115 protein-coding genes, 2 tRNA genes and 1 other RNA gene (1 of these 118 only partly in view) are annotated in these 104,950 nt (G+C 38.9%); 79 read left to right on the plus strand and 39 right to left on the minus strand.

The features are described from left to right. The 34 genes from QOL23_RS05995 to QOL23_RS06160 all read left to right on the plus strand — a co-directional run. Positions 1-461, plus strand: the 3' portion of a protein-coding gene (locus QOL23_RS05995) for a hypothetical protein (RefSeq protein ID WP_283400677.1). 28 nt of this gene lie to the left of the window's left edge; only the last 461 of its 489 coding nucleotides appear in the window; its start codon lies off the left edge, out of view; it ends in the stop codon at positions 459-461. Further along, positions 461-2,002 (plus strand): DegT/DnrJ/EryC1/StrS family aminotransferase, encoded by a 1,542-nt coding sequence (locus QOL23_RS06000; protein ID WP_283400678.1) that lies wholly within the window; start codon positions 461-463, stop codon positions 2,000-2,002. The genes QOL23_RS05995 and QOL23_RS06000 overlap by 1 nt, the downstream gene beginning before the upstream one ends. Before the next feature lie 208 nt (positions 2,003-2,210). Further along, a complete protein-coding gene (locus QOL23_RS06005; protein ID WP_283400679.1) occupies positions 2,211-3,344 on the plus strand; it encodes a lipopolysaccharide biosynthesis protein in 1,134 nt (377 codons plus the stop codon). A gap of 2 nt (positions 3,345-3,346) precedes the next feature. Then, positions 3,347-4,459, plus strand: a complete 1,113-nt coding sequence (locus tag QOL23_RS06010) for a hypothetical protein (protein WP_283400680.1) — start codon at positions 3,347-3,349, stop codon at positions 4,457-4,459. Continuing rightward, positions 4,459-5,637 carry a glycosyltransferase gene (locus QOL23_RS06015; RefSeq protein WP_283400681.1) on the plus strand — a complete coding sequence of 393 codons (1,179 nt, stop codon included), beginning with the start codon at positions 4,459-4,461 and terminating at the stop codon, positions 5,635-5,637. Before QOL23_RS06010 ends, QOL23_RS06015 begins: the two co-directional genes overlap by 1 nt. Positions 5,638-5,848: 211 nt before the next feature. Next, positions 5,849-6,223, plus strand: coding sequence for a hypothetical protein (locus QOL23_RS06020; RefSeq protein WP_283400682.1), 375 nt, complete (start codon positions 5,849-5,851; stop codon positions 6,221-6,223). Between the two features lie 211 nt (positions 6,224-6,434). Beyond that, positions 6,435-7,049, plus strand: a complete 615-nt coding sequence (locus QOL23_RS06025; RefSeq protein ID WP_283400683.1) for a hypothetical protein — start codon at positions 6,435-6,437, stop codon at positions 7,047-7,049. A 2-nt stretch (positions 7,050-7,051) separates the two neighbouring features. Further along, positions 7,052-8,161, plus strand: a complete 1,110-nt coding sequence (locus QOL23_RS06030) for a glycosyltransferase family 4 protein (RefSeq protein WP_283400684.1) — start codon at positions 7,052-7,054, stop codon at positions 8,159-8,161. After that, a complete protein-coding gene (locus QOL23_RS06035; RefSeq protein ID WP_283400685.1) occupies positions 8,154-8,342 on the plus strand; it encodes a hypothetical protein in 189 nt (62 codons plus the stop codon). The genes QOL23_RS06030 and QOL23_RS06035 overlap by 8 nt, the downstream gene beginning before the upstream one ends. Continuing rightward, positions 8,339-9,127 carry a GNAT family N-acetyltransferase gene (locus QOL23_RS06040; protein WP_283400686.1) on the plus strand — a complete coding sequence of 263 codons (789 nt, stop codon included), beginning with the start codon at positions 8,339-8,341 and terminating at the stop codon, positions 9,125-9,127. Before QOL23_RS06035 ends, QOL23_RS06040 begins: the two co-directional genes overlap by 4 nt. Before the next feature lie 605 nt (positions 9,128-9,732). Continuing rightward, the gene (locus QOL23_RS06045) at positions 9,733-9,951 is read left to right on the plus strand and encodes a hypothetical protein (RefSeq protein ID WP_283400687.1); all 219 of its coding nucleotides are present in this window, start codon (positions 9,733-9,735) and stop codon (positions 9,949-9,951) included. After that, a complete protein-coding gene (wecB, locus tag QOL23_RS06050; protein WP_283400688.1) occupies positions 9,948-11,036 on the plus strand; it encodes a non-hydrolyzing UDP-N-acetylglucosamine 2-epimerase in 1,089 nt (362 codons plus the stop codon). The genes QOL23_RS06045 and wecB overlap by 4 nt, the downstream gene beginning before the upstream one ends. Beyond that, positions 11,029-12,234 (plus strand): glycosyltransferase family 4 protein, encoded by a 1,206-nt coding sequence (locus QOL23_RS06055; protein ID WP_283400689.1) that lies wholly within the window; start codon positions 11,029-11,031, stop codon positions 12,232-12,234. The genes wecB and QOL23_RS06055 overlap by 8 nt, the downstream gene beginning before the upstream one ends. Positions 12,235-12,248: 14 nt before the next feature. Further along, entirely contained in the window at positions 12,249-13,397 is a 1,149-nt protein-coding gene (locus QOL23_RS06060; RefSeq protein WP_283400690.1) for a DegT/DnrJ/EryC1/StrS family aminotransferase, read from the plus strand. 2 nt (positions 13,398-13,399) lie between these two features. Continuing rightward, positions 13,400-14,005 carry a sugar transferase gene (locus QOL23_RS06065; RefSeq protein ID WP_283400691.1) on the plus strand — a complete coding sequence of 202 codons (606 nt, stop codon included), beginning with the start codon at positions 13,400-13,402 and terminating at the stop codon, positions 14,003-14,005. Next, the gene (locus QOL23_RS06070) at positions 14,002-15,876 is read left to right on the plus strand and encodes a nucleoside-diphosphate sugar epimerase/dehydratase (RefSeq protein WP_283400692.1); all 1,875 of its coding nucleotides are present in this window, start codon (positions 14,002-14,004) and stop codon (positions 15,874-15,876) included. The genes QOL23_RS06065 and QOL23_RS06070 overlap by 4 nt, the downstream gene beginning before the upstream one ends. Before the next feature lie 114 nt (positions 15,877-15,990). After that, positions 15,991-16,614 carry a Uma2 family endonuclease gene (locus QOL23_RS06075; protein WP_283400693.1) on the plus strand — a complete coding sequence of 208 codons (624 nt, stop codon included), beginning with the start codon at positions 15,991-15,993 and terminating at the stop codon, positions 16,612-16,614. Then, positions 16,614-17,399, plus strand: coding sequence for a nucleoside triphosphate pyrophosphohydrolase (gene mazG / locus QOL23_RS06080; protein WP_283400694.1), 786 nt, complete (start codon positions 16,614-16,616; stop codon positions 17,397-17,399). Before QOL23_RS06075 ends, mazG begins: the two co-directional genes overlap by 1 nt. A gap of 48 nt (positions 17,400-17,447) precedes the next feature. Next, positions 17,448-17,933 (plus strand): universal stress protein, encoded by a 486-nt coding sequence (locus QOL23_RS06085; protein ID WP_283400695.1) that lies wholly within the window; start codon positions 17,448-17,450, stop codon positions 17,931-17,933. Between the two features lies 1 nt (position 17,934). Further along, positions 17,935-18,993, plus strand: coding sequence for an S-methyl-5-thioribose-1-phosphate isomerase (gene mtnA / locus QOL23_RS06090; protein ID WP_283400696.1), 1,059 nt, complete (start codon positions 17,935-17,937; stop codon positions 18,991-18,993). After that, complete coding sequence (locus tag QOL23_RS06095; RefSeq protein ID WP_283400697.1) at positions 18,959-19,846, plus strand: type II secretion system minor pseudopilin; 888 nt, start codon at positions 18,959-18,961, stop codon at positions 19,844-19,846. Before mtnA ends, QOL23_RS06095 begins: the two co-directional genes overlap by 35 nt. After that, positions 19,828-21,087 (plus strand): hypothetical protein, encoded by a 1,260-nt coding sequence (locus QOL23_RS06100; protein ID WP_283400698.1) that lies wholly within the window; start codon positions 19,828-19,830, stop codon positions 21,085-21,087. The genes QOL23_RS06095 and QOL23_RS06100 overlap by 19 nt, the downstream gene beginning before the upstream one ends. Further along, positions 21,077-21,631 (plus strand): hypothetical protein, encoded by a 555-nt coding sequence (locus tag QOL23_RS06105; protein WP_283400699.1) that lies wholly within the window; start codon positions 21,077-21,079, stop codon positions 21,629-21,631. The genes QOL23_RS06100 and QOL23_RS06105 overlap by 11 nt, the downstream gene beginning before the upstream one ends. Beyond that, positions 21,628-22,383 (plus strand): hypothetical protein, encoded by a 756-nt coding sequence (locus tag QOL23_RS06110; RefSeq protein WP_283400700.1) that lies wholly within the window; start codon positions 21,628-21,630, stop codon positions 22,381-22,383. Before QOL23_RS06105 ends, QOL23_RS06110 begins: the two co-directional genes overlap by 4 nt. Continuing rightward, a complete protein-coding gene (gene ruvA, locus QOL23_RS06115) occupies positions 22,380-22,940 on the plus strand; it encodes a Holliday junction branch migration protein RuvA (protein WP_283400701.1) in 561 nt (186 codons plus the stop codon). The genes QOL23_RS06110 and ruvA overlap by 4 nt, the downstream gene beginning before the upstream one ends. A 63-nt stretch (positions 22,941-23,003) precedes the next feature. Then, the gene (locus tag QOL23_RS06120; RefSeq protein WP_283400702.1) at positions 23,004-23,786 is read left to right on the plus strand and encodes an inositol monophosphatase family protein; all 783 of its coding nucleotides are present in this window, start codon (positions 23,004-23,006) and stop codon (positions 23,784-23,786) included. A gap of 12 nt (positions 23,787-23,798) precedes the next feature. Next, positions 23,799-23,999 carry a DUF2281 domain-containing protein gene (locus tag QOL23_RS06125; RefSeq protein ID WP_283400703.1) on the plus strand — a complete coding sequence of 67 codons (201 nt, stop codon included), beginning with the start codon at positions 23,799-23,801 and terminating at the stop codon, positions 23,997-23,999. Beyond that, positions 23,999-24,394: a type II toxin-antitoxin system VapC family toxin gene (locus QOL23_RS06130; RefSeq protein ID WP_283400704.1), complete on the plus strand. Its 396-nt coding sequence runs from the start codon at positions 23,999-24,001 to the stop codon at positions 24,392-24,394. Before QOL23_RS06125 ends, QOL23_RS06130 begins: the two co-directional genes overlap by 1 nt. Further along, positions 24,395-25,264: an Mrp/NBP35 family ATP-binding protein gene (locus QOL23_RS06135; RefSeq protein WP_283400705.1), complete on the plus strand. Its 870-nt coding sequence runs from the start codon at positions 24,395-24,397 to the stop codon at positions 25,262-25,264. It abuts the gene before it with no gap. Beyond that, positions 25,264-25,488: a DUF433 domain-containing protein gene (locus QOL23_RS06140; protein ID WP_283400706.1), complete on the plus strand. Its 225-nt coding sequence runs from the start codon at positions 25,264-25,266 to the stop codon at positions 25,486-25,488. The genes QOL23_RS06135 and QOL23_RS06140 overlap by 1 nt, the downstream gene beginning before the upstream one ends. Further along, entirely contained in the window at positions 25,478-25,744 is a 267-nt protein-coding gene (locus tag QOL23_RS06145) for a DUF5615 family PIN-like protein (RefSeq protein WP_283400707.1), read from the plus strand. Before QOL23_RS06140 ends, QOL23_RS06145 begins: the two co-directional genes overlap by 11 nt. Positions 25,745-25,827: 83 nt before the next feature. Beyond that, a complete protein-coding gene (locus tag QOL23_RS06150; protein WP_283400708.1) occupies positions 25,828-25,980 on the plus strand; it encodes a CD1871A family CXXC motif-containing protein in 153 nt (50 codons plus the stop codon). Next, on the plus strand, positions 25,980-26,816 hold the full coding sequence (locus tag QOL23_RS06155) for a 4Fe-4S binding protein (protein WP_283400709.1): 837 nt from the start codon (positions 25,980-25,982) through the stop codon (positions 26,814-26,816). Before QOL23_RS06150 ends, QOL23_RS06155 begins: the two co-directional genes overlap by 1 nt. 66 nt (positions 26,817-26,882) lie before the next feature. Beyond that, positions 26,883-28,886: an STT3 domain-containing protein gene (locus QOL23_RS06160; protein WP_283400710.1), complete on the plus strand. Its 2,004-nt coding sequence runs from the start codon at positions 26,883-26,885 to the stop codon at positions 28,884-28,886. A 33-nt stretch (positions 28,887-28,919) separates the two neighbouring features. Here the strand turns inward: QOL23_RS06160 and ilvD are convergent, their stop codons facing one another. From ilvD to QOL23_RS06200, 8 genes are read right to left on the minus strand one after another with little or no spacing between them, the layout of a single operon-like run. Further along, positions 28,920-30,572: a dihydroxy-acid dehydratase gene (gene ilvD, locus QOL23_RS06165; protein WP_283400711.1), complete on the minus strand. Its 1,653-nt coding sequence runs from the start codon at positions 30,570-30,572 to the stop codon at positions 28,920-28,922. Further along, on the minus strand, positions 30,562-30,798 hold the full coding sequence (locus tag QOL23_RS06170; RefSeq protein WP_283400712.1) for a DUF465 domain-containing protein: 237 nt from the start codon (positions 30,796-30,798) through the stop codon (positions 30,562-30,564). Before QOL23_RS06170 ends, ilvD begins: the two co-directional genes overlap by 11 nt. 36 nt (positions 30,799-30,834) lie before the next feature. Further along, entirely contained in the window at positions 30,835-31,284 is a 450-nt protein-coding gene (gene rimI / locus QOL23_RS06175; RefSeq protein ID WP_283400713.1) for a ribosomal protein S18-alanine N-acetyltransferase, read from the minus strand. Further along, positions 31,244-31,867 carry a tRNA (adenosine(37)-N6)-threonylcarbamoyltransferase complex dimerization subunit type 1 TsaB gene (gene tsaB / locus QOL23_RS06180; RefSeq protein WP_283400714.1) on the minus strand — a complete coding sequence of 208 codons (624 nt, stop codon included), beginning with the start codon at positions 31,865-31,867 and terminating at the stop codon, positions 31,244-31,246. Before tsaB ends, rimI begins: the two co-directional genes overlap by 41 nt. Beyond that, positions 31,867-32,514, minus strand: a complete 648-nt coding sequence (locus QOL23_RS06185; protein ID WP_283400715.1) for a hypothetical protein — start codon at positions 32,512-32,514, stop codon at positions 31,867-31,869. Before QOL23_RS06185 ends, tsaB begins: the two co-directional genes overlap by 1 nt. Further along, positions 32,511-33,275: a prepilin peptidase gene (locus QOL23_RS06190; RefSeq protein WP_283400716.1), complete on the minus strand. Its 765-nt coding sequence runs from the start codon at positions 33,273-33,275 to the stop codon at positions 32,511-32,513. The genes QOL23_RS06185 and QOL23_RS06190 overlap by 4 nt, the downstream gene beginning before the upstream one ends. Beyond that, the gene (locus QOL23_RS06195; protein WP_283400717.1) at positions 33,272-33,895 is read right to left on the minus strand and encodes a hypothetical protein; all 624 of its coding nucleotides are present in this window, start codon (positions 33,893-33,895) and stop codon (positions 33,272-33,274) included. Before QOL23_RS06195 ends, QOL23_RS06190 begins: the two co-directional genes overlap by 4 nt. After that, complete coding sequence (locus QOL23_RS06200) at positions 33,858-36,134, minus strand: DEAD/DEAH box helicase (RefSeq protein ID WP_283400718.1); 2,277 nt, start codon at positions 36,132-36,134, stop codon at positions 33,858-33,860. The genes QOL23_RS06195 and QOL23_RS06200 overlap by 38 nt, the downstream gene beginning before the upstream one ends. Before the next feature lie 70 nt (positions 36,135-36,204). Between QOL23_RS06200 and QOL23_RS06205 the strand changes: the two genes are divergently transcribed. From QOL23_RS06205 to fbp, 9 genes are all read left to right on the plus strand, one after another. Next, a complete protein-coding gene (locus tag QOL23_RS06205) occupies positions 36,205-36,360 on the plus strand; it encodes a zinc ribbon domain-containing protein (RefSeq protein WP_283400719.1) in 156 nt (51 codons plus the stop codon). 69 nt (positions 36,361-36,429) lie between these two features. Next, positions 36,430-36,507 (plus strand) — tRNA-Pro (locus QOL23_RS06210). A gap of 16 nt (positions 36,508-36,523) precedes the next feature. Further along, entirely contained in the window at positions 36,524-36,916 is a 393-nt protein-coding gene (locus tag QOL23_RS06215) for a hypothetical protein (protein ID WP_283400720.1), read from the plus strand. Beyond that, positions 36,913-37,335, plus strand: coding sequence for a hypothetical protein (locus QOL23_RS06220; RefSeq protein ID WP_283400721.1), 423 nt, complete (start codon positions 36,913-36,915; stop codon positions 37,333-37,335). The genes QOL23_RS06215 and QOL23_RS06220 overlap by 4 nt, the downstream gene beginning before the upstream one ends. After that, complete coding sequence (locus tag QOL23_RS06225) at positions 37,322-38,047, plus strand: pseudouridine synthase (RefSeq protein ID WP_283400722.1); 726 nt, start codon at positions 37,322-37,324, stop codon at positions 38,045-38,047. Before QOL23_RS06220 ends, QOL23_RS06225 begins: the two co-directional genes overlap by 14 nt. A 29-nt stretch (positions 38,048-38,076) precedes the next feature. Continuing rightward, positions 38,077-38,913: a C40 family peptidase gene (locus QOL23_RS06230; protein WP_283400723.1), complete on the plus strand. Its 837-nt coding sequence runs from the start codon at positions 38,077-38,079 to the stop codon at positions 38,911-38,913. Positions 38,914-38,928: 15 nt separating this feature from the next. Then, positions 38,929-40,374, plus strand: a complete 1,446-nt coding sequence (locus QOL23_RS06235) for a DegQ family serine endoprotease (RefSeq protein WP_283400724.1) — start codon at positions 38,929-38,931, stop codon at positions 40,372-40,374. A 1-nt stretch (position 40,375) separates the two neighbouring features. Beyond that, on the plus strand, positions 40,376-41,344 hold the full coding sequence (locus QOL23_RS06240; protein WP_283400725.1) for a sigma-70 family RNA polymerase sigma factor: 969 nt from the start codon (positions 40,376-40,378) through the stop codon (positions 41,342-41,344). A gap of 13 nt (positions 41,345-41,357) precedes the next feature. Continuing rightward, positions 41,358-42,290: a class 1 fructose-bisphosphatase gene (gene fbp / locus QOL23_RS06245; RefSeq protein WP_283400726.1), complete on the plus strand. Its 933-nt coding sequence runs from the start codon at positions 41,358-41,360 to the stop codon at positions 42,288-42,290. Here the strand turns inward: fbp and QOL23_RS06250 are convergent, their stop codons facing one another. Continuing rightward, positions 42,291-43,517: an ABC transporter permease gene (locus tag QOL23_RS06250; RefSeq protein ID WP_283400727.1), complete on the minus strand. Its 1,227-nt coding sequence runs from the start codon at positions 43,515-43,517 to the stop codon at positions 42,291-42,293. Between the two features lie 41 nt (positions 43,518-43,558). Beyond that, positions 43,559-45,094 carry a lysine--tRNA ligase gene (lysS, locus tag QOL23_RS06255; protein ID WP_283400728.1) on the minus strand — a complete coding sequence of 512 codons (1,536 nt, stop codon included), beginning with the start codon at positions 45,092-45,094 and terminating at the stop codon, positions 43,559-43,561. A 139-nt stretch (positions 45,095-45,233) separates the two neighbouring features. Between lysS and QOL23_RS06260 the strand changes: the two genes are divergently transcribed. From QOL23_RS06260 to QOL23_RS08490, 11 genes are all read left to right on the plus strand, one after another. Beyond that, positions 45,234-46,016 carry an MlaE family ABC transporter permease gene (locus QOL23_RS06260; protein WP_425604255.1) on the plus strand — a complete coding sequence of 261 codons (783 nt, stop codon included), beginning with the start codon at positions 45,234-45,236 and terminating at the stop codon, positions 46,014-46,016. After that, positions 46,013-46,798, plus strand: a complete 786-nt coding sequence (locus QOL23_RS06265; protein ID WP_283400730.1) for an ABC transporter ATP-binding protein — start codon at positions 46,013-46,015, stop codon at positions 46,796-46,798. Before QOL23_RS06260 ends, QOL23_RS06265 begins: the two co-directional genes overlap by 4 nt. Next, positions 46,779-48,362 (plus strand): MlaD family protein, encoded by a 1,584-nt coding sequence (locus QOL23_RS06270; RefSeq protein WP_283400731.1) that lies wholly within the window; start codon positions 46,779-46,781, stop codon positions 48,360-48,362. Before QOL23_RS06265 ends, QOL23_RS06270 begins: the two co-directional genes overlap by 20 nt. Next, positions 48,359-48,976 carry an imidazole glycerol phosphate synthase subunit HisH gene (gene hisH, locus QOL23_RS06275; RefSeq protein WP_283400732.1) on the plus strand — a complete coding sequence of 206 codons (618 nt, stop codon included), beginning with the start codon at positions 48,359-48,361 and terminating at the stop codon, positions 48,974-48,976. Before QOL23_RS06270 ends, hisH begins: the two co-directional genes overlap by 4 nt. A gap of 17 nt (positions 48,977-48,993) precedes the next feature. Beyond that, entirely contained in the window at positions 48,994-49,419 is a 426-nt protein-coding gene (gene gspG, locus QOL23_RS06280) for a type II secretion system major pseudopilin GspG (RefSeq protein ID WP_283400733.1), read from the plus strand. Between the two features lies 1 nt (position 49,420). Beyond that, the gene (gene rlmB / locus QOL23_RS06285) at positions 49,421-50,140 is read left to right on the plus strand and encodes a 23S rRNA (guanosine(2251)-2'-O)-methyltransferase RlmB (protein WP_283400734.1); all 720 of its coding nucleotides are present in this window, start codon (positions 49,421-49,423) and stop codon (positions 50,138-50,140) included. Positions 50,141-50,149: 9 nt separating this feature from the next. After that, positions 50,150-50,551: a hypothetical protein gene (locus QOL23_RS06290; protein WP_283400735.1), complete on the plus strand. Its 402-nt coding sequence runs from the start codon at positions 50,150-50,152 to the stop codon at positions 50,549-50,551. Then, positions 50,548-51,528 (plus strand): two-component system sensor histidine kinase NtrB, encoded by a 981-nt coding sequence (locus tag QOL23_RS06295; protein WP_283400736.1) that lies wholly within the window; start codon positions 50,548-50,550, stop codon positions 51,526-51,528. The genes QOL23_RS06290 and QOL23_RS06295 overlap by 4 nt, the downstream gene beginning before the upstream one ends. After that, positions 51,528-52,892, plus strand: a complete 1,365-nt coding sequence (locus tag QOL23_RS06300) for a sigma-54-dependent transcriptional regulator (RefSeq protein ID WP_283400737.1) — start codon at positions 51,528-51,530, stop codon at positions 52,890-52,892. Before QOL23_RS06295 ends, QOL23_RS06300 begins: the two co-directional genes overlap by 1 nt. Before the next feature lie 114 nt (positions 52,893-53,006). Beyond that, positions 53,007-53,261 carry a ferredoxin family protein gene (locus QOL23_RS06305; RefSeq protein ID WP_283400738.1) on the plus strand — a complete coding sequence of 85 codons (255 nt, stop codon included), beginning with the start codon at positions 53,007-53,009 and terminating at the stop codon, positions 53,259-53,261. 126 nt (positions 53,262-53,387) lie between these two features. Continuing rightward, the gene (locus tag QOL23_RS08490) at positions 53,388-53,684 is read left to right on the plus strand and encodes an ATP-binding protein (RefSeq protein ID WP_425604256.1); all 297 of its coding nucleotides are present in this window, start codon (positions 53,388-53,390) and stop codon (positions 53,682-53,684) included. On the opposite strand, the gene QOL23_RS06310 is transcribed toward QOL23_RS08490, so the two are convergent. Genes QOL23_RS06310 through prfA form a run of 4 tightly spaced genes read right to left on the minus strand, consistent with a single transcriptional unit; the run spans position 53,597 to position 57,684 of the window. After that, positions 53,597-54,421 carry a hypothetical protein gene (locus QOL23_RS06310; protein WP_283400739.1) on the minus strand — a complete coding sequence of 275 codons (825 nt, stop codon included), beginning with the start codon at positions 54,419-54,421 and terminating at the stop codon, positions 53,597-53,599. The genes QOL23_RS08490 and QOL23_RS06310 overlap by 88 nt on opposite strands. After that, positions 54,418-55,467: a uroporphyrinogen decarboxylase gene (gene hemE, locus QOL23_RS06315; RefSeq protein ID WP_283400740.1), complete on the minus strand. Its 1,050-nt coding sequence runs from the start codon at positions 55,465-55,467 to the stop codon at positions 54,418-54,420. The genes QOL23_RS06310 and hemE overlap by 4 nt, the downstream gene beginning before the upstream one ends. Continuing rightward, positions 55,467-56,564 (minus strand): radical SAM/SPASM domain-containing protein, encoded by a 1,098-nt coding sequence (locus QOL23_RS06320; RefSeq protein ID WP_283400741.1) that lies wholly within the window; start codon positions 56,562-56,564, stop codon positions 55,467-55,469. Before QOL23_RS06320 ends, hemE begins: the two co-directional genes overlap by 1 nt. 31 nt (positions 56,565-56,595) lie before the next feature. Next, positions 56,596-57,684: a peptide chain release factor 1 gene (prfA, locus tag QOL23_RS06325; protein WP_283400742.1), complete on the minus strand. Its 1,089-nt coding sequence runs from the start codon at positions 57,682-57,684 to the stop codon at positions 56,596-56,598. Between the two features lie 109 nt (positions 57,685-57,793). Between prfA and QOL23_RS06330 the strand changes: the two genes are divergently transcribed. Genes QOL23_RS06330 through QOL23_RS06340 form a run of 3 tightly spaced genes read left to right on the plus strand, consistent with a single transcriptional unit; the run spans position 57,794 to position 59,724 of the window. Continuing rightward, entirely contained in the window at positions 57,794-58,384 is a 591-nt protein-coding gene (locus QOL23_RS06330) for a hypothetical protein (RefSeq protein WP_283400743.1), read from the plus strand. A gap of 9 nt (positions 58,385-58,393) precedes the next feature. Beyond that, on the plus strand, positions 58,394-58,780 hold the full coding sequence (locus QOL23_RS06335) for a PaaI family thioesterase (protein ID WP_283400744.1): 387 nt from the start codon (positions 58,394-58,396) through the stop codon (positions 58,778-58,780). Then, positions 58,777-59,724 carry a hypothetical protein gene (locus QOL23_RS06340; RefSeq protein WP_283400745.1) on the plus strand — a complete coding sequence of 316 codons (948 nt, stop codon included), beginning with the start codon at positions 58,777-58,779 and terminating at the stop codon, positions 59,722-59,724. The genes QOL23_RS06335 and QOL23_RS06340 overlap by 4 nt, the downstream gene beginning before the upstream one ends. Here the strand turns inward: QOL23_RS06340 and proB are convergent. The 3 genes from proB to QOL23_RS06355 form a co-directional block, all read right to left on the minus strand. Further along, positions 59,693-60,748, minus strand: coding sequence for a glutamate 5-kinase (proB, locus tag QOL23_RS06345; RefSeq protein WP_283400746.1), 1,056 nt, complete (start codon positions 60,746-60,748; stop codon positions 59,693-59,695). The genes QOL23_RS06340 and proB overlap by 32 nt on opposite strands. Continuing rightward, positions 60,732-61,754, minus strand: coding sequence for a GTPase ObgE (obgE, locus tag QOL23_RS06350; RefSeq protein WP_283400747.1), 1,023 nt, complete (start codon positions 61,752-61,754; stop codon positions 60,732-60,734). Before obgE ends, proB begins: the two co-directional genes overlap by 17 nt. A gap of 70 nt (positions 61,755-61,824) precedes the next feature. Further along, positions 61,825-63,504, minus strand: a complete 1,680-nt coding sequence (locus QOL23_RS06355; protein ID WP_283400748.1) for a hypothetical protein — start codon at positions 63,502-63,504, stop codon at positions 61,825-61,827. Between the two features lie 164 nt (positions 63,505-63,668). Between QOL23_RS06355 and QOL23_RS06360 the strand changes: the two genes are divergently transcribed. Genes QOL23_RS06360 through QOL23_RS06390 form a run of 7 tightly spaced genes read left to right on the plus strand, consistent with a single transcriptional unit; the run spans position 63,669 to position 67,687 of the window. Continuing rightward, a complete protein-coding gene (locus QOL23_RS06360) occupies positions 63,669-63,980 on the plus strand; it encodes a hypothetical protein (protein ID WP_283400749.1) in 312 nt (103 codons plus the stop codon). Beyond that, entirely contained in the window at positions 63,981-64,724 is a 744-nt protein-coding gene (locus QOL23_RS06365) for a tRNA1(Val) (adenine(37)-N6)-methyltransferase (protein WP_283400750.1), read from the plus strand. After that, positions 64,714-64,962: a DUF4911 domain-containing protein gene (locus QOL23_RS06370; protein ID WP_283400751.1), complete on the plus strand. Its 249-nt coding sequence runs from the start codon at positions 64,714-64,716 to the stop codon at positions 64,960-64,962. The genes QOL23_RS06365 and QOL23_RS06370 overlap by 11 nt, the downstream gene beginning before the upstream one ends. Positions 64,963-64,967: 5 nt before the next feature. Next, a complete protein-coding gene (locus tag QOL23_RS06375) occupies positions 64,968-65,411 on the plus strand; it encodes a prepilin-type N-terminal cleavage/methylation domain-containing protein (protein ID WP_283400752.1) in 444 nt (147 codons plus the stop codon). Beyond that, positions 65,411-65,794 (plus strand): type IV pilus modification PilV family protein, encoded by a 384-nt coding sequence (locus tag QOL23_RS06380; RefSeq protein ID WP_283400753.1) that lies wholly within the window; start codon positions 65,411-65,413, stop codon positions 65,792-65,794. The genes QOL23_RS06375 and QOL23_RS06380 overlap by 1 nt, the downstream gene beginning before the upstream one ends. Next, on the plus strand, positions 65,794-66,333 hold the full coding sequence (locus tag QOL23_RS06385) for a PilW family protein (protein ID WP_283400754.1): 540 nt from the start codon (positions 65,794-65,796) through the stop codon (positions 66,331-66,333). Before QOL23_RS06380 ends, QOL23_RS06385 begins: the two co-directional genes overlap by 1 nt. Positions 66,334-66,352: 19 nt before the next feature. Next, positions 66,353-67,687, plus strand: a complete 1,335-nt coding sequence (locus QOL23_RS06390) for a hypothetical protein (RefSeq protein ID WP_283400755.1) — start codon at positions 66,353-66,355, stop codon at positions 67,685-67,687. Here QOL23_RS06390 and serS read toward each other — a convergent pair. From serS to purC, 4 genes are read right to left on the minus strand one after another with little or no spacing between them, the layout of a single operon-like run. Then, the gene (gene serS, locus QOL23_RS06395) at positions 67,684-68,961 is read right to left on the minus strand and encodes a serine--tRNA ligase (protein WP_283400756.1); all 1,278 of its coding nucleotides are present in this window, start codon (positions 68,959-68,961) and stop codon (positions 67,684-67,686) included. The genes QOL23_RS06390 and serS overlap by 4 nt on opposite strands. Then, the gene (gyrA, locus tag QOL23_RS06400) at positions 68,958-71,381 is read right to left on the minus strand and encodes a DNA gyrase subunit A (RefSeq protein WP_283400757.1); all 2,424 of its coding nucleotides are present in this window, start codon (positions 71,379-71,381) and stop codon (positions 68,958-68,960) included. The genes serS and gyrA overlap by 4 nt, the downstream gene beginning before the upstream one ends. Positions 71,382-71,396: 15 nt before the next feature. Next, positions 71,397-72,422, minus strand: coding sequence for a tryptophan--tRNA ligase (gene trpS / locus QOL23_RS06405; protein WP_425604257.1), 1,026 nt, complete (start codon positions 72,420-72,422; stop codon positions 71,397-71,399). Positions 72,423-72,466: 44 nt separating this feature from the next. Next, on the minus strand, positions 72,467-73,192 hold the full coding sequence (gene purC / locus QOL23_RS06410; RefSeq protein WP_283400759.1) for a phosphoribosylaminoimidazolesuccinocarboxamide synthase: 726 nt from the start codon (positions 73,190-73,192) through the stop codon (positions 72,467-72,469). A 281-nt stretch (positions 73,193-73,473) separates the two neighbouring features. On the opposite strand from purC, the gene purF reads away from it, so the two are divergent. After that, positions 73,474-74,862: an amidophosphoribosyltransferase gene (gene purF, locus QOL23_RS06415; protein ID WP_283400760.1), complete on the plus strand. Its 1,389-nt coding sequence runs from the start codon at positions 73,474-73,476 to the stop codon at positions 74,860-74,862. On the opposite strand, the gene QOL23_RS06420 is transcribed toward purF, so the two are convergent. Continuing rightward, a tRNA-Arg gene (locus QOL23_RS06420) sits at positions 74,863-74,939 on the minus strand. 41 nt (positions 74,940-74,980) lie between these two features. On the opposite strand from QOL23_RS06420, the gene QOL23_RS06425 reads away from it, so the two are divergent. The 6 genes from QOL23_RS06425 to rplT all read left to right on the plus strand — a co-directional run bounded on the left by QOL23_RS06425 (position 74,981) and on the right by rplT (position 80,483). After that, positions 74,981-75,253 carry a hypothetical protein gene (locus QOL23_RS06425; RefSeq protein ID WP_283400761.1) on the plus strand — a complete coding sequence of 91 codons (273 nt, stop codon included), beginning with the start codon at positions 74,981-74,983 and terminating at the stop codon, positions 75,251-75,253. After that, positions 75,250-77,268, plus strand: coding sequence for a peptidoglycan D,D-transpeptidase FtsI family protein (locus tag QOL23_RS06430; protein ID WP_283400762.1), 2,019 nt, complete (start codon positions 75,250-75,252; stop codon positions 77,266-77,268). Before QOL23_RS06425 ends, QOL23_RS06430 begins: the two co-directional genes overlap by 4 nt. A gap of 40 nt (positions 77,269-77,308) precedes the next feature. Further along, positions 77,309-79,288, plus strand: a complete 1,980-nt coding sequence (gene thrS / locus QOL23_RS06435; protein ID WP_283400763.1) for a threonine--tRNA ligase — start codon at positions 77,309-77,311, stop codon at positions 79,286-79,288. Positions 79,289-79,300: 12 nt separating this feature from the next. Then, on the plus strand, positions 79,301-79,822 hold the full coding sequence (infC, locus tag QOL23_RS06440; RefSeq protein WP_283400790.1) for a translation initiation factor IF-3: 522 nt from the start codon (positions 79,301-79,303) through the stop codon (positions 79,820-79,822). A 44-nt stretch (positions 79,823-79,866) separates the two neighbouring features. After that, on the plus strand, positions 79,867-80,064 hold the full coding sequence (rpmI, locus tag QOL23_RS06445; RefSeq protein ID WP_283400764.1) for a 50S ribosomal protein L35: 198 nt from the start codon (positions 79,867-79,869) through the stop codon (positions 80,062-80,064). Positions 80,065-80,129: 65 nt separating this feature from the next. Then, complete coding sequence (rplT, locus tag QOL23_RS06450; RefSeq protein ID WP_283400765.1) at positions 80,130-80,483, plus strand: 50S ribosomal protein L20; 354 nt, start codon at positions 80,130-80,132, stop codon at positions 80,481-80,483. A gap of 26 nt (positions 80,484-80,509) precedes the next feature. On the opposite strand, the gene QOL23_RS06455 is transcribed toward rplT, so the two are convergent. Genes QOL23_RS06455 through purT form a run of 4 tightly spaced genes read right to left on the minus strand, consistent with a single transcriptional unit; the run spans position 80,510 to position 84,101 of the window. After that, on the minus strand, positions 80,510-81,619 hold the full coding sequence (locus QOL23_RS06455) for an aminopeptidase (protein ID WP_283400766.1): 1,110 nt from the start codon (positions 81,617-81,619) through the stop codon (positions 80,510-80,512). Further along, complete coding sequence (locus QOL23_RS06460; RefSeq protein ID WP_283400767.1) at positions 81,616-82,386, minus strand: nitrilase-related carbon-nitrogen hydrolase; 771 nt, start codon at positions 82,384-82,386, stop codon at positions 81,616-81,618. Before QOL23_RS06460 ends, QOL23_RS06455 begins: the two co-directional genes overlap by 4 nt. Continuing rightward, entirely contained in the window at positions 82,355-82,924 is a 570-nt protein-coding gene (msrA, locus tag QOL23_RS06465) for a peptide-methionine (S)-S-oxide reductase MsrA (protein WP_283400768.1), read from the minus strand. Before msrA ends, QOL23_RS06460 begins: the two co-directional genes overlap by 32 nt. Next, a complete protein-coding gene (purT, locus tag QOL23_RS06470) occupies positions 82,914-84,101 on the minus strand; it encodes a formate-dependent phosphoribosylglycinamide formyltransferase (RefSeq protein ID WP_283400769.1) in 1,188 nt (395 codons plus the stop codon). The genes msrA and purT overlap by 11 nt, the downstream gene beginning before the upstream one ends. A gap of 112 nt (positions 84,102-84,213) precedes the next feature. Between purT and QOL23_RS06475 the strand changes: the two genes are divergently transcribed. Then, positions 84,214-86,316 carry an acyltransferase family protein gene (locus QOL23_RS06475; protein WP_283400770.1) on the plus strand — a complete coding sequence of 701 codons (2,103 nt, stop codon included), beginning with the start codon at positions 84,214-84,216 and terminating at the stop codon, positions 86,314-86,316. On the opposite strand, the gene QOL23_RS06480 is transcribed toward QOL23_RS06475, so the two are convergent. The 11 genes from QOL23_RS06480 to QOL23_RS06530 form a co-directional block, all read right to left on the minus strand. Continuing rightward, the gene (locus tag QOL23_RS06480; RefSeq protein WP_283400771.1) at positions 86,276-86,563 is read right to left on the minus strand and encodes a nucleotidyltransferase family protein; all 288 of its coding nucleotides are present in this window, start codon (positions 86,561-86,563) and stop codon (positions 86,276-86,278) included. The two genes, QOL23_RS06475 and QOL23_RS06480, sit on opposite strands and share 41 nt — an antisense overlap. Beyond that, positions 86,563-87,249, minus strand: coding sequence for an SIMPL domain-containing protein (locus QOL23_RS06485; RefSeq protein WP_283400772.1), 687 nt, complete (start codon positions 87,247-87,249; stop codon positions 86,563-86,565). Before QOL23_RS06485 ends, QOL23_RS06480 begins: the two co-directional genes overlap by 1 nt. An 18-nt stretch (positions 87,250-87,267) precedes the next feature. Further along, positions 87,268-87,564 (minus strand): nucleotidyltransferase family protein, encoded by a 297-nt coding sequence (locus QOL23_RS06490; RefSeq protein WP_283400773.1) that lies wholly within the window; start codon positions 87,562-87,564, stop codon positions 87,268-87,270. A 35-nt stretch (positions 87,565-87,599) separates the two neighbouring features. After that, complete coding sequence (locus tag QOL23_RS06495) at positions 87,600-88,478, minus strand: AEC family transporter (protein ID WP_283400774.1); 879 nt, start codon at positions 88,476-88,478, stop codon at positions 87,600-87,602. After that, on the minus strand, positions 88,466-90,385 hold the full coding sequence (selB, locus tag QOL23_RS06500) for a selenocysteine-specific translation elongation factor (RefSeq protein ID WP_283400775.1): 1,920 nt from the start codon (positions 90,383-90,385) through the stop codon (positions 88,466-88,468). Before selB ends, QOL23_RS06495 begins: the two co-directional genes overlap by 13 nt. Next, positions 90,375-92,048 carry a ribonuclease Y gene (gene rny, locus QOL23_RS06505; RefSeq protein WP_283400776.1) on the minus strand — a complete coding sequence of 558 codons (1,674 nt, stop codon included), beginning with the start codon at positions 92,046-92,048 and terminating at the stop codon, positions 90,375-90,377. Before rny ends, selB begins: the two co-directional genes overlap by 11 nt. Then, a complete protein-coding gene (locus tag QOL23_RS06510) occupies positions 92,039-92,596 on the minus strand; it encodes a 5-formyltetrahydrofolate cyclo-ligase (RefSeq protein WP_283400777.1) in 558 nt (185 codons plus the stop codon). The genes rny and QOL23_RS06510 overlap by 10 nt, the downstream gene beginning before the upstream one ends. Positions 92,597-92,640: 44 nt before the next feature. After that, a complete protein-coding gene (locus QOL23_RS06515) occupies positions 92,641-92,934 on the minus strand; it encodes a cell division protein ZapA (protein ID WP_283400778.1) in 294 nt (97 codons plus the stop codon). 10 nt (positions 92,935-92,944) lie between these two features. Further along, a complete protein-coding gene (pheT, locus tag QOL23_RS06520) occupies positions 92,945-95,326 on the minus strand; it encodes a phenylalanine--tRNA ligase subunit beta (RefSeq protein WP_283400779.1) in 2,382 nt (793 codons plus the stop codon). Further along, the gene (gene pheS, locus QOL23_RS06525; RefSeq protein ID WP_283400780.1) at positions 95,323-96,348 is read right to left on the minus strand and encodes a phenylalanine--tRNA ligase subunit alpha; all 1,026 of its coding nucleotides are present in this window, start codon (positions 96,346-96,348) and stop codon (positions 95,323-95,325) included. The genes pheT and pheS overlap by 4 nt, the downstream gene beginning before the upstream one ends. A 205-nt stretch (positions 96,349-96,553) precedes the next feature. Further along, positions 96,554-96,793 carry a hypothetical protein gene (locus tag QOL23_RS06530; RefSeq protein WP_283400781.1) on the minus strand — a complete coding sequence of 80 codons (240 nt, stop codon included), beginning with the start codon at positions 96,791-96,793 and terminating at the stop codon, positions 96,554-96,556. A 97-nt stretch (positions 96,794-96,890) separates the two neighbouring features. Here QOL23_RS06530 and QOL23_RS06535 point away from each other — a divergent pair, with 97 nt between their 5' ends. The 7 genes from QOL23_RS06535 (at position 96,891) to QOL23_RS06565 (ending at position 104,051) form a co-directional block, all read left to right on the plus strand. Next, a complete protein-coding gene (locus QOL23_RS06535) occupies positions 96,891-98,237 on the plus strand; it encodes an HD domain-containing protein (protein ID WP_283400782.1) in 1,347 nt (448 codons plus the stop codon). Further along, a complete protein-coding gene (locus QOL23_RS06540; RefSeq protein WP_283400783.1) occupies positions 98,212-99,336 on the plus strand; it encodes an amidohydrolase family protein in 1,125 nt (374 codons plus the stop codon). Before QOL23_RS06535 ends, QOL23_RS06540 begins: the two co-directional genes overlap by 26 nt. Positions 99,337-99,408: 72 nt before the next feature. After that, positions 99,409-100,728 carry a cytochrome c biogenesis protein ResB gene (gene resB / locus QOL23_RS06545; protein WP_283400784.1) on the plus strand — a complete coding sequence of 440 codons (1,320 nt, stop codon included), beginning with the start codon at positions 99,409-99,411 and terminating at the stop codon, positions 100,726-100,728. Position 100,729: 1 nt separating this feature from the next. Then, complete coding sequence (ccsB, locus tag QOL23_RS06550; RefSeq protein ID WP_283400785.1) at positions 100,730-101,935, plus strand: c-type cytochrome biogenesis protein CcsB; 1,206 nt, start codon at positions 100,730-100,732, stop codon at positions 101,933-101,935. Positions 101,936-101,982: 47 nt separating this feature from the next. Further along, entirely contained in the window at positions 101,983-102,783 is an 801-nt protein-coding gene (locus tag QOL23_RS06555; protein WP_283400791.1) for a YihY/virulence factor BrkB family protein, read from the plus strand. A gap of 1 nt (position 102,784) precedes the next feature. Continuing rightward, positions 102,785-103,639 (plus strand): pantoate--beta-alanine ligase, encoded by an 855-nt coding sequence (panC, locus tag QOL23_RS06560; RefSeq protein ID WP_283400786.1) that lies wholly within the window; start codon positions 102,785-102,787, stop codon positions 103,637-103,639. 10 nt (positions 103,640-103,649) lie between these two features. Continuing rightward, positions 103,650-104,051 carry a secondary thiamine-phosphate synthase enzyme YjbQ gene (locus tag QOL23_RS06565; RefSeq protein ID WP_283400787.1) on the plus strand — a complete coding sequence of 134 codons (402 nt, stop codon included), beginning with the start codon at positions 103,650-103,652 and terminating at the stop codon, positions 104,049-104,051. Here the strand turns inward: QOL23_RS06565 and rnpB are convergent. Together rnpB and QOL23_RS06575 are read right to left on the minus strand one after the other, a co-directional pair. Beyond that, an RNA gene (rnpB, locus tag QOL23_RS06570) (RNase P RNA component class A) lies at positions 104,050-104,375 on the minus strand. The genes QOL23_RS06565 and rnpB overlap by 2 nt on opposite strands. A 25-nt stretch (positions 104,376-104,400) precedes the next feature. After that, positions 104,401-104,715: an MTH1187 family thiamine-binding protein gene (locus QOL23_RS06575; protein WP_283400788.1), complete on the minus strand. Its 315-nt coding sequence runs from the start codon at positions 104,713-104,715 to the stop codon at positions 104,401-104,403. Positions 104,716-104,950 lie beyond the last annotated feature (235 nt).

Raw genomic sequence — 104,950 nt, forward strand, 5'->3', positions numbered from 1 at the left:
AGCTGATTAAACAGGTAGAAATAAATAAGTTTGTTTCTTCTCTTGATAAAGCTCCTGCTTTTGAGCTTCTTGAGTGGGAAAAATTTTCCGATATTATTGATTTTACGCCTGATCTATTGGTGAAGTTTATTAATGATGTCTTCCTTATACAGTTCATAGACAAAACTGTTCCTGAAGATGTAATTTTTATGCTGTCTGTCTTGTCTTTGAGCTTTAAAAAGAAGTATGAGAGGAAGTATAAGGGATACGTTATTATTCTCTTTTTTACTAAAGGAGAACTAAGACGAGAACAGATGAACTTAATAAGACTTGCGGAACATTCCTTTGATATGAAAGGAGAAATTGATATTAGAGATTTGGAAGAAATAGAAGATGGAGACATAGCAAACTATATGGAACATAAAGTATGGTACGAATACATGGCATACTTTAAACGAGCTAAAGAAAAGGGGTGGTTGTAATGCAAAAATTGCTTCTTGATTTAAATGTTGTTCTTGATTATCTGGATGTATCAAGGCCACGACATAAAGCGGTTAGTGACTTTATGAATAGAAATAAGGGAAAGGTTAAATTTCTTTTTGCTTCTTATCATTACGATACTTTGTTTTATCTTGTTAAGAGATTGAAGTTGGAACAAGAAGTTATTGATAAATTTTTGAAAGATTTTGATGTTAACTTAGTTTCCACTTCAGGAAGAAATATTATTGATGCCAAAAGTTTTAAAGATATTGAAGACGGCATCTTGGTTTCAGTATGCAGGAGAATAGGAGATGATTGCTATATCATAACTTATGATGAGGAGATGATAAGAAACTTTGAAAGGGCAGTAAGACCTGAAGTTTTCAAAGTAGAAGAACCTAAGACGATTCCAATGCTTGACCTGAAGCTTGAATATCTTTCACTTTCAGAGGATTTAGAAGAATCTTTACTAAGAGCAGCTACAAGAGCCAGGTATATCCTTGGAGATGAAGTAAGACAGTTAGAAGAAAAAATTGCTAATTACGTGGGAACAAAATACGCTGTTGGAGTTTCTTCCGGAACGGATGCACTTGTTCTTTCATTAAGGGCATTAGCAATTCAAAGGAAAAAGAAGGAATTTTTCGACAAAGAAGATTTGGTAATTACCACACCATTTACTTTTACTGCAACAGGAGAAGCTATTTTAAGAGCTGGAGCGACTCCTCTTTTTGTTGACATAGACATTGACACCTACAATATTGACCCTAAGCAGATAGAAAAAGCTGTAAAGAAGTACGGAAAAAGAGTAAAGGGAATAATTCCGGTCCACCTCTACGGTCAGCCGTGCAATATGGATGAGATTATGAGAATAGCTAAGGAAAATGATCTATTCGTAGTTGAAGATTGTGCGCAGAGCTTAGGAGCTAAGTGGAATGGGAAGCAGACGGGCTCTTTTGGTGATATGGGATGTTTCAGTTTCTTCCCAACGAAACCCCTGGGCGGTTTTGGTGATGGAGGGATGATAACTACTAATGATGAAAAACTTTATGAACTTCTCTTAATGCTTAGGAAGCATGGTGGAAGGGATAAATATAACGTTGAATATATTGGCTACAATGCACGTCTTGATACTATTCAGGCTGCCGTATTGCTTGAGAAATTTAAGCACCTTGATGACTTCAATGAACGCCGCAGGGAAATTGCAATGAATTATAATGAACAGTTGAAAGATATAGAGTGGATAAAAACTCCTTATGAGCATCCGAAGGCTTATCATGTTTATCATCAGTATACTGTAGGAGTTATGAATGGAAAAAGAGATGAATTCCAGAAGAAATTAAAAGAAAAAGGAATTCAAACGATGATTTATTATCCTGTTCCTTTGTATAAAATGAAAGTTTTTGCTAAGAACGGTATGGAGGTAATTGGAGAGTTAGAAAATGTGCAAAAAGTAGAGAAAGAAGTTGTGAGTTTGCCAATAGAACCCTTGTTAGGGAAAGAAGAAATAAAATCTATTTTAAATAAGGTATTGAACGATTCATAGTACGGTGTACATCATGATGAGGATAGAGTACAAATTTTTAATTTTAAAAAATGGAGAAAACTCCAATACAAAGTAAAGGAGGTAACCAATAACTAAATGGCTTCTGAATTACTTACTATATTTTAAAACAAAAAGTACTTTCGCAAAAGGATCGCTTCTCTTATTTATTGCTAATGTAACTTCTCAAGTATTAAATACGCTAAGTTTTTTGGTATTAGCTCGTATTTATGGAGTTGGAGATTTTGGCAATTTTGCATTGTTCTCAAGTTATACAGCTGTTCTATCTATTCTGTTTTCTTTGAAGTACGATTCTGCTATAATAAGTATGAAGCTCGATGAAAGAGAAATAGTTGCTAAGTCTTATATCATCCTATATGGTTTATTAACCTTGATTTTGCTTCCAGGAATTTTTTTTGTGCGGAATATTCTTTATCATGCTGTTCTTGCTGCAATTCTAATTTCTGTTTTTAAGGTCGCATTTAATTTTTTTCTTTCAACCAAAAATTTTGCGATTTTAGTTGTTTCCAAAATATCGAATAGTTTATTATTTTTAGTACTTTCCATTTTTATATCAAGATTTGCAAGCGATAAAAACTTTGGCATGATTAACTCTTATACAATTTCCTACACAATTGTGCTATTATTCCTAATTTTAATGTTTAAGAATAAAGCAGTTGGATTTTCCACAGAAGAGATTATAAGAGTTTTTAAGATACTCAAAAGGTATAAAAACTTCCCCGTATATTATTTGCCCCAGCAAATACTGAATGAGCTGTCTAATCAAATGCCAACTTTCTTTATATCTTTCTTTTTTGGTAGTTATTATACTGGAATTTTTATGATGACAGTTAAGCTTTTATCAGCATTACCTTCAATGGTAGCATCGTCTATATCTCAGATTTTCTATCAGCAATTTGCAGAATTATATCATAAAAACAAACAACCGTGTATGTTTTTCTACAAAGTTTATAGAAAGTTGATGATAATTGCTCCATTACTAATCTTATTTATTCTGTTTATTATTTTTCTTATTGAGGATCATTTTCTACCAAAGTCATGGAACGGTATTCTTTACTACTCGATATTGATGGCTCCAATGGTAGCAATACGATTTATAGGCTCTATAATTTCGTCTGTTGTTTTGGTGTTAGGATATCAGAAGAAATCTTTTTACCTAGAAGTATTTCATATTGCAACTAGATTTATTTCTTTAGTGATAAGTGGAGTTATTTATAATTTTTCTTTACTCCTGATTATGTTAACTTTATCAAGTTTGCTAATTACTGGATATAGATTGCAATGGTATAAGGAAATAGTAAATGAATCTAAAAAAGGAGAATAGAGATGATAAATATAGAGATTTTTGAAAAGAAATTTGCTATTTATTTTGAAGGAATAGATACTAAAAAATTTATAGAGGAATTGTCTATTTATGGAAATTTGAATAAAAAATTCAGTGCTTACGATTATGAAGTGTTTTTGTTAAGAGGTAATAACTATGATTTTAGTGAGAAAATTATATCTGTTAATCCTTCTTCTTTTTTCTTTTTGAAAGATGGGAGTTTTGCTGTAGATTATGGTCACTCTATAATTCACTATCAACTGGTGAGAACACCCAAGAGAATTATTATTAAAGTGAAAAAACAAGGTTTTTTAAGAAAGTTTCTATCCATGGAATATAGAAGCAATTTAGAAAATTTAGGTCAAATTTTCCATGAACTTGTTGTAGTTCCGTTGATGTTTTTTGACAGAAAAAAGTTTCTCATTCATGCTTCTGCTGTCTATGACAATGATTCGCATCAAGTTATTATGTTTGGCGGAACTGGAGGTGTAGGAAAAACTTCTTTGGAATTGTTACTATCTCAGAGTAAAAGATATTCCTTTTTTGCAGATGATATTTGTGTGGTAGATGAAGAGGGATTTGCCTATCCCAATCTGTCATATCCTAAGATATATGGTTATAATGTTCTAAATAATAAGCTTTTAACAACTAGAGATTTACTGAAAAAAAACACTCTTTTGTCTAAAATACATTGGTTTTTACATTATTATCTAAGAGGCCCCAATAAGGTAAGAAGAAAACTTTGTCCTGATTGTTTGTTTAAAGGAGGAGTACGAAAACAGAAAGCCAAAATAGGAAAGTACTACATTCTTTTTAGGACCGCTACAGTTAAAGATATATGCTTGGTTGAAGTTCCGGTAACGAAGGTAGTAGAACCGACAATACAAATAATTAAGAACGAATACTACACATTCTTGAGAAATATTCGCTGGTTTGTTGTTAATTCTGAGTTAGCTAACAAAAAAATAGATCTACAGGGATTTAATATAGCTTTTTCTAAAGAAATTTTGGAAAATGCGTTAAAGGAAGCAGAGATTTATATCTTGAAAATCCCACTAACTTTAAGTCATAACGAATTTCTTAATAAAGTTAGAAGAATTATAGGAGTAGAGTAATGCAGAGACTTCTTTTGTTTACTTCTTCCTTTCCATACGGTAAGGGTGAACAATTTTTGGAAGATGAAATTGAAATTTTAAGTGAAGTTTTCAAGGTTAAAATAATTCCTTTTAGCTATGGAGGAAGCATTGTATCAAGAAAATTGCCTAAAAATGTAAAAGTAAATAAACCTTTATACATAGAAAAATTACAATTTTCAAAATTGATAAAGATTTTAATTGCTTCTTTACCTGAGATGAAGAAAATAAACTTTAGCTTTCGACGTTTGAGATTGTATTTATCTGCTTTAAGAGCTATTGGTTTTTTCTTTTCCAATAAATCTATTTTAGAAGAACTGAAAACTTTAACAGACTCAGATATAATCTACTTTTATTGGGGACATGTGTCAGCCTTTGCTATACCATTTCTTCCAAATCTAAAAGCTAAAGTTGTTATGAGGTTACACAGAGGTGACTTATATGAATACTTGCACGATGGTTATTTCCCGTTTAGAGAACAGCAGTTAAGAAAAGTAGATGCAGTAATTCCTATTTCATTTGATGGCAGAAAATTCCTTTTGAGAAAATATTCTTTTATCAAAAACAAGATATTTGTACATAGATTGGGAGTTAAAAATGATTCATTTATAACTCAACCAAGTAAAGACGGTATTTTTAGAATAGTTTCAGTCTCATCTATTAACCATGTGAAAAGGGTAGATTTAATATGTGAGATTCTGAAATATATAAGATCACATAAGGTTTTATGGACCCATTTTGGTGATGGTCCTTTAAGGAAAAAATTGGAAGAAAAAATAAAGGAACTACCTTCAAACGTAGTAGTTAATTTGAAGGGATTTGTCCGTAGAAATGATATTTTCCGATTTTATCGCGAGAACCCAGTAGATTTGTTCATTAACGTTAGTTCAAGTGAAGGGATTCCTGTTTCGATAATGGAAGCTATTTCATATGGAATTCCTGTGGTTGCAACAGCAGTTGGAGGAACACCGGAAATTGTTAGTGAAAAAGTCGGTATACTTATCGAAAAAGAATTCAACCCTAAGGAAGTAGCTTTTGTAATTCAAAATGTTTTAGATAGTTCTGCATTTGATAGGAATGTCATAAAAAATTACTGGAGTATTTACTATAATGCTGAGAAAAACTATAAGAAGTTCGCAGAATTTCTTAAGAACTTATAATTTGTTTTTAGAATTTGCTATTTTAATGGCCTTTGGTTTATTGGTACTTATGTATCTTTTGAGTTGTCAAGCTTATCTGACTTTTACTTTGTTTGTCCTTATGTTTCTTCTGGCTTTAACTCCAATGATTACATTTATAGTTTCTAAAGTACATTTATTAAATCCTTTGATTATTTTCTCTACCTATTATTATGTTTTAATAATTAGTGTTTTGCTATCACTAGACAAAATTGAACCTGAAGAATTAGCGAAAGCTTCTATTATTGTATTATCGTCCTATATCTTTTTTGTTTTAGGCTTTCTTACGTTTGTTAACAAGCGACTACTTTCAAAGCCGATGTTAAGAAAAATGAATTACACAGACATACCTATAGTTCTTTCAAAAGTGGTAATGTTTGTTTTCTTTTTGATAGGATTCTCTAACTATATTTTTGTTTTATATAAAACAGTGAATTTGAGATTTTGGGAATACTACCTAAACTTAGGATTCTATGGTAGGAATTTGAAAGAAATCTTTGGATTATCAACGTTAGGATACTTATTTCTACATCCAGCTATATATATAGCCATTTATAACTATGTTTAGGCAAAAGATAAACAGGTATATTTTCTACATGCTGATTTTTGTATATGTCATAATCATTTTATCTTTGGCAAAAATTACATATTTCGCTTTGCAAATTGCCATATTTATAACTTTGTTGTTTGCTCTTAAGAACGATGTTGTCATAACATTCAAGCGTATTTTCCTTTTGTTGCTTTTCACCACACTTGTTTTATCACTTTTTCTTTACAGGATGATTGCAGATATAGCAAGAGTTAAGGGACTTAGCATAATAGAAGTTTTTCTTTCTGTATTAGATACAAATAGTTTATATTCCCTTTTTTTTGAAAAATCCAACTTGCCAAATATAAATATCATAGTGCTTATAATGAAACACTGGGGTAAAGAAATAGATTATCTAAAAGGAACGAGTTTGGTAAATGTTATATCTGGATTTATGCCTTCAGATATTAGAACTTCTCTAGTGCACAATTTCTCGGTAAGCTGGATTATTAAGAATCAATGGTTTACTTATCAACCTGGTGGTGCCATTCCACCGACAATAATAGGAGAATTATTCGCAAATTTCGGATATTTTGGAATGTTTACTATGTTTTTCTTAGGGATGACAACAGCCAATATTTACAATTGGGTTTTTAAAAACCTTTCCTATCCTAAGTTGATCTTTTATACTTACTTCCTATGGAAATTTGTTTTTCTGATGGCAAAGGGAGAGTTTTCTAGAATTAGCGATATAAGTATGCTTATTTCTGTCGCAGCTGTAGCTATTCTAAAATCCTTAAACCAGCTAAGGTTCCGTCATGATAATAGGGAGAAAAACTTCCAAAGCAATTTAAAGGAGGCATAAAGTTGTACTGCAAAATTTGTCATTTAACATCTGTTCATTCAAGATATGATGGGCGTATATTCTTAAAAGAACTAAAAAGTTTGAAGGAAGCAGGTTTTGATACCTATCTTATAGTAGCAGACGGGAAGGAAGATGAGATTACTAAGGAAGGTATTAAAATATTAGATGTAGGGATACCAAGAAATAGAAAAGAAAGAGTTTTGAAGATAACAAATGAAATTTACAAAAAAGCTTTAAAAGTTAATGCAGATATTTATCATTTTCACGATCCAGAGCTTATTCCTATGGGACTGAAGCTAAAGAAATGGGGTAAGAGAGTTATTTACGATGTGCATGAGGATGTGCCAAGACAAATTTTGACTAAACCTTATTTAAACAAGGTTTCTAAAAAATTCCTATCTTTTTTCTTTGAAAAATATGAAGATTGGGCGGTTAAAAAATTTGATTTTGTGATTACTGCTACGCCTTATATAAGAGACAGATTATTAAAAATAACTCTCAATGTTGTTGATATAAATAATTACCCTCTTTTAGAGGAATTTCCTGAAATATCACCTTGGAAGGGAAGGAAAGCAGAAATATGTTATATAGGAGGCATCGCCAAGATAAGAGGTATAGTGGAGCTGATAAAGTCTTTAGAAAATGTAGATACTCTCTTACATTTGGCGGGTAGTTTTGAAAGTAAGTCTGTGGAAGAAGAAGTTAGAAAATTGTCTGCTTGGAGGAAAGTAAGATATTACGGTTTTGTTGATAGAACAAAAGTTCAGGAAATTTTAAAAAGTGTTATGGTAGGTATGGTAACATTTTTACCTTGTCCTAATCATGTAAACAGTCAGCCTAATAAACTTTTTGAATATATGGCTGCGGGCTTACCGGTAGTTGCCTCTAATTTTCCTTTATGGAAAGAGATAGTTGAAGAAAATAGATGTGGAATATGCGTAAATCCTTTGAATCCAAAGGAAATTGCGGAAGCCATAAAATATTTACTAACCCATCCTGAAGAAGCTAAAGTAATGGGAGAGAATGGAAGAAAAGCAGTCTTAGAAAAATACAACTGGAGTTTGGAAGAAAGAAAGTTGATAAAAGTTTACAAGGAGCTTTTGAATGATTAAGTTGATGGAAGAAAGAGATTTCGAAATCTATGAAACTTTAAATAAGAAGTATGGAACTATTTTTACATCTCTTGATTGGCTAAAATTGTTTTCTCCCAGAGTAAAACTGTATGGACTTTATAGTAAAAGCAAAGAACTAGTTGGAGGAATAATTGTTTATGTGGAAAAAAGTACAGTTTGAAAATCCTTAGGAATCCACCTATCACACCTTATAGCTTTTGGGTAGTACCTCCACTATCTTCAAAAGCTTTTTCCATTCAATCTTATTATAAAAGTATTTTAAAAGAGCTGGCATACTTTTTAAAAGAAAATTTTTCTCAAAAAATTTTATATTTGAGTTTTCCCTATTCCGTTACTGATTTTCAACCTTTTATTTGGGAGGGATTCAAAGTTTTTCCAAGATATACTTATCTATTAGACTTAAATATTTGTATAGACGATATAAAAAAGCAAATGTCTCCAGAAAGAAGAAATGATATTGGAAAAGTTCTAAGAGATGGGTTAGAGATTCGAGAAATCAAAACGATAGAAGATAAGGAAACTGCTTTAGATTTAATAGCACACACATTCAAACGACAGAATAAGCAAGTGAATTTAGATATTATCAAAAAAGTCCTTTTTGAGTTTTTAAAGACACAGAACGGTTTTGGCTACATAACATATAAAAAGAAAACCCCTCTTGCCACTTCTATACGTATTTATGACAAAAAGACAGCTTATTATATTTTAGGAGGATACAATTCAAAAGAAAAGCATCATGGAGCAGGTGCATTAAGTTTATGGAGTTGCATATTAAAAACGAAAGAGAAAAATTTGCAAACATTTGATTTTGAAGGCTCTATGATACCTAACATTGAGAGGTATTTTAGAGGATTTGGGGGTAAGATAACGCCTTATTTTGCTATTGCAAGGGCTTCCTTTGTGATTGAGTGTTTTTTGAAAATTTTTAAAAGGAGTATTTTTTGAGATGAAAATTATAATATCCCACGATGTTAACCATTTAACTACATGGGAATATAAAAGAGACCTGATTATTCCTAAATTTTAGGTTCGTAGTTTGATAGAAATAGGTTTGGGTGCTATTTCTTTAAAGGAATTCTTGTTAAGATTTAAAGATTTTATTTCTAATAAATGGAATAACGTAGAGGAGCTATTAGAGTTTAATAAAGCTAACAGTATACCTGCAACATTCTTTTTGGAATGAATCAAGGTTTGGGATTATCATATTTCCCTGAAAGTGCTCAAGAATATATCCAACTGGTTTTAAACAAAGGATTTGATGTAGGAGTTCATGGAATTGATATAAGGATTTTGAAGGAATTAAAAAGGAATTTGATACATTTAGAGAAATATCTAAATTGAGTAAATTTGGTATTAGAATGCATTACTTAAGGATGAATAGCGAAACTTTAGAAAAATTGGAAAGAGCAGGTTACATTTTTGATTCAACTCTCTATGAGGAAAAAAATCCATTTAAAATAAATAAGATGTGGGAATTTCCACTGCATATAATGGATGGGTATATACTTCAAGGCAAAGAGAGATGGCAAAGCTTGAAATTTCAGGAGGTCATGGATCTTACGAAGAGGAGAATAGAAACTTTGTTTGATAAAGGTATCAAGTATCTTACAATTTTATTTCACGACAGATATTTTTCGGAAAGTTTTAGAACATGGAAAGAGTGGTATATACATACGGTAGAATTTTTAAGGTCTAATAGTTTTAGTTTTGTTAGCTATGGGAAAGCCATAGATGAGTTAGAGAATGTAAAGCAGGGAGAGAAGATATGAAAGTCGTATCTGTAGTAGGAGCTCGTCCTCAATTTGTTAAAGCTGGGATTGTTTCAAGAAAACTTAGAGATAAGGGAGTAAAAGAAATTTTAGTTCATACTGGGCAACACTATGATTTCAATATGTCTAATGTATTCTTTAGAGAGTTAAGGATTCCTAATCCAGATTATTATTTAGGCATTGGTTCTGGAATGCATGGTGAACAGACAGGAAAAATGTTGATAGAGATGGAGAAAGTTTTAGTTGAAGAAAAACCGGACATAGCTTTGGTTTACGGCGATACAAATTCTACTTTAGCTGGTGCTTTGGCTGCATCTAAGCTCCACATTCCTGTCGCTCATGTTGAAGCTGGTTTGAGGAGCTATAATAGAAAAATGCCGGAGGAAATAAATAGAGTTTTAACAGACCACATTTCTGAAATTTTGTTCGCTCCTACGGATGTCGCGGTTGAGAATTTGAAGAAGGAAGGAATTACCAAAGGGGTTTACAAAGTTGGGGATGTTATGTTTGATGTTGCTTTAGAAGTTGCAGGCAAAGTTAATGAAAAAAAAGTATTGAATAAATATGGTCTTAAACCAGAAAAATTTATTTTGGTTACCATTCACAGAGCAGAGAATACTGTGGAAGAAACTTTTCTCCAAATATGGAAAGCTCTTAATAAACTTGCAAAGTTGGGGATTAAATTGTTCTTTCCTGTGCATCCTCGAACAAAGAAATTAATAGAAAAATTAGAATTGGTTCCAGAATCTAAAAATCTAACTCTAACGGAGCCAGTTTCCTACTTTGAAATGGTAGCCTTAGAAAAGAATGCAAAGGTCATTATCACTGACTCTGGAGGAGTCCAGAAAGAAGGATTTTTCTTTGGAACTCCGTGTGTTATTCCCAGAGAAGAGACGGAATGGATTGAACTTGTAGACTTTGGATTTAATCATCTTGCTGGAGTTAATACGGAGAAAATTTTTGAACTGTGTGAAGGACTTTTCTTCGGTGGGATAGAAATACAAAAAAATTTGCCAAAGTTCTATGGAGATGGTTCAGCCTCAGATAAAATTGTTTCCATTATAAGCGGGGATGACTTTGAATAAAAAGATTGTATGGTTTATAAATGAATATGCTGGAAGTCCGAAATATGGAATGGTTTTTAGGCATTATTATTTGGGAAAAGAATTAGTAAATCTTGATTACAATGTATGGATTATAAGTGCAAATTATTCTCACTTGTTTTATAACTACCCTCATGTTAAAAGAGAAAATATTGATGGTATTAACTACTACTGGATAGATGTTATAAAGTATCCACATGCTCATAGTAAAAAGAGAGTTCTAAAATGGTTTCAATTTTCTACTAAACTATTTAGACAGCTAAGATTTCTACCAAAGCCAGACTATATTTATGTTTCTTCACCTTTTCTTCTACCTATAGTTCCTGCTTATTTTTATAGCAAAAAGTATAAGGCTAAACTCATTTTTGAGGTAAGAGATATTTGGCCTTTAACTCTTGTAGAACTTGGGGGTTATTCTTGGAAACATCCTTTTATTAGTTTTATGCGGAAGATTGAGCTGTTTGCTCTAAAAAAATCGGATAGTATAGTGTCTGTTTTATTTAACTTTGGAAAGTATTTAAGTGATTTGGGGTTGAAAAGGGATTGGCATTACATTCCCAATGGCGTAGCGATGAAGGATGTTGTAGAAGAGGAGTTGCCGAAGACATTTATTAGTAAGATTCCGAAGAACAAATTTATTGTTGCTTATACTGGAACTATTGGGTGGGCTAATTCGTTGGATACATTACTTGGGGCTGCAGAAATTCTTAGAGACAGGAAAGATATTGCTTTTGTAATAGTCGGAAAAGGGAAAGAAAAGCAGAGGCTGATTTCAATTAAAGAAAAAAAGATGCTGAATAATGTTGTATTTCTTGAGCCTATTACAAAAGGTCAAATATTGGCTTTCCTAAAAAATTTTGTAGATATAACTTATGTAGGATTAAGGAGAAAAAAATTGTTTAAATATGGAGTGTCTCCTAATAAGATTTTTGACTATATGCTCGCCAAAAAACCTATTATTCATGCAATAGACGTTCCTAATGATTTAGTTTCACAAGCCGGCTGTGGAATAAGCGTTAAGGCTGAAAGTCCTAAAGCAGTTGCAGATGCTATTTTGAAGCTTTATGAAATGCCGAAAGAGAAGAGGGAACGCTTAGGAGAAAATGGTTACAGTTTCCTGTTGAAGAATCATACTTATGAAAAACTGGCAGAAAAGCTTGTTAAAGAAGTTTTGGCGTAACGGAGGAGATTAAAATGGAAATTCCCTTTCACAGACCATATATAGGTAAAGATGAAGAAAAAGAAGTTATTGATAGTCTTAGAAAAGGCTGGCTCACTATGGGGAAAAAGACAGTTGAATTTGAAAGGAAATTTGGAAACTATATCGGGGCTAAAAACGCCATTGCTGTTAGTTCGTGCACAGCTGCCCTGCACTTAGCTTTAAGGTGCATAGGTCTAAAAGAGGGAGATGAGGTCTTAGTTCCGGCTGTTACTTTTGTTGCTACAGCCGAGGTGGTTGGTTACTTTGGGGCAAGACCGGTGCTTGTAGATGTGGAAAGAAATACACACCTCATTGACATAAATGATTTGGAGAAAAAGATAACAGAGAGAACTAAAGCGATAATACCGGTTCACTACTCTGGTCAACCTGCCGATATGGATGAGATTATAGAGATAGCAAAAAGCTATAACCTCTATGTTATAGAGGATGCAGCTCACGCCTTACCTTCATGGTATAAAGGAAGAAAGGTTGGAACTATTGGAGATTTAACAGCATTCAGCTTCTATGCTACAAAAACTTTAGCCACTGGCGAAGGCGGAATGGTGACAACAGAAAATAATGAATGGGCGGAGAGAATAAGAGTCCTCAGACTCCACGGAATTAGCAAAGATGCGTGGAAAAGGTACACTAAAGAGGGAAGTTGGGAATATGATGTTCTTGAGAATGGCTATAAGTATAATATGACAGATATAAACGCAGCCCTTGGATTAGCTCAGCTAAGAAAGGTAGAGTGGATGTGGAAGGAAAGGGAGAGAGTAGCGAGTATGTACAACGAAGCTTTCAGAGAATATGAAGAGTTAATTCCTTATAGAGTTAAGTCAGATAGAATAAGTTCTTGGCACCTCTATCCTTTAAAGTTGAACCTTGAATCTCTTAAGATTAATAGGAATCAGTTTATTGAGGAATTAAAGAGGAGAGGAATCGGCACGAGTGTTCACTTTATACCTCTTTATAGATTCTCTTATTACAAAAACATAGGGCATGGAGCAGTTGATTTTCCTAAGAGTGAGTGGGTTTTTGAGAGAGTTGTTTCCTTGCCGATTTTTCCGGGGATGAGAAAAGAAGAAGTTGAATACATTATTGAAAATATTATTGACATTGTTGAAAAAAACAGAAGGTAAAAATGCTCTATGAAAAGTATTTCAAGAGAGCTTTTGATTTTATAGCTTCTTTGTGTGGTCTTATAATTCTTTTCCCAATGTTTATTGTAATTGCTGTTTTGATTAAAATTGAAGATGGTGGGAGAGTGTTTTTTAGACAAACGAGGGTAGGACAAAACGGAAAGCTGTTTAAAATCTATAAGTTCCGAACGATGGTTGAGAACGCGGAAAAAATGGGGGCTCAGGTAACAAAAGGGGATGATCCGAGGATTACTAAGATAGGTAAAATTTTGAGAAAGTATAAACTTGATGAATTTCCTCAACTTATAAATGTTGTAAAAGGAGAGATGAGTCTTGTTGGTCCCCGTCCGGAAGTTCCCAAATATGTGAAATTTTTTGAGGAGGATTATAAAGAAATTTTAAGAGTAAAACCAGGAATAACCGATTATGCTTCCTTAGAATATAAAGATGAGAATGAGCTTCTTAGAGGAGTTGATGATCCTGAAAGAGTGTATCTGGAAAAAATACTTCCTGAAAAGATAAAGTACTATAAGAGGTATCTAAAAGAAATCAGTTTTTTAACTGACTTGAAACTTATATTGAAAACAATAATGGAGATTTTTAAATGAAAGGTTTGCTCAGGCCGACAAAAAGAAAACGTTTTTTGTTTTTCTTTGTCAGTGATATCTTTCTATTTACTTTTAGTTTCTATATAGCATTTTTGTTAAGATTTAACTTTTTAATTCCCAGTAGCTATTTAAAAATTTTCCCCTATTGGCTTGTTGTTATTTTATTCTTGAAGATTTCAACTTTTTGGTTCTTGGGAGTATATAGAGCCAATTGGCGATTTATTGGGTTGAGCGAGTTTAGCCGAATAGTTATTGGACTTGGAGCGGATGCGATACTTATGCTTTTGATTGATATAATTTTCCAAAGACAAGTTCCTTTGTTTTCCATTCCTCTTAGTGTGATTTTAATTGATTTTTTTGTTTCCTTATCTTTTGTTTCTGTACTTAGAATTTCTAAAAGAGTTTACGTAGAGATTATTAGAAAAGGTAAGAACTCCAAAAGAACTGTAGTTATAGGAGCTGGAAATACTGGTGAGAGGATTGTTAGAGAACTTAGAAGAAATAGTAATGCTGAGTTTAATCCTGTGTTTTTTGTAGATGATGACCCGAATAAAATCGGAACTTGTATTCATAATGTACCGGTTCTTGGAAAAATTGAGGATTTACCTGGACTTTTGAAAGAAAATAAAATAGAAGCTGCAATAATTACTATTCCATCACTTTCTCATAGAAAAGTAAGAAAAATTTTTGCTCTTCTTAATACTGCTGGAATAAAGGAAGTGAAAATTGTTCCAAGTATATCTAAGCTTCCCTCTCAAGTCATTAGTGTAAAGGATATAAAAGAAATTTCTATAGAGGATTTGTTATGTAGAGAACCTGTTAATGTGAATTACGATTCTCTTCAGGAGTTTTTAAAAGATAAAAAAGTTCTTGTGACTGGTGCAGGAGGTTCGATAGGTTCCGAAATAATCAGACAGCTTCTGAAATTTAATCCAGCTAAGATAATAGCTTTAGAAATTGATGAAACGGAGCTTCACAATTTGTCTTTAGAGATAGCTAACGAGACAAACGAAAAGGGGATTACATTCAGACCTATAGTCGCAGATGTAAGAGATAAAGAAAAGATTGAAAGAATATTTTCTGAGGAAAAGCCTGAAATTGTTTTTCATGCAGCTGCTTACAAGCACGTACCATTAATGGAATATTTTCCTGAAGAAGCTGTTAAAACAAATATTTTGGGAACTTATAACGTGGCACTTGCTGCTGTCAAAAACAATGTTGAGAAATTTGTAAATATATCTACAGATAAAGCTGTTAATCCGACAAGTATTATGGGGGCTACAAAAAGAATGTCTGAAATGATATGTAAAGCTTTAAATGACATAGGGAAAACAAAATTTATATCCGTCAGATTTGGAAACGTCTTGGGTAGTAGAGGGAGTGTTGTTCCTATATTCTTAGATCAAATAAAAAAAGGGGGGCCTGTTACTGTAACTCATCCTGAGATGAGGAGATACTTTATGACCATACCGGAAGCTGTACTCTTGGTATTTCAAGCTGCAGCCATGGGGGATGGAGGGGAAGTTTTTGTGCTTGACATGGGGGAACCAGTAAGAATAGTAAAGCTTGCAGAAGAACTAATAAAATTACAAGGGCTTGAACCTTATAAGGATATAGATATTGTATTTATAGGGTTAAGACCTGGAGAGAAACTTTTTGAAGAACTTCTTACAGCTGAAGAAGGAACTGAGCAGACATACCACGAGAAAATTTATATTGCGAGAGTAAAATCAAATATTCCAGTGAGACAAATTAATGAGATAGTTAATGAATTGATAGAACTATCAAAGAAACTTGATAGAGAAGGGATAAAGCAGTTACTTCGGAAATATGTTCCTTTTTATAAAAATCAAGATAACACAACTATGTAAGTTGAGAAAAAAAGCGGGTTAGATAGGAAGAAATTAGCAGAAAGTAGTGCAGTTTTGAGGGTTATAATGTTATAAATTTCATAAGCAAGAGCGAAAAATTTTAGGAGGATTACAATGCCAGCAGTTTTGGAAAAAACTGAAACTAAGAAGAGAAAGGAACGTACAAAAGTACCTGATTATCTTGTTTATGAAGTACTTGGAAATAAAAAGATTTATTACAAAGATTATCAAAAAGTTTTGTCTGGAGAGTTACCGCCGGAGGCTATTATGGGAAGTAGTGATTTGCAAGCATGGATAATTGACTTAATAATTAGACTTTTACATTTTAAGCTTAATTACAAAAAATTTAAGATTCTGTCTAACGAGGTCGGATATTTTTACACACCTCAAAAAAGAAGTGAATGGCTGAACCTTGATATAGCTGTTGTGAGTAGAGAAAAGTTAAGGCAGCCTTCAGGAACTTACCTTAAAGTTCCTCCTGAGGTTGTTGTAGAGGTGGATACCAAGGCAGATTTGGCTAAAATAGGAGATAACTACTACATAGAAAAAACAAAAAAACTTTTAGAAAGTGGTGTCAAAAAGGTTGTATGGATATTTACAGAGCAGAAGAAAATACAGATAGCTGAAGAAGGAAAGCCTTGGCTTATCGTTGATTTTGATTATGAGTTTGAACTGATTGATGGGATTAAGTTGAATTTGGAAAACCTTATAAAGGAAGAAGAGGTTGAAACAAAGTGATGAGAAAGAAATTTTCGTTTGATGACCTTGTTGAAATAATGAAAAAACTTCGTTCGCCTGATGGGTGCCCGTGGGATAGGGAACAAACGCACGAGAGTCTTGTACCTTATCTGATTGAAGAAACTTATGAAGTAGTAGATGCAATAGCTAAAGGGAATTGGGAGAATCTAAAAGAGGAATTGGGTGATTTGCTTTTACAAGTTGTTTTTCACTCTCAGATAGCTTCTGAAAGAGGGAAGTTTACGATAGATGATGTGATTGATGGGATATGTGGAAAATTGATTTTTAGGCATCCTCACGTTTTTGGTGATAGGAGCGATATAAAAACTTCAGAGGATGTCCTTGAGAAATGGGAGGAGTTTAAAGAAAAGGAAGGAAAAAAGAGAAAATCTTTACTTGATGGAATTCCTGAATCGTTGCCGGCACTTGATTACGCTTTAAAGTTGCAGAAGAGGGCTGCAAAAGTTGGTTTTGACTGGAAAGACTTTGAAGGTATTAAGGAAAAGCTTTTGGAGGAAATTAGAGAAATAGAGGAAAGTTATAGAAAAGAAGATAAAAGGAAAATTGAGGAAGAGGTTGGAGACCTGCTTTTTATGGTGGTTAATTTAGCGAGAAAGTTAAATGTTAATCCTGAGATGGCTTTGAGAAAAGCGAATAAGAAGTTCGTTGATAGATTTTCTTACATTGAAGAGAAGGCTAAGGAAAAAAGAGAATCTCTTAAAGAGATGTCTTTAGAGGAGATGGAAAAGCTCTGGCAGGAAGCAAAACAGAAAGAACAAAAATAAAAAGAATGATAAACTTATAACTGCCAAATTGATTGTGAGAGGTGAATTATGCCGCTTTTCAAGAAGGTTCTTTATCCTACCGATTTCTCTGAGCTTGCCGAAGTTTCAAAAAACTACGTTATCAAATTGAGAGAAGCTGGAGCAGAAGAAGTTGTTCTTTTACACGTAATTCATCCTTTAGAGTTTAGTTTGCCTCAGTTTGACGACCCATTTGCGTTAGACGTTGCTACCATATATGCTCACTTGCCGGAAATAGAAAAAGAGATAATCAAAAGGCACGAAGAGCTAATGAATGAAATAGAAAGTGAGTTAAGAGAGAAAGGTTTTAAAGTTGATAAAGTATTGGTTGTAGGAGACCCGAAAGAAGAAATAGTTAGGGTGGCAGAAGAAAAGAACGTTAACGTAATAGTTATAGGTTATCACGGTAAAGGTCTTCTTGAAAGGATTCTTGAAATGGGAAGTACTGCAAAAGCTGTTATAAGAAAGGCTAAATGTCCGGTGTTGGTAGTTAAGAAAGAGTTTAGAGAGGAGTAGGATGGGCAGAATCAAAGATATAAGACCTTTAAAGTGGACAGAAGAGGTTCTTTTGCTTATTGACCAGAGAAAGTTGCCACTGCAAGAAGAATGGGTAGAGTGTAAAAGTTATGAGGATGTGGCAAAAGCTATAGAGGATATGGTTGTAAGAGGTGCACCTGCTATAGGGGTTGTGGCTGCTTACGGAGTTGTTTTAGGTGCAAAAGAAGCAGCAAAATCTTCAGAGAACCTGATGGATTTTAAGGCAAGAGTGGAGCTGATAATAAACCGTCTTGCAGCGACGAGACCTACTGCTGTTAACCTTTTCTGGGCTTTAAAAAGAATGAGAAGAATTTTGGAAGCTGGTGGAAATATAGAGGATGTTGTTGCAGCGCTGGAAACGGAAGCTATAAACATAGAGAGACAAGACGTTGAAACGAACAAGAAAATAGGTTTCTTTGGAGCAGAACTACTTTCTTCTAAAGAAGTGATTCTAACGCACTGTAATACTGGAGCGTTAGCAACGGCTGGTTATGGAACAGCACTTGGAGTTATAAGAGCGGCAGTTGAGAATGGCAAAGATGTGACGGTTTACGTTGATGAAACGAGACCTTATCTGCAGGGGGCGAGGTTAACGGCGTGGGAACTCCAGCAGGAAGGGATTCCTTATTACCTGATAACCGATAACATGGCTGGCTGGTTTATGTCCTTAGGAGAAATTACCTGCGTTATAGTTGGAGCTGATAGGATAGCAAGGAATGGCGATACTGCTAATAAAATAGGTACGTACTCTCTTTCTGTTTTGGCTAAAGAGCACGGAATACCTTTTTATATCGCTGCGCCTACTTCCACTTTTGACCTTTCAATATCTTCTGGTAAAGAGATTCCTATTGAAGAGCGTTCTGCAGATGAAGTGGTTTTCTGTCACTGTAAAGATTGCCGAATAGCTCCTTATGGAGCGAAGGTTAAAAATCCTGCTTTTGACGTTACTCCTCATGAAAATATTACAGGGATAATTACTGAAAAAGGAGTAATTCACTCACCTGATGAGAAGAAGATACTTGAGTTTTTCAGAGAATAGGAGAGCGTTTGTTCTCTTTTTTGTTCTTATGATGATTGGGGCTTTAGCCCCTATTTTATTTTCTGTATACGTTCTTTCTTCTAAAAATTACGATAAGGGGAATTATCTAAAAGATTACGTTACTGCTTATCACGGCGCAGTTTCGGCTTTGAAAGTTGCCCTTTATTTTCTGAAACAGGATAACAACGGTTATGATGGTGAGGGAGATGATTGGTATAAACCCATTCTTTACAACTATAAAGGTATTGCTGTTTCAGTTGTAATCAGAGATGAGTGCGGTAAAGTTAGCGTTAATGAGATAACGTCGCCGCTTTACTTTTCTATTGTTAAAAGGCTGTTTGAAGAACTGGAAATAGATGATTCGGTAGCAGATTCTATTAAAGATTGGGTAGATAAAGATTCTGTAGTTACAGGAGATGGAGCCGAGTCTTACTATTATCAATCTTTGGGGTACCTTCCTTCTAATTCTCCTATGAAGTCAATCTACGAACTTTATTACGTGAAGGGCATTGATAAGAAAATATTTGACAAACTTGCTGATTACCTTACCGTTTACGGTGATGGGAAGATAAATGTTAATTCTGCTTCAAAAGATGTTCTTATGGCTCTGTCAAACGATATGACGGAAACCGCTGTTGATAGTATAATTGAAAGCCGCCCTATAACGAAGATTGAGAAGTTGAAGGAGCTTCCCGGCATAGACCAGGAGCTTTATTTTAAGATACGTCCTTTGATAACAAACGTTTGCAACTACTTCAAAATAGATGTGACGGCGTCTTACGGGGATGCTACTGCAGAGATAGTTGCTTTTGCTGATAGAGATAGAGTTTACGAGTGGAAGGTGGTTCAATGATAGCTGTTGACGTTGGAAGTAAGTTGGTTAAGTGGTTTGATGGTAGCTCTTTTGGAACAGGAATCCCTGCTAACTTGAAAAATGCTGTAGTTGGAGTGTCTTCTAAAAACGTTTTTGTAAAGGAATCTTTTTACCCTGTGTGTAAATCTGCAGCTTTAAAGAAGTTGATAGTTAACGATGTTTGTTCCGATATGTTAGTTTCTCCTGATGATATTTCGGTTGCTTTTTGTGTTGTAGAAAAGTTAAATAAGGGCTGTAGAGTTTTAGTGTTTGTAGAGAAGAAAGGAAGTTTAGAAGAGAAGAAGCTTACCGATAACTACAAAATCCTTACTCTTGACTTAATAGGTGGTATTAATGCTGCTCATCTTCTTTACGAAGGAGATGAGTTTTCTCTTTTAGATATTGGCGCTTCAAAAGTAGCAGTTGTGAACTTCCGTGATGGTAATGTTGTAAATATGGAAGTTTTCAGGGTGGGTTTTGATTTTTTGAAGAAAAACAATTCTTACTTAACGGATAGGGTATTTCCGTTGATTGAAAGTAAAAGCGTAATTCTATGTGGTGGTGGAGCGTTAGATGAGCAATTGGTGGGTTTGGTTTCCACTCGTTTTGATGTTGAGATACCTGAGATTTCTCCTTTTGGAAAGGAAACACCTTTGTATTTTAACGCTTACGGTTTGTTTCATATTAAAAAATCCCCCTGCCCCGCCTTCTTCTCCCAATCTTCCTTTTTCAAAAGCGACTTTTTAGAAAAGCATAAAAAAGAGATTATCTTTGCAGGAACGTCAACTGCAGCAGGCGTCCTTCTCCTCCTTCTGTCTCAGGGCGTTCAACTTTTAGCCTGCAAGGATTTTCTAAAGAGAGAAGAAACTATTTTAAAAAGCAAATTAGAGAAAATTTTGGGCGAAAAAGTTGTTGCGCCGGATATTCAGCTATCTCAGGCTATATCTAATCTGAAAGAAGAAAAGAAATTTTTTGCTGTTGATAAACCTTCTGTGCTTACTGTCTTGAAAAAAATTTCCGATTCCGTTGTTTCAGGGATAAAGGTTTACAGGGTGGAAGGAAGCGTTGATGCCGATTCTTTTACCGTTAAAGGATACGCAGATACGGAAAACTCGTTCACTTCTTTTGTGAACAACCTAAAAGAACGTTTTGAGAACGTTTCAAACGTTTCAACAACTTCTACTTCAAATAATTCCTTAAAATTTACACTCACCGTGTCAGGAGTAAAACGTGAAACTTGATGGTTTGAAGTTCTGGTTGGATGAGTACCTTTCCAATTTAGATGAACGTCAGCGTCTTTTGATTTTGATTGCTGTGCCTTTTGCGGCTGTGCTGCTACTTTTCTTTTTAATTGATTATCCTATCGTTTCGGCAAAGAGCAGCTGTGAGAACAAGCAGTTGGCTTTCAAGAGAAAGGTAGAAAAGGTAAAGAAGTCTATTTTGGAGTATGAGACGTTGAAGAATCTTCTCACGCCTGTTGAAATCAAGGCTAAAGCAGCTTCTCAGGTTGACCCTTCTGTTTTCCTGAAACGGAAGTTTGAAAAGTTAGGCGTTAAGGTGAAAAACGTGAAAGTTGCAGATTCAAACAGCTGGGATGGATTCAGTAAGCTTACGTTGACTGTTAGTTTTGCTGAATCTCCACTGAACAGCGTTGCGAGGGCAATTTTTGAAGCCGAAAACTCAAGGTATTACGTGAAGGATTCTTCAATAGAGATATCCGATGAGGACGGCAACGGTCTTGTATCCGGTAAAGTTTCATTTAACTTCTACAGGAGTAAGGAATGAAGAAGGTTCTTTATGCTCTCGTTTTTCTAATAGCCTTAGCTGTTTCGCTTTATTTGACCTTTCCTTTTGAAAGGTTTATCGGGAACTATCTCTGTGAAAAGGGCGTGGAATATGAAAAAGTTGAGTTTCATAGATTCCCTCCTGCTGTTGTTATAGAAAAGTTTAAACATCCATCTTTTCCGTTAATTGTTGATAAACTTGAGCTTCAACCTGTGCTTTCTACTTTGCCAAAATCTCAAAAAGAGTTTCATGTCGTTGCACGTTTGTGTAATGGAAAGGTGGTTTCTGATTTAACCTATCCTTTAAAAGAGCTGACGTTTAAAGTTGACGGCATTAACCTGCGCTGTCTTCTAAAAACAGAATTTAAGAACGTTGCTGGTAAGCTTTACGGGAAAGGGAATTTATCTTTCGGTGATAACGGTAGCTCGCTTATTGGAGGAAGAGGAAGCTTTTACACTAATGACCTGAAAATATCGGGATTGAAATTTGGAATTTTTACGCTTCCTGACGTTAAAGTGGGGAAGGCAAAACTTGATTACGTTGTAAAGAGCAAGAACTACGTTGAATTGAAAGGAACTGCAGTAGGTAAGGTTGACGTTAAAGCTAACGGATTTATGCGTGTTAACCTGAAAGATTTCGGTAGAACGTATTTAAGTTTAAACGCAAGGGTGGTGCTAAAAGAAGGTCCTTTCAAAAACAAGCCATTTAAATTCAGGATTGCCGGATATTTATCTAACCTGAGTGTAAGATGATAGATTACCTTAAAGGAAAGGTCTGGGAGAACTACGGAGATAGTATTTCTGTTCTATGCGGAAATATCGGTTATAAGGTTTACGTTCCGATTAAGTTGTTGACATCTGTAAAAAAAGGAGATGATGTTGAACTTTACGTTCACTTTACTATGCCTAAAGAAGGTTCACCTGTCTTATACGGTTTTCAAACCCTTGAAGAGAGAAATCTCTTTGAGACGCTTCTCAAGATTCACGGCGTTGGTGCGAAAGTAGCGTTGAACGTTATTTCTCACTTTTCAAAAGAGGAGTTTGAAAACGTAGTTGCTTCAGAAGATGTAGAAACGCTTTCTTCCGTTCCCGGCTTGGGTAAAAAGCTTTCTCAAAGAATAATAGTTGAAATGAAAAATAGGATAGAAAAATCCCCCCACATCCCCCCCGACCTCTTAGAAATCCTCACATCTTTGGGCTATAAAAAGAGTGAAATAGTGAAGTCTCTCAAGGGTATTGATTTCAGCAAACCGATAGAACAGCTTGTAAAAGAAGCAGTTGCTATACTTTCTAAGAGATTAGCAGAATAGTTTTTACCTATTCAATTTAGAATATAATTTTCTCGCGTTGTTAGAACAAATCCGGAGTTGATTATGAAGATTTTAGACGTTGCCTTAAAGGCAGTTGAAGAAGCTTCTGAAATTTTGATGGAATACTTTGGAAAGCTTTCCTCTTTAGAGATTGAAGAAAAAAGCAAGAACGATTACGTCACGGAGGCTGACAAAAAATCAGAAATGATTATTATTAAGACTATACAGGGCTACTTCCCCCAACATACTATAATTGCAGAGGAAAGTGGCGGGAAAGAAGGAAACGAGTGGAAGTGGTATATAGACCCGCTTGATGGAACGAAGAACTTTATTCACGGTTTGCCGGTTTTTTGCGTTTCCATTGGTGTAGAGAGAGGCGATGAAATGGTAGCTGCTGTAATAGGAGCGCCGGCGTTAGGGGAAATTTACGTGGCGGAGAAAGGTTCAGGCGCTTACTGTAACGATAAGAGAATAAAGGTCAGCAGTAGACCTTTTGATGAGGCGCTTGTAGCAACGGGATTCCCTTTTAGAGGTAAAGATTTGTTGGAAGATTATTTGGTGTGTTTTAAAGAGGTGTTTTTAAAAGTTTCAGGCGTCAGGAGATGTGGTTCTGCAGCTATGGATTTGGCTTACACTGCTAAGGGAGTGTTTGATGGCTTCTGGGAGATGTCCCTTCATCCATGGGATATAGCAGCTGGCGTTTTACTTGTTGAAGAAGCTGGCGGCGTTGTCAGTGATTTTAAAGGTGAAAAAGGATATTTAAAAAGCGGTAACATAATAGGAGCTTCTAAGAGCGCTTATGCCGGGCTTTACGAGATTGTAAACAGGCACTTAGGAGAGAAATAGGAGGATGTTGTGATGGAAATTGAAGAGCTTGTTGCTGAATTACCGCCGGATTTACGTCAGGAAGTTATTGATTTCATAGAGTTTTTGCTTGAAAAAAGGAAACAAATGGAAAGAAAAACGGTTAATGAGTTATCTGCATTTGCTGGTATTTTAGAGAGCTTACCTGTTGAGCCTTTAGAATATCAAGAAAAAGTTAGAAATGAATGGGAATAATGAAAAGGAATAGGTTACTTTTAGATACTAATGCTGTGCTTTACTTCCTTTCCGATAGGAGTATTTCTGCTTTAAAGGAGGCTTTTTCTATTTCTTTTGTGACAGAAATTGAGTTGCTATCATATCCTTATATGAAAACTTCAGAAGAAATAAAAATAAAGGAATTCCTTGATATTGTAAAGATTGTTGATGTTAATAAATCTATCAAGGAGAAAACTATTTTTCTCAGAAGGAAATATAGATTAAAAGTGCCAGATGCCATAATCTGCGCTACTGCTTTCTTTTTGGAGGCTATTTTGGTAACAAATGATAGGCAATTACATAGAGTTGAAGAAATTCCGGTTATAGATTATGAAACCTTTAGGAGAAAATACACTGAGTTTAAGGAGGCGTAGATGGCTTACGATGAGAAAAAGTGTGAAGGATGTGCTTTCAAGGATAAGTGCGAAACGGCAAAAGACCCTATGGATGTAAAACTCACCTGCAACCTTTCTAAAATAAAGCATCGTATAGGTATCTTGAGCGGTAAGGGCGGTGTTGGAAAGACTACCGTTGCTACTAACATCGCCAGTGAACTTGCAAATAGGGGCTATAAGGTTGGTTTACTTGATGCTGACCTTCATGGACCAAACGTTGCAAAAATGTTAGGCGCGGAAGGAGAGAGACTTTTTGCAGACCCTGAGACTCAAACTATAAAGCCGTTTATTCCGGAAGGTATGCCAAACCTTAAGGTTGTTTCTATGGCTTTTATTCTTGAAAATCCCGACCAGCCGGTGGTATGGCGCGGACCTTTAAAGCATCAGGCTATAAAGCAGTTTTTGGCAGAAATTGATTGGGGTGACCTTGATTATTTAATCATAGACCTTCCTCCTGGAACGGGTGATGAGGCGTTGAGCGTTGCACAGCTCATTAAGCCAATGGATGGTTTTGTGGTTGTTACAACGCCGCAGGAAGTTTCTCTCCTTGATACTCGCAAATCTATCAGTTTCGCCAAAATGGTTGATGTTCCAGTGCTTGGAATAGTTGAAAATATGAGCGGATTTATCTGCCCTCACTGCGGTGAGAGAATAGATTTGTTTAAAGTTGGCGGTGGTGAAAAAGCAGCTAAGGAGCTTGGGATTCCGTTTTTAGGTAGAATACCAATAGAGCCTTCAATTGTGGAAGCAGGTGATGAAGGTAAACCTGTTGTGATTGCATATCCTGATAGCGTTTCTGCAAAGGCGTTTTCTGAAATAGTGGATAAGCTTTTAGAGGAAGTGAAATAATGAACTATAAAGGTAGGATAGTAAGAGACCCTAAAATTTTAGGTGGTAAACCGGTGATAAAGGGAACGAGAATTCCGGTGAATTTAATCTTAGAAAGGTTAAGTGAAGGCGTTTCCTGTGAGGAATTACTGAAGATGTATCCTACATTAGAAAAAGAAGATATCATGGCAGCTATTGCTTGTTCTGCTGATGTTATAAAGAAAGAGGTTTTGGTTGAGTATTAGAATTTTAGTCGATGAGAATGTTAACTATGAGATAATAAAAGCTTTAAGAAAAGATGGGTTTGAAGTTATTTCTGTTGCCGGAGATGCACCTGGAATTACGGATTTTGAAGTTATTGAACTTGCAATGAAGTTAAATGCTGTTGTTTTGACTGAAGATTCTGATTTTGGAAGGTTGGTATTTTCCTGTGGAAACAGAATTAATGGAGTTATTTACGTTACTCAGCAAGGGAAAGTAAAGAGGTTGCTAAAACTTTGATTGAATTTTTAAAGGTGCAAAGGGAACTATGTGGTAGGTTTGTGGTAGTTACTTTGAAAAAAGTAAGAATTAGGAGTATTTAGTTGCAGTTAAAAGCTCGTATTAAGAAGGTTGTGGCGGGGGGGATTTTCCTCCTCGCCGTTTTGCTTATAGTTGTTGGGATTATAAGGGGTGATGCCTGGACTGTGTGGAATAACGCCAAAATACTATGCCTTACGTGTATAGGGATTAAGTAATGCTTCAGATTAAGTGGTTTAAGAATAGGCGTTTATATCAGGTCTTGGCCGCTTTTTTAGCAAACTTTCAGCTTGTTAACTTTATTACAGCAAGGCTTTACACTGGAAAGCTGAAATTTATCCCTTTTCCTATAATGAACTGCTACGCCTGTCCTGCTTCTGTTTTTGCCTGTCCTATCGGAACGCTTTCGCATTTCTTAGTTATCTCTAAAATTCCCTTTTTAGTAATTGGGGTAATTTCCGCTGTTGCTTCTACTTTTGGTAGGTGGATATGCGGATGGGTATGTCCTTTTGGGTTACTTCAAGACTTACTTAACAAAATTCCATCTGCAGAAATTAAACCGCCTGAGTTTTTATCTTATTTTAAATATGTTTTCCTTGTCTCGTTCGTTATTTTTCTACCCTTTTTCTTTAAAGAACACTACTTCTGCATGGTTTGTCCTACTGGAACGATAGAAGCTGGACTTTATTGGGTTGCTGTAAATAGCATGATACTCAACATGGCTGGTGCGTTCTTTCTGTTTAAAGTTGCGACAGCTTCTGCGTTTCTCTACTTTTCTGTTTTTATCAAAAGACCTTTCTGTCGTTACGTCTGTCCTTTGGGTGCTCTATTTTCTCTTTTCAATAAGTTGAGTATCGTTGATTTCAGTGTTGATAGAGAAAACTGTATAGAGTGTGGATTATGCAAAAAGTCCTGTCCTGTTGACCTCTCTATTTATGAAGATGCTAATTCGTCTTCCTGTTTAAGATGTTTGAACTGCGTTAGAGTTTGTCCAGTTGTAAATATAGACTTTCCTTTGGTGAAGAATGAAACTGAAACCTTACACTCCAGATAATTATGTTTGCCTGATAGGTAAAATTATTAAAAACGTTTTGAGAAAGGACTGTTTAAGGGAGGAAGTATGAATCTTAGAAAAATTTTTATTTTGTTTGTCCTGATATTAATTCCAATTTCTGTTGGTTTGTTTGCAAGGTTTAATGACCTTTCACAGTGGCAAAAATTTCACAGGTTTTTCTACTATGACAATAAACCGCTTTTTACTAGTTATGATGCGTATACCTTTGCAAGATACGCTAAGGAAAAGATAGAAGGAACTTACAGAGCTGGTGGGCTTGACCCATTAAAATCTGTTCCCGATAATTTTATTACGGGTAATGTTACATATCCTGCTCCCATTCCTATGGAAAGTTGGATAGGAGCAACTATTTCTGAGATTTTCCATGTTCCTTTAGAAGTTGTTGCTCTCTATTTAACGCCAATTTTGGCTGTTCTGTTTGTGATTCCTTTTGTTATCTATTTTTATCGTGAAGAATTGCCGTTAACTGGTTTTACAGGAGCGCTTTTAGGTGTTATCTCTCTTATCTACTTAGTTAGGACAAGCATTGTAAGGTTTGATACCGATTCTTTGAACTTATTTTTCCCGTTTGCAATAGCGTTGTTCCTTTACTTAACGTTTAGAGAAGATAATGAAAGGAAAAGATATTTTTATTTAGCAATTGCCGGTGTTTTATCCTATCTCTACTACTGGTGGTATGCTCATTCAGGTTTAATTTTAGTTATGTTTATTACTTTTGCCATTTTTGACTTTTTCTTTGTAAAAAGAAAAGGGAAGGAACTTTTGAAAGATTTGGGGGTTCTTCTCCTGTTTGCTAACCCGTTGGTTATAGTTAACGGTGTTTTTAACCTTGTTGGGCTTACGAGAACTTATATCTTAAATTTCTTTAAGCCTGCTGTTCATGGAGGATTCCCGAACATTTATATGTCTATTAGCGAGTTGAAACATTTTGATATAGCAAGGTTATCTGACCTAACTGCGGGTAGTTTCTTTATATTCTTGATGGGAATTGTAGGTCTTGTGCTGCTGATTATGAAGAAATTTAGGCAGATTTTTTTATTCCTTCCCGTTCTTTTAATTGGTTTGATGGCTCTTAAAGGGAGTAACCGTTTTGCAATGTATCTGGCACCTTTTGTAGGAGCAGGAATAGGGTTCTTAGGTGATTATGTTGCTTCTTTAGTAAAAGATGAAAACAGAAAAAGACTGTATTATGTGCTTATTTTTGCAGTTGCTTTTGCAGGAATATTTTACTTTAACAGGGCTGCCATTAAATTTTTCATAACTCCCAAAATAACGCCTGAACTTGCTGCTGACTTTTCGCGTCTTGAAACTTTAACTCCGGAAGATAGTTGGATATGGACCTGGTGGGATTACGGGTATGCAATTCAGTATTATGCTAGAAGAGGTGTTTTCCATGATGGAGGAGACCACAATCTTAAAACTTATTTTGTTGCAACCACTTATTCTACGTCTAATCCTAAAATAGCGTACAACGTTATAACTGGCATTGCTAATGTCGGGAACTATGAGATAACAAAATTACTTAAAGAAGGGAGAAAGGCAGTTGAAATTAGAGATATGTTTTTTGAGGGTAAGTTTTCTAAACCTTTAAAACATCCGGTTTACTGGGCGTTTACCGGTGATGAGATAGGTAAGTTTGCTTGGATTAATTACTTTGGTACGTGGAACTTTGATGAAGAAAAGGGGATTAAAGCCCCAATTTATGACTTAGGAATATGTATTCCTCAGAAAGGTGATGTCATTCAGTGTCAAAAAGCAGTCATGGACTTAAAAAAGGGAGAAGTTATTCTTGGTAGAAAAGCAGTTCCTATTGCGTTGCTTGCTGTTAGAAACCTGGAAAAAGTGGAGGAAAAGACTTACAGAAGAGCCGGCATAATAGCCGAGCTTGTTGAGGATAAGCATAAAATTTTAAGAGCTTTTATTATGGGAGGTCAGCCTTTTAAATCTATGTTTAATCAAATGTATATTTTAAGGGTTTACGACCCGAAGTACTTTGAACTTATCTACGACGACTTTCCGACTATGGTTTTGTACAGAGTGAAGGGTTGAGAGGAAGCCTCCCGAAAGGGAGGCTGTAATATTTTACACGTCTTGAATTGCTCCTTTAGAAGCAGAAGTTACTAACTTGGCGTATTTTCTTAAGAGTTTGGATTTTATCTCTTTCTGGATAGGCTTAAACTCCGCCATTCTTTTGTTGAATTCTTCCTCAGATATTAAAAGTTCAAGCTTTCTTTCTGGTACGTTGATGTGGATTTTGTCACCGTCCTTAATGATTCCGATAGGACCACCGGCGGCTGCTTCAGGTGAGATATGACCGATGCAGGGGCCGTGTGTTCCGCCGGAGAACCTTCCATCCGTTATGAGGGCTACTGATTCTCCAAGTCCCATTCCCATAACTGCTGCTGTAACTGCCAGCATTTCTCTCATTCCAGGACCACCTTTTGGACCTTCGTAGCGGATAACTATTACGTCACCTTCTTTGATTTCGCCGTTCATTACCGCTTTCATGGCGTCTTCTTCGCAGTTGAATACTCTTGCCGTTCCTGTAAACACTTTCATCTTTTCTGAAACAGCGCCCTGCTTTATTACGGCGCCTTCTGGTGCTAAGTTACCGTAGAGAATTGCTAAACCTCCTTCGGGGCTGTAAGGGTTGTCAACTGGTCTTATGACGTCTTCGTCCCATATTCTTGCAGACTCTCCAATTTCCTTTATATCCTTACCGGAAACTGTTGGGTTGCTTTCTATTATGTTTAATAGTCTTTTGATTACGCCTGGTATTCCGCCGGCGTAGTGAAGGTCTTCCATTAAATACTTTCCGCCGGGGCGCATTGAACATATCTTGGGCGTTTCTTTTCCTAAGTCGTCAAAGAGTTTTATGTCAAAAGGTATTCCTGCTTCGTGAGCAATGGCTGGAAGGTGGAGAACGGTGTTCGTTGAGCCGCCTAATGCCAGGTCAACTCTCACTGCGTTGCGGAAAGCAGCCGGGGTGAGAATATCTCTTGCCTTTATGCCTTTTTTTACCAATTCAACGATTTTTTCGCCTGAAGCTTCGGCAATTCTCTTCTTTTCAGCAAGCGGAGCAGGTGAAGTTCCGCAGTAAGGTAGAGAGAGTCCTAATGCTTCTGTTAAACAAGCCATTGTATTTGCCGTGAACATTCCTTGACATGCACCTGATGATGGACATGCAGCGCCTTCAAGTTCAAGAAGTTCTTCTAAAGTTATTTCGCCGGCTTTGTAGCGTCCTATCGCTTCAAATGTGTGGGTAACTAAGTCAAGCCTTTCTTTTCCTCTTCTGCCGGCAAGCATAGGTCCTGCCGTTACCACTATTGCGGGTATGTTAACTCTTGCTGCACCCATTAGCATTCCGGGAGTTATTTTGTCACAGGCAGTTAAGAGGACGATACCGTCAAGCTGGTGAGCCATAACAACGTCTTCTACGGCATCGGCAATGATTTCTCTTAAAGGAAGTGAAAAGCGCATGCCTTCGTGCCCCATGGCGATGCCGTCGCAGATTGCAGGAACTCTTACGATGAACGGCGTTCCGCCAGCTGCTGCAACTCCCCTTTCTATGAACCTTTCAAGGGAGAACATGTCGGCATGACCCGGGACTAAATCCGTCCAGCTTGAAATGATGCCGATTAGAGGTTTATCTATGTCTTTTCTTTGAATGCCCGTTGCCATCATGAGGGCGCGGGCTGGTAGCTTTTCAAATTCCCTTAGAACATCACTTCTCATTTTCTGCTTCCTCCTTGGCTTTTTGCATGAGGTAGAGCATTTCATCTCTTAGGCGCAGTCTCTCTGCTTTGAGTTTTTTGAGTTCCTCTTCTTCTTTCGGAGTAAGGACGGCTTTCTTCTCCATCTTGTCTATTATGTCATCTAACTCCTGATGTTTCTTTTCAAGGGTTTTGAAGTGGTGAAACTTTTCCCTTGTTAGGGCTTTAAGGTTTTCGTCTCTTAGCATTGGAGCCTCCTGAGAAAGTTTGGTGTTTTTAAAACATTATAGCAGAGTTTCCATAAGGAGGGCGCTTTCTCCTTTCCCGTAATAGTTTTCTCTCCTGCCGATGACTTTGAATCCGCAGCTTTTGTATAGGTTGATTGCAGGCATGTTTTTCTCGTTTACTTCAAGGAATACCCTTTTTACGTTTTTCTCTTTTAAAGTTCTCAGCACGGCTTTGAGTAATTGTTTGCCTATTCCTTTTCTTCTCTGTTCTGGCGCTACGGCTATTTTGTGGATTTCCGCCTCGTTACCTATTATCCAGAGGATACAGTATCCTGCAGTTTTTTCGTTCTCTTTTGCTACGAAAATGTGTGAGAAGGATAGGGAAAGTTCTCTTTTTAGTGATTCGAGAGAGTAACTGTCTTTGAAGGAAGCTTTTTCTATGGCAGCAACTTCTTTTAGTGTTTTTTCATCTAATTGGGTTAGGGGGAGGATTTTTAGGTTTTGCATCGTGTTCTCTTAAGTAGAATATTTGAAGTTCCTGGAGGTCTGATTCTGGAAGGAATAGGAGTTTTTTTGCTAGAGGTGTTTTTTCTTCTAAGTGGGGGAACTCTTTTATAAGTAGTTCTGGAGGATTACCTTTGTAGACAATGAGGGGATTTTTGAGCCTGGAAATTTTTTCTGCTATTTCTTCTTCTGTCGCATCTAAGTACGTGTTCTCTATCAGTGCGTAAAACCTTTTTCTTTTTGCGTAGATTACCGGGATGATTGTAGCGTTAATCTTTTCGTATCCTGAAGATAAAACTTTTAGCGTGTTAATTGAAAATACGGGAATACCGCAGCACTTAAAAGCTTTTCCAACGGTAACTGAAAGGCGAACGCCTGTAAAAGAGCCGGGACCTGATGTAACTATTACTTTACTAATGTCACTTCTTTTGTATCCTGCGACTTCAAGACAGTGGTCTATTTCTACGTAAACTCTTTCTGCGTGAATTTTTGAAATTCCCCAGCTTGAGCAGGAGAGGAATTCACCGTTCTTTCCTACTGCAACGCTTCCTTCTGTTAAACACAAGTCAACTGCTACCGTTACCATTATGCTGTCTTCATTACCCTTACTAAAATTGGTCTTCCGTTTTCATCAAGGTCAAGTATTTCTATTTTGACGTTAGCAATGTCTATCGTTTTTCTCTTTTTGAGAACGATGCCTCTTTCTTTGGCTACTCTTTCTATTAGGTCTATTAGGTACTTTTCTTCTTCAAAGGGTATATGAACTCCCAACATTTCATTTAGGGCTTCAACGGTTATGTAGGGGTCTATGATTACTGCCGTTCCTGGAGGGACAGACTTAAGGGTGAGGAATTTTCTTATTAGGAAGAGAATAAATAGAGAAACTGTTCCTAACAGAACGTCTTTAAAGTTATGTCCAGAGATGATGATTTCTCTTGCAATTGCTATTAAAAGAACGTCAAAAACGATTCTTGGCTGATGTTTTATGAGCATTATGATGAGCTCTACGACAATGACAAACATTAGAAGCGGGGAAATTATCTCTTTCAAGCTTTCTGTTGCATCTTTCATGTGACCTGAAAGGATTATCTCTTCAATGTGAAACATGTGAGGGGAGAGGAAAAGAAACTCCATGAATAGGATGAAAGAGACCAATAAAAGGGTAAATGTGATTGCCACCAAGAAAGCTTCGGAGGCTTTCATAAGGAAGTGCTCAATTCTTTTCTGCGTCATTTAACTATGCCTCCTAAATACCAGTTGATTAACTGGTTGCCGAAAAACAGCGCTATTACGGCTCCTATGGAGATGAAAGGTCCAAAAGGTAGGGCGCTTTTAAAGTTTTTACCTTTTGTAGCCATGAGAACTATACCTATAACTGCACCTACTAAGGAGGCGAAGAATAGCGTTACTAAGATGTTTTTCCACCCTAAGAACGCACCTACTACTGCCATAATGTTGGCGTCTCCGTAGCCCATTCCTTCTTTTCCAGTAATTACGTAGTAGGTTTCTATGATAAAAAGAATTATTCCAGCGCCGAAAGAAGCACCTAAAACGGAATCTTTAAAGGTTATTTGGGGGATGAAGGGGGAAAGGAGAATTCCGAAAAGCATCGTAAAGTAGCAGAGTTTTACGGGAACAAGCATCGTTTTAATGTCTATAAGAGAAATTACGATTAAGCTCCATATAAAAACGGCGTAGTAAAGGGCAGTTAGGGTTAGTCCGAACTTGTAAACTACGGCTGCCGTTAAAAATCCTGTAAGGAGTTCAACCAAAGGGTATTGGATAGATATGGGACTACCGCAGTTTCTACACTTTCCCTTTAAAAATAGGTAGCTTATTACAGGGATGTTGTCGTACCATTTTATTCTTTCGCCGCAGTTGGGGCAGTGAGAAGGAGGATAAACGATAGATTTCCCTTCTGGAATTCTGTAAATGCATACGTTTAAAAAGCTTCCGATTACTAATCCTGTGATAAAAGCTGCTATTATTATCAATGGGTTTCTCCCGGAGCTGATTTGATAAATCTTACCATTCCTCTTAAGAAATCCTGCCATTCTTTAACGGCTTTTAGAAAATCCCCCTCCATCACCTTCAAAGCTTCAGCTTCCTTTCCTTCGTAGAGGAGGTCGTCTAACTGAAAAACGGCGTCTTCTAACTTTGCTATCGCTTCATCTATGCCGTCGTAGATGGGGAGGATTTTTGCCCCGCTTTCCACAACCTTTACAGACCAGTCTAAAGAGTCCAGAATGTTGTTGAGGTGCAGCTTTGCAAGGTCTGTGTTGATTTTCCAGTCGGCAACTATTTTCGGTATTGAAGTAATCATTGCATCTAAAGCTAAAAGGGCGAGTTCTATCTGCTTTCTTACCATATCCGTTGAGGGCTCTGTAACGATGTTGAGGTTTGAGAGGTCGTCTATTTCGTCAATTCTTGAAGGGTGGAGAACTTCTCCGTTCTTTTCAACGTGTTTTATTGAGCGCTGGGGGAAGAGATACTTGTATTCAATGAGTCTTAAAAGTGCCGAATTGCTGGGCGCGTTTTTGGGGTTCAACTCTATCTCTTTTAGCTTGCCGTCTATTCTAACTTTTATCTTTTTTCTGTCCCGTGACGTTCTCAAACAGCACCTCCAGTGCTTCTTCTTTCGTTAGTTTAAGGGCTTTTTCTCTGCCGATGAAGGTTGACGCTAAAAATCTTAGCAGTTTGAGGTTGCCAAGAGGAAATTTAACCTTTTCTACTATCTTAACAATCCTGTTGAGCTCTCTATTTACGGCGTCTGTTGAGGAAAGCCTTATGGATAGCGTTTCTTTCAGCGCTTCTAACGTTTCCTTTCGTTTTTCTTTCAGGCTGTTTATAAGTGCAGTTTCGTTTGAAAGTCCTGTCAGTTTAGCCGTTCTGACTAAAGCGTTTCCTCTCATGTAGCCCAATCCCTCAATAGCAGCTAAAAGAGAGTAGCTGAACGGAATCCCCTGCCTTACCATCATCGCAATTCTGTGAACGGCGTCAAAGTCTAATGCATTTATTCTGCACAGGAACGAAGCTAATAGAGAGCTTTCTGAAGACAGGTTTGAGAGTTCGCCGGGCGGTCTTGCAACGTTGCTGAAAGGATAGAGGTCACCTAAAGCGTAGAAAATCAGGACATCTGAGTTGTCTTTTATCGTTTCACCGACTTTTTTGTGAAGGTAGTGATTTATTTGAGTTGATGCGGCTTTGAAGCCGTCGCCTGTGAAGGTTATCAGCGTTCCGGGGAAAAACTCTCTTTTTATCAGGGGTCTGACGGCGAACGTGTAGAGTATGGTTTTCTCTTCTTCTGTTGCCGATTCTGCGTGCTTCAGCCTGTTTTTGAATTCAAGGTAGCAGTAGGGGGAGATGTAGGATGCTGCCAGTGTAAGGCACAGGGGCGTTGGTTTTCCGTTTTCTATGAAGCCTAATTTGGTTAACTCTTCTTCTACCTGCTGGAGGTGGGAGAGGAGGAGGGGATTTTTCTTTACGCTGAAAGTTTCTTTTATGGAATCTTTCCAGTTTTTGCCGTAGCGAACCATTGGACCTAACATCATGAGGCTGAGTATGGATTTCGTTCTGTTCTGGCAGGCAGCCCTTTCTTTTAGTTCTAAACCTTCTGAAAGCGCCGTTTTAAACGGTGATTCTAACTCTTCCTTTAGCGCTTCTAACAGCGCCTCCTCTTTTGCACCGCTGACTATCAAGTAGGACTTTCCCTCTTTTGAAAATCCCCACCTCCCCGCTCTTCCCTCCATCTGCATTATCGTTAAAAGGTCTGGAAAGAAGGAATACCTGTATGTAAACCTGTCAAAGTAACCTCTTACGAACACCACAACGTTGTCTGCCGGCAGGTTCACGCCGTAGGCGAGGGTCTGCGTTGCGTAGAGCCTGTTTAAGTTACCTTTTTTGAATTCTCTTTCAATTGTTTCTCTCTCTTCCTGCGGGACGTCTGCGTTGTGGAAAGCCACAGGTTCGCCTTCTGTTTCTATCCTTTTAAAAGGCGTTGTTTTGTTTACCACTTTCTTTTTGTAGTTTACGTTTTCTACTTTAAGAGCTTCCCAGCCCAAGTCTTTCTTTGGCAGGAATACGAGGGTTTTCCCTTTGAGTTTTAAGTGTTCTATAACAGAAACGATTTTCTCTGCGTCGGACAGCTTTTCCCCTTTGGCTTTCTTCAAGAGCTTTGAAAAGTTAAGCACCTCTCTTTTCAGCGGAACGGGTCGCCACTCAGATTCTATAAAAAGCTCTGCCTTTATCCACTCTGCTAATTCGGAAGCGCCCGGTATCGTTGCCGAAAGGCACAGAAGCGGTTTCTCTTCCTTCAGGCAGTAGGTTACGATTTCTTCTATTGCTGCGCCTCTCGTTCTGTCTCTGATTATGTGAACTTCGTCTATTATCACGGCGCCGGCTTCTTCAAACCACTTTGCCCTGTTCCTTGCTGCCGAGAGCAGGCTTTCGTAGGTTGAGACGACCGTTTGCTGGTTGAGTTCGTCTAACTCTTCAATCAGGTCGCCCGTTCTTATCCCCGTTCTGCCGAAGATTTTTCTAAACTCTCTAAACTTTTCGTAAATTAGAGAACGGGTTGGCGCGGTGTAGATTAGTCTGCCTTCTTTGTTTTTTAAGCGAAACAGCAGTGAAATTAGCGTTTTTCCTGAGCTTGTAGGCGAAGATATGAGGGCGTTCCCGCCGTCGTAGTAGCGGTAAAAGACCGTTTGGACGGGGTTGAGGTAGGGAAAGGGGAAGTTGGGAATGAAGGTGGAGGGGAGGGTGGGGATTTTGAGGAAATTACCGTCTTCTAAAAGTTCTATCGTTCCGCCGTTTTCAGAAAAAGTAGTTGTTTCTAAAATTTTTATCATTTTCATTTTAACCTGTTGTAACTTTTTTGAGTTTGCATAATTTTAAAATTCCCCAATAAAGCTTCAGGAGGAATGTATGCAGATTTACGTTTTTCGCTGTAACAACTGCAACGCTGAGTTTGAAGAAGTAATTTATACCCCTCTGCAGCTGATGGAAATTAAGTGTCCATACTGCGAGTCAGAAGACGTTGAAGTTATTGACATAGCCAACTACTGTTCACCTTTTGGCTGAGGTTAATTTAGGGAGGCGGTGCCTTCTTTCTTGATTTTTCCTTCTCTTAGGTTATTATTCTTTAACCAGCGGGGCGTGGCGCAGCCTGGTTAGCGCGCTTGGTTCGGGACCAAGAGGACGGGGGTTCAAATCCCCCCGCCCCGACCATTCATAAGGAGAGGTTATGGAGCGTTCGTTTCTAAAAGCCTTTATCGTTTACGCTTATTCTTTCGTTCTTCTTTTTATGTTCAACGGTCTTCTCATGAACTTTATGTTTAAAGCAGGTGCTTCTCCTTTAGTTGCAAAGCTTGTAACTTACGTAATATCTCCGGTTTTCCTTTTCTTTTCCTATCAGTTTTCTTTGAAAAGGTTTGCCGGTTTTAAAGATGAGAGATTGTTAGCTAAAGCTTGGGCTTATCACTTTGTTCCTTTTGTCGTTATCTCCTTCTTTCTCTCATGGCTGATTGTATTTTTTTTTAAAGGGTCACCATTAGGAATGTTTCTATTTATGAACCTTGAGATTGCCGTTATCTTTTTTACTTTTAAGCTCTCTTACGATAGGGTGCTGAAGCGATGAACGTTATACCGTTTTTGAGGGGAGCAGCTTTTTATCTGTTTATTTATCTCTTTATGGGGATAGTCAATTACGGCGTGTTTTATTTGGCGTTTCTGCTTCACCTTTCCTATCCAATAACAATGGCGCTTGATACTGTAGTTTCTGCCCTACTACTCTACTTAGGTTTTTACTATTCGCTTCGTATTTTCGTTAGAGATGATGTCAGGTTGGTTGATTGGAAGGTGGGGGTGGGGTGGATTTTGCAGATGTTCGTGTTTTCTATAATAGCGTTTGGAGTAGAGCTTTCTCTATCCCGTTTCTTTTTCAATCCGAAGTTATTTAGAATAATAACAGTGTTCTTGAACTACTTTTTCTTTTTCGTTACTTACGTTTTAATCGTCTGGTGGTTATTCGGGAAGGAGCAAAATGAGATTAGATAAGTTGCTTGCAGAGAGCGGTTACGGAAGCCGTTCAGAAGTTAAAAAATTAATTAAGAAAGGCAAAGTTGCGGTTAACGGAGAAATTGTTAAGTCTCCTTCTATTAACGTTGACCCTGAAAGAGATGAAGTGACAGTTGACGGAGAACCTGTTTACTATCAGAAAGATTACTACCTTATTCTCAACAAGCCGGCAGGTTACGTTACTACCACTGCTGATAGAGATATGAGCGTTATGGAGCTTGTTTCTGATATCCCGAGGTTTGATGAGAAACTTTTTCCTGTAGGAAGGCTTGATAAAGATGCTGAAGGGCTTCTGTTTATAACTTCTGACGGTGAGCTTGCTCACAGGTTGACACACCCAAAGTGGAAAGTTCCCAAGGTTTACTACGTTGAAGTGGAAGGGAAGTTAACTGAAGCGAAGATAGAACCTTTAAAGAAGGGCATAGATTTAGGAGATTTTGTTGCCCGTCCTGCTAAGGTGAAAATTCTTAAAGCAGAAGAAGGACGTTCTGCTGCAGAGATAGAGATAAATGAAGGTAAATATCATCAGGTAAAGAGAATGTTTGAAAAAATAGGGCACCCTGTTCTTTATCTTAAAAGGGTAAAGTTCGGTAACTTGGAGTTAGGGGAACTTCCTTTAGGTGAGTACAGGAATTTAACGGAAGAGGAGCTTAGAAAACTGAAAGAATCAGTTGGTCTTTTGGTAAAATAGTTTCCGTAACCTGTAGGAGGGTGCCGAAGTTGAGAAGAATTCTGTTATGTTTATCAATATTCCTTTTGTTTCCTCAGGTGTCCCACGCTCAGCTTTACAGAGTGAAGAAAGGCGATTCTCTATATAAAATAGCCAAGAAGTTCCACACAACTGTTGCTAAACTCAAAAGAATTAACGGTTTGCGTAGCAGTTTGCTTAGACCTGGTCAGCGACTTATCGTTCCTGGCAGACGTTATAAGCCCGTAAACAGCAGGAAGACTATAGCTTTTCTGGAACAAAAAGCGGCAGAAGTTAAAGAGGATGTGAAGGAAGCTGGAGAGGACATTTATCCTATAACCAATGTGGTTTATGAAGAAGGAGAGAAGTTAGCCGACGTTCTTTCTACGCCTTTGAACGTTCCTTACGATAACTGGAATTTGTCAATACTTGAAAATCCGGAGTATAAGAGTGCCTTGTTGGAAATTTTGGCAAGGGTATTTAAAAACCTAAAAAATACTCCTTACGTTTTCGGAGGAGCTAATCCAAAGAGAGGGCTTGATTGTTCCTCGTTTACTATGTACGTTTATAGAAAATTAGGTATAAACCTGCCGAGAACGGCGAGAGCGCAGTTTAACGTAGGTGTTCCTGTTAGCAAGAACGAGTTAAAGGTAGGAGATTTGGTCTTTTTTAGAACTTACGCCAGCTTTCCTTCTCACGTGGGTATCTACATAGGTAACGGAAAGTTCGTACATTTTTCTTCCATGTACCACGGGCTTTCTATTTCTTCTCTTAGCAGTCCCTACTTTAGACGTAGGTTTATAGGTGCTAAAAGGGTATTGAGTGAGAAGTTGGTGAAAAAAATTCTTTACGCACAAAAGAATAACTAAAAAGGAGGTAGTGCGATGAACACAAGACAGCTTCTAAAGAGGGTGACTCTTACATTAGCTATGGTAGCGGTATCAACTGTATCGTCGTTTGCCGGCGTTACTGCAACGCCTCAGGATTACAGTGCTGTTGAGTCCCTACAGAGAGTATTTGAAACAGTTGCTGAAAAGGTGAAGCCTGCTGTTGTTAACATCAGTACAGTTTCAGAAATTAAATTCAAACACCCACCTATTCCACCTGAATTCAGAGACTTTTTCCAACAGTTTGGTGTTCCGTTTCCGTTTGATAACTTTCCTAAAGAGTTTAAAACGAGGTCTTTGGGTTCAGGGTTTATCGTAAAAGTCAAGGATGGTTGGGCTTACATACTCACAAACAACCACGTTATTGATAAGGCTACCAAAATAAAGGTTAAATTAAGCGATGGCTCTGTTTACAGGGCTAAAGTCGTTGGTAAAGACCCTAAAACTGATGTTGCTCTTATCAAAATAAAGGTTGGGAACAAGAAGGTTCCTACAGTTCAGCTTGGTGATTCCGATTCAATTAAAGTCGGTGAGTTCGTTATAGCGATAGGAAACCCTTACGGACTTAACTGGACCGTTACGCATGGTATCGTTTCTGCTAAGGGCAGACACGGTTTAGGACTAAATCCTATAGAGGATTTCATTCAAACTGATGCGGCAATTAACCCCGGTAACAGTGGGGGACCGCTCTGCGATATTCACGGCAGAGTAATAGGTATCAATACGGCTATTGTTAGAAATGCACAAGGGTTGGGATTCGCTGTTCCTATAAACATTGCCAAAAAGATAATGAATGACCTTCTTAAGTATGGAAAAGTAATTAGAGGTTGGCTTGGCGTTTATATTGAGGATATTTCTCCGGAAATTGCGCAGAAGTTTGGCGTTAAGCACGGTGTTTTAGTTACGAAGGTGATGAGCGGTAGTCCTGCTGAGAAAGGTGGATTGAAGAGCGGTGACGTCATCATTCGCTACAACGGAGAACCTGTTAAAAACGTTACCGACTTGCAGCTTAAAGTGATTAATACAAGACCAGGAGAGAAAGTAAAAATTACTGTAGTTAGAGACGGTAAGGAAAAAGTATTGACCGTTAAAGTTGGACAGATGCCAGGAAGCGGTAAGGTGGCTCTTGAAAGCATGTTAGATAAGTACGGATTTGCCGTTCAGCCTCTCAATCCTGAGCTTAAGAAAAAGCTTGGTATTCCAAAGTGGATTAAGGGAGGTTTGTTGGTTACCGAAGTTAAACCTGGTTCTCCGGCTGATGATGCAGGTTTAAGGGAAGGAGATGTAATTATAAAGGCGGGACTTACACCAAGAACGCTTAAAGAGGTAAAATCTGCTGACCAATTAGCCGAAGTGCTAAAGAAAGCAGGAACGTCTGGGGTTTTGGTTAAGGTGTTGAGGAATGGAGGAATTATTTATCTCGTTTTAAATCCGGAGGAGTGAAATGGTTGAAGATAAAGATTTCTTTTTGGAAGATGAAGAAAATTTAGGATTTGACGATGTTGAGTCCCTGGAGGGTGAGCTCTCCGGGGAACTTAACCTTTTTGACCAGCAGATAGACCCTTCACTGATTGAGAGTTTCGTTCCAGATAAGGATTCACTTGATGCGTTTTTAAAGTCTATTTCAAAGATTCCGCTTCTTACGAGAGAAGAGGAGATAGAGTTAGCGAAGAGGGCGAAAAAAGGCGACAAGGAAGCTTTGAAGAAGCTTGTAGAGTCTAACTTGCGTTTCGTTGTAAGCGTTGCCAAGAAATACTTAGGTTGCGGACTGCCGTTGCACGACCTCATTGCTGAAGGGATTTTGGGTCTTATTGAAGCAGCGAGGAGGTTTGACCCAGATAAAGGGGTTAAGTTTATCTCTTACGCTGTTTGGTGGATAAGGCAGTCTATAATGCAGGCACTTGCGCAACAAACCGGTGCTGTGAAGATTCCTGTTAAGCAGGCTGTTCTTGTGAATAAAATTACCCGCTCTTACGGTGAGCTTTTGAAGAAGCTGGGGAGAGAACCAACAACTGAAGAGCTGGCAGAATATGTGGGAATGGAGCCAAAGGATATAGAAAGGCTTTTAACTGTTTGTCAGGTTCCTCTTTCCCTTGATACGCCGATAGGGGATGAAGAAGACACTACTTTTAAAGATTTTCTCAAGGGTGAAGGGACAGCAGAGGTAGAAGAAAAAGTTGTGAAAGAGGAGTTAAAGCAGAGTATTCAAGAGATGCTTGAACAGTTAACGCCTCAAGAAAAGAGAATTATTATTATGAGGTTTGGTTTAGACGGTAACGACCCAAAAACTCTCAGGGAAATCGGAGAAAAGCTTGGGATAAGTAGGGAAAGGGTTAGACAGCTTGAAGCGAGAGCGAAGAAAAAAATGAAAGAGTATGCTTTAAGGAAAAAACTTAACGTATTCCTCAACTGATATGGAGGGAGAAATGGCTGTTACGTTGACATCTTATCTGTTTGATAAGAAAAAAGAGATTGGACACCTTGATGATGACTTGATTATTCTGATAAACGAGATTGCATCTGCAACCAAAGAGATTTCTGCAAAGGTAAGGAAAGCTGCTCTTTTAAACGTTTTAGGAAGTGCGGGAAAGACGAACGTTCAAGGAGAAGAGGTTCAAAAACTTGATGAGCTTGCTAACGAGATAATTCTTGATACGCTTAAAAAGTGCGGGAAGGTTTCTCAGATAGCTTCTGAGGAAATGGAAGATAAAGTTGTTTTGTCCAATAGCGGTTATGCTGTTGCTTATGACCCTCTTGATGGTTCTTCAAACATTGACGTTAACGTTAGTATTGGAACGATTTTCTCTATCCATAAGGACAACGTTTTAAAACCCGGTAGAGAGCAGCTTGCAGCAGGTTACGTTATATACGGTTCGGGAACGATAATGGTTTTGACGTTGGGTAGAGGGGTTGTTGGTTTTACTTTAGACCCTGAAAGTGGAAATTATCTGCTTTCCCATCCAGAGATAAGATTGAAGGAGAAAGGGAAAATTTACTCAATCAATGAGGCTAACAGGGATAAGTGGGTACAGGAAGGGTTGAGAAAGTACGTGGATTTTCTCAAAGGAGAGAAGTATACGCTAAGGTACGTTGGTTCTATGGTTGCTGATGTTCATAGGACGCTACTAAAGGGAGGCGTATTTATCTATCCGGCAGATAAGAAGAATACGAGTGGAAAGTTGAGATTTCTTTATGAAGCAAGTCCTATGGCGTTCTTGATTGAGCAGGCTGGTGGTTTGTCAACTACAGGTGAGAAAAGCATACTTGACGTTGTTCCTGAAAAACTTCATCAGAGAGTTCCTGTAATAATTGGTAGTAAGTGGGAAGTAGAGAAGTGCTTAGAGTTTTTAGCGGAGTAACTACTGCTCTCCGCTTCTCAGAATTTTTACCGGTTCTGTTTTGGCGGCTTTGAGGGAGGGGTATATAGTAGCAATTACGCTTATGATAATTGCTGCAACAGCTGCTGTTATACAATCAGAAGCGTGTAAGTTAAAGGGTAGATGATCTATATAGTAAACGTCAGGTGGTAGTGGAATAAGTTTGTATTTTTCGCCTAAAATGGAAATGCCTATTCCTATAACTTCCCCGATTATCGTTCCTATTAAGCCTATTAAGAAGCCCTGAAAAATGAAGATTTTTAAAATTAAGGAGTTGTCGGCACCAACAGTTTTAAGGATTGCTATGTCTTTGGCTTTAGCGTTTATGTTCATCATCAATAGACTTGAAATGTTGAATGAGGCAACGATTACGATAAGCGTTAGAATTAAAAACATTGCTAATTTTTCCAATTTCAGCGCTGAAAAGAGGTTTTTGTTGAGGCTTATCCAGTCTTCTGCGTAGTAGCCTTGTCCTAACACTTTTTGTATCTCTTTTTCTACTATCTTTACGTTGTCTGGGTTGTCAACTTTTACCATTATTCCGGTTACCACGTTGCCAAATCCGAACTTTTTTCGCACCGTATCTATGTGGGCTAAAATGAGGGAAGAGTCAAATTGATACATTCCTACTTCAAATATTCCGTCAACTCTGAACGTGGCGGTTCTCGGTATTATTCCAAAAGGTGTTTTTCTTCCAAGTGGAGATATTACTTTGATTTTATCGCCAAGCGTTACTCCTAAGGTGTCGGCTAAAATTTTTCCTATTACAGCTCCGTCTTTGTCTCTTTTGAAAATTTCCCAGTCACCTAAAATAATTTTTTCTGGCAGGTCTGTAACTCTCTTTTCTTTGTCGGGGTAACAACCTCTGATTGAAGCGCTTGCAGCAGAAGAAGCGTCTGAAGATACTGCCATTACGGGAACGTAGAGAAAAGGTTCTGTGCCTGTTACGTGGGGGAGTTTTGCGATTCTTCTCTCAACGTAGTCGTAGTTGTCAAAGGGTTTACCGCCTTTCATCACTATAATGTCGGCGTTGCTTGATAAAAGCCTTTGCTTTATTGCGTCCTGAAAGCCTGTCATTACTGCGTTGACTATTATGAGAGCTGCAACTCCGACGATTACACCTAATATGGATATGATAAAGGCGAAAGATAGGTATCCTTTTTTGAACTTAAAGTTTCTTAAGGCAAGCCACTTAATCAGCGGATTCACTTTTTATTGCTCCTTGTAAAGGGGAGAGCGTGAGGCTCTCCCTACTTGCTTTCCTGCTTTTCTGGTCTTAACTGAGGGAATAAAAGTACCTCTCTAATTGAGTCCTTGTTGGTGAAAAGCATTACGAGTCTATCTATTCCGATACCTTCGCCGGCTGTCGGCGGCATTCCGTATTCAAGTGCTGTAACGAAGTCTTCGTCGTATTCCATCGCTTCGTCGTCGCCTTTCTTCCTCTCTTCAAGCTGCTGTAAGAAGCGCTTTTTCTGTTCTTCCGGGTTATTTAGCTCTGTGTAAGCGTTTGCAACTTCTCTGCCAAAAATTATAAGCTCAAATCTTTCTACCAATTCTGGGTTGTCTCTCTTTTCTTTTGCGAGGGGTGATATCGCTTTCGGAAAGTCTATTACGAACGTTGGCTGAATGAGTTCTGGTTCTATGAGTTCTTCAAACAGTTCCTGAACTCTCTTAAAGTGGGATAGTTCTTCTGCCTTTTCTATGCCGACTTCTTTTGCTTTTTTAAGAACGGCTTCTTCATCGTGTAGTAACTGGTCTGGTGTAAGTCCTGTTTTCTTTGAGAGTTCTTCAAGGTAAGAGATTCTTCTGAAAGGTCTTTTGAAGGAAAGTTTTGTTCCCTGATATTCTATTTCTCTTACGCCTTTACCGAAAATTTCGTCTAACAGGTATTCAAAGAGTTTTTCGGTCATGTCCATAAGGTCGTAGTAGTCGGCGTAAGCCATATACCATTCAATCATCGTAAATTCGGGATTGTGGCGCGTGCTTATACCTTCGTTTCTGAAGTTTTTACCTAACTCGTAAACCCTTTCAAATCCGCCGACGATGAGCCTTTTTAAGTAAAGCTCTGGTGCGATTCTCAGGTAAACGTCTATGTCAAGGGCGTTGTAGTGGGTTATGAAGGGTTTTGCAGCAGCGCCGGAGGCTACCGGCTGCAGGATAGGAGTTTCAACTTCCATGAAACCTCTGCTATCAAGGAATTCTCTGATTTTCTTAATGATTTTTGTTCTCGTTCTGAAAACGTCTCTGACTTCCGGATTGACTATCAGGTCAAGGTATCTCTGTCTGTAACGCTTTTCAACGTCTTTTAAACCATGCCACTTTTCCGGTAGCGGGCGGAGGGATTTTGTGAGCAGTTCCATTTCTGTAACTTCTAACGTTAGTTCGCCTGTTCTTGTTCTGAAAAGTTTTCCTTTGACGCCGACGATGTCTCCTATGTCAATTAGTTTTTTGAATACCTTGTTGTAAAACTCTTCTCCAACTACGTCCCTTCTTATGTAGCACTGTATCTTTTCGGTTTCGTCTTGAATGTGGAAGAAGGCAGCTTTACCCATTATTCTCATCGCCATTATTCTGCCGGCTAAAGAGAACGTTTCTTCTGGAAGTTGTTCTTTTTCTCTTTCTTCGCCTTCTTTGTGTCTTCCGAATTTGTCTAAGAGTTCCTTTGCGGAAACTGTTTTTTCAAACTTGTAAGCGTATGGTTGTATGCCTTTTTCTTTAAGTTTTTCTATCTTTTCTTTTCTCTGTTCAATGATTTTTTGCTCAAGGCTTTTTTCTTCTGCTGCCATTTTGCCTCTCCTTGTAATTTTGTCTTGTAGAGTTTACGAAAAATTAGTCGTTTGTGGGGGAGATGGGGGGGATTTTGTAGAATAGAGGAACAAAAATTAATCAGTTGTTCAGAATATTTTTATCTGGAGAGTGGATAGATTGATAGGTGTTTTAGAAGCGATAGGTTCATGGGTTATAGGCTTTTTGGAGTTTTGGGGTAGGTGGTTTCTCCTTTCGGTAAAGGCAGTACTTTTAGCCTTTAAAAAGCCAATTAGATTCAAGCGATATATCTATTACCTTGCATCTATAGGTGCAGACTCTTTACCTGTAATTGCCATTACTTCTTTCTTTACAGGTGGAGTTATAGCTCTTGAAACTTATACGGCGTTTCACCGCTTTAATGCTGAGTATATGATAGGTGCTGTTGTAGCTATTTCTATGGCGCGTGAACTTGCACCGGTGTTGTCTGCCCTTTTGGTTACGGCTCGTTCTGGTTCTGCTATGGCTGCTGAAATAGGAACGATGAAGGTTACAGAGCAGATAGATGCTCTTGAAATGATGGCAGTAAATCCGATTAAGTATTTGATAACCCCCCGCCTTTATACTTCTGTTATTGCTGTAACTGTTCTTACACTTATCTCTGATATTGTTGGTTATATAGGCGGTTATGTTGTTAGCGTTTATCTGTTTCACGTGAATAAAACTCTTTATCTGAGATATACGCAAAACCTTGCAGAAATGAACGATGTTTACCACGGTCTTATTAAAGCTGCAGTTTTCGGATTTTTGATTGCTACGATAAGTTGCCTTTATGGATACTACACGAAAGGTGGCGCTAAAGGTGTTGGTGAATCTACAACGAAGGCAGTTGTAACTTCGTCTATAGCTATTTTGATTTTTGACTACTTGATTACATACATATTGAGGTTGTTTAACCTATGAAAGAGGCGATTGTTGTTAAGCATCTGAAAAAATCCTTTGGAAGTAAGGTTGTTCACAGAGATGTAACTTTTACTGTTTACGATAGAGAGATATTCGTTATCATGGGTCCTTCGGGGACAGGCAAGAGCGTTCTTTTAAAGCAAATAGCTGGTTTAATAAAACCTGATGATGGTTATATAGAAGTTTACGGAATGGATATTTTGTCGTTGGATGAAGAGAAAGTTATTGAGTTCAGAGAAACGCTTACCTATGTGTTTCAAAGTGGAGCTTTATTTGATTCTTACCCTGTCTGGTACAACGTTGCTTTTTACTTGATAGAGAAGAAAGGAATAAGTGAAAGAGAAGCAAAGAAAGAGGCTTCCTATTATTTGTCTCTATTAGGACTTTCAGGAACAGAAGACCTTTATCCTTCAGAGCTTTCTGGCGGTATGAGGAAACGGGTGGCAGTTGCCAGAGCGTTGTGTATGAATCCAAAGTGTATCCTTTTTGATGAGCCGACTTCTGGTCTTGACCCTGTTATGACGGCGATTTTTGATAATTTAATATTGAAGCTCCGAAAAGAACTTGGAAAGACTTGCGTTGTAGTTAGTCATGACGTTAACAGCGCTTTTAGGATAGCTGATAGGATAGCTATCCTTTGGAACGGAACGATAGTGGAAGTTGGTACGCCGGAGGAGATAAGAAATTCTTCCAACCCTGTGGTTAAGCAGTTTATCAATGGGGAACCGGAAGGTCCTATAACGGAAATGATGGAGAGGGAAAATGAGCAGATTAACGCTTGAAGCTAAAGTCGGGCTGTTTGTCGTCCTGGCTTTTGCAGGACTCGGAGTTGTAGCTACTACTCTTGAACCTTTAAAGTTCAAAAAAGAGTTTAAAAACTTAAAGTATTCCATAGTGTTTTCTAATGTAGCTGGTCTTGAAAAGGATGCACCTGTTAGAGTTGCCGGCGTTACTGTAGGTAAGGTCGTTTCTGTAGATGTAAAAGGGGATAAAGCTGTTGTAGAGATAGTTTTTTTAAAACCCATTAAAATATATAGAAATGCGAAGGCTTCCATTGAAACTATGGGATTGATGGGAGAAAAGTACGTAGAACTTGACCCCGGTCACCCTCCGGCACCACTACTTCCCCCCAATTCCGTTATAGAAAATACTAAAGTTCCGGCTTCTATGGATGAAGTTATGACCAGCGTGAATGAACTGTTAGAGAAGTTTAATCAGTCTTTAACGACACCGGATGGAAAGAATAGGCTTGCCATTATAATGGATAATGTAGCTAAGCTGACAAAAGATATTGACACTACTATATCGCAGATAAATAGCGTTTTGGCTAACAATAAAGAAACTGTTTCTAAGATACTTAAGAATACTTTAGCTCTAACTTCTGTTTTAAAGGAAGAACTCCCGCAAGTTATGGATAACGTTAATACTTTAACTACTCAGCTTTCGCAAATGGCAGTGGAAAACAGAGATGATATAAGACAAACTGTGATTTCTCTGAAGAAGGCTGTTCAGAGAGCGCCTGAAATAGCGGACAGGTTAGATAACCTAACGGCTAAATTGCAAGAGCTCTTAAATGAAAATAATACGAAAAATATAGAAGAGACCTTGAAGAACGTTAAAGTTACGACGGAAGAGCTTAAGGAGTTACTTGCAAAAGTTAACGAAGGTAAAGGAACTGTTGGAAAGCTATTTAACGATGATAAGCTTTATGAGAGTCTTACAAAAACGGCAAAGACGTTGGGTAACCTTGCAGATAGGTTTGAAAAGACAAAGACGTTTATAGGGTTTAGAGGGGATGTTAATACAAGGACAGGCGATACTAGAGGGATTATGAGCTTGAAAATAGTGCCTTCAAAAGACCATTTCTACCTGTTGGAAGTTGTGGGTGATTCTCAGGGTAAGGTTGACAGAAAGGATTATTACATTACTTACGGCTCAACAGTGGAGAAGAGAGAAGAGATAGAAACGAACTATAGGACAGAGTTTACGCTTCAGTACGCAAAGGTATTTGATGATGACTTATTCCATAAAGGAGGTAAGTTTGTTCTTAGAGGCGGTTTGAAAGAGAGTACTGGTGGTATAGGTTTGGATTACATATTTAATGATAAGTGGATGTTGAGCTCAGACTTGTGGGATGGTGGTAGAAAGGATGCAGATGGAGATGATATTCCACCTCATTTAAGAATAGGTTTAAGGTATAACTTAAATAAGAATTGGTTTATCTACGGTGGTGGTGATGAGTTACTTTACCACAAGTGGAGAGGAGTATATTTGGGAGCAGGTGTTATGTTTGGAGATAACGATATCAAGTATCTTTTGGGTTCGCTCCCTGGAGGTATAAAGTGATAGCGGTTGTAGATTATGGAATGGGTAATTTGAGGAGCGTTAGTAAAGCCTTAGAGCACGTAGGAGCTGACGTTGTTGTTACTTCTAAACCCGAAAAAGTGAGAGATGCTGAAGCCATTGTACTGCCGGGTGTTGGAGCTTTCAAAGATGCTGTGAGGAACTTAAAAGAGAGAGGGTTATGGGAAGTTTTGATAGATGAGGTTGAGAGGGGGAAACCGTTTTTGGGTATATGTCTTGGATTACAGCTTGTGTTTGAAAAGAGTTATGAGTTCGGTGAAGAGGAAGGTTTGGGGTTTATAAAAGGTGAGGTGGTTAGGTTTGATTTGCCGAAAGAGTACAAAATACCCCATATGGGTTGGAATCAGATAGTTAAGAAGAAAGAATCGGTTTTACTTAAAGGTATTAAAGAAGGAGAGTTTTTCTACTTCGTTCATTCTTATTACGTTTGTCCTAAAGAGGAGAGCGTTAAATTGACAGAAACAGAGTACGGGCTTGTTTTCACATCTGCAATAGAGAAAGACAACGTCTTTGCTACACAGTTTCATCCAGAAAAGAGTCAGAAAGCTGGATTGAAACTGCTTGAAAACTTTCTCTATTTTGTGAGGAATGTGTAATTCTGATTGGAGGAGTCATGAAAAGGAGAGGATTTACGTTAATAGAGCTTATGATTGTTATAGTTATTTTGGGACTTTTGGCAGCTTTAGTCGCTCCGAAATTCTTAAAAAGAGGAGAAGAAGCGAAAGTTACAGTTACTCAAACTCAGATGAAAAGTATTGAACAGGCACTTAAGCTCTATAAGGCAGATAACTCTTTCTATCCTACTACATCTCAAGGGTTAAAGGCGCTTGTTGAGAAACCGGAAACGGAGCCTGTGCCTAAAAACTGGAAAGGTCCTTACATGGATGCTGTTCCTAAAGATGCTTGGGGCAACAATTTTATTTATGTTTCCGATGGTAAGACGTTTACACTTATTTCACCCGGTCCTGATGGAGAAGAGGGAACATCTGACGATATAAAGTGCGTTAATACGTGTATCTTTAATAATACTGGGAAGTAGAATGGTTATTTATGGCGTTAATCCTATTGCTGAAGCGGTTAGGTCTGGATACCCGATATTGAAGGTTTACGTGGAGCAATCTTTCAGGGATAGAGAAAAAATCCTCCCCCTCCTCTCCTCCTCCTACCCTTCCGCCAAAATCGTAAAAGTCCCGCGAAAAAAACTTGATGAAATAGCAAAAACAAAAAAGCATCAGGGCATAGTTGCAATCGTTTCCCCGGTAGAGCCGACAGATTTTGACGAACTCGTCCAGAGAACGATAGACACAAACGGCTATCTTCTCTTTTTAGACAGGATAGAAGACCCTCACAATTTAGGAGCTATTTTCCGCTCAGCCGACGCCTTCGGCGCAACCGGCATAGTAATACCCAAAGACAGGAGCGCAACCATAACCGATACGGTTGTTAAAGCTTCCACGGGAGCAGTTTTCTACGTTCCTTACGCAGTTGTGAACAGCTTTTCTCAAGCAGTGAAAGAATTTAAAAAGGCGGGAGGTTGGCTTATAGGACTTGAGACGGGAGGTAAGCCCATCTCTAAGTATTCTTTTCCCTTTCCCTTAGGGCTTGTTGTCGGTTCTGAGGGGCGCGGTATATCAAACCCTGTGAAAAAACAACTTGATGACGTTGTTACCATAGAGATGAAAGGTCACGTTAACTCTTTGAACGTTTCTAACGCCGTTGCTATAGGACTATATTTAATATCCCTACAAAACGAAACTTGAGGAGGAGAAATGGAATCTCTTAAAGGTAAATTGGTGTTCGTTCAAACAGCAGGAGGAGAAAGCGTTATACCATCTTCGGGTATAATCGGCGTTGTGGAAGAGATAACTCCCGACTTTATCAGGCTCAAAGATGCGGGCGTTTTCGCTTTAGTTCCTACAACAAAAGGGGCGCAGGCTACAATTATGCCTATGGACCCAACTGCAAACGAACCTGTAGAAGCTTACATTCTCAAAAGTCAGATTACTGCAATTGTTCCTGTTACTGATAAGTCAAGACTTAAAGAGTTTCACCAGCAGTTTAAGGCAGCAGCTGCAGGTATAGAACTTCCTTCACCTGGTTCTATTGACCTATCAAAGATTAAAGAGTTCCCCAAAGGGGGCGGAGATAAAGGAGGACTATCCATAACTTGAGAGCGGAAGATATCCTCTTTTCTATACCCTTCCCCGTTGTTATTACCGACGGGGAGGGGAAAATCCTCCACGCCAACCAAAAGTTTGAAACGTTCGTTAACCGTTCCATAAAGTACCTTCAGGGTAAACCGCTATATTCCTTTTTCAAACATCAGGAAGACATAAAAAAGAAGATAGAGGAGTCTTACTCAAACTTAGTTGAAATCTTAGGATTTAAAACTGACGATTACTATCTGAACTTTGCACCTTTTTACGTTTCTTCCGTAGTAAAGGGAGTAATCGTTGTCGTTCAGCCCGTTGCGGAAAATCCGTTTGACGAGGATATTCTCCTTTTTCTGAAAGGGCTTTCTCACGAGATAAGGAATCCCCTCAGCGGCATTAAAGGAGCAGCTCGCCTCTTTCAAAAACTAAAGTGTTACGATGAAGAACTACTCAACGTTCTTATAGAAGAAACAGAGCGTATAGAAAGGCTCCTTAACAACGTAGTTAAAAGCTTTGACTTTTCTTCCTTAAACTACGAACCTACCAACGTTCACAAAATAATTCAGAACGTTGTGAACCTTTTCAGGGAGCGTATAGAAACGGAAGATATAGAAGTAGTTTACCTTTTTGACCCTTCCCTGCCTGAAATTTCTGTTGACCCCGACAGGATAACTCAGGTTCTTATAAACTTTTTTAAGAACGCCCTTGAAGCTGTAGAAACTTCGGAGATTAAAAAGATTACCGTTGAAACCGGCTACGCCATTCACCCTTCCGGCTTTATTTTTATAAGATTAAAGGACACAGGCTGCGGTATGGATGAGCAGGAGTTAAAGCAGTTTTTCGTTCCGTTCTTTACGACCAAAGAGAAGGGAAGCGGTTTGGGAACGTTTATCGCTTCGGAGATAGTGAAAAAACACGGCGGCGAAGTGAAAGTGAAAAGTGAGAAAGGTAAAGGGACGGAAGTAACAATCTACCTGCCGATGAAGGGGTATTGATGGCAAAGATTTTGGTTGCAGACGATGAGAAGAGTATAAGGATTGTTCTGAGAAAATTCCTTACCTCTCAGGGACACGAAGTAGTTGAGGCTTCTAACGGTGAAGAAGCTCTTTCCATTTTAAAGTCCGGAAACGTTGACCTTGCGTTTGTTGACGTTAAGATGCCCGGAAAGAGCGGTATAGAGATTTTGGATGAGGTGAAAGACGTTCCAATCGTTATCGTTACGGCTTACGGAACGATGGACTTTACCATTTCCGCTATGGAAAAGGGAGCTGTTGATTACATAACGAAACCTTTTTCCTTTGAGGATATAGAGACGGTTCTCAAAAAGGTTCTCTCTGTGCCTTCTCAAGAGGTAGAGGAGGAAAAACCCATAGAGGATGAGATAGTTGGAACAAGCAGAAAGATGCAGGAAGTTTTCAAACTTATAGGTAGGGTAGCCAAAAGCGATATAACCGTTTTAATAACCGGAGAGAGCGGAACGGGAAAAGAGCTTGTTGCTAAAGCGATTCACAGGTACTCCCACAGAAAGGATAAGCCATTTATTGCCGTTAACTGCGCAGCTTTGCCTCCAAACTTACTGGAAGCAGAACTGTTCGGTTATGAAAAAGGAGCTTTTACGGGAGCTACTTCCACAAAGAAAGGACTCTTTGAGCAGGCAGACGGCGGAACGCTGTTTTTAGACGAGATTGGAGAGCTTGCACCAGAACTCCAGGCAAAACTTTTAAGGGTTTTGCAGGAAAAGGAGATAAGAAGAGTAGGGGGAAGCAAAAACATAAAAGTTGACGTCAGGATAGTCGCTGCTACGAACCGCAATTTAGAAGAAGAGGTAAAGAAGGGTAAGTTTAGAGAGGATTTGTTTTTCAGGCTTAACGTTGTTAACGTTGAAATCCCGCCGTTGAGAGAAAGGAGGGAGGATATTATTCCCCTTGCCCTTCACTTTATAAAGAAGTTTGCCAGAGAGTTCAAGCTTCCAGTAAAGGAACTTACGCCAGAAGCGGTAGAGTGGCTTGTTAACTACGATTTTCCGGGAAACGTAAGAGAACTTGAAAATATGATTTTGAGAGCTATGGTTGTCTCTCCCGTTGACGTTATAGACGTTTCCGACCTGAAACCTTCTGCCGTTATGCCGTCTTCTCCTTCTTTTGAAGAGGCGATACGTAACTTTGTCGTTGATATCTTCACCGTTGAACAAAAGGAGAAGAACAACCTTTACGACCTTGTTGTTAAAGCTGCTGAAAGGATTTTAATCTCGGAAGTGTTAAAGTTCTGTAACTTCAATCAGGTTAAAGCGGCGAAAGTTTTAGGTATTCATAGGAACACTTTGAGAAAGAAGATAAAAGAGTTGGGGATAGGGAAGTAACAGTTTTTCTTATCTTCCCATAATTGATTTTTATCAATGCTAATTGCCTAATCTTGTAGATATTGTAAAATTGTTAATAAGGAAGTAGTTGAATTTGCTTAAATGGAAGGTGTTATGAAGGAAGGGGATTTCGCAGAAAAGAAAAGTTTAATTCTCTGTCAGGACGGTTCTCCTTTTATTCCTTACTATCCTGCCGGAATCAATACCGATAAGTGTACAGGGTGCGGTGAGTGTGTGAAGGTCTGTCCGCAGAACTGCATTGAACTTAAAGAGCAGAACGGTAAGTTGGTAGCTGTCATCGTTGATATGGAGTCCTGTATAGGCGACGGTATGTGCAGGCTTGTCTGCCCGGAAGATGCCTTTACCTGAGGCGTTTCCTGCTCCGGTTCGGGGAAGGTAGAGCTTTCAGAAGAGAATATCCTTTGCGATGAGAACGGCAACTACGCTTACCTTACTTTTGGCGGTAAACTTTACACCCCTGCTTATCTTCAGAATATTGATAGGAATTTGTGCGAGAACTGCGAGAAGTGTCTTGAAATGTGCGAAACGAGAGGACTTGATGAGGAGGGAAACGTAATTCCGGAGTTACCTGAGGTCTGCAACGGTTGTGGACATTGCGTTAACGTTTGCCCTGCAAAAGGTATAGAGGCTAAGCCCATAAGCATTAAAGAGATGATAGAACGGTTCAGACGCTGGAAAAAGTCTCAATCGCATATAGACAGCGTTATATTGAGCTTACTTGAAATTTCTTCAAGCGGTGCGCTTCTTTTCAGCATGTTCGCTGCTTCGTGAAGCGTTATTGGTCGTTTGGGGTTTAAGGATAGGTGGAGACAACGGGGAGCTTCTATAAAGTTTGATAAGGGAATGAGTACTGAGGGCGGTAGTTTCCCCTGCAGTGAAGATATGAGCTGCTTTTTGAACGTTCTTACGTCTTCCCCTGCTAATTCGGCTTGCTTTCTTAAAAAGCCTTTTACTAATCCTTGGTCTCTATAGGTAAGTTCTAACTTTTTAAGTTTTAGGCGCGATGGTGTAGAAAGGTTCCCCTGTAGTTGAACGCCCAAGTTAATACTTCCTAAGTCTTTACCTTCTGCAGATAGGGATAGATTAACGTTATTTCCTGATATCAGGTAGATAATCGCAGCGTTTATTTTTACTTTGTTTCTATGGTAATCGGTGAGTGAGAGCATTTCTTTCATATAGGGGAGGTTTGAGGAAAGAGTTGCATCAGCTATAGATACGGAGAGTGAGGGGGGGATTTTGGAAACGCTGAAAGGTAGGTCAATTTTAATTTTTCCTATCTCTGCCGAGTAGTTCTGGTAGGAGAATTTAAGGTCGTCTATCGTAATTTCGTTCTTTATCAGTGAGTAATTGATTTTTTTGTAGGAAACGCTTCCGGGGAATTTGTCTAAGGCGTGGTTTACTTTGTTCTGGATTTCGTACTTTATCAGCGTTTGGAGGGCGAAGTAGGAAGATATTAAAGCTCCTGCAAAGAGCAGGAGCGTGATTATTAGCCTTTCTTTTTTACTCATTGTTCTCTTAGTTCTCTGCTGATTTTGTGGACTGTGTCAACTAAGAATTTAGCCTTTTTAGGGTCTGTTGGGGGCAGGATGCCGTGTCCTAAGTTGAAGATATGTCCGCGCGCCTTTTGGGCGGAGGTGAGGATTTTTCTTACCTGCTTTTCAATTAATTCCTCACTGGCAAACAGCATTACCGGGTCAAGGTTGCCCTGTATAGATTTATCAATTATCTGAAGAGCTTTGTCTATTTCTGTTTTCCAGTCAAGCCCTATTACATCAACGTTAAGCCTGTTGTTTACCTCTAACAGGTGTCCTGCGTTTACTCCAAAGTGAATTATCGGCGTCTCCGGGTGTCTTTTCTTTAGTTCGTTTACGATTTTTTCCGTATATGAAAAAACATATCTTTCGTAGTCGTCTCTGGACAGCACACCTATCCATGAGTCAAAAATCTGGACTAAGTCAACGCCTGCTTTTATCTGAGCGGATAAGTACTCTATCACTGTTTGAGTTAACTTTGTCATTAAAGTATTCCATAGCTTCTCATCGTTCCACATGGTTGATTTTGCAGCTATGTAGTTCTTTGAGCTTCCGCCTTCCAATATGTAGCTTGCCAGGGTGAACGGCGCGCCGGAAAAACCGATTAGCGGTCTGTCTGTTAACTTTTCTTTTATTAATTGAATGGTTTCTAATACGTAGGGTAGGTCTTTTTCAGGTTCGGGGATTTTTAGTCTTTGAGCGTCTTCTACAGTTTCTACTTTTGGTTCTAAAACTGGTCCTTTACCTTCAACGAAAGAAACGTTTATTCCCATCTTTTCGACGGGAACTAAGATATCGGAAAAGAGAATAGCAGCGTCAACGCCGATTTCATCTATCGGAATAAGCGTTACCTCGGCGGCTAACTCAGGATTTTTGCACAAATCCATAAAGCTTCCTGCTTTCTCTCTGATTTTTCTATAACGTTCTGAGTACCTTCCAGCCTGCCTCATTATCCATATAGGCGTGTATTCAGTTTTTTCTCCTCTTGCAGCTTTTAGAATTGGGTGGTTTTTTAAATCCATTACGCTTCTCCCTGCTGTTTTTTCATTCTTATTGGAACGTATCTGCATATGGGGTCTTCCTGCATATAATCACCGTATTCCCAGTATGCCCTTACTCTACAACCGTTGCATATCTTAACGTATTCGCAAACACCGCACCTTCCTTTGTATTCTTCAATTTTTCTCATGTCCTGCATGATTTTTGATTCAAACCACGCTTTATCGAATGGCACGTCAAAAACGTTTATATCGGATATCGGGAAGTAGCTGCAGGGTCTTAACCAGCCGTGGCAATCTATGTAGGCGATGGACTGCCCTGCTACACAACCTTTACCACCGCCCGTTCCGAATACCAAGTTGCGCCTTTTTAGGTCAAGTCCATCTCTTTTGGCGTTCTGGTTAAAGATTCTGTAATAGTGAGGGGCGCACGTTGGACGGACTAAGATTGTATTGTCGCCTTTCAGAATTAGCTCTTTTTCCAACTCGTAGTGCCAGTTTAGCCAGTATTCTGCTTCTTCTGCATTTAAGAGTTCTGCGTTTGCTTCTTCTCCCCTTCCAACGGGAAGAACGATAAACATATACCAGGCTTTAGCTCCTAACTCTCTTGCTTTTTTGTAAACGTTGGGGATGTCAAAGGCGTTTCGCTTTGTGAAAGAAGAGTTTATAAGAAACGGAATGTCGTACTTTTTGAAGAGTTCAATGGCGTTCATTACGCCTTCAAACGCACCGGGTTGCTTCCTGAAATCATCGTGTATTTCGGGTGTTGAGCCATCAAGAGAAAGGGATACCATTCTTATTCCGGTTCTTTTCATCTCTTTGCAAACTTCGTCGTCAACTAACGTTCCGTTTGTTGCCATGCACATTCTAAAGCCTTTTTCCGTTCCGTAGGCTGCTAAATCCCATACATCGTCTCTTAAAAGGGGTTCGCCGCCTGTCAGGACGATTGTTGGTTTGGCGATTTTCTCTATGTCATCCATCAACTTTTTTCCATCTTCAAGTGAAAAATCACCCTGTTCCGATTCCATCGTTGAAGCGGAACGGCAGTGGATGCAGTTTAAATTGCACCTTCTCGTTATCTCCCAGGCTATCCATTTGGGCAGAAATTCATTCTTTTCCATAATGTTTCTCCTCTTTAAGAAATAAACGAAATTATAAACTTTCTTTTGCTAAAGCTTCTACTTTCTTTTCCTGGTCGGCTGCTATCAGGGCGTCTACCATTTCGTCTATTTCTCCATCTAAGAATTCCTGCAGGTTATAGAGCGTGAGCTTTATTCGGTGGTCTGTTACCCTTCCTTCAGGGAAGTTGTAGGTTCTTATTTTCTCGCTTCTGTCTCCTGTTCCCACTTGAGAACGCCTTGCAGAGTCAAGTTTCTCTTTCTGTTCTTTTTCGTAAAGTTCTTTTAACCTTGCCCTTAAGATTTTCATGGCTTTTATTCTGTTTTGAATCTGTGAGCGTTCGTTTGAGCAGGTTACAACTATTCCTGTTGGTATGTGTGTAATCCTTACGGCAGAGTCGGTTGTGTTAACGTGCTGTCCGCCGGCACCGGAGGAGCGGTATGTGTCTATCTTTAAATCCTTTTCATCTATTTTTATATCAACTTCTTCAGCTTCTGGTAAGACTGCTACTGTTGCTGTTGAAGTGTGAATTCTTCCGCCTGATTCTGTTACGGGAATTCTCTGAACTCTGTGAACGCCCGATTCGTATTTGAGACGGGAATACGCTCCCTTACCGGAAATCATTGCTATAACTTCTTTAATTCCGCCCAATCCTGTTTCATTTAGTGAAAGGATTTCTACTTTCCAGCCTTTTTTTTCTGCGTACCTTGAGTACATTCTGAAAAGGTCTTGAGCAAAAAGGGCTGCTTCTTCTCCTCCAGCACCTGCCCTGATTTCAAGGATTACGTTCTTCTCATCGTTGGGGTCTTTGGGTATTAGCAGTTTTTTTAGTTTGTTTTCTAACTTTTCTACTTTTTCTTCTAACTCTTTCTTTTCTTCTTTGGCTAATTCGGCTAACTCTTCATCTCCGCTTTCTATGATTTCTATCGCTTCTTCTATCCCTTTTTTTGCTTTCTTATATTCCATGTACGTTTCGTAAATCGGTTGAAGCTCGCTATGTTCTTTGGCTAAGGTCTGAAACTTTTTCTGGTCGGCAATTATTTCAGGTTTTCCTAAATTTTCTTCTATTTCTTTGAATTTTTCTGCTATTTTTTCTAAACGTTGTTCAATTCCTCTTTCCATCCTTTTCTCCTTGGTGGATTTTTCTGTCAATATAGATAGTCAAATTTTATCTGTTAACAAGCGGGAATGTTGCTATAATCCTGTTTAGTTAGTTTTTAGGAGGTTTATAGTGAGAAAGTTGTTCGTTTTTGCGTTTGTTTTTCTTGCTTCCTGTGGAGGACCTGAGTTTGCCGTTAAGTATAAGTACGTTCCGCCTGCAGACAATAGAGTTTGCCTTGAAACTTGCGATAAAAAGTTTAACGCTTGCGTTGAAAAGTGTAGTGAGAGAAGAGAAAGGTGTCTTGAGAAGGTCAGGAAAGAAGCAGAACAAATTTACAGAGAGCAGTTAAGAGAGTATTCTAAGCAGGTGGAGCTTTACAATAAGGAGATTAAAAACTATCAGAATGAGCTTTTGAGCTGGAACGATAAGTTTACAAAGCTTTACAAGGATTATAGATACTTTGATGCCGTTTGCAGAAGAACGAAAGATTACGTTGCCTGTAACAGGAGAGATGAACTGAGAGAACTTTTAGAAGACTTAAACGATGAAAAACCGAAAAAGCCTGTAAAACCTGAAGCTCCTTCTTTTGAAAGGATACTTGCAAGGCTGCAGGCGTCATGTAACGTTGATTGCGGTTGCAAGGATATTTACGATGCTTGCTTTACTTCCTGCGGTGGCAAGTTGATTCCTTATAAGTTTTGTGTGAAAAACTGTAAATAGGAGGTTAATTTGGAAATAAAAACTCACGAGAAAATAGACAAGCGTTTGTGCGGAGAACCTGTAAAGTTGGAGGAGGGGAGAGCAGAGGTTAAGCTGAAAACCGTTCCTGAAATGGCTGCCGATGAAAAGGGATTGGTTCACGGCGGTTTTGTTTTCGGGCAGGCAGATTACGCTGCAATGCTTGCCGTTAACCATCCAAACGTTGTTTTAGGGGCAGCTAACGTCAAGTTCTTGAAACCTGTTAAGGTAGGTGACATTTTGCTGGCAAAAGCGCAGGTAGTAAAAGAAGAAGGCAAGAAAAGGATTGTTGACGTTGTTGTTGAAAGGGACGGGGAAGCGGTTTTTGAAGGAGAATTTACCTGCTTTGTTCTACCTGTTCACGTTTTGGAGAGATGAGATTTAAAGTTACCGAAAAGGTTTTTAAAGAGGCTGAAAAAGAGGGGAGCGCGAGGGAGTTTTTCTTTAAGCTGTGTGAACTGCTTTCTGACGGAGAGCTTAGCAGAAAAGTTTTGAAGAAGCTATCTAAGGAAGAACAAGAAAAAGTTGTCTTTTCTTTGGTTAAAGAGAATGGGTTAGAGAGGTATTTTAAGCTCTCTGATAATCTCTTTGCTTCCTTGAGAAAAGCGTTCAGGGCGAAATACAGGCTTAACGTTGAGAAGGAATGGGAAGAGAAACTCTCTAACTGGCGAAAGGAATTTGAGGAAGCGCTTGATAGGGCGGTTGTTAGTTATCTGCTAAAAGCAGAGGGTAGAGAAATTGTTTATCAGCTTTACCTAAAAGGCTGGATAGTCGCTTCAGACGTTGTGAATGAGTTTAAGGGTAGCGGTGAGGATTTTGGTAAATGGGTGATGGAGAGGGGGGATTTTTCTTTTCTTGCATTGCGAATTGAAAAGTGGCTTGAACTTAAGCCGTTTAAGCGAAGAGAAAAGATTTTAAGAGATATTTTGAAAGCCTATGAACTTGGTTGCCTTGAGCTTGCCATTTACGGTTTGTTTCCCCAAACGGAAGGGGTTATCTGGGATACCTTTTTGAAGGAAAACGTTGTTGAGGCGGATTTAGAAAGTCTTATAAGGAAGAGAAACAGGAAGTTCGTTACCATTCAGTATGCCGTTAAGTTAATTGTTGAGAAGCTTTTGGGGAAAGATGAGATTCCGGATTTTTTTGATTGGGTCAGGTTTGTTGATTACAAGGAAGGAACGCTTAACAGGCACGCGATACAGCACGGCGTTGCGGTGAATTTCGGGACGAAGGAGAACTTTTTAAGGTTGTTCCTGTTTTTAGATTTTTTAGCAGAAATCGTTTTTTACCTTACAAAATCACCATCTCGTCGCGGTGGATGAAAGCTTTTTTAAAAGAGCAAAGCTGGTCAGGGTTACACCTGACAATTCCCTTTCCTATCAGTTTACCGTTAAGGTCAAATATTTCCACTGCATCGCCTTTTCTGAAGTCACCTTCCACTTTTTTTACGCCTTTTGAAAGGAGGCTTTTGCCACTTTCTGTAATGGCTTTTACCGCTCCATCGTCTATGAATACTTTTCCTTTCGGTTTCATCAAGTATAGGATTCTGTAGCTTTTCGCTTTTAGTTTCTTTGCAGGTAGGAACAACGTGCCGATTCTTTCGCCTTTTAAGATTCGTTCTATAACGTTTTCTTCCCTTCCGCCTGCTATTATTACCGGGATTCCTTTCTGGGAGGCTTTGACGGCGGCTTCAACTTTAGTCCACATTCCTCCCGTTCCAAACGTAGTTTTTCCTTTAAAGTCGCAAAAACTTTCTAACTCTTTCGGGTCTTCAACTACAGGTATGAGTTTTGCGTCTTTGTGCTTGTTGGGGTCTTTGTCGTATAAACCGTTTGTCACCGTTAACATTATGAGAATGTCTGCTTCAAACAGAACGGCAACGTGGGCTGAAAGGTTGTCGTTGTCTCCTATTTTTATCTCTTCTACCGAAACGGTGTCGTTTTCGTTAACGATGGGTATGGTTTTAAACTTCATGAGGGCGTCTAAAGTGTTCTTTGCGTTTATGAAACGTTCTTTTGAGCGTAAATCTTCTGCCGTTAGTAGAACCTGGGCGATTTCTCTGCCGTGTTTTTTGAAAGCTTTTCTATATTCTGCCATTAGGTAAGGTTGACCAATTGCTGAAAGTGCTTGCTTTTCCTGAAGTGAAAAGGGCTTTCTGTTGAGCTTAATGGCTTTTATGCCTGCTAAAACGGCACCTGAACTTACTAAGACAACTTCCTTTCCGGCGTTTGATACGTTCGCTATCTGTTTAGCCAGATTCTCAATAAAATCGCTGTTGAGTCCGTTTTCGCCGGATAGTAGCTGAGAGCCTACCTTTATTACTATTCTTTTAGCCTTCTGAAGCATCTTCTTTCTCTAACTCCTTGAGCTTTTGAGCTACGAAATACATAAGTTCGTCAAGTCCTTCGCCGGTTACTGCCGAAATGGCAAAGAAAGGATAACCTTTTTTGTTGAAGTATTCCTTTAGTTTTTCTATTTTGCTTCTATCGGTAAGAGCGTCAATTTTCGTTCCTACAACTATTTGCGGCTTTTGGGTGAGCTCTTCTGAGTAGAGTTTTAATTCTTCGTTGATTTTTTCAAAGGCTTCTTCCGGCGTTCTCGTCGGGTCTGTCAGGTCTATCAGATGGAGCAGCAGTTTTGTCCTTTCTACGTGCCTCAGGAATTCATGTCCTAAACCTTTGCCTGCGTGTGCACCTTCTATAAGACCGGGGATATCTGCAACAACGAAAGAGTAGTCTCCAGCCTTTGCAACGCCTAAGATGGGGCGTAAGGTGGTGAAGGGGTAATCGGCGATTTCGGGTTTGGCTGCGGTGATGCGGGAGAGGAGGGTGGATTTTCCGGCATTTGGAAATCCTACAAGTCCTACGTCTGCTAAAAGTTTAAGTTCAAGTTCTATCCATCTTTCTTCGCCTGGCTCTCCCGGTTCTGCGAAGTCTGGCGCCTGGCGGGTTGGCGTTACGAACGCCGCGTTGCCTCTTCCGCCTCTTCCACCTTTTGCCACTACCAGTTTTTGTCCGTGTTCGGTTAAATCTCCTAAAACTTCGCCAGTTTCTGCATCTTTGACGACAGTTCCTACCGGGACTTTTATGATTAGGTCCTTTCCGCTTCTTCCCGTTTTCTTACTTCCTTCTCCGTGCCTTCCTCTTTCTGCTTTGTATTGACGTTTGTATTTAAAGTCAAGTAGGGTGTGGACATTTCTGTCGGCTTCTAATATGACATCACCGCCTTTTCCGCCGTCTCCGCCGGCAGGACCACCTTTGGGAACGAACTTTTCCCTTCTGAACGCTACGCAGCCGTTTCCGCCGCGTCCGCCTTGAACGAAGATTTTTGCTTTATCTATGAAAGTTGCCACAGTTACCTCCTTAATGGTCGGGCAAAAGAATCTGCCTTAATTATAAGGTAAGTAACTGTGGCTATAAATTTTATTTCCCGATAAATTCTGGTTCGTCATCGTAATAGTCATCTTTACTAACGACGGACTCTACCATCTGACGCAGGTTATCATAGGCGTCGCGGCTTCCCCATATTCCGTAAATAGTTTTGTTGTTTATTTCGTTAAGTAGGTTTTGTATCGTTTCGTTATCGCAGGATATCTGGAAGTATCCGCTTCCAGAAATGAATAGAATGAAGTTACTATCTGCTTTGCATATTCCTGCATCTGCCATGTAACTTGAACAGGGAATCTGGAATGTCATATCAGGTGTAAAGGTGAAGTTTGCAGAACCGGAACCATAAGCGGTGGGATAAGTATCATAATATGTGAAATTTACATTGCTATAGCTGGAATAATACTTACTGTCATTTACCTGAATTTCACCCTGTCCCCTTGTGGAAATGGAATGATTGGCTATTCTCAGAACAATATCCTGAGCGACGCCTTCGTTTCCGCTGAATAATATGTCATCATCGGTGTAGTATGAAACTTTGCCACCGCTGAAGGTGATTCCGTCATGGTAATCACTATCGCTGCCAATCAGCGTTAAGACGTTCAGAAGGTCATTTTCGCTGGCTTTTGTGTATGTTATGGATGAACCGTCAATGGATAGGGTAACTCTTTCCAGAGCTGGACTTTCTGAATAGAAAGGGTTATCGATAAGGATACCGGCAAATCCTTTTTCATTGATGGTATGGATTAGTATGGCTTTAAGACCTTCTTCACCACTGGGCTGGAGAACCAGTATTGGGTAATTTATGAAAGTAATGGTAGGTGAAGTATAAGGGGATATTACTTTGTAATGTTCCATATCTGAAAAAATGAATGGGAAAGAGATAATAAATGTCCCATTTCCAGAATTATCGGTGTAGGAACCAATGATCTGGTCGGCTCTTATCTCAATTGGTTTTAAAGATAAAGTGTAATTGTCATCTCCTGCTTTTCCTTTTAATTCTTTGCTGGTTTTGAAAAACGAAAGTTTTTCGGATGATTCAATCAGAGTCTCAGGATTACTATTTTCCAGTTCTAACTTTTTTCTCAATCGGTAGAATTTAACCCTTGTTTCATCTACAACAGTTGAATTACTTTCCATACAGTTTGCAAAACTTTCGCTATCTCTGAGAGAAGTATCAAGACAATAAACTAATTTCTCTCTGTTCCTTTCCCAGAATCTGTAAAAGTTTTTCTCTGGAGGCAGGAAGTTTGCACATACTGAGGAATTAAAGGAGGAAAAATCCCACGTTGTTATGGAAGAGTTTGTTGTGCACGTCTGAGCTAAATTTTCCAGATATATTGCCAGATCAAGACCGATAGTTTCATTTTCTGTTCCGTTAAAAATGAAGTCTGTAGGTTTGATAACTTTGTTGTTAACTTTGTTTGAAGGGATAGTTCCCAGGTATATCGGTCCATTTTCTGTGTTTAGATAGACGTTAAGATTTCCTCCACTGTAATTTTTTATTGTGTATTTCCCCAGTTCATTGGTTTGATTGCATAGGGGGGAAGTAACGGAGCTGCCTTCCGGGCATACTGTTAGTCCTTTTATGAAGGCATCGTATATCGATCCGCTTGCTGTTGTTGATGTGTTGCTTGAGATGTTACCACTGCCACAACTTGCCAGGAAGATGATACATAAACTACTGAATGCCAGTTTTGTTCGTAGATTTCTCATATTCTCCTCCGAGATAGGTTCTGATTTAATAATAACTTTTTTATTTGATTTTTCAATGTGGAAAATAATTTTTTTATTTTCAAGAGAATGATGGTTAACTCTTAAGAGCTTGTCCTGTATAATCCTATTTTCAATTAGATGTTTTGGTTGATGAGGAGGTTGTTGTGGATTTTGAAAAGGAAAAGTTTTTTGAAGAGACTTTTCCCAACTTTTACAGATTGCTTACTGACGTTGCTATGGGAGTTGAGGAAGGAAGGTCGGAGTGGGACGTTGTAAGGGAAGTTGTTACCGATTGTGAAACTGCAGAAAGTTTGATTGAAGAGATTGAGAAGTTTTTGAAGGAAAATCCTGCTCAGTTTGAGCACGTTGTTGAGGACGTTGGAAACAATTACTTTGATGATACAGATGACTTTTTGAGATGGGTTGAACAAATTAAGAGGTACGTTTTGTCTGTTAAGGGGAGGTTGTGCAAATAGGTGCGAGAAGATTGGGATTTATCAAGCTTTTTGAATGAAAAGATGTGGTTTTATCAGAAGAAGGATGGGTTTAGATTTGGAACTGATACGTTTCTGCTTGCCGATTTTGTTCGTTTGAAGGGTAATGAGTATATAGCCGATTTAGGAACGGGATGTGGGGTTATACCGATTCTTCTGTTAAAGAAATATAAAGACGTTAAAGCGTTGGCGATTGATGTTTTGGCTGAGAACGTTGAACTTACAAAAGAAAATGCCCGTCTTAACGGCGTTGAAGATAGATTGGATGTGAGGCTTTTGAATGTAAAGGATGTCAGGAGAGAAGTGAGGGGTGGGATTTTTGACGTTGTTGTATCTAATCCTCCTTTTATAGAAGCTGGAACAGGTAATGTGGCTTCCAACTACCATAGGGCTGTTGCGAGGCAGGAGTTAGAGGCAAGGTTAGAGGATTTTGTTTTTGCAGCTGCTTATTTGCTAAAGAATAAGGGAAGTTTTTACGTTCTTTTACCTGTTCAGAGGTTTGTTGATGTTTTATGTTTGATGAGGAGTTATAAGTTAGAGCCTAAAAGAGTTCGTTTTATTCAGCCAGATTATGAAAGTGGTGCAAATCTCTTTTTGCTGGAAGGTAGGAAGAACAGCGGGAAGGGTTTAGTTGTAGAGCCTCCACTTGTTGTGTATTGCGACAGTAAGAAAAGGGTATATACTAAAGAGGTGGAAGAGAAGTATGGGGGATTTTTTGAAGGGTAGGAATTTAGTCTGTGAAGTTGATGTGAAAGATATTGCATTTATTAACGCCATATTTGAGTGGTATCACGAGATTGCTACTGTTAGAACGAGAGATAGAAAGAAAGGTTTGATTGAACTCTGGATAGCACCTGATTTTTATGATGAAGCAATGAAAGCTGTTGATTGGCTTGTAAATGGTGGTTTTGTGAAAAAGTTTAAGATAATTGAAGAGGTTGGTGATGATTGGTGGCGGGAGTAATTTTTATGTTGAAACGTAGGAATGGTGGATTTTCATTAATTGAATTGTTGTTAGTTTTAATTGTCTTAATTATTATAACTTCAATATCTGCTTTTGGCGTTTATAAATTGATTTCATACTATAAAGTAAGGACTTTTAGTGAAAAACTTTATTCAGAATTAGAATATGCAAGGTCTTTGGCGTATCAAAAGGGTAGTAGTGAGTTTAGAATAGAAAATGGTTACTGTAATGTGTATGCTCCTGTGGGAAGTTCTATTCCTGTAGTGGCGTTGAAAATACCGGAAAACGTTAATGTTACTTTAAGTTTATCTTTTTCTTCAGTTAATCAAGTTTTTAAACGTAATGGTTTGCCATATTATAATGGAACTATTAACGTTAGTGGGTATGGTTTCACCTTTAAAATAGTAATGGATAATATCAGCGGTAGAATTTATTTGGAAAAGGGATAATGAGAAGAAGAGGTTTTACAGTTATTGAGGTGTTAGTGGCTATGGTAATTATGATGATATCGGTACTTGCTTTAACTCTTGCGTTAATTTATGCAATCAAGTTTTCTAAATTGAATCTTCTTAGGGAACAAGCATTATATAAAGCAGAAAAATTGGTTAACTATTTGGTTTCTCTCCCTTATACGGATACCTGCTTGCAAGCTGGAACTTATAACTGTTCGTCTGGAACTTCCTGTTGTGATGGTTTTGCAGGAGATAGGCAAGTATCTTATTCTGTTTCTGACAATGGTTCTGATTTAAAGAAGATAGAGGTTAATGTAGAGTTTAGTTATGGTTCATATAATGCAACTGTTCACCTTGAACGTTTGAAAGGAAACTGGTGATGAGAAAAGCTTTTTCACTCATAGAACTTTTAGTGACGATAGCTGTTGCTCTTTTAATAATTGGAGGAGCAGTATATTTTTTTTCTAAGGCACTTACTAATAATATAGGAACTTTGTCATTTTCCAGGGGAAGTGTTTCTGTTTTTCAAGCTGTTAAAGTTATTGATAGCGACCTCTTGAAAGCTGGATATGGAATAAATGATACAAGTGTTTATCCTCCTGTTAGTTGGGATAATGTTAATAGGATACTAATTATTAGGTATGTAGATTATGAAAAACCTGGTTGTGAAAATGCGACCTTTTCTTCTAGTTCTACTTGTAGTTATGTAGTTCAATATAAGTTGATTGATGGGAACTTAGAAAGAAAGGTGAATGGTAGTTTGTTCATTCCTATGTTTGACAGTGGAGTTGTTGAAGTAAGTGATTTTAATGTTTCTTTTAATTCCACATCGCATGTTGTTAATTATAAGCTTGAAGGAACTCTAAATGGGAAATACTTTTCAATAGGAGATATTGTAATTTGTAGAAATTGGCGTTAACCACAATAAGAGGATAATTATGAGGAAAGCCCTTGCACTACCTTTGATTTTAGCAATAGTGTTTATTTTGTTTTTGTTGAGTGGAGCTGTTTTAAAAGTTGTGACTACAAATACGTCTTCGACTGCTGTTACAAAAGATTCTATTGTAGCTCTGAATGCTGCCGAAAGTGGAGCAGAGGAAGCTCTTGCGAAAATTAAAAGCGGAGCTATTAGTTCCTTCCCAGCACAGTTGAATGGAGAAATTAATGGGGCTACATATAACGTTACTATTGATAGAACGGTTGATGGTTATTATGTGGTTTCAACGGGAACAAAGGGTGAGGCTGTTAGAAAAGTTGAGGTAAACTTGGGGAAAGCAGGGTTGGATTTTTATCCTTTTGCGGTAAATGGGAATTTTGATATAAATGATTTGAGTAGTGTGGGTTCTGGTGATTGGAGTGATGCGGTTGTAGCAGTTAAGTCAATTTCAAATTCGCTTAAGAGTGATTTGGAAAAGTTGGGTTTTGATGTTTATATTCAGAATAATTTGGATTTGCCAAAGGTTGCAGATTTAGATGTTTCTAAGTTTTATCCACCAGAAAATGAATGTGATTATGGTGACTATAATACTAATGAAGTATATAAGAGCGATTTTGTTGATAAAAATGGAGATGGAAAAATTGTTGTTTGTGGCAAGAATATAACTCTTGATGACTCTCTAATTTATTTTTATAATGATATTATAATTGCAGCAAAGGGAGATATTTATTTTACGCGTAATACAACCTTAAAGAAAAAAGTGGGGAGTACTTCCAATCTTTCTTTAGTTGCAGAAGGGAAAATGGAATTTGATTTAAATAGTAACATTGATTTCTCAGGAGCTGATGAGGGATACAATATACTTCTCTATGCGAAAGAGGGGATTTATAGTGATGACAAGACTGGACAGTGGATAAGTATTTCTGGTAATCAAAACACTGAGAATACTTCTAATGTTTTCATACTTACGCCGGAGAAGATAGAGGTTAATAGAGATTTGATAGATGATACTGCTACTACGAAAAAAGATGTTAATTTTCTCTTATGGGCTGATAAAGGAATAGCTAGTTCGAATGGAGGTTTTGATATTTCAGGTTCATCTAAAACTGTTAGGAATTTTTCCATTATAGTTCCAGAGGGCAATGCAACTTTTGACCGGTGGCAGTTTACGGGGAGTGAAGACAGAAGTGGACTTTCGTATAAAGATATAGAAAAATATTGTGAGAATGATACATCAATTCCTGATTTTTATAGAAGTATCTATTGTCAATTAAAAGATATGATAGATAAAAGTAGCAGTGGAGGTTTTGTTGTTATTAATTGGAAGGTGTATTAACGTATTAATTTGACTTTCATATAATCACGTAAAACTTCAGGTATTATTACACTTCCGTCAGCTTGTTGATATTGCTCTAGTATGGCTATAACGGTTCTTCCTACTGCTAAACCAGAGCCGTTGAGAGTGTGAACTAACCTTGTTTTTCCTTCTTTGTCTCTAAATCTTATCTTCGCTCTTCTTGCCTGAAAATCCTCGCAGTTTGAGCACGAAGAAATCTCTCTGTATCTATTTTGAGATGGTATCCAGACTTCTATATCGTAAGTTTTAGCGGCGGAAAATCCTAAGTCACCTGTGCAGAGCTCTACTACACGATAATGTAATCCTAACAACTGAAGAACTTTTTCTGCTTCGTTTACCAACTTTTCTAATTCTTCGTAGGATTTTTCTGGATGAACTATCTTTACCAATTCAACCTTATTAAACTGGTGGAGTCTCATTATTCCGCGAACATCCCTTCCGTGTGCACCGGCTTCCTTTCTAAAGCAGGGCGTATAAGCAGTATAGTAAATTGGTAAATCTTTTTCATTCAAAATTTCCCCGGCGTGGATATTGGTGAGTGGAACTTCAGCAGTAGGGATAAGCCATAAATCTTCGCCTTCTATCTTGTATAGGTCCTCTTCAAACTTCGGTAGTTGTCCTGTGCCTGTCATCGTCTTTGTATTTACTAAAAACGGCGGGATTATTTCTGTGTATCCGTGTTTTTCTGTATGTAAATCCAGCATAAAGTTAATTAAAGCTCTTTCTAACTTTGCGCCCCACTTTTTGTAAATTACAAACCTTGAACCTGCAAGCTTGGTTGCTCTTTCAAAATCCAGGATATCTAAAGCTTTAGCAATGTCCCAGTGAGGAATAGGTTCAAAGTCAAATTCAGGTTTTTCACCCCAGTATCTAACTACTACGTTGTCTTCTTCGTCTTCACCGATAGGAACACTTGGGTGAGGCGGGTTGGGGATGGAGAGCATGAGTTTCTCAAATTTCTTTTCAATTTCTGCTAACTCTTTCTCAAGCTGAACAATTCTATCGGAAATTAATTCAACCTCTGCTTTTAAAGTTAAAGCTTCATCTTTCTTTCCTTCCTTGAAAAGTTTTCCTATTTCTTTTGAAAGGGTATTTCTTTTAGCCCTCAGGTTTTCTAACTCTGTTACAAGAGTTCTTCTTTCTTTATCTACGGATAGAAGTTCATCTACCATATCTGCGAAAACTTTATCTTTTCTGGAAAGAAGTTCTTTAAACTTTTCTGGTTCTTTTCTCAGGGCTTTTATGTCAATCATTCTTCTTCCTCCTGCACTTTTGAAACTGAAACGACAATGTCATCTTCGGCTAACTTTTGAATTCTTACACCTCTTGTGTGTCTTCCGTAAACCGGGATATCTTCGCTGTTAACTCTTATTATCTTTCCTTTTTTGGAAACGAGTATTACCGGCTCACCATCTTTTAATGTTATTGCGTCAGCTATTTTGCCTGTTTTTTCTGAAAGTTTTGCCGCTATGAGTCCTTTGCCGCCTCTTCTCTGTATCGGAAATTCAGATAATTTAACTCTCTTACCGTAGCCCTTTTCCATTACGATTAAGAGGTAAACATCGTCAGGATGGATAACGGTTGCAGCAACGGTTCTGTCTTCTTCGCTATCTAACAGTATTCCCCTTACACCTCTTGCGCTCCTTCCCATCTGTCTGACATCTTGAACGTGGAATCTTATGCCCCTTCCGCCTTTTGATACTAAAAGAATGTTATCTTTTTCATCTACTAACCCTACATATATCAATCTGTCGCCGGGTTCAAGGTTGATGGCGTTTATTCCTGTTGAGCGGGGGTTGGAAAATTCGCTGAGAGGTGTTCTTTTAACGTATCCTTTTTGAGTTGCGAAAAAGACATCTTTTTCTATATTAAAATCTTTTACTGGAATTATTCTTGAGACAATTTCGTTGCCTGACATTCCTGGCAGAAAGTTCCTTATGGATTGTCCTCTGCCCGCTCTTTCCATTTTTGGAATTTCGTAAGCCTTGAGCCAGTAAACTTTTCCTTGATTTGTAAATACCAGTAGGTAATCTTTGGAAGAAGCTGTTATCACATCTTTTACGAAGTCACCTTCTCTTGTCTTTATACCTCTTACACCTGTTCCACTTCTTCCCTGCGTTCTGTAGGTTTTCGCAGAAGTTCTTGCTACAAAACCTTTATGCGTCAGGAATATTACGACTTCTTCGTCTTCTATCATTGATTCTATGTCAATTTCGGATTCTTTTGACACTATTTTTGTTCTTCTTTCATCGCCGTAAGTTTCTATTATTTCATCCATGTCCTGCTTTATCAGCTTTTTCTGCTCTTTTTCGTTTTCCATTACAAACCTGTAGTATTCTGCGTCTTTCGTTAGAGATTGATATTCGTTTTCTATCTTTTCTCTTTCAAGTCCTGTAAGCCTTTGAAGCCTCATTTCAAGTATAGCTTTGCTCTGCTTTTCTGTCAGTCCAAACTCTTCTTCCAATTTCTGTTGAGCAACGGCAGGGCTTTCTGCCTTTTTAATTGCTTCAACTACTCTGTCTATGTTTTCAAGCGCTATCTTCAGTCCTTCTAATATGTGAAGTCTTGCTTCCGCTTTTCTCAAAAGGAACGCAGTTCTTCTAAGGATAACTTCTTTGCGGAACTTTATGAATTCTTCAAGGTATCTTTTAAGGTTTAATAGTTTAGGCTCGCCGTTAACTAAGGCTATCATGTTGAAATTGAAGTTACTCTGCAGCGGTGTGAATTTGTAGAGTTTATTTAAAACAACTTCAGGCGTGGCGTCTCTTTTGAGTTCAATTACTACTCTTATTCCTTCTCTGTCGGATTCGTCTCTGATATCGCTGATGCCTTCTATTTTCTTATCTTTTACCAGGTCAGCTATCTTTTTAATCAGGTCTGCCTTGTTTACTTGGTATGGTAGTTCTGTTATAACTATCGCTGTTTTCTTTCTAACTTCTTCTATTTTGTGTTTTGCCCTTATGGTAACGCTTCCACGCCCCGTTTTGTAAATTTTGGTGAGTTCTTCAGGGTTTATGATTTCTGCACCTGTAGGAAAATCAGGTCCTTTGATGAACTGCATAAGCTCTTCAACAGTTGCTGTTTCTCTATCTACAAGGTATTTAATGGCTTCGCATACTTCTTTTATGTTGTGCGGTGGAATGTTTGTTGCCATTCCAACGGCAATACCGGAAGTGCCGTTTACAAGAAGGTTTGGAAATCTTGCCGGAAGGACTTCTGGCTCTGTAAGGCTTTCATCAAAGTTTGGTTTGAAGTCAACTGTTTCTTTTTCTATGTCTTTCAGGAGTTCTGTTGCTATTTTAGAAAGCCTTGCTTCGGTGTATCTCATTGCTGCTGCTGAGTCACCGTCTATGGAGCCGAAGTTTCCCTGTCCATCTATCAGAGGATAGCGCATGGAAAAATCCTGCGCCATTCTTACTAAAGCGTCATAAACGGCAGTGTCGCCGTGAGGGTGGAACTTACCCAAAGTCTCGCCGACGATTCTGGCACTCTTTTTATAAGGTTTGTCAGGTTGTAACCCTAATTCATACATTGAGTAAAGAATTCTTCTGTGAACAGGTTTTAAGCCATCTCTTACGTCTGGTAATGCCCTACCAACGATTACGCTCATTGCGTAGTCAAGGTAGGATTGTTTCATTTCCTCTTCTATGGGAACGGGTATAACCCTTTCCATTAAGTTTCCTCCAGATTAGAAAGTAAAGAAGTTCATTGCTTTTCTGACTTCTTCCATAGTTTCTTTAGCTATTTCCCTTGCTTTTTTAGAGCCTTCAACGAAAATTTGGGAAAGCGTTTCTTTGTCTGATAATAGTTTTTCTCTTTTTTCTCTAATCGGTGAGAGAAAGGTATTTAAGTTTTCAAAAAGTTGCTTTTTACATTGAACGCAGCCTATCTGTCCCTTTCTGCAGTTTTCTTCTATCTCTTTCACCTGTTTTTTGTCAGTGAATATTTTATGGTAGGAGAATACAGAACATACTTCCGGATGTCCGGGGTCGGTTTTTCTCACTCTTGCCGGGTCTGTAACCATTGACATAACTTTTTTTCTGAGTTCTTCTTCTGTGTCTGAAAGATAAATACAGTTTCCATAGGATTTGCTCATTTTCCTTCCGTCAAGTCCGGGGAGTTTGGGCGCTTCTGAAAGATAAGGTCTTGGTTCAGGGAAAATATTACCGAAAAATCTATTGAACCTTCTTGTTATATCTCTTGACAGTTCAAGGTGTGGAAGCTGGTCAATGCCTACTGGAACGGTGTCTGCTTTGTATATGATAATGTCTGCAGTTTGAAGAACAGGGTAACCTAAGAATCCGTAAGTTGCCAGGTCTCTATCTTTTAAGTTTTCCATCATTTCCTTATAAGTGGGATTTCTTTCCAGCCATTTTACCGGTGTAATCATTGAAAGAAGCAGGTGGAGTTCTGCGTGTTCTTTTACCTGAGACTGAATAAAGAGAACGGACTTTTCCGGGTCAAGTCCTGCAGCTATCCAGTCTGCCATCATTTCCAAAGTATTTTGAGAAAGTTTGGAAGTGTCTTCATAAGACGTTGTTATGGCGTGCCAGTCTGCAATGAAGAAAAAGCATTCAGCTTTATCCTGCAGTTCAATCCACGTTTTAAGTGCTCCAAAGTAGTTACCTAAATGAATTTTGCCGGTTGGGCGCATTCCTGATAAAACGCGTTTAATATCTTTAGGTTCTTCGTATTTCTCAAGGGCAATTTTCATTTCTTTGTCAACGTTGCTGACTAATAACTCTTTCTGTGCCATTTTTACTCCTCTACTTTTTCGTATCTTTCCACTATTCTTCTATAAACTTCTTTATAGCTTTCTACTACTTTGCCCATATCTTTTCTAAATCTGTCTTTATCTAAAACTTCTCCTGAAGACTTATCCCATAGTCTGCAGGCGTCGGGTGTTATTTCATCTGCCAAGAGAATTTCGCCGTTGTGCCTGCCAAATTCAAGTTTGAAGTCAACTAACTGGATGTCTATTTCGTCAAAGAACTTTTTGAGAAGTTCGCTTACTTCAAGGGCTGTTTTTGTCATGAAACCCAGCTCTTCTCTTGTTGCCCATCCGAACATGTAAACGTGGTTTGGGCATACCATCGGGTCGTGAAGTTCGTCGTTTTTGTAGAAGTATTCTACTAACGGTTCTTTGAGGGGCGTTCCTTCTTTTACCCCGTATCTCCTTGAGAAACTACCGGCTGCTACGTTTCTGACTACTACTTCTACCGGTATTATTTCACATTTTTTGACGAGCATTTCTCTTGGTGAGAGTCTTTCAACGAAGTGGGTTTTGATTCCGTGTTTTTCAAGGTATTCAAAGATTATGGTAGAAATAGAGCAGTTTATAACGCCTTTGTCTTCTAAAACTTCTTTTTTTGCACCGTCAAAAGCGGTTGTATCATCTTTGAAGTATTGTATTACTAAGTTATCGCTGTCTGTTGTGTATATGATTTTTGCCTTTCCTTCGTATAGTTTTTCTCTTTTTTCCATTTTTTCCTCCGTGATTAAGTTTCAGGTGAAAATTAATGGTTTGTAAGCCAAATTATCTCATAAATTGTGCTGGTTTTTAGGCGGGAGTTTCTGTAAAAAAGTGCTTTTTGGGACAAATTTTGTCGGTTTTTTTGTTTACATTTTCAATAATGAAAAAATAATAGATTTGGGTTTTCGGTTGAGGTGAAGGGGGGAGGGGGATTTTACTTCGTGCTTGAATTTCTTTAATGGAAGTAGGATAATCTTCTTTCCATTGGTATCAAAGTACCCGGGAGAGAATAATGAAAGAGTATTGCGGCGTTTTTGGTATTTATAACAATCCTAACGCTGTTTACTATACTTATTTAGGACTTTATGCTTTGCAGCATAGAGGGCAGGAAAGCGCAGGTATAGCTGCTACAGATGGAAATAAAATTGGTTATTACAGAGATTTTGGATTAGTTTCTTCTGTTTTTAAAAGTTCTGTACTTCGTGAATTGTCTGGTTTTATAGCCATTGGGCATAACAGGTATTCTACTTCAGGTGCTTCAGATTCGCCAGATAACATTCAACCTATAGTTGTGTCTTATAAATATGGACAGATGGCTGTTGCTCATAACGGTAATTTGGTTAATGCGTTAGAACTTAGGGAAAAGTTGGAAGAGGAAGGTTCTATTTTTAGAGGGACTACTGATTCTGAAGTTATAGTTCATTTAATAGTTAAGTCTAAGAAAAAAAAGTTTTTGGATAAACTTATAGATGCGCTTGTTAGGCTTAAAGGAGCTTATTCCCTTTTAGTTATGACCAATAAAAAGCTCATTGCGGTAAGAGACCCGTGGGGATTCCGTCCGTTATGTATGGGAGAACTTGACGGTAGTCCGGTTTTTGCTTCAGAGACTTGTGCTTTTGACCTTATTGGTGCGAAATACTTAAGGGATGTTGAACCGGGCGAAATTATTGTTGTTGAGAATGGTGCGATATCATCGTATAGGCTGCCTGAAACTGAAAACTGCCCCAGGTCACAATGTATATTTGAATTTGTTTATTTTGCCAGACCTGATAGTAAGATTTTTGGTAAAAGTGTTTATGACGTTAGGAAGGCTTTTGGTAGGAGATTGGCGAAGGAACATCCGGTAGAAGCGGATATTGTTATACCTGTTCCCGATTCTGGTGTTGTGCCTGCTTTGGGGTACTCTCAGGAAAGTGGAATACCATTTGAAATGGGACTTATAAGGAATCATTATGTTGGTAGGACGTTTATAAAACCTGACCAAAAGTTGAGGGATATAGGTGTAAAGGTAAAGCTTAACCCAATTCCTGAGTTGCTTGAGGGTAAAAGGGTTATAGTGATAGATGATTCTATAGTGAGGGGAACTACCAGTAGGAAGATAATAAGAATGCTTAGAGAAGCAGGTGCTAAGGAAGTTCATATGAGGATAAGTTCTCCGCCGACAAAGTTTCCCTGTTACTTCGGAATAGATACTCCGACCAAAGACCAGCTTATCGCTTCCAACCATTCTGTTGAGGAAATATGTAAATATATAGAGGCAGATTCTTTGGGTTATCTTTCGTTAGAAGGAATGATAGAAGCAGCTGGAGGAAACTTTTCAGAGTACTGTACTGCATGCTTCAATGGGGAATATCCTTTTAATATTCCAGAGTCTGTGGAGAGACAAGCAGAGAAAAAGTAATGGTGCGCCTGGCGGGATTCGAACCCGCGACGCCAGGATCCGGAGTCCTGGGCTCTATCCAGCTGAGCTACAGGCGCTTATATTGTAGAGATAAAATATATTCTGTTTAAGGAGTGGCGTGAAGGAGCTGAGAGAGAAAATATGTTTCCTCTCTTACATCGTTAGTGCTATTTTAGCTGCTTTTTTGAGCTTTAAAGTTATTAATGTCAGGTCAGCATGTACTCATGAAAAACTGAAGATAACATCTGTGGTTAATGAAATAAGAAGATTAAAAGAGGAGAATGTTAGACTGTCTGTGGAATATTATTCTAATCTAAAACCGGAGAATGTTGATAAGGCTTCTAATGATTTAGATTTTTACCAAGAGAATGAGGTTCAGTATATAAAATGAAATGGTTTCTCTACAGGATAAAGGAGACTATTCTTAGGACTTACCATTTTATAAGTCCCTTTAAGGATGACAGACTTAATCTTTTTATGTTAGCGTCTTTGGTAGTAATGGTTATCTATTTAATTAGGTTATTTTCGTTAGGAGTTTTTGACGGTAAGAAGTGGATATCTCTTGTAGAAAGGCAGTTCCAGGGATGTGTGAGGATATCTTCAGAAAAAGGAGAAATCTTAGATAGAAATTTTACACCTTTGGCAGTTAGTGAGAAGGTTGTTTCTATTTATGTTCGTCCGCCTGAAATAAAAGATTGGTTGTTGTTTGAAAAGATAGTTAGAGGAGATAATAAAGTTATTTCTGAATATGCTGAACGAAAAAAAAGCTCTCCGGAAAAGCTTCTTTCGCTTCTTTCTCCTCTTTCTTCTACAATTACTCTGTCTGACCTTGAAGCTGCCTTTAAAAAAAAATACATCGTCATAAGAGTTGATAGAAAAGAGAAGAAAATCCCCTTCGTCTGGCTCAAAAAGGGCATAAACTGCAACGTTTCCGATATCTCAAAAGCAATTTCACTTGCACTGCGCATTTATTACACGCTTTCAGGTGAAAACCGTTTTGATAAAAGATATCCTGACCTTATAGGCTATGTGACTGAATATAAAAGAGTTTATCCTTATGCTGTTGCATCGGAGGTTGTTGGAGTAACCAATGCTCAGGGAGATGGGCTTTCCGGACTTGAATATATCCTGGAAAAGAAAAAAATCATAGCCGGCAACACTATCGTTCTTGAAGGAAGAAAAGATGCCAGAGGCAAGGTCTATCTTGGTGAAAACGCAGTAAAGTTTCTATCAAAGCAGAAAGGTAACAACGTAGTTACGACAATAGACGGGAACCTTCAATATATTTTTGAGAGAATTATTAAAGAATACGGTGAAAAGTGGCATCCTAAATTCATAAATGCAGTTCTTATGGACATTCATACCGGTGACGTTCTGGCAGCAGCGTCGTATCCTTTTTATATCTATGGTGAGAAAAAAACAAAAAATTTTCTGTCTCTTCTTAATCCCCGTTTTATAACTGAGCCTTATGAACCTGGTTCTGTAATGAAGCCGATAGTTCTGGCTGCTGCCCTTACCGAAGGAGTAATAAATGTTGATTCAGTTATATCCTGCCCTGCTGACTATAAAGTTGGTGATAAGGTTTTCCATAACGAGTTCCACGGGAAGGACGTTAAGATTAGGGCTTGGGAAGTCATAGAATATTCAGATAACGTTGGAATAGTTAGAATTGCGCAGAAACTTGGTAAAGAGAGACTCTATAAATATTTAAAGCTTTTTGGTTTTGGAAACAAAACTGGAATAATGCTTCCTGGTGAGAGTCCTGGCTTTTTAAAAGACTGGCATAAGTGGAGAGATGTTGAGTTTGCAACAATTGCTTTTGGGCATTTCATATCCACCACAACGCTTCAGTTAGCTGCTGCCTATGCGGCTCTGGTAAACGGTGGCTACTACGTCAAGCCGAGAATTCTGAAAGAAATCGTTGATGATAAGTGGAACGTAATAAAAAAGTTTCCGATTAAAAAGAAGCGAATTATCCCGGAGAAAGTTTCAAAAACGATGAGAAGAGTTCTTACCATGGTAGTTGAAGGTGGAACAGGTACGGCTACGAAAATGGAAAACTTTTACATAGGCGGAAAGACTGGAACTGCGCTGGTTTACGACCCTAAGATAAAAGCCTACAACAAGAGTAAGATAACCGCCTCTTTTGTTGGTGCCTTTCCTATGACCAATCCTGAATATGTTTTAGCTGTGACTGTTGATGAGCCTAAAGTGCCAAAAAATATGTTGTGGGCGAGTAAAATTGCCGTTCCTATCTTTAGAGACCTTGCTGAAAGGGTTTTGCTTTACGAAAGAGTTGCGCCGGATAGAAAGAGCTACACTTTGCTCTCTAACGGAACGATTATCAGTAAAGAGATTAACACCGACTTTATCTTGAAAAACGGACTTGCGGACAAGCAAAAGTAGTAAAATTGCTCACTCAAAAGAGGATTATGAGAGGTAGAGAATGATAAAGATAAAGCTACCTGACGGAACTATTTTGGAGTTTGAACCTGGCGTTACCGTTAAAGATATAGCAAGCAGGATTGCTAAAAGTCTGGAGAAGAACGCCGTAGGTGCTTTCTTTAATGGTGAACTTATTGACGTTCACACGCCGATAACGACCGATGGGGAGATAAAAATAATAACGGCGAAAGACGATGAGTCTCTTGAAATTTTAAGACATAGCGCTGCTCACGTTCTGGCAAAGGCGGTAAAGAGGGCTTTCGGTGAAGATAACGTTAAGTTGGGTATAGGTCCTGCAACGCAGGAAGGTTTCTACTACGATTTTGACCTTTCAGAAGCGATTTCTGAAGAAGATTTAGAGAAGATAGAAAAAGAGATGCAAAAAATTATTGAAAACAAGGAACCTTTTGTTAGAGAGGAAGTAACAAGAGAAAAAGCGCAGGAGCTTTTTAAAGACGACCCATATAAGTTAGAGCTTCTTGCTGATATTCCTGAAGGAGAAAAGATAACGATATACTGGCTTGGTAATGACTTTTACGACCTATGTAGAGGTCCTCACGTAGAGCACGCTGGAATGATTAAAGCGTTTAAGTTGCTTTCTGTAGCAGGTGCTTACTGGCGTGGTGATTCTAAAAACAAGATGCTTCAAAGGATTTACGGGACTGCCTTCTGGAAAAAGAAAGAGCTTGAAGAATACCTTCACAGGCTTGAAGAGGCGAAAAAGAGAGACCACAGAATTTTAGGAAAGCAGCTTGACCTGTTTTCCATTTATGAAGAAGCTGGACCAGGTCTTGTTTTTTGGCATCCTAACGGTGCTATTTTGAGACAGGAAATTGAAAACTGGGTTGAAGAAGAACACAGGAAGAGAGGTTATCAGAGGATATATACGCCTCACATAATGAAGGCTGACCTTTGGAAAACTTCCGGTCACTACAACTTTTACAGAGAAAATATGTTTTTCGTTCCAGTTGTTGAGCACGACGAGGAAGAGAGGCTTGGAAACGAAGAGGTGCCACTCACCTGTGAAGAGATTGAAAGAGCTAACTGGTATGCTGTAAAGCCGATGAACTGTCCGGGGCACATTCTCATTTATAAATCAAAAGTGAGAAGTTATAGAGACCTGCCTGTAAGGTTTTTTGAGTTTGGAACGGTTTACAGATATGAAAAGAGCGGTTCTCTTCACGGTCTTTTAAGGGTTAGAGGATTTACCCAGGACGATGGTCACATCTTTTGCCGTCCAGACCAGTTAAAAGAGGAAATTCAGGGCGTTTTAGATTACGTTATGGAAATGCTCAACACATTTAACCTTGATTACGTTATTAACATTGGAACTAAACCTGATAAATACATAGGTAGCGACGAGGCGTGGGAACACGCAACACAGGCTCTTATAGATGCCTTGAAGGAAAGGGGTTTTGAGTACAACATTGTTGAGGGTGATGGTGCTTTCTACGGACCAAAGATGGACATTGCCGTTTTAGACGCCATAGGAAGGAAGTGGGATGGTCCTACAATTCAGGTTGACTTTAACCTGCCAGAAAGGTTTGACCTGACTTATGTAGATAAGGACGGGCAGAAGAAGCGTCCTGTAATGGTTCACAGGGCGATAATGGGAAGTATAGAAAGGTTTATCGGTCTTCTCATAGAGCACTATGCAGGACTTTTCCCCGTGTGGCTTGCACCGGTTCAGGTTGTTATTATTCCTGTCAGCGATAAGTATCTTGAATACGCTGATGAGGTTTATGAGCGCCTCAAAAAAGCTGGCGTTAGAGTTCAGCTTGATGATGAAAGCGCTAAAGTAGGCTACAAGATAAGAAAGGCAGAAACGATGAAAATACCTTACATGCTTGTTGTAGGAGAGAAAGAACAGCAGAGTGGAACGGTTTCCGTTCGTTCTAAGAAAGAAGGTGACCTTGGAGCTATGGACGTTGATGCGTTTGTGTCTAAAATTCTTAAAGAGATAAAAGAGAAATCTAATTAAAAGGAGGGAGCCATTAGTAAGAAGGTTGAACAAACGAGGGTAAACGAGAGGATAAGGGCGAGGGAAGTTTTAGTAATTGACGAGGACGGAACGAAGTTAGGAGTAATGCCCACGCTTAAGGCTCTTCAAATTGCACGGGAAAAAGGGCTTGATTTAGTGGAAGTTTCACCTAACGCCAATCCTCCCGTTTGCAGGATTATGGATTACGGCAAGTATAAGTATCAGCAGCAGAAAAAGATGCATGAAGCGAAAAAGAAACAAAAGACTATTGAGGTTAAAACTATAAAGGTGCGTCCGAGAACTGATGAACATGACATGCAGGTAAGAATAAAGCAGGCGAGGAAGTTCCTTGAAAAAGGCAACAAGGTAAAAGCTGTTGTTATGTTCAGAGGTAGAGAGCAGGCACACCTTGAGATTGGTGAATCGCAATTGATGAAAATTTATGAGGCTGTTCAGGATATAGCTGAAATTGAAAAGAAGCCCAAGAAAGAAGGGCGGGACATGATTATGATACTTGCACCGAAGAAAAAATAGACTATAATTCACACTTCGTTTAACTAAGGTAAGGAGGCTTTACAATGCCCAAGATAAAGACAAGAAGGTCTGCTGCTAAAAGGGTAAAGGTAACGGCTAAAGGTAAGATTAAGCACTGGTCTCCTGGTAAGAGCCACATCTTGACCAAAAAGAGCAGAAAGAGAAAGAGAGCGCTCAGAAAGGCCAAGTACCTTGAAGGAGCTCAGGCCGCTAACTACAAACAGTTAGTTCTTTACATGTAAAAAATCAGAGCTACGGGCTAAAAAGACCCGAAAGGGCGCCTGTAGTTCGGTGAAGGAGGAGAAGAATGAGAGTAAAGTACAGCCCAAGAAGGAAGAGAAGGAAAAAGCTAAAAAAACTGACGAAAGGTTACTTTGGTGGCAGGTCCCGTCTTTACAGAACTATGAAGATTGCTGTTATGAAGTCTCTCTTTTACGCTTATCAGCACAGAAGGTTAAAGAAGAGAGACTTCAGAAAGCTGTGGATTATGAGAATTAACGCTGCTGTTAGACCGTTTGGCATCAATTACAGCAGATTTATTCATGGTCTTAAGAAAGCCGGAATTGAGCTTGACAGAAAAATCTTGGCTGACCTTGCAGTTAGAGACCCTGAAGCTTTTGCTGCAATTGTTGAAAAAGCCAAAGCTGCTCTAAATCAATAAATATGAGCCCGCTTTCTGCGGGCTTTTTATACATTTAAATTTCCGTTTTCCATTAAAGTAACTTTTTTCTTATTTACCTTAAGTATTACCGTTGGTTCCTCTATAAGCATGTCTATATGAACGTTTGCTTTTACCTTTCCACCAAAAGCGCTGTTGTCTCCAATTGCTATGTGGCAGGTTCCTAAAATTTTTTCTGCTTCTAAAATGTTCGTTCTTGTAACGGCTTTTTCGTTTGTTCCTATTCCTAACTCTGCGATGTTGTCGGCGTTTTTCTCTCTATGGATTAGCTGGTTTATGTAGGATGAAAACTCTTCTTCGCCTTCAGCTTTTACTACTTTTCCTCCCTCTACGGTGATTTTTACCGGTTCTTTAAGTTTTCTGTCTGGCGCGTAAAAGGTTACAAAAACGCCTTCTGCCGTTCCTTCTACCGGTGCTATGAACGCTTCTCCTGCCGGTAAGTTACCGAAGTCTCCGGGTTTACAGAGCCTTCCTGTATCTGCTAATCCTTCTCTATCTTTTAAAGACATTGTAATTGCTGTTCCGTTGGGACAGGTTATTTCTACTTCTTCTGCTTGAGTTAAAAGTTCTGCAATTTTCCTGGATAATTTTTCCACCTTTTCCCAGTTAGCTTGAAAGGCGGTGTTAAACATGAATGGTTCAAACAGAGGCATGCTGGCAAACCTTATAGATAAGAATTCCGTGCAGAGCTTTCTGAAGATAGTGTGACTTATTGAATGCTGATTTACCGCTACGATTGCTGAAGGTAGTTCGTTAGGTGATGTTGTTTCTAAAAGGATTTCTTTAATTTCTTCTTCGTCGTTTTCCGTTATCTCTTTATTTTTTACTTTTTCAAATAGCTCTTTTGATTTGAGTTCGTTTGTGAATTCTCTGCCGAAAGTGGCTGTCCATACGATTTCTGGCGGTTCAAGCCCGTGCCTGCCGGTTGGCGGATACGTTACGTGTTTGAGGTTGTTTACGTAATTTAAACCGAAGTTGAAGAAAATTTCGCCGATTCTTTCTTTGAGGGTGTCTGAGAGTATGAGGATTTTTTCTTCTTTCTGCGCGCAGAGATTTTGTTTGAAAAGGTTTCTAACGGCTTTTTCTATCTTTTCGTTTTGCCAGTCCCAGATGGTCATAGGATTTCCTCCCTTTTTATAGGAAGTTTTTTCTCTACCTGTTTTATTTTAAAAAGTTCTATTTGGGCAGAAATCATACTGTTTCCATCGTAGGTTTTTGCCAGAGTTCTTCCCCAGGGGTCTATTATTGCTGAACATCCTGCCATTTTGCCGCTTCCGTTTGCAGCTACGACGAAGCGCTGGGTTTCTATGGCTCTTGCAATTGTGAGAATTTCCCAGTGTTCCTTTCTTGCCTTTCCCCACTGGGCAGAAACGGTGAAGATTTCCGCTTCCTGTTGTAAGAGTTTTAAAAAGAGTTCAAAGAACCTCAGTTCAAAACATACGATTGGGGCTATTGTTCCTATTGAAGTTTTTACTGCTTTAAGGTCTTTTATGCTGCCTGGTTTAAAGTATTTGTCTTCTTTCATCGGTGAAAATAGTTTGATTTTCGGTCTTGATAGTAAGACATTGCCGTTTTCAACTACGTGAACGGAATTGAAGAATGAATTATTTACTTTTTCTATTACGGTGTAAACAAAAACTGCGTTTAAGCCTTTGGAAAATTCTAATATGTGAGATACGACTTTTTCGCTGAAGACGGCGGCTTCGGTTAGTTTGTCGTAGCAGAAGCCTGTGAGGAAGAGTTCTGGCAGGACTATGAGTTGTGCGTTTTCTGTTAAGTTAAAGAGGGACAGGAATTTGTTGTAGTTTTTTTCAAAGTTTCCATCTTCGGTTTCAAATTGGATACAGGCTGCTTTAAAGGTTTTCTTCAAGTAGCTTCCTTCCATTTTTCTTTTCCCACACTATTTCGCAGTATTTTGCTCTGCCGGAGTTTACTTTGTAGTGGTGGTATCTAAAGGGGTCTTTTTTGAAAAAGCGGTGATGATAATCTTCAGCGGGATAGAAGTTTTTAAACGGTTTTATTTCCGTTGCTATTGGTTCGCTGAATAAATTGCTGTTTTCAAGGATTTTCTTGCTTTTTTCTGCTAATCTTTTCTGTTCTTCGTTGTGGTAAAAGATTACCGTTTTATATTGGTTGCCTCTGTCTGTGAATTGACCGCCTGTGTCTGTTGGATCTATTGAGCACCAGAAGGTTATCAGCAGTTCTTTGTAGGAAACTTTTTCTGGGTCGTAAGTTACTTGAACTGCTTCAACGTGTCCTGTTTTACCGGTGCAGACTTCTTCATAGATGGGATTTTCAGCGTCGCCCCCGGCGTAACCGGGAACGACTTTTATTACGCCTTTAAGCTTATAAAACGCTTCTTCAAGACACCAGAAGCATCCACCTGCAAAAGTTGCCTTTTCCATCGTTCTTTTAGAGTTCATTTTCTATAACTTTCATTGCCATTGCTGCTCTTTTTGCCTTTCTTCTTGCTTCCTCTACCGTTTCGGCTCTTGCTACGGCTACACCCATTCTCCTTTTAGGTCTTGTTGTGGGTTTACCAAAAATCCTCACCCACACATCCTCCTCACCAAGCGCCTCTGCAAGCCCTTCGTAAGCCGGTGCTACGTTGTGCGTTTTTGCGTGGAAGCAGTAAGAAGCGCCCGGCGAAAGCATCTTTATCTTTATCGGCAGTCCTAAAATTGCCCTTAAATGAAGTTCAAATTCGCTCATGTTCTGGCTTGCCATCGTTACCATTCCGGTGTCATGAGGTCTTGGTGAGACTTCGCTGAACCATACGGTATCGCCTTTTACGAAGAATTCGCAACCGAAAATTCCGTATCCGCCTAAAGCGTCCGTTACTGCTTTTGCCATTTCCTGTGCTTTTTTAAGGGCTGTTTCGCTCATCGGTTGGGGCTGCCAGCTTTCGTGGTAGTCTCCGTCAACCTGAACGTGACCTATCGGCTCGCAGAAGAGCGTTCCCTGATTTTTCGTTCTGACGGTTAAAAGGGTTATCTCAAAGTCAAAATTTATGAACTCTTCAATGATTACCTCGCTTCCCTTTCCCCTTGCGTTTTCCTGGGCGTAGTGGAATGCTCTGTCTATTTCATCTTCGTTGCGGACGATGCTTTGACCTTTACCGGAAGAACTCATTACAGGCTTTACGACGACTGGAAGTCCTATCTCTTTGACGGCTTTTCTGTAAGTTTCTATGTCTGATGCGAACCTGTAAGCGGAGGTTTTAAGCCCTAACTCTTCTGCCGCTAACCTTCTGATGCTGATTCTGTCCATCGTGTATTTTGTTGCCTTTGCAGAAGGAACGACGTTGAAGCCTTTTTTTTCAAGTTCTAACAAAGTGTCTGTGTCTATTGCTTCAATTTCCGGTACTATGAAGTCGGGCTTTTCTCTATAAACGATGTTTTTAATCTGTCTGCCATCTTTCATGTCTATTACGTAGGAGCGCTGTGCAACCTGCTGTGCGGGAGCGTTGGGATATGAATCAACTGCTATGACTTCTATTCCGAGCCTTAACGCTTCTATGGTGAACTCTTTTCCAAGCTCGCCGCTTCCTAAAAGGAGTATTTTGGTGGCATTGTGAGAAAGTGGTGTTCCTATTTTCATCTTTTACCTCCGTTTAAGAAACAAATTCGAGTTAGCTTGGCTTTTTGAAAATTGTATAATTTCTGCCCCTTATTGGGCAATGTGAAGTTGAGAGGGTGATTGGGAGAAACAAATGATAAAAAAGATTTTTAATGTTGTTGAAAAATTGATTCCTCCTCCACCATCTTCTCTTCATTACAATCCTGCTTTAGACGGGATTAGAGCTATTGCAGTTCTTTTAGTTATTCTGGGGCATTATTTCCCGGGAAAAGTTTCATTTGGTTATGTGGGCGTTGATGTTTTTTTCCTATTGTCAGGGTATTTAATTACAACTATTATCCTTCGGAATATTCTGAGCGAGAAATTTTCTTTTAAGAAATTTTATAGGAATAGAATTAGAAGACTTTTTCCAGCTATGATAATTTTGCTCGTATTTTGCTTGATTTTAGGATATTTATTTGTTCCTTCTGTCTTTTATAAACAAATTGGAGAACATGTGTTTTTTACAGGGATTTATCTTCAAAACTTTAAATTGGCAAGCGAGGTCGGTTATTTTGATTTATCGCGAGTTTACAAGCCTTTATTGCATACTTGGAGTTTAGCAGTAGAGGAACAATTCTATTTGCTGTTTCCTTTATTGCTATTTTTTTTGTGCAAAAGATGTTCTGGACGTTTTTCAGTTGTTTTGAGGTGGTTGGCAATTTTGGGCGTAGTTTCTTTACTTATGTCTGCATATTGGCAACATTCCTTTCCTCAGACTGCTTACTATATGCCTTTTGGTAGGTTCTGGGAATTCTTAATGGGGGCATTACTTGCTCTTTTTTTAATCTACAAGAAAGAAAAGAAAATTGTATTATCGGGACTTTTTTCAAGGAATGTGATTCTTTGGGAATCAATTCTTTTAATTTTTACATTTGCGTTTGCGTGTTTCTTTTTACGTGAATATAATCCTATCTATCTATCTATCTATCTATCTATCTGGATAGTATTGTTTGTGTCAGCTGTTATTAATGAGGAAAAAAGCCTTCTTGCGTTTCCAGTGTTAGTTTGGACTGGTAGAATATCTTATTCTCTCTATTTATGGCATTATGTTTTGCTCTCTTTCTCGTTTTTAATACCGATAATTCCCATCCTTGGACATGAAAATATTAACTACGTTAGAGTCTGTAAATTGTTTCTTATAGTTTTTTCGTTTTTCTTAGCTGTTCTTTTTTATAGGTTGGTTGAGTATCCTCTAAGGAAGATTAAGAGTTTTAGTAAAGTTATAACGTTGTGGTTTATTTTGATTATTGTTGCTGTTTTGGGATTGATAGTTTATTTAAAGGACGGGTTACCGAAGAGAAAATATGCTTTATTTACGCCTGTTGTTAAGAACTTGAAGGATTTTCTTCCTTATCCTAATAAAAACGATAATTGTATAAAACTTATAAAGTCTTTAGGCGAAAAGGATATTAAGTTTGATTACTGTTTATCTGATACTTCTCAGAATGATTTGGATGTTCTTATCCTTGGGGATTCACATTCTAAGCAGCTCTATTATGGTTTTGAAAGGTATTTCGGAGATAATTTGCGTTATGCAGAGATAGGAATCTCAAGTTGGCCGGCTACTTTTAAAGCAATTGGATCTAACCTAAGAAAAGCTGTGGAACAGGAAGAAGAGATTAAACAGGTGTTTGCAATCTTGCCAAAGCTGAAATTTAAATTTCTTTTGATAGTGACCAGAAATGCGGAGTATTTTTATGGGAAAGATATAGATTTGAGCAAAAAGCATAAATTCTTGCAGTGCTTTATTGATGGTAAGGATTGTGATAATGAAAAGGTTTATGTGCTGCAGTTAAAGAAAACCTTGGATTTTCTTAGAAAATTGAGTTATAAGAAAATCTATTTCTTGTATGAAAATCCGGCGTTAGATTTTGATCCAAGGTTTAGTGCAGTTAAATATGAAATTTGGATACCATTTACCGAGAGGACAAAAATGCCTTCTTATCTCTTTTTTGATAAAGAGAAAGAAATAAGAGAAAGCCTTTCATCTGTTTTTAAATTATATAACGTGATTCCACTGAATACAGATGCCATTTTTTGTGATGGGAAGTATTGCTACGCTTTTAAGGATGGGATGACTTTGTATTATGATGATGATCATTTGAGTAAATACGGCGCTTATTTGGTTGTTAAATATATATCTAATTCTTTTCTTAAAGCAGTTCAACCTTCGGTCTTGAAAAAATCACGTTAAATGTTGATAGTTTCGTTTTTTTATCTTTTATCATTTCCTTTAAGAATAGGTTTAAAGAGTCGTATGATCTTATATCCACTTTTCTGTTTAGTTTTTCTTTTGTATGTATTTTAATTATTACGATGTCTATGTCACTGTTTGGGGTTTCTTCTTCTCTTGCGACAGAACTGAATATAGCTATCTCTTCTATACCGTATAGCTTTTTTAGGTCTTCCTTTAGGAGTTTCAGCTTTTCCAGGATTTCCACTATTTCCTATGTTTGAAGCAGCTAAATTTTACATCGGCTTTTACAGAAATTCTTTGAGAAGTGCGCGCTGGGACGGGGGCGGGAAGCGCCTTTACGTTTGAGCGGTAAAGCGGAAATATCGGTTGTGAGAAGGGGTTAAACGATATGGATTCTACGGTGCACACTTCTTTTAACTCTCTGCCGAACTCTCTTGCTTCTTTTAATGATTTGCGGATGAGGGCTTTTTTAAGTTCGCTGGTTACTTTCTGCCTTTTTGATTGAGAGATTTCCCAGTGGGGTGAGCCAATAGTGTATTGAAAACCCAACTGCCTTGATTCTTCGTTTAAGAGAGTGAAGATTTCGTTTTGCTTTTGAACGTTTTTTAGTTTAAATGTGTAGTGGATTGTTCCGATGTAGCCTTCTGTTACATAGCGTTTTTTTATCGTGTCCCAGATTCTATTTTCTTCAATTCTGTAGTTGCCGCCTTCGTAGGGAAGTTTCAGGTTTCTGATTTTTTCGTCTAAGGTAGAGAGGGCGGTGAGGATTTTGCCTTCATCCCACGATTTTATCTTTACGTTTATGGGAACTACATAGATGTCTGGCTTTACGTATCTTGATGCTGTTACGGTATCTCTGATTTTTGTTCCTGCAAAGGCTGTTGCTGTTAAAAAGATGATTCCTGTTAGCGTTATTAGAGCTGTTTTCACGATTTCCTCCCTTAATGTTTAGACATATACAGCCTCTTTTAATATAGCTTTTTTGAGTTTTGGTTTTGTTGCTGTTTTTACAATAAGGTCAACTTTTCTGCTAAGAAGTTTTTCAAGGTATTCTTTTAGATTCATGTAGTTGTCAAAAGTTTTGTAACCTTTCGCGAATGTAACGATTATGTCTATGTCGCTTTTTTCCGTTTGTTCATTTCTGCAAAAAGAACCGAATATAGCTATTTCTTCCACTCCAAAAGTTTTTTTTATGTGGTCTTTTCTGCTTTTAAGAAAGGTAATTGCTTCCTGGAGGTTTTTCACTTCAAGACTCCAGATTTGGTTTGCTAACTTCTATTTTATAGGAAGTTTTTAATGAGAAGTAGGTAGAGGGGGAAGAGAAGGGTAGAGATGAAGACGATTGTGGCGGCGGTTTGGGGGGAATTTTTGAACTTTTCGCAAAGAACGTAGTTTAGGATTGCTGAAGGAAGGGATGACTGAACGATTATTACCTTTTTGGCTGTTGTCGGGCAGGGGATAATTGACACTGTTAAAAGAGCAGCGATTGTTCCGCCGAAGAAGCGAACTGCCGTTGCTACGATGCCAACTTTTAGTTCTTTTGGCACTATTTTTGAAAGGCTTATTCCAATTGAAACTAACATAAGAGGTAGGCTTGCGTTTCCGCTCATCTCTATCATTTTGAGAATTCCTGGCGGAAGGGAAACGTTTTTTAAAAGTAGAGAGAGGGTGAGGGCGGGGAGGAGAGGGATTTTGATGGCTGAAATCACAGCGTTTTTAAAGTTTTCTCTTTGCAGAATAACTATGCCTAAACTGAAGTGATAAACAGCCATTGCTACCATGAAACTTAAAGCGTAGGGTAGTCCTTTTTCACCAAACATCAGGTAAATTAGAGGAATTCCTAAATATCCTGCATTCATAACGGTGGCTGAGAGTTCAAATGCTTCGTTTTTTGTTTTTAAAAAGAGTCTTTCAGCCAGAATTGAGATGAGGAAGACCAGCGCAAATACTAAAAGAGCTGAGGCAAACATACAGGTAAGGTTTTGAGCGTTTAAGGAGATTTTTCTGAACGAGTAGAAAATGAGGGCAGGGGCAAAAACGTAAACAACGATTGTGGAAATTGTATCGGTTTGGACGTCAGGTTTTATTCTACCTATTGCGTATCCGACAGATATAAGCAGGTATAGGGGAAAGAGAACGTTTATTATCAGGTTTTCCATTCTAAATTACCGGCTACTCTTTCGTTACCTTTTCTCACGGTAATGCCTTTGCTGTCTAAAAATTCTAACAGCGGAATTGCAAACTTACGGGAGACGTTCAGGTAGTCTTTAAACTCTCCGACTGTAAGCGTTTCTTTGTTCTTAAAGTGATTTTTGAGTATTGAAACGATTTCTTTCATGGCTTCTGGCGAAAACAGGTGTTCGCCGATTTTTACAAAGCCTTTTTGAAGCTGGAGATATGACGCTATTAAGTTTGCTTCCTCTTCAGGAATTTCTATTTCTTTGGCTAATTCTTTTACCTCTGGCGGCGTGAACCGGCTGTTTCTGACTACTTCGACTATTTTCTCTACTTTGCTTTCAAAGGGTGTTCCTTCGTGGTGTGGTGTGAAGCCTTTTAGTTTCAGGACTGCGCCGATTTCTTCTATCTTTCCTTCCTTTAACAGTTCGCTGATGGCTTGAGAAAACATCTCTGGAGGTGCAGAGAGAGATGTTTTAAGGGATTCGCGGTTGATTCCTTCCGATATGGGAAACTTTTTGTGGTGCTGTGAAAGGGCGGTGAGGATTTGCTCCTTCAGTTTCTCTTTAAATTCTGCCGGATAGAGCTTTTTATCGGAAATGGTGATTGTTCCGCTGTCTGTTAGTTCTTTAATTAGCTTTTGGGCTTTTTCGGGTGGTATGTTGAGTAGCTGGGTTAGGGATTTGTCTGTAAGTTTTCCAGGGAACGTTTTTATCAGGTGTATTGCCTTTTCTTTTTCGCTTCCTTCGGTAAGTTTTTTTAGGAATGCCGTTTTTTCTTTTCTGAACTTGCGTCTGAATTTCCTTTCAGGAAGCGGAAAAACGATTTTTCCTCCGCCTATAACTCTTGCCGGCGAGTAGTTTCTTATAACGAACCTGTCGTCGTAAACGGGAACGATTTCTTCCTTTAAGCGTATTTGGGCGAGGGCGCTTTCGCCGGGTAGGAGTTCGTCTTTATCTATTAAGAAAACTTCGCCTTCTGTTTCTTTTGTGAGGTGGTGGAAGTGGATTTTGTGCCCTGGTTGGACGATTACATCTGCATCTTTTGAAAGAGAGAGTTCAACGTCAACGATTTTTGTGGGTTTTAAGTATCCCGGGGTGGCGATTACGTCGCCCCTTTCAACGTCTTCTTTTGAGACATCTGAAAGGTTAAGTGCCGTTCTCTGTCCTGCTAACGCTTCTTCTCTGTTTTTTCCGTGAACCTGAATGTTCCTTACCTTTACCGTTCTACCTTCCGGCAGTATTTCTACTGTATCGCCTACTTTTACTTTTCCGCTTAACAGCGTTCCTGTTATGACGGTGCCAAATCCTTTAACGGTAAAGGAACGGTCAACGGGAAGTCTTAAAATACCTTCTGTCGTTTTCGGCTCTACAGTTTGCGCTATCCTGTCTATCTCTTTAACGAGTTCCTTTATTCCTTCGTCGGTTTTTGAGGATACTGCAATTAAAGGTGCGTTTTCTAAGAACGTTCCTTTTACGAAATCTTTTACATCTTCCTTTACCAGTTCAAGCCACTCTTCATCTACCGTGTCCTTTTTGGTTAGAACGATTATCCCTTTTTTCGTTCCAAGGGTCTGGCAGACTGTAAGATGCTCTTTTGTCTGGGGCATTACGCCTTCATCTGCTGCTATTACAAAGAGGACTAAATCTATACCGGAAGCACCTGCTAACATGTTTTTTATGAACTTTTCGTGTCCAGGGACGTCAACGATACCGGCAAAGATGCCGGAGGGCAGTTCAAGGTTGGCAAAACCTATGTCAATGGTCATTCCTCTCTTCTTTTCTTCTTCCCAGCGGTCTGTATCTATACCGGTGAGGGCTTTTATAAGCGTTGTTTTGCCGTGGTCTATGTGCCCTGCCGTTCCGATAACGATGAACTTTTTACTTTGCATAGTCTACTGCCCTTGTTTCTCTTATAACGGTTATCTTGATTTGTCCGGGGTATTGGACTTCCTCTTCTATCTTCTTTGAAATTTGGTGTGCTAAGAAGGCGGCTTCTTCGTCGGTTATTCTATCCGGTTCTACCATGATTCTTACTTCTCTTCCTGCCTGAATGGCAAACGCTTTCATGACGCCAGGGAAGGATTCTGCGATGCTTTCAAGTTTTTCAATTCTCTTAATGTAGGCTTCAAGGCTTTCTCTCCTTGCTCCTGGGCGGGCTGCTGAAAGGGCGTCAGCCGTTGCTGCGCATACAGATTCAATCGTTGTAAATTCGGCTTCGCCGTGGTGGGCGGCTGCAGCGTTTATGACGGCTTCCGGTTCGCCGTATTTCTTTAAAATGTCTGCGCCTATGAGGGCGTGAGAACCTTCTACTTCGTGGGTTACTGCTTTGCCGATGTCGTGGAACAGTCCTGCTCTTCTTGCTAATTGCTGGTCTGCGCCGATTTCCGCAGCTATCATGCCAGCAAGGTATGCAACTTCTTTGACGTGCTGAAGGACGTTTTGACCGTAACTTGTTCTGAACTTGAGCTTTCCTAACAGTTTTTTGAGTTCAGGGTGAACGTTATCTATGCCTAATTCAAATAGAACTTCTTCCGCTGCGTTGAGGATTTCCTGGTCTATCTCTTCTCTGACCTTTTCTACCACTTCTTCTATGCGTGCGGGGTGGATTCTTCCGTCTGCTACGAGTCTCTCTAAGGCTATTCTTGCGATTTCTCTGCGGACAGGGTCAAAAGAGGATATCGTAACGGCTTCTGGCGTATCGTCAATGATTAAGTCAACGCCTGTTGCAAGTTCAAACGCTCTGATGTTTCTACCTTCTCTACCGATAATTCTTCCTTTCATTTCGTTGTTGGGAAGGTCAACAACGGAAACGGTTGTTTCAGCTACCGTATCTGTGGCAAGGCGCTGAATGGTTGTAGCTAGGATTTTGCGAGCTTTTCTGTCAACAGTTGTTTCAAACTCTTCTTCTATCTTCTTGTATTTTACTGCCAGGTCTTTTCTTATCTCTTCTTCCATGCGCTTCATTAACTCTTCCTGAGCTTCTTCTCTTGTCATTCCGGAAATTTCTTCAAGCTTTTTGATTTCTTCTTCTATCAACTGGCTGACTTTCATCTCTTTTTCAAGAAGTTCTGCTTCAAGTTTTTCCACTTCTGCGCGCTTTTCTTCAAGTTCTGCTTCCATTCTGTCTAAGAATTCTGCGCGCTTGTCTAAGTTTTCTTCTCTTTTATCAAGGGTTGATTCTCTTTTGTCTAAGTATTCTTCGCGCCTTAAGAGTCTTTTTTCAAGTTCGGAAAGTTCTCTGCGCTTTTCTCTCAGTTCTTCTTCAAGCCTTTCCTTTTCTTTTAAGACTTCCTCTTTGGCAGATAGAAGGGCTTCGCGCCTCATCTCTTCAAATTTTTCTCTTGCTTCGGTTAAAAGTTTTTCAGCCTTTTCTTTGAGTTCTTTAGCTTCCTCTTTAGCCCTTTCTATGAGCCTGTCGGCTTCTGCCCTTGCTTCCTCTTTGATTTTCCGTTCTATCTCTTCCTTTTCTACGTGGCTTTTCTTCATTCCAATTACGTAACCTATTGCGAGTCCTGAAATTACAGCCATTATGGCAACTATGATTAGTTCCATTCTTTCCTCCTTATCTCTCTTTTTTCTGTAATTACTGCGTTCATGGGGACGTCAAAGGGGTCAGTGGGGATTTTTTCCACTACCTGAAAGTCAAAGCAGATACCAATTTTAGTTCCGATTTTCCATTTAGCAAGGAATCGGTCGTAGAAACCGCCTCCGTATCCTATGCGAAAGCAGTTGAGGTCAAAAGCTATGCCTGGCACGAAAGCGATGTCTATGGTCTTGAGTATTTTTTCGGGGTTGAGAGGGGGTTCTGGAATTGAGAATTTTCCGGGTGACAGTTCTCTGAGATTGTTGACGGCTACTGGAATGATTTCCTTTCCTTCTGTTTTCGGAAAAGCTACGGTTTTGCCAGCTTGCAGCAACTTTTCTGCTAAGTTGAGAAGCGTCACTTCGTTTTTGAAAGGGTAGTAAAATAGGAAAGACTTGGCGTTTGAGAAAAGGTTATAGAGTTTTTCTTCTATTTTTGTTGATAGCTGTGTTACCTCATCTTTTGATAACAAAAGCCTCTTTTGTTTTATAAATCGGCGTATAGCCTCTTTTGTCATCGTTACCCCTTAACCTGAAAGTAAGGGGCATAAGGGGAAGATTGTCAGGGGGCGATTTTCTTAGACGTTATTAGAAGTTTTGCGCCTTCTTCAAGCCTTTTTATTTCTTCGCCTAATTCTTTTATCTGACTTTTCAGAGATTCGTTTTCGTCAAGAAGGTAAAAGCAGGCTATTATCAGCGCTTTGTCTAAAGTTACTCTGCTATTCCCTGACTTTATCCTTGAAATCATATTTTCAAGGCGTAAAGCAAGTTCCTTAACGTATTGAGGGTCTTTATCCGTCTTTATGTTAAATTTCCTTCCTGCAATGGTCACTTCAACGGTTTCTGGTAAGCTCACAATCTTCCTCTTATGCCCTTAAAGTAGCTCCATAGTTTTCAAGTTCTTTAATTATAGCATTCATTATAGTATTTACTTCTTCGTCGGAAAGGGTTTTATCTTTTGCCCTGAATCTGAGTGAGAACGCTACGCTCTTCTTACCTTCGGGAATACCTTTACCTTCGTAAACGTCAAAGAGTTTCAGCGATTCTAAATATTTAGCTTTTGAGCGTATAACGTTTTCTATTTCCGCTACCGGTTTTTCTTTTTCTACTACAACGGCTATGTCTCTCGTTACCGGTGGGAATTTTGGAATCTGTTTGAATGTAACTTTCTTAGAGAGAGCTTCTGATAGTAACTTATCAAGGTTTAGTTCGGCGATAAAGATATCCTGTTTTATCTCAAACTTTTCTGTTACATCTGGGTGTAGTTTGCCTATGAAGCCTACTTCTTCTCCGTCAACGGTTATTTTTGCGCTCTGTCCGGGGTGAAGGAACGGTTTTTCGTTTTGAGCTGTAAATTCAGCGTTTACGTTGAGCTTTTCAAGCAGAGATTCAACGATGCCTTTTATGTCGTAGAAGTCAGCGTTTCTCTCTCTGTAAAGGTCGTCTTTAACTTTTCCGGTTAATAGGAAAGCGACGTGTAGCGGTTCTTCAGGAAGTTTTTCACCTTTGTTGACGAATATTTTGGCGACTTCAAAAAGAGCTACATCTTTTTCGTTTCTGTTTATGTTGTTGACGGCGTTTTGGACTAAAGACGGGAAGAGGTAGTCTCTCATGTAAACCCATTCTTCTGATAGTGGGTTGGCGATTTTTGTTAGCTTTGAAACGTCAAAGCCGAATTTTGAGTAGAGTTTTTCTCCTATGAAGCTGTAGTTGATTGCTTCGTTGTATCCGTGAGATGCAATGAACTCTTTGATTTCCTGAATGTAGAAGTAACGGTAGTCTTTTTTAACGTTTGAGTGCATGAGGGGATATGTGCTTGTGATGTTTTTCATTCCGTATATACGGGCAACTTCTTCTATAAGGTCAACTTCTCTCGTTACGTCGTATTTTCTCCAGGAAGGGACTTTGACAACTATGTAGTCCTGCTCTTTTTTGACGGTGAAGCCCAGGTTGGAGAGGATTTCGGAGGATTTTCTTGCAGGAATCTGGACGCCTAAGAGGCGGGAGGATTTTTCCGGATTGAAAACGATAACCTTTGGTGTGTAAGGTTTGGGGTAATGTTCTAACCTGCCTTCTGCAACTTCACCGCTGCAAACCTTTTGAATAAGATGAAGTGTTCTTGCTGCTGCGAATTCACAGGCTTCAATATCTGCACCTCTTTCAAACCTGTAGGAAGAGTCTGTTGAAAGGTTAAGGCGTTTGGACGTTTTTCTGATTGTCATCGGGTCAAAGTGGGCAGACTCTAAAAGGATGTTTTCTGTTTCAAGGGTTGTTCCCGATTCTTCTCCGCCCATTATTCCTGCTATTGCAACGGGTTTTTCCGCATCTGCGATGACTAAGTCATCAGAGGTTAGTTTTCTTTCTGTGCCGTCTAAGGTGAGGATTTTTTCACCGTCTTTTGCCCTTCTAACGACTACTTTTTTGCCTGCCAATTTCTCAAGGTCAAAGGCGTGTAGAGGTTGCCCTAACTCATACATTACGTAGTTTGTTGCATCAACTACTGCGTTTATAGGTCTTAAGCCTACAAGGTAAAGCCTTACCTGCATCCAAAGTGGGGATTGGGCATTTTTGATTCCTTTTACGATAAAGCCTGTGTATCTTGGGCAGGCGGCAGAGTCTAAAACTTCCAACTCTGCTTCGTTTTCCGCCTTAAAACTGCCTGTTTCAAAAGAGGTGTCTGGAAGAACGATGGGTTTGTTTAAAACTGCTTTTAGTTCTCTTGCTATTCCTAAAACGGAAAGCGCGTCGGGTCTGTTTGTTGTGATTTCGTATTCAATTATCCAGTCGTTGAGACCCAAAACTTCTACTATGTCTTTTCCGATTTCGGTGTTTTCTGGAAGAATCATTATGCCAGGTGAAGAGTCTGTTAAGCCCAATTCTGCTTCTGAGCAGAGCATTCCGTTTGAGACTTCACCACGCAATTTGCTTCTTTTTATCCTTATACCTATTGGAAGTTTTGCACCGTGAAGGGCTACGGGAACGATTGCACCTTCAAACACGTTGTCTGCACCTGTAACTATCTGAATAGTTTCGTTTCCGACGTCAACCTGACAGATTTTGAGCTTGTCAGCGTTGGGGTGTTTGGTGATGGAGAGGATTTTGCCGGTAACGACTTTTTCTAAGTTTTCGGCAGCGTAAGAAACAGAATCTACTTCTATTCCGATGTCTGTGAGAATGTCGGCAACCTCTTGCGGTGTAAGGTCGCTTATGTCAATGAATTCTTTGAGCCAATTGTAAGTTATTTTCATACCAGTCCTCCGAACTGCCTTAGGAATCTCAGGTCGTTTTCAAAGAAGAGTCTTAAATCGTCTATGCCGTATTTGAGCATTGCTATTCTTTCAACGCCCATTCCGAAGGCAAAGCCCTGGTAGTGCTCCGGGTTTATGCCAACTGCTTTGAAGACTGCCGGGTCAACCATTCCGCAGCCTAAAATTTCAAGCCAGCCCGTTCCTTTACATACCTTGCACCCTTTACCGCCACATATTACGCAACCGATGTCAACTTCTGCGCTTGGTTCTGTGAATGGGAAGTAAGAAGGTCTGAAACGCACTTTTGTCTCAGAGCCGAAGATCTCTTTGAGGAACAGTTCTAATATGCCTTTAAGGTCGGCAAACGTTACTTTTGTGTTAACCATCAAGCCTTCTACCTGATGGAACATTGGCGTGTGGGTGACGTCGGCGTCTTTTCTGTAAACCTTTCCGGGTGCGATTATCTGAATCGGTGGCTGGTGGCTTTCCATTACTCTTATCTGAACGGGGGATGTGTGTGTTCTGAGAACGACATCTTCTGATATGTAAAAGGTATCCTGCATCTCTCTTGCCGGATGTCCTTTGGGTATGTTTAGAGCTTCAAAGTTGTAAAAATCTGTTTCTATTTCTGGTCCTTCGGCTACGGCAAAACCCATTGAGGTAAAGGTTCTAACGATTTCTTTGAGAGTTTTCGTTACGACGTGAAGGTTGCCTGGCGTTACTTTTCTGCCTGGCAGTGTAACATCAATGCGTTCTTTTTCTAACTTTTCCTTCTTTTCCTGTTCTTTAAAGAAGGCAAGTTTTTCTTTTATGGCGTTTTCTATTTTCTGCTTCAGGACGTTGCACTCTTTTCCGAATGTTTTGCGCTGGTCGGGGGGTAAGGTAGGGATTTTTTTGAGGAGTTCGGTAACTTTCCCTTTTCTTCCTATGTAAGAAACTCTCAGGTTTTCAAGCTCTTCTTTCGTTTGTGTCTTTGATAGTTCTTCAAAGAACGTTTTTTCAAGAGATTTTATCTCTTCCATTTTTCTCCCTCTTTAGAGTAAAGCTTTGAATTGTGAGCAACTATTATAACCCTTTTCCCCTTTCTGTGTTTTACTTTTAAGTGTTGAAAAGTTGCAGTTGTGTATATTATAATTTTGGTGATGAGGATAAACTTTCTTTCTTAGATGGGAGGGAAGGGGAAAAGAGAATGGTAGGGCTTCCCGAAAGGGGAGCCCTTAATATATTTTAGGAGAAGAGCCTTCTACAGCGTTTATACCAGTTGATGTAGTTTTCTGCAGCTTTGAGTAAATCTTTATTGGCTTCTCTTAACTCTCTTTTGAAACGTCTTCTTTCCCTTTTTGTGCCGTTGAACGCTAAGATTTGCGGAGACTGAGAAAACTTTTCCTTTACTGCTTCAAAAACAGCTTTAAGAGAGCCCTGGAACTTTACGCTTTTACCGTCTTCAGCTCTGACCCAGAGTTCCATCTTCCACCTCCGGTAGAACTTTAACGGTTTTGTAGTGGGATAATTTAGGAAGAATTTTCGGGAGTGAAAAGTGGAGAGCAGGCGTTTCAGGAATGAATTGTTACGGTTAGTTTCTTCGTGTTTGAAGTCTGGTTATATCGTTGGCGGTTTTGTCAGAGACGTTTTGTTAGGCGTTAGGAAGAAAGAGTTAGACGTTGATTTGGTGGTTAGCTCGTGGGATGAGGTGGATTTTGATTGTTTGAAAGAGAGGTTAGGTGTAAAGCCGTTTGTTTTTGAGAAGGAGAAGACGGTTTATACCTTTTATAAAAAGGGTGAATTCCGCGTTGATTTGACTTTGGTTGATGGGGAAACGATTGAGGAGGATTTGGGGAAGAGGGATTTTACGGTTAATGCTATGGCGGTGAGTTTGGGGGGGATTTTTTTAAAAGAAACTGTTAATTTGATAGATCCTTTTAATGGATATGAAGATTTAAAAAGGAAGGTTTTAAGACCGATAAGAGAAGATTCTATTCGGGCGGATGTTGTGAGAATTCTAAGGGGTATCAGGTTTAAGTTAACTCTCAATTTCGCGTATCATGAAAATTTTGTCAGACAGGCTAAAGAAAATGCTTTCCTTCTGAGAAAAATCCCCCCACCCCGCCTCAAAGACGAACTCTTCAAAATCCTCCCCCTTCCTCTCTTCCACCGCTACTTAGAAGAACTTGACCATTTGAGCGCTTTTGTTCACGTTTTCCCCGAGCTTGAAGGCATTGAAAAAATCCCCCCCTCCGGCCTTCACCAGTTTGACCTTAAAACCCACACCTTCCTAACCGTCAAATACCTTGAAACTTTCTGTGACTCTATACCTTTGAGAGAAGAAGTCGGTAATGACTTTAATATTCTCAAGTTGGTAGCCCTCTACCACGACGTTGCCAAACCTGTGACGGTGAAAGAAAAAGACGGTTACCTTACCTTTTACAACCACGATAAAATAGGTGCAGAGATTGCTAAAAACGCCTTTCAAAGATTGGCGTTTGGAAAGAGAGCCTCTCAAATAGCCTGGACGGTTATCAGAAACCACCTCCGTCCCTTTTTCCTATACGACCTTTACAAGAAAGGGAAACTGACTAAAAAGGCGATTTTCAACCTTTACAAAGATTCCCGTCCCTACCACTACCACGTTCTTCTTCACAGCGTTGCAGATTACATGGCAACATCGGAAGAAATGGCGCAGTCTGTTGGCGACTACCTTGATTTCCTTTCCCTTTTGGTAGCTGATTTTGAAAGGTTTGAGTCCATTAAACCGCTGCTTAGCGGTGAAGATATAATAGAGATAAGAGGATTTTCATCACCCAATCCCTGTGTGGGCAGAATTAAAGAGAAATTGGAAGAACTTCAGGCTATAGGTAAAGTCAGAACGAAAGAGGAGGCTATCAAGTTTGTCAAAGGATACTGCTGCAGTTAAAGCCTATAAAGTTAGTTGCCTTGTAGAACCTGATGGAACTATCAAAAGGAACGTTTACTTAGTAGTTAAAGGTAACAAGGTATTGGAAAAGACTTTCAGACGTCCAGAAGCCCTCAAGGTTAAAGAGATTAAAGGCACTCTTTATCCCCCTTTTGTTAACGCCCATACCCATTTAGAACTTTCAGCCCTTTCCTTTTCGCCCGATAAGTTTGCCAGCTTTTTTGACTGGCTTCTCTGGATAATAAGTAAAAGACAGACCTTTACCGAAGACTGGATAGAGAACTCTTTTCAGAGAGGCTTAAAACTTCTTGAGAGCACTGGAACTTACTATATAGGAGATATTTCCTCCTTTGGCTACTCAAAAAGATATTCTTCAAAAAAATTTCACCTCGTTTCTTTCCTTGAAATAATCGGAAAAGAGAAGAATTTAAAAGGATTACAACCGCCCCTCTCTGCACACTCTGTCTATTCTGTTTCTTTTGAACTTTTAAAAGAGATAGCTGTTGATTCTCTTGAGAGAAACTACCCTTTCCAGATTCATTTAGGAGAGGTGGTAGATGAACAGCTTTTAGTATCGGGAAAGTCAAACCGATTTGAATCTCTAATTTATCCAGAAATCGGCAGGAAAAAGTATCCAATGCCTGAAAGTGAGAATCTCATAGATTACCTGAAGAAAGCCGACGCTTTACACGAAAATACGATAGCTGTTCACTGCACGAACCTTTCAGAAAAAGAGATAGAAACGTTAATTAAACATAACGCTTCCATCGTTCTCTGCCCCCGAAGTAACCTGCACCTTAAAGTAGGATTTCCCAGTGTAGAACCTTTTATCGGTTACGAGAAAATTGCTTTAGGCACAGATGGAATGAGCACCAATCTTTCTCTTAACGTTCTTGAAGAGTTAAAAACGCTTTACTACCGTTTGGATTGTAAGGTGTCATTAAAAAAGCTCTTTTACACCGTTACTCTCGGCGGAGCCAATACGTTAAGGATTGAAAATTACAGGGTTTCTCCAATCTTTTCCTATTCACCTCAAACCCCCGAAAATCCCCTTGATTTCCTTTTAACTCTTCCTTCTTTGAAGATAATAACTCTTTAGCTTTTCTGCTCACTTTGTTGTGTTATAATCGCCTTTAGTTTTTAAGAATATTCCACTCCTAAAGGAGTTGACATGAAGAAACTGTATGACTTTTTCAGTTCCGTCAAGTTGGCGATTTTCCTTCTCCTTATGCTCGCTACAACCTCTATCATTGGAACAATCATAGAACAGCAGAAAGACCCAATTCAGTATTTGAGGGAATACGGGGAGACTACGTATAAGATTTTTAAATTCTTAGGTTTTACCGACGTTTACCATTCTTGGTGGTACATTCTGCTTTTGGTTTTACTTGCCATAAACCTTATTGTTTGTTCAATAAAGAGGCTTCCAAAAATCTGGAAGATAGCTAAAGAGCCTAAGAAGATTCTTCCTGAAGGGCAGGAGAAAAACCTTAAAGCCTATCACTCCATTACTTTTCCTGCACCTTTTGAAAAGGTAAAAAACTCTCTGATAGAAGCTTTCAGAAGAGTAAGGTACAAAGTAGAAGTTGTAGAAGAACAGGAGGACAAAACTTACATTTTTGCTGATAAAAACGTTTTTGCAAGGTTTGGCGTTTATATAGTCCACTTAGGCGTTCTTATCGTCTTAATTGGCGGTCTAATAACGGCTATTTGGGGATACAGAGGTTATATGAACCTTGCAGAAGGAACTGCCAGCAACCTGGTAAGCTTTTTCACAGGCGGTAAAATTATTGAGCTTCCCTTCTACGTTAAGTGCAACAAGTTCAAGATAGACTTTTACCCTTCCGGTATGCCCAAAGCTTACATCTCCGATATTTCCATAATAGAGAACGGTAAAGAGGTATTGAGAAAGCAAATAAAGGTTAACGACCCTCTTAAGTACAAAGGTATTTACTTCTATCAGGCAAGTTACGGGCAGGGAGAAGCTTTCATTCAGCTCAAAAAGGGTGATAACATAACTACCGTAGCTGTTGCGTTTGGACAGCCTTTTAAAGTAGAGGATGGCGTTTATATGAGAATTGTCAGTATAGACGGTATGAGAATGTTGGTCGGTTTTGAAGTGATAGACCACGGAAAGGTGAAAGATTATCAAGCAAAAATGTTTACTCCGTACCAGATTCCGGGTACAAACGTTCTCTTTGCTGTTGCAGACGTTAAACCCGTATTTTATACGGGACTTCAAGTTTCCAGAGACCCAGGAACGTGGGTTGTTTGGCTTGGCAGCATAATACTGATTTTAGGATTGATTATCGCCTTCTTCATTCCTCACAGAAGGGTATGGGTAAGAATAGAGAAGAAGGGTGAGGATAGAACGAAAGTAGTAATAGGCGGAACGACGAACAAGGGAACGGAGGGGCTGTCTCAGGAACTTGAGGGAGTCTTAGGGGTGTTAAAGTCTTCATACTGCCAGAATACCCCTAAGGAGGAATAAAATGGTTACATCCGTAACACTTTTCAACGCTGGTATGGTGGCGTTTTTCCTATCTTTCCTCTTTTACACTATCTATACCTTCTCAAAGAGCGAAAAAGTAGGAAAACTTGCCACTGCCGTTGCCTGGATAGGTATTTTTATTCAAGGCGCAGCTTTCGTTGTTAGAGGGATTGAAAAAGCAAAGGTGAATATGGTCACCGACTGGACTGCTTTCTACAAGTACGCTCCATTTACAAACATGTACGAATCCCTGATGCTTTTCGGTTGGACAGCGGTATTTCTCTATTTGCTCTTTGAGTGGAAGTATAAAAACAAAGCTTTCGGTATGTTTGTTTTACCTCTCGCTCTGATGGGTGAACTGTCCACTCAGATTTTAGGTTTTGATGAGCAGGCTCAACCTCTTGTTCCTGCTTTGCAGAGTAACTGGCTTCTTTTCCACGTTGTAACGACGTTTATAGGTTATGCAGCAGCGGCGGTCAGTGCTGGTATGGCTTACCTGTATTTTTGTAAGGAGAAAGACGTTACTTTAGGTGATTGGATATACCTCTTCACATTTTCTTTCTACATCATTTTTACAGTGATTCTCTATCCTTTTAGACCTTCTAACTCTTTTATTCTTTCTGTTTATATTACAGGTTTAGTCGGAGTGATAATTTCCCTGTTTATAGCTTTCTTGGTCTCAAAGACGAGGAAGGAAGGGGAGTTTAAGTTTGCGGATTTTTCAGGAAAGATATGGGGGCTGATTTTCTTTGCTTCCTTAATTCTTTCTTTGGTTGTTTTTGACTCGGGAAGAAATGCCCTCCTTACGATAGTTATTTCCCTACTCCTTTCAGCTTCAATAGTAGGAGCTATATACCTCATTAGGACAAAGGCAGAAGCGTTTTCCCGCATTATTCCTTCTACTGATGCTCTTGAACATATCATGTATCAATCTGTTGCGGTAGGTTTCGTTTTCCTGACTATAGGAATAATATTGGGAGCTGTGTGGGCTAAATACGCTTGGGGTGGATACTGGTCTTGGGACCCTAAAGAAACCTGGTCCTTAATTACTTGGCTTGTTTACGCTGCTTACCTTCATGCAAGGTATATTAAAGGTCTTTCAGGTAAGCCTCTTGCTTACTTTACTATAGTTGGTTTCCTATCTGTGATATTTACCTATTACGGCGTTAACCTTATTATTCCTGGTCTTCACAGCTACGCTCAGTAATATTTGTTGTTGCCCCCTTCTTGGGGGTATAATTTTTCAGGGTGATTATGATTTGCAAAAGATTGCTCAAGAAAGGTTCTTTTTCCCGTTATCTTCTGTTTTCTGTGTGTGACCTGTTTGAAAGCGATTATCAATTCTTTGCAGCTTCTATAGCTTACTATACGTTAATGTCAGTTATTCCCCTCTTTATATTTCTCTTCTTCTTGGGTATGATGGTCTTTCACGTTGACTTTAAGAGTTTTATTCCGCCGGAGATTATAAATTCACCCTTAAAACCCATATTTTTACAGATAGAAGATGTTATCAACGATTCCGGAATTATAAGTGGAACTGCTGCTTTGATAATGTTGTGGTTTTCGCGGGGGATTTTTCTTTCAATAGAGAAAAGTTTTTGTGAAATACTGGATAAGACAAATCCGGCTGGTTTTTTTTACAAGCATATCGTTACAATTCTTGTGATATTTTTCTTATGGATACTGATGCTTGTTTTTTACGTGGTTAAATACCTCATAGCTGTTCTTATGCCCAAACTGCCCATTCTTTCTCTCTTTACTTCTATTGCTGTTCCTATCCTTGTTTTTGTCTTCATTTTCTCCATTTATTACTTTCTACTTCCAGTTAAAGTATCGGGTAGATTTGTGATGAAAGTAACTTTAATCGTATTTATCTTGCTTGCAGTATTTGAAAAAGTATTTATCTGGTTCATTTTTAATCTGTCTAAGGTAAGTATTTTGTACGGTTCTTTTGCAGCGATAGTTGTTTTTCTTTTATGGATATATTACTCTGCTACTGTGTTACTTTTGGGCGTGGGGATAATTAAAGCTAAAATGTTAGCTGAGGAGATGTAGGATGGAAATTGTGGATAAGATATCCGAATTGAGAGAAAAAATTTCAGTTTTTAAAGATAAAGGTAAATCGGTAGGTTTTGTTCCTACTATGGGTTATCTGCACGAAGGACATTTAAGTCTTGTAAGAAAAGCTAAGGAGGAGAATGACGTTGTCGTTGTGAGCATATTTGTTAACCCAACTCAATTTGCACCTGGAGAGGATTTTGAAAGATATCCCAGAGATGTAGAAAGAGATAGGACTTTACTTGAAAAAGAAGGGGTGGATGTTCTGTTTATTCCCAGCGTAGAGGAGATGTACCCGGGGGGATTTTCCACCTACGTAGAAGTTTTAAATCTTACTGAAGGTCTCTGTGGAGCTAAAAGACCGGGCCACTTTAGAGGAGTAACTACTGTAGTTGCTAAGCTGCTTAACATCGTTATGCCTGATAAAGCGTATTTTGGTAAAAAGGATTATCAGCAATTAAAAGTTATTGAGAGAATGGTAAAAGATTTGAATTTTCCGGTAAAGATAGTTGGTTGTCCTATAGTAAGGGAACCCGATGGACTTGCGATGAGTTCCCGGAACGTTTATCTCTCCTTGGAAGAAAGAAAAGCTGCTACAATTCTTTACAGGAGTTTGTTGTTAGCGAAAGAGTATTATGAAAAGGGGGGAAGGGATGCTGAAGAATTAAAGGAAAAGATAGTGTCTTTTATCAGCGCTGAACCTTTGGTGAAGAAGATAGATTATGTGGAAATAGTTGATGGAGAAACTCTTAACCCTGTTGAAAAATTGTATCCCGGTGTATTAGTAGCGTTAGCGGTTTTTGTGGGTAACGCACGATTGATAGATAACTGGGTTGTAGGTGAAGAACTTTAGGAGGTGAAGAATGATTTATGAAATTAATCTAAAAACGTCTGCCAGAACGCAGTTTGTTGATATTACCAGGCAAGTTGAAGCTATTGTTGCGCAAGCAGATGTTGAAGAAGGTATATGTGTAGTATACGTTCCTCACACTACTGCAGCGGTTACTATTAACGAAAATGCTGACCCGACTGTTCGCAAAGATATAGCAAAAGTTCTTGATAAACTTATTCCTTGGGTAGAACCGTTTTATGAACATGCGGAAGGAAACTCAGCTGCTCATGTAAAATCTTCAGTTGTTGGATGTTCTCAGACTGTAATAATTAGGAATGGAAGGCTTTTATTAGGGACGTGGCAAGGGATTTACTTTTGTGAATTTGATGGACCGAGAAATAGGAAGGTTTATGTAAAAATTGTAAAAGGATAGAAGGAGCAGGGACGTAAGCCGGGTTCTGTTTGAAAGGGTCATTTATCTATGCGGCTTACCCGCTGGCATCGGGCGGGCAACCCTCAAGCGCCAGCCTATTTAGCCTTGCTCCGGGAGGGGGTTACCGTGCCTTTCCCTCTCGCGAGGGAAAGCGGTGGTCTCTTACACCACCTTTTCACCCTTACCACCTTTTAGGTGGCGGTCTGTTTTCTGTGGTCCTTTCCGTAGGGTTACCCCTACCTGGCTTAACGCCAGCTCCCTGCCCTGTGGAGCCCGGACTTTCCTCTGGAAGGAGTTCCTTCCAGCGACCCTTCGCCCTGCTCCCTATTAAAATATAGGATTGTTGGAACTATTTTCTAACTTCCTTGCCTATTTTCTTTTCTATTGATTTGATTTTTTGTTCTAATCGGTTACTCCTTCCTTTTCTTATATCAAACTTTGCCGTGCAGTAGACTCTATTACAGTCGGGTTCTAATAACTTATAAGCTTGTTCTAAAACTTTAAGAGCTTCCTCTATTGTTTCTGTCTCAAAAATGGTTCCCATAGGAGTAAGTTTGTATGGAATACCGCTTTCATCAATGAATTTTATTATCCTTGATACATAACTACTTACACTTTCCCCTTTATCTGTGGGGAACATGGCGAATTCCACTAAGACAGACATTTTTTCCTCCTTTAATTAGATTTCTTTTTAAAATTTAGTCCCAATCCCCTTGACATCAGTTTTCGTGGGTCTATATTAGCCATCGTCAAGTTTGAACAACAGTTGAATAAGGTCAGGCTCTCACAAGAAACTGAAAGTGGGGGCTTGACAGTTCGGGTCAAGAGTCATAAATTTACATCTTGCGTCTTGAAAGGCGGTCTTTGACAGTAGAATAAGGGGTGCGTGCCTGCGGGAG

Source organism: Desulfurobacterium pacificum (genome assembly GCF_900182835.1).
GTDB lineage: Bacteria > Aquificota > Aquificia > Desulfurobacteriales > Desulfurobacteriaceae > Desulfurobacterium_B > Desulfurobacterium_B pacificum.

What these genes read in the sequence shown, in the direction of transcription:
- purT (WP_283400769.1), bottom strand. Translation starts at nt 84,101, where the DNA reads ATGAAAATAGGAACACCACTTTCTCACAATGCCACCAAAATACTCCTT.
- rimI (WP_283400713.1), bottom strand. Translation starts at nt 31,284, where the DNA reads ATGCAAAACCTAAAAATCCTCCCCCTAACCCAATTAGATGAAAAAACA.
- QOL23_RS06300 (WP_283400737.1), top strand. Translation starts at nt 51,528, where the DNA reads ATGGCAAAGATTTTGGTTGCAGACGATGAGAAGAGTATAAGGATTGTT.
- QOL23_RS06065 (WP_283400691.1), top strand. Translation starts at nt 13,400, where the DNA reads ATGCTCTATGAAAAGTATTTCAAGAGAGCTTTTGATTTTATAGCTTCT.
- ruvA (WP_283400701.1), top strand. Translation starts at nt 22,380, where the DNA reads ATGATAGATTACCTTAAAGGAAAGGTCTGGGAGAACTACGGAGATAGT.
- ccsB (WP_283400785.1), top strand. Translation starts at nt 100,730, where the DNA reads ATGGTTACATCCGTAACACTTTTCAACGCTGGTATGGTGGCGTTTTTC.
- QOL23_RS06475 (WP_283400770.1), top strand. Translation starts at nt 84,214, where the DNA reads ATGATAAAAAAGATTTTTAATGTTGTTGAAAAATTGATTCCTCCTCCA.
- QOL23_RS06095 (WP_283400697.1), top strand. Translation starts at nt 18,959, where the DNA reads ATGAGAAGAAGATACTTGAGTTTTTCAGAGAATAGGAGAGCGTTTGTT.
- QOL23_RS06460 (WP_283400767.1), bottom strand. Translation starts at nt 82,386, where the DNA reads ATGGAAGGAAGCTACTTGAAGAAAACCTTTAAAGCAGCCTGTATCCAA.
- QOL23_RS06045 (WP_283400687.1), top strand. Translation starts at nt 9,733, where the DNA reads ATGGATCTTACGAAGAGGAGAATAGAAACTTTGTTTGATAAAGGTATC.
- QOL23_RS06205 (WP_283400719.1), top strand. Translation starts at nt 36,205, where the DNA reads ATGCAGATTTACGTTTTTCGCTGTAACAACTGCAACGCTGAGTTTGAA.
- mtnA (WP_283400696.1), top strand. Translation starts at nt 17,935, where the DNA reads ATGGGCAGAATCAAAGATATAAGACCTTTAAAGTGGACAGAAGAGGTT.
- QOL23_RS06025 (WP_283400683.1), top strand. Translation starts at nt 6,435, where the DNA reads ATGATTGCAGATATAGCAAGAGTTAAGGGACTTAGCATAATAGAAGTT.
- rplT (WP_283400765.1), top strand. Translation starts at nt 80,130, where the DNA reads ATGAGAGTAAAGTACAGCCCAAGAAGGAAGAGAAGGAAAAAGCTAAAA.
- QOL23_RS06135 (WP_283400705.1), top strand. Translation starts at nt 24,395, where the DNA reads ATGGCTTACGATGAGAAAAAGTGTGAAGGATGTGCTTTCAAGGATAAG.
- mazG (WP_283400694.1), top strand. Translation starts at nt 16,614, where the DNA reads ATGAGAAAGAAATTTTCGTTTGATGACCTTGTTGAAATAATGAAAAAA.
- rpmI (WP_283400764.1), top strand. Translation starts at nt 79,867, where the DNA reads ATGCCCAAGATAAAGACAAGAAGGTCTGCTGCTAAAAGGGTAAAGGTA.
- QOL23_RS06070 (WP_283400692.1), top strand. Translation starts at nt 14,002, where the DNA reads ATGAAAGGTTTGCTCAGGCCGACAAAAAGAAAACGTTTTTTGTTTTTC.
- fbp (WP_283400726.1), top strand. Translation starts at nt 41,358, where the DNA reads ATGGCTGTTACGTTGACATCTTATCTGTTTGATAAGAAAAAAGAGATT.
- rny (WP_283400776.1), bottom strand. Translation starts at nt 92,048, where the DNA reads ATGGAACTAATCATAGTTGCCATAATGGCTGTAATTTCAGGACTCGCA.
- QOL23_RS06390 (WP_283400755.1), top strand. Translation starts at nt 66,353, where the DNA reads ATGAGGAAAGCCCTTGCACTACCTTTGATTTTAGCAATAGTGTTTATT.
- QOL23_RS06125 (WP_283400703.1), top strand. Translation starts at nt 23,799, where the DNA reads ATGGAAATTGAAGAGCTTGTTGCTGAATTACCGCCGGATTTACGTCAG.
- QOL23_RS06160 (WP_283400710.1), top strand. Translation starts at nt 26,883, where the DNA reads ATGAATCTTAGAAAAATTTTTATTTTGTTTGTCCTGATATTAATTCCA.
- QOL23_RS06200 (WP_283400718.1), bottom strand. Translation starts at nt 36,134, where the DNA reads ATGAAAATGATAAAAATTTTAGAAACAACTACTTTTTCTGAAAACGGC.
- QOL23_RS06495 (WP_283400774.1), bottom strand. Translation starts at nt 88,478, where the DNA reads ATGGAAAACCTGATAATAAACGTTCTCTTTCCCCTATACCTGCTTATA.
- QOL23_RS06355 (WP_283400748.1), bottom strand. Translation starts at nt 63,504, where the DNA reads ATGAGAAATCTACGAACAAAACTGGCATTCAGTAGTTTATGTATCATC.
- QOL23_RS06510 (WP_283400777.1), bottom strand. Translation starts at nt 92,596, where the DNA reads ATGACAAAAGAGGCTATACGCCGATTTATAAAACAAAAGAGGCTTTTG.
- serS (WP_283400756.1), bottom strand. Translation starts at nt 68,961, where the DNA reads ATGATTGACATAAAAGCCCTGAGAAAAGAACCAGAAAAGTTTAAAGAA.
- QOL23_RS06305 (WP_283400738.1), top strand. Translation starts at nt 53,007, where the DNA reads ATGAAGGAAGGGGATTTCGCAGAAAAGAAAAGTTTAATTCTCTGTCAG.
- QOL23_RS06220 (WP_283400721.1), top strand. Translation starts at nt 36,913, where the DNA reads ATGAACGTTATACCGTTTTTGAGGGGAGCAGCTTTTTATCTGTTTATT.
- QOL23_RS06235 (WP_283400724.1), top strand. Translation starts at nt 38,929, where the DNA reads ATGAACACAAGACAGCTTCTAAAGAGGGTGACTCTTACATTAGCTATG.
- QOL23_RS06130 (WP_283400704.1), top strand. Translation starts at nt 23,999, where the DNA reads ATGAAAAGGAATAGGTTACTTTTAGATACTAATGCTGTGCTTTACTTC.
- QOL23_RS06225 (WP_283400722.1), top strand. Translation starts at nt 37,322, where the DNA reads ATGAGATTAGATAAGTTGCTTGCAGAGAGCGGTTACGGAAGCCGTTCA.
- purC (WP_283400759.1), bottom strand. Translation starts at nt 73,192, where the DNA reads ATGGAAAAAAGAGAAAAACTATACGAAGGAAAGGCAAAAATCATATAC.
- QOL23_RS06120 (WP_283400702.1), top strand. Translation starts at nt 23,004, where the DNA reads ATGAAGATTTTAGACGTTGCCTTAAAGGCAGTTGAAGAAGCTTCTGAA.
- QOL23_RS06060 (WP_283400690.1), top strand. Translation starts at nt 12,249, where the DNA reads ATGGAAATTCCCTTTCACAGACCATATATAGGTAAAGATGAAGAAAAA.
- panC (WP_283400786.1), top strand. Translation starts at nt 102,785, where the DNA reads ATGGAAATTGTGGATAAGATATCCGAATTGAGAGAAAAAATTTCAGTT.
- QOL23_RS06170 (WP_283400712.1), bottom strand. Translation starts at nt 30,798, where the DNA reads ATGCTAAGAGACGAAAACCTTAAAGCCCTAACAAGGGAAAAGTTTCAC.
- lysS (WP_283400728.1), bottom strand. Translation starts at nt 45,094, where the DNA reads ATGGCAGCAGAAGAAAAAAGCCTTGAGCAAAAAATCATTGAACAGAGA.
- QOL23_RS06155 (WP_283400709.1), top strand. Translation starts at nt 25,980, where the DNA reads ATGCTTCAGATTAAGTGGTTTAAGAATAGGCGTTTATATCAGGTCTTG.
- thrS (WP_283400763.1), top strand. Translation starts at nt 77,309, where the DNA reads ATGATAAAGATAAAGCTACCTGACGGAACTATTTTGGAGTTTGAACCT.
- QOL23_RS06015 (WP_283400681.1), top strand. Translation starts at nt 4,459, where the DNA reads ATGCAGAGACTTCTTTTGTTTACTTCTTCCTTTCCATACGGTAAGGGT.
- QOL23_RS06430 (WP_283400762.1), top strand. Translation starts at nt 75,250, where the DNA reads ATGAAATGGTTTCTCTACAGGATAAAGGAGACTATTCTTAGGACTTAC.
- QOL23_RS06110 (WP_283400700.1), top strand. Translation starts at nt 21,628, where the DNA reads ATGAAGAAGGTTCTTTATGCTCTCGTTTTTCTAATAGCCTTAGCTGTT.
- QOL23_RS06075 (WP_283400693.1), top strand. Translation starts at nt 15,991, where the DNA reads ATGCCAGCAGTTTTGGAAAAAACTGAAACTAAGAAGAGAAAGGAACGT.
- QOL23_RS06185 (WP_283400715.1), bottom strand. Translation starts at nt 32,514, where the DNA reads ATGACGCAGAAAAGAATTGAGCACTTCCTTATGAAAGCCTCCGAAGCT.
- QOL23_RS06000 (WP_283400678.1), top strand. Translation starts at nt 461, where the DNA reads ATGCAAAAATTGCTTCTTGATTTAAATGTTGTTCTTGATTATCTGGAT.
- gyrA (WP_283400757.1), bottom strand. Translation starts at nt 71,381, where the DNA reads ATGGAAAGGGTTATACCCGTTCCCATAGAAGAGGAAATGAAACAATCC.
- pheS (WP_283400780.1), bottom strand. Translation starts at nt 96,348, where the DNA reads ATGGAAGAGATAAAATCTCTTGAAAAAACGTTCTTTGAAGAACTATCA.
- QOL23_RS06215 (WP_283400720.1), top strand. Translation starts at nt 36,524, where the DNA reads ATGGAGCGTTCGTTTCTAAAAGCCTTTATCGTTTACGCTTATTCTTTC.
- QOL23_RS06265 (WP_283400730.1), top strand. Translation starts at nt 46,013, where the DNA reads ATGAAAGAGGCGATTGTTGTTAAGCATCTGAAAAAATCCTTTGGAAGT.
- QOL23_RS06340 (WP_283400745.1), top strand. Translation starts at nt 58,777, where the DNA reads ATGAGATTTAAAGTTACCGAAAAGGTTTTTAAAGAGGCTGAAAAAGAG.
- QOL23_RS06380 (WP_283400753.1), top strand. Translation starts at nt 65,411, where the DNA reads ATGAGAAGAAGAGGTTTTACAGTTATTGAGGTGTTAGTGGCTATGGTA.
- QOL23_RS06270 (WP_283400731.1), top strand. Translation starts at nt 46,779, where the DNA reads ATGAGCAGATTAACGCTTGAAGCTAAAGTCGGGCTGTTTGTCGTCCTG.
- hemE (WP_283400740.1), bottom strand. Translation starts at nt 55,467, where the DNA reads ATGGATTTAAAAAACCACCCAATTCTAAAAGCTGCAAGAGGAGAAAAA.
- QOL23_RS06290 (WP_283400735.1), top strand. Translation starts at nt 50,150, where the DNA reads ATGGAATCTCTTAAAGGTAAATTGGTGTTCGTTCAAACAGCAGGAGGA.
- msrA (WP_283400768.1), bottom strand. Translation starts at nt 82,924, where the DNA reads ATGAACTCTAAAAGAACGATGGAAAAGGCAACTTTTGCAGGTGGATGC.
- QOL23_RS06310 (WP_283400739.1), bottom strand. Translation starts at nt 54,421, where the DNA reads ATGAGTAAAAAAGAAAGGCTAATAATCACGCTCCTGCTCTTTGCAGGA.
- QOL23_RS06320 (WP_283400741.1), bottom strand. Translation starts at nt 56,564, where the DNA reads ATGGAAAAGAATGAATTTCTGCCCAAATGGATAGCCTGGGAGATAACG.
- purF (WP_283400760.1), top strand. Translation starts at nt 73,474, where the DNA reads ATGAAAGAGTATTGCGGCGTTTTTGGTATTTATAACAATCCTAACGCT.
- QOL23_RS06555 (WP_283400791.1), top strand. Translation starts at nt 101,983, where the DNA reads ATGATTTGCAAAAGATTGCTCAAGAAAGGTTCTTTTTCCCGTTATCTT.
- QOL23_RS06010 (WP_283400680.1), top strand. Translation starts at nt 3,347, where the DNA reads ATGATAAATATAGAGATTTTTGAAAAGAAATTTGCTATTTATTTTGAA.
- QOL23_RS06140 (WP_283400706.1), top strand. Translation starts at nt 25,264, where the DNA reads ATGAACTATAAAGGTAGGATAGTAAGAGACCCTAAAATTTTAGGTGGT.
- QOL23_RS06085 (WP_283400695.1), top strand. Translation starts at nt 17,448, where the DNA reads ATGCCGCTTTTCAAGAAGGTTCTTTATCCTACCGATTTCTCTGAGCTT.
- ilvD (WP_283400711.1), bottom strand. Translation starts at nt 30,572, where the DNA reads ATGAGAAGTGATGTTCTAAGGGAATTTGAAAAGCTACCAGCCCGCGCC.
- pheT (WP_283400779.1), bottom strand. Translation starts at nt 95,326, where the DNA reads ATGAAAATAACTTACAATTGGCTCAAAGAATTCATTGACATAAGCGAC.
- resB (WP_283400784.1), top strand. Translation starts at nt 99,409, where the DNA reads ATGAAGAAACTGTATGACTTTTTCAGTTCCGTCAAGTTGGCGATTTTC.
- QOL23_RS06385 (WP_283400754.1), top strand. Translation starts at nt 65,794, where the DNA reads ATGAGAAAAGCTTTTTCACTCATAGAACTTTTAGTGACGATAGCTGTT.
- proB (WP_283400746.1), bottom strand. Translation starts at nt 60,748, where the DNA reads ATGCTTCAGAAGGCTAAAAGAATAGTAATAAAGGTAGGCTCTCAGCTA.
- QOL23_RS06375 (WP_283400752.1), top strand. Translation starts at nt 64,968, where the DNA reads ATGTTGAAACGTAGGAATGGTGGATTTTCATTAATTGAATTGTTGTTA.
- QOL23_RS06240 (WP_283400725.1), top strand. Translation starts at nt 40,376, where the DNA reads ATGGTTGAAGATAAAGATTTCTTTTTGGAAGATGAAGAAAATTTAGGA.
- tsaB (WP_283400714.1), bottom strand. Translation starts at nt 31,867, where the DNA reads ATGGTAACGGTAGCAGTTGACTTGTGTTTAACAGAAGGAAGCGTTGCA.
- QOL23_RS06035 (WP_283400685.1), top strand. Translation starts at nt 8,154, where the DNA reads ATGATTAAGTTGATGGAAGAAAGAGATTTCGAAATCTATGAAACTTTA.
- selB (WP_283400775.1), bottom strand. Translation starts at nt 90,385, where the DNA reads ATGCAAAGTAAAAAGTTCATCGTTATCGGAACGGCAGGGCACATAGAC.
- QOL23_RS06575 (WP_283400788.1), bottom strand. Translation starts at nt 104,715, where the DNA reads ATGTCTGTCTTAGTGGAATTCGCCATGTTCCCCACAGATAAAGGGGAA.
- prfA (WP_283400742.1), bottom strand. Translation starts at nt 57,684, where the DNA reads ATGGAAAGAGGAATTGAACAACGTTTAGAAAAAATAGCAGAAAAATTC.
- QOL23_RS06455 (WP_283400766.1), bottom strand. Translation starts at nt 81,619, where the DNA reads ATGACCATCTGGGACTGGCAAAACGAAAAGATAGAAAAAGCCGTTAGA.
- gspG (WP_283400733.1), top strand. Translation starts at nt 48,994, where the DNA reads ATGAAAAGGAGAGGATTTACGTTAATAGAGCTTATGATTGTTATAGTT.
- trpS (WP_425604257.1), bottom strand. Translation starts at nt 72,422, where the DNA reads ATGAAAATTGCCCTTGAGAAATACGAAGAACCTAAAGATATTAAACGC.
- rlmB (WP_283400734.1), top strand. Translation starts at nt 49,421, where the DNA reads ATGGTTATTTATGGCGTTAATCCTATTGCTGAAGCGGTTAGGTCTGGA.
- wecB (WP_283400688.1), top strand. Translation starts at nt 9,948, where the DNA reads ATGAAAGTCGTATCTGTAGTAGGAGCTCGTCCTCAATTTGTTAAAGCT.
- QOL23_RS06565 (WP_283400787.1), top strand. Translation starts at nt 103,650, where the DNA reads ATGATTTATGAAATTAATCTAAAAACGTCTGCCAGAACGCAGTTTGTT.
- QOL23_RS06530 (WP_283400781.1), bottom strand. Translation starts at nt 96,793, where the DNA reads ATGGAACTCTGGGTCAGAGCTGAAGACGGTAAAAGCGTAAAGTTCCAG.